The 115,343-nt window shown below is 62.6% G+C and carries 96 protein-coding genes and 1 tRNA gene (2 of these 97 cut by a window edge); 67 read left to right on the top strand and 30 right to left on the bottom strand.

Annotated elements, in window-relative coordinates; genetic code table 11:
- From htpG to AC1RQ5_RS05175, 3 genes are all read left to right on the top strand, one after another.
- Window positions 1-630, top strand: the end of a protein-coding gene (htpG, locus tag AC1RQ5_RS05165; protein WP_493197405.1) for a molecular chaperone HtpG. Its footprint begins 1,239 nt before the window's first position; only the last 630 of its 1,869 coding nucleotides appear in the window; its start codon lies beyond the left edge, outside the window; its stop codon occupies window positions 628-630.
- Between the two features lie 102 nt (window positions 631-732).
- Window positions 733-954 (top strand): hypothetical protein, encoded by a 222-nt coding sequence (locus AC1RQ5_RS05170; RefSeq protein ID WP_398483353.1) that lies wholly within the window; start codon window positions 733-735, stop codon window positions 952-954.
- Between the two features lie 131 nt (window positions 955-1,085).
- Complete coding sequence (locus tag AC1RQ5_RS05175) at window positions 1,086-2,291, top strand: ABC transporter substrate-binding protein (RefSeq protein WP_493197407.1); 1,206 nt, start codon at window positions 1,086-1,088, stop codon at window positions 2,289-2,291.
- Between the two features lie 151 nt (window positions 2,292-2,442).
- Here AC1RQ5_RS05175 and AC1RQ5_RS05180 read toward each other — a convergent pair whose 3' ends face one another.
- The 4 genes from AC1RQ5_RS05180 to AC1RQ5_RS05195 form a co-directional block, all read right to left on the bottom strand.
- Window positions 2,443-3,525, bottom strand: a complete 1,083-nt coding sequence (locus AC1RQ5_RS05180; RefSeq protein WP_493197409.1) for a lipocalin-like domain-containing protein — start codon at window positions 3,523-3,525, stop codon at window positions 2,443-2,445.
- Window positions 3,515-5,977 (bottom strand): ABC transporter permease, encoded by a 2,463-nt coding sequence (locus AC1RQ5_RS05185; protein WP_493197411.1) that lies wholly within the window; start codon window positions 5,975-5,977, stop codon window positions 3,515-3,517. The genes AC1RQ5_RS05180 and AC1RQ5_RS05185 overlap by 11 nt, the downstream gene beginning before the upstream one ends.
- Entirely contained in the window at window positions 5,974-6,627 is a 654-nt protein-coding gene (locus AC1RQ5_RS05190) for an ABC transporter ATP-binding protein (RefSeq protein ID WP_493197414.1), read from the bottom strand. The genes AC1RQ5_RS05185 and AC1RQ5_RS05190 overlap by 4 nt, the downstream gene beginning before the upstream one ends.
- Before the next feature lie 147 nt (window positions 6,628-6,774).
- Window positions 6,775-7,971, bottom strand: coding sequence for an MFS transporter (locus AC1RQ5_RS05195; protein ID WP_493197416.1), 1,197 nt, complete (start codon window positions 7,969-7,971; stop codon window positions 6,775-6,777).
- Between the two features lie 379 nt (window positions 7,972-8,350).
- On the opposite strand from AC1RQ5_RS05195, the gene AC1RQ5_RS05200 reads away from it, so the two are divergent.
- The 11 genes from AC1RQ5_RS05200 (at window position 8,351) to AC1RQ5_RS05250 (ending at window position 19,346) form a co-directional block, all read left to right on the top strand.
- Complete coding sequence (locus AC1RQ5_RS05200; protein WP_398483341.1) at window positions 8,351-9,058, top strand: Crp/Fnr family transcriptional regulator; 708 nt, start codon at window positions 8,351-8,353, stop codon at window positions 9,056-9,058.
- Between the two features lie 108 nt (window positions 9,059-9,166).
- Window positions 9,167-10,795: a cytochrome-c oxidase, cbb3-type subunit I gene (gene ccoN, locus AC1RQ5_RS05205; RefSeq protein ID WP_493203317.1), complete on the top strand. Its 1,629-nt coding sequence runs from the start codon at window positions 9,167-9,169 to the stop codon at window positions 10,793-10,795.
- Between the two features lie 10 nt (window positions 10,796-10,805).
- On the top strand, window positions 10,806-11,540 hold the full coding sequence (gene ccoO, locus AC1RQ5_RS05210) for a cytochrome-c oxidase, cbb3-type subunit II (RefSeq protein WP_493197418.1): 735 nt from the start codon (window positions 10,806-10,808) through the stop codon (window positions 11,538-11,540).
- A 9-nt stretch (window positions 11,541-11,549) separates the two neighbouring features.
- On the top strand, window positions 11,550-11,714 hold the full coding sequence (locus tag AC1RQ5_RS05215; RefSeq protein WP_398484935.1) for a cbb3-type cytochrome c oxidase subunit 3: 165 nt from the start codon (window positions 11,550-11,552) through the stop codon (window positions 11,712-11,714).
- 7 nt (window positions 11,715-11,721) lie between these two features.
- Window positions 11,722-12,597 (top strand): cytochrome-c oxidase, cbb3-type subunit III, encoded by an 876-nt coding sequence (gene ccoP, locus AC1RQ5_RS05220; RefSeq protein WP_493197420.1) that lies wholly within the window; start codon window positions 11,722-11,724, stop codon window positions 12,595-12,597.
- A gap of 272 nt (window positions 12,598-12,869) precedes the next feature.
- Window positions 12,870-14,312, top strand: a complete 1,443-nt coding sequence (gene ccoG / locus AC1RQ5_RS05225; protein WP_493197422.1) for a cytochrome c oxidase accessory protein CcoG — start codon at window positions 12,870-12,872, stop codon at window positions 14,310-14,312.
- Window positions 14,313-14,323: 11 nt separating this feature from the next.
- On the top strand, window positions 14,324-14,833 hold the full coding sequence (locus tag AC1RQ5_RS05230) for a FixH family protein (protein WP_493197424.1): 510 nt from the start codon (window positions 14,324-14,326) through the stop codon (window positions 14,831-14,833).
- Between the two features lie 9 nt (window positions 14,834-14,842).
- The gene (ccoS, locus tag AC1RQ5_RS05235; protein WP_493197426.1) at window positions 14,843-15,013 is read left to right on the top strand and encodes a cbb3-type cytochrome oxidase assembly protein CcoS; all 171 of its coding nucleotides are present in this window, start codon (window positions 14,843-14,845) and stop codon (window positions 15,011-15,013) included.
- A gap of 214 nt (window positions 15,014-15,227) precedes the next feature.
- Complete coding sequence (locus AC1RQ5_RS05240) at window positions 15,228-16,778, top strand: GMC family oxidoreductase (RefSeq protein ID WP_493197428.1); 1,551 nt, start codon at window positions 15,228-15,230, stop codon at window positions 16,776-16,778.
- 9 nt (window positions 16,779-16,787) lie between these two features.
- A complete protein-coding gene (locus tag AC1RQ5_RS05245; RefSeq protein WP_493197430.1) occupies window positions 16,788-17,954 on the top strand; it encodes a M20 family metallopeptidase in 1,167 nt (388 codons plus the stop codon).
- A gap of 240 nt (window positions 17,955-18,194) precedes the next feature.
- On the top strand, window positions 18,195-19,346 hold the full coding sequence (locus AC1RQ5_RS05250; RefSeq protein ID WP_493197432.1) for an alpha/beta hydrolase family protein: 1,152 nt from the start codon (window positions 18,195-18,197) through the stop codon (window positions 19,344-19,346).
- A gap of 9 nt (window positions 19,347-19,355) precedes the next feature.
- Here the strand turns inward: AC1RQ5_RS05250 and AC1RQ5_RS05255 are convergent, their stop codons facing one another.
- The gene (locus AC1RQ5_RS05255) at window positions 19,356-19,871 is read right to left on the bottom strand and encodes a MarR family winged helix-turn-helix transcriptional regulator (protein WP_493197434.1); all 516 of its coding nucleotides are present in this window, start codon (window positions 19,869-19,871) and stop codon (window positions 19,356-19,358) included.
- Between the two features lie 386 nt (window positions 19,872-20,257).
- Here AC1RQ5_RS05255 and AC1RQ5_RS05260 point away from each other — a divergent pair, with 386 nt between their 5' ends.
- The 9 genes from AC1RQ5_RS05260 (at window position 20,258) to AC1RQ5_RS05300 (ending at window position 32,158) form a co-directional block, all read left to right on the top strand.
- Window positions 20,258-21,766 (top strand): porin, encoded by a 1,509-nt coding sequence (locus tag AC1RQ5_RS05260; RefSeq protein WP_493197436.1) that lies wholly within the window; start codon window positions 20,258-20,260, stop codon window positions 21,764-21,766.
- A gap of 96 nt (window positions 21,767-21,862) precedes the next feature.
- The gene (locus tag AC1RQ5_RS05265; protein WP_493197438.1) at window positions 21,863-23,947 is read left to right on the top strand and encodes an O-linked N-acetylglucosamine transferase, SPINDLY family protein; all 2,085 of its coding nucleotides are present in this window, start codon (window positions 21,863-21,865) and stop codon (window positions 23,945-23,947) included.
- Between the two features lie 549 nt (window positions 23,948-24,496).
- A complete protein-coding gene (locus tag AC1RQ5_RS05270) occupies window positions 24,497-24,703 on the top strand; it encodes a hypothetical protein (RefSeq protein ID WP_211910563.1) in 207 nt (68 codons plus the stop codon).
- Between the two features lie 276 nt (window positions 24,704-24,979).
- A complete protein-coding gene (locus AC1RQ5_RS05275; RefSeq protein WP_398481594.1) occupies window positions 24,980-25,879 on the top strand; it encodes a LysR family transcriptional regulator in 900 nt (299 codons plus the stop codon).
- Between the two features lie 293 nt (window positions 25,880-26,172).
- A complete protein-coding gene (locus AC1RQ5_RS05280) occupies window positions 26,173-26,649 on the top strand; it encodes a formate dehydrogenase subunit gamma (protein WP_493197441.1) in 477 nt (158 codons plus the stop codon).
- On the top strand, window positions 26,646-28,199 hold the full coding sequence (locus AC1RQ5_RS05285) for a formate dehydrogenase beta subunit (protein WP_493197443.1): 1,554 nt from the start codon (window positions 26,646-26,648) through the stop codon (window positions 28,197-28,199). Before AC1RQ5_RS05280 ends, AC1RQ5_RS05285 begins: the two co-directional genes overlap by 4 nt.
- Window positions 28,200-28,209: 10 nt before the next feature.
- On the top strand, window positions 28,210-31,113 hold the full coding sequence (fdhF, locus tag AC1RQ5_RS05290) for a formate dehydrogenase subunit alpha (RefSeq protein ID WP_493197445.1): 2,904 nt from the start codon (window positions 28,210-28,212) through the stop codon (window positions 31,111-31,113).
- A 3-nt stretch (window positions 31,114-31,116) separates the two neighbouring features.
- Window positions 31,117-31,959: a formate dehydrogenase accessory sulfurtransferase FdhD gene (gene fdhD, locus AC1RQ5_RS05295; RefSeq protein WP_493197447.1), complete on the top strand. Its 843-nt coding sequence runs from the start codon at window positions 31,117-31,119 to the stop codon at window positions 31,957-31,959.
- Window positions 31,931-32,158, top strand: a complete 228-nt coding sequence (locus AC1RQ5_RS05300) for a formate dehydrogenase subunit delta (protein ID WP_398481604.1) — start codon at window positions 31,931-31,933, stop codon at window positions 32,156-32,158. Before fdhD ends, AC1RQ5_RS05300 begins: the two co-directional genes overlap by 29 nt.
- A 139-nt stretch (window positions 32,159-32,297) precedes the next feature.
- Here AC1RQ5_RS05300 and AC1RQ5_RS05305 read toward each other — a convergent pair whose 3' ends face one another.
- A complete protein-coding gene (locus AC1RQ5_RS05305; RefSeq protein WP_398481606.1) occupies window positions 32,298-32,564 on the bottom strand; it encodes a BolA family protein in 267 nt (88 codons plus the stop codon).
- A 135-nt stretch (window positions 32,565-32,699) separates the two neighbouring features.
- Here AC1RQ5_RS05305 and AC1RQ5_RS05310 point away from each other — a divergent pair, with 135 nt between their 5' ends.
- Window positions 32,700-33,347: a J domain-containing protein gene (locus AC1RQ5_RS05310; RefSeq protein ID WP_398481608.1), complete on the top strand. Its 648-nt coding sequence runs from the start codon at window positions 32,700-32,702 to the stop codon at window positions 33,345-33,347.
- A 392-nt stretch (window positions 33,348-33,739) separates the two neighbouring features.
- A complete protein-coding gene (locus AC1RQ5_RS05315; RefSeq protein WP_493197449.1) occupies window positions 33,740-35,239 on the top strand; it encodes a L,D-transpeptidase family protein in 1,500 nt (499 codons plus the stop codon).
- Between the two features lie 102 nt (window positions 35,240-35,341).
- Here AC1RQ5_RS05315 and AC1RQ5_RS05320 read toward each other — a convergent pair whose 3' ends face one another.
- A complete protein-coding gene (locus AC1RQ5_RS05320) occupies window positions 35,342-36,046 on the bottom strand; it encodes an MgtC/SapB family protein (protein WP_398481610.1) in 705 nt (234 codons plus the stop codon).
- Window positions 36,047-36,217: 171 nt separating this feature from the next.
- Here AC1RQ5_RS05320 and AC1RQ5_RS05325 point away from each other — a divergent pair, with 171 nt between their 5' ends.
- The gene (locus AC1RQ5_RS05325) at window positions 36,218-36,595 is read left to right on the top strand and encodes an endonuclease domain-containing protein (RefSeq protein WP_493197450.1); all 378 of its coding nucleotides are present in this window, start codon (window positions 36,218-36,220) and stop codon (window positions 36,593-36,595) included.
- 181 nt (window positions 36,596-36,776) lie between these two features.
- Here the strand turns inward: AC1RQ5_RS05325 and secA are convergent, their stop codons facing one another.
- Window positions 36,777-39,626 carry a preprotein translocase subunit SecA gene (gene secA / locus AC1RQ5_RS05330; protein WP_493197452.1) on the bottom strand — a complete coding sequence of 950 codons (2,850 nt, stop codon included), beginning with the start codon at window positions 39,624-39,626 and terminating at the stop codon, window positions 36,777-36,779.
- A gap of 332 nt (window positions 39,627-39,958) precedes the next feature.
- Between secA and AC1RQ5_RS05335 the strand changes: the two genes are divergently transcribed.
- Window positions 39,959-40,885 carry a peptidylprolyl isomerase gene (locus AC1RQ5_RS05335; protein WP_493197454.1) on the top strand — a complete coding sequence of 309 codons (927 nt, stop codon included), beginning with the start codon at window positions 39,959-39,961 and terminating at the stop codon, window positions 40,883-40,885.
- A 265-nt stretch (window positions 40,886-41,150) separates the two neighbouring features.
- On the opposite strand, the gene AC1RQ5_RS05340 is transcribed toward AC1RQ5_RS05335, so the two are convergent.
- Together AC1RQ5_RS05340 and AC1RQ5_RS05345 are read right to left on the bottom strand one after the other, a co-directional pair.
- Window positions 41,151-42,113: an acetyl-CoA carboxylase carboxyltransferase subunit alpha gene (locus tag AC1RQ5_RS05340; protein WP_398481619.1), complete on the bottom strand. Its 963-nt coding sequence runs from the start codon at window positions 42,111-42,113 to the stop codon at window positions 41,151-41,153.
- A gap of 215 nt (window positions 42,114-42,328) precedes the next feature.
- On the bottom strand, window positions 42,329-43,030 hold the full coding sequence (locus AC1RQ5_RS05345; protein ID WP_493197456.1) for a DedA family protein: 702 nt from the start codon (window positions 43,028-43,030) through the stop codon (window positions 42,329-42,331).
- Window positions 43,031-43,277: 247 nt separating this feature from the next.
- Here AC1RQ5_RS05345 and cobS point away from each other — a divergent pair, with 247 nt between their 5' ends.
- The 4 genes from cobS to AC1RQ5_RS05365 all read left to right on the top strand — a co-directional run bounded on the left by cobS (window position 43,278) and on the right by AC1RQ5_RS05365 (window position 47,975).
- Complete coding sequence (cobS, locus tag AC1RQ5_RS05350; protein ID WP_493197458.1) at window positions 43,278-44,288, top strand: cobaltochelatase subunit CobS; 1,011 nt, start codon at window positions 43,278-43,280, stop codon at window positions 44,286-44,288.
- Between the two features lie 51 nt (window positions 44,289-44,339).
- Window positions 44,340-44,846, top strand: coding sequence for a DUF29 domain-containing protein (locus AC1RQ5_RS05355; protein WP_493197460.1), 507 nt, complete (start codon window positions 44,340-44,342; stop codon window positions 44,844-44,846).
- 27 nt (window positions 44,847-44,873) lie between these two features.
- Complete coding sequence (cobT, locus tag AC1RQ5_RS05360) at window positions 44,874-46,775, top strand: cobaltochelatase subunit CobT (RefSeq protein ID WP_493197462.1); 1,902 nt, start codon at window positions 44,874-44,876, stop codon at window positions 46,773-46,775.
- 156 nt (window positions 46,776-46,931) lie between these two features.
- Window positions 46,932-47,975 (top strand): esterase-like activity of phytase family protein, encoded by a 1,044-nt coding sequence (locus tag AC1RQ5_RS05365; RefSeq protein WP_493197464.1) that lies wholly within the window; start codon window positions 46,932-46,934, stop codon window positions 47,973-47,975.
- A gap of 224 nt (window positions 47,976-48,199) precedes the next feature.
- On the opposite strand, the gene AC1RQ5_RS05370 is transcribed toward AC1RQ5_RS05365, so the two are convergent.
- The 3 genes from AC1RQ5_RS05370 to AC1RQ5_RS05380 form a co-directional block, all read right to left on the bottom strand.
- Window positions 48,200-50,863 (bottom strand): bifunctional diguanylate cyclase/phosphodiesterase, encoded by a 2,664-nt coding sequence (locus tag AC1RQ5_RS05370; protein ID WP_398483632.1) that lies wholly within the window; start codon window positions 50,861-50,863, stop codon window positions 48,200-48,202.
- A 413-nt stretch (window positions 50,864-51,276) separates the two neighbouring features.
- The gene (locus AC1RQ5_RS05375; protein WP_493197466.1) at window positions 51,277-52,764 is read right to left on the bottom strand and encodes a sensor domain-containing diguanylate cyclase; all 1,488 of its coding nucleotides are present in this window, start codon (window positions 52,762-52,764) and stop codon (window positions 51,277-51,279) included.
- 187 nt (window positions 52,765-52,951) lie between these two features.
- The gene (locus tag AC1RQ5_RS05380) at window positions 52,952-53,641 is read right to left on the bottom strand and encodes an SDR family NAD(P)-dependent oxidoreductase (RefSeq protein WP_493197468.1); all 690 of its coding nucleotides are present in this window, start codon (window positions 53,639-53,641) and stop codon (window positions 52,952-52,954) included.
- 252 nt (window positions 53,642-53,893) lie between these two features.
- On the opposite strand from AC1RQ5_RS05380, the gene AC1RQ5_RS05385 reads away from it, so the two are divergent.
- Together AC1RQ5_RS05385 and AC1RQ5_RS05390 are read left to right on the top strand one after the other, a co-directional pair.
- On the top strand, window positions 53,894-54,805 hold the full coding sequence (locus AC1RQ5_RS05385; protein WP_398483626.1) for an AraC family transcriptional regulator: 912 nt from the start codon (window positions 53,894-53,896) through the stop codon (window positions 54,803-54,805).
- A gap of 184 nt (window positions 54,806-54,989) precedes the next feature.
- Entirely contained in the window at window positions 54,990-55,622 is a 633-nt protein-coding gene (locus tag AC1RQ5_RS05390; protein WP_493197469.1) for an HAD-IA family hydrolase, read from the top strand.
- 246 nt (window positions 55,623-55,868) lie between these two features.
- Here AC1RQ5_RS05390 and AC1RQ5_RS05395 read toward each other — a convergent pair whose 3' ends face one another.
- On the bottom strand, window positions 55,869-56,195 hold the full coding sequence (locus AC1RQ5_RS05395) for a PepSY domain-containing protein (protein ID WP_493197471.1): 327 nt from the start codon (window positions 56,193-56,195) through the stop codon (window positions 55,869-55,871).
- 448 nt (window positions 56,196-56,643) lie between these two features.
- Here AC1RQ5_RS05395 and AC1RQ5_RS05400 point away from each other — a divergent pair, with 448 nt between their 5' ends.
- From AC1RQ5_RS05400 to AC1RQ5_RS05410, 3 genes are all read left to right on the top strand, one after another.
- Window positions 56,644-57,042, top strand: coding sequence for a hypothetical protein (locus AC1RQ5_RS05400; RefSeq protein ID WP_493197473.1), 399 nt, complete (start codon window positions 56,644-56,646; stop codon window positions 57,040-57,042).
- Between the two features lie 42 nt (window positions 57,043-57,084).
- Window positions 57,085-58,536, top strand: coding sequence for a KAP family P-loop NTPase fold protein (locus AC1RQ5_RS05405; RefSeq protein ID WP_493197475.1), 1,452 nt, complete (start codon window positions 57,085-57,087; stop codon window positions 58,534-58,536).
- Window positions 58,537-58,702: 166 nt separating this feature from the next.
- Window positions 58,703-59,584, top strand: a complete 882-nt coding sequence (locus AC1RQ5_RS05410; RefSeq protein WP_493197477.1) for an AlbA family DNA-binding domain-containing protein — start codon at window positions 58,703-58,705, stop codon at window positions 59,582-59,584.
- Window positions 59,585-60,068: 484 nt separating this feature from the next.
- Here the strand turns inward: AC1RQ5_RS05410 and rpmB are convergent, their stop codons facing one another.
- Window positions 60,069-60,368 (bottom strand): 50S ribosomal protein L28, encoded by a 300-nt coding sequence (rpmB, locus tag AC1RQ5_RS05415; RefSeq protein ID WP_398483611.1) that lies wholly within the window; start codon window positions 60,366-60,368, stop codon window positions 60,069-60,071.
- Between the two features lie 412 nt (window positions 60,369-60,780).
- On the opposite strand from rpmB, the gene AC1RQ5_RS05420 reads away from it, so the two are divergent.
- From AC1RQ5_RS05420 to AC1RQ5_RS05440, 5 genes are all read left to right on the top strand, one after another.
- Complete coding sequence (locus tag AC1RQ5_RS05420) at window positions 60,781-61,650, top strand: DUF3108 domain-containing protein (protein ID WP_493197478.1); 870 nt, start codon at window positions 60,781-60,783, stop codon at window positions 61,648-61,650.
- A 490-nt stretch (window positions 61,651-62,140) separates the two neighbouring features.
- Complete coding sequence (locus tag AC1RQ5_RS05425) at window positions 62,141-65,524, top strand: helicase-related protein (protein WP_493197480.1); 3,384 nt, start codon at window positions 62,141-62,143, stop codon at window positions 65,522-65,524.
- A gap of 186 nt (window positions 65,525-65,710) precedes the next feature.
- A complete protein-coding gene (locus AC1RQ5_RS05430) occupies window positions 65,711-65,980 on the top strand; it encodes an RNA-binding S4 domain-containing protein (protein WP_398481830.1) in 270 nt (89 codons plus the stop codon).
- A 154-nt stretch (window positions 65,981-66,134) separates the two neighbouring features.
- Window positions 66,135-66,473, top strand: a complete 339-nt coding sequence (gene fdxA, locus AC1RQ5_RS05435) for a ferredoxin FdxA (RefSeq protein WP_211910503.1) — start codon at window positions 66,135-66,137, stop codon at window positions 66,471-66,473.
- Between the two features lie 442 nt (window positions 66,474-66,915).
- Complete coding sequence (locus AC1RQ5_RS05440; protein ID WP_398481837.1) at window positions 66,916-67,962, top strand: CarD family transcriptional regulator; 1,047 nt, start codon at window positions 66,916-66,918, stop codon at window positions 67,960-67,962.
- A 172-nt stretch (window positions 67,963-68,134) separates the two neighbouring features.
- On the opposite strand, the gene AC1RQ5_RS05445 is transcribed toward AC1RQ5_RS05440, so the two are convergent.
- Window positions 68,135-69,610 carry a M48 family metalloprotease gene (locus AC1RQ5_RS05445; RefSeq protein WP_493197483.1) on the bottom strand — a complete coding sequence of 492 codons (1,476 nt, stop codon included), beginning with the start codon at window positions 69,608-69,610 and terminating at the stop codon, window positions 68,135-68,137.
- A 68-nt stretch (window positions 69,611-69,678) separates the two neighbouring features.
- Entirely contained in the window at window positions 69,679-70,464 is a 786-nt protein-coding gene (locus AC1RQ5_RS05450; protein WP_493197484.1) for a thermonuclease family protein, read from the bottom strand.
- Window positions 70,465-70,704: 240 nt separating this feature from the next.
- Between AC1RQ5_RS05450 and AC1RQ5_RS05455 the strand changes: the two genes are divergently transcribed.
- The 4 genes from AC1RQ5_RS05455 to AC1RQ5_RS05470 all read left to right on the top strand — a co-directional run bounded on the left by AC1RQ5_RS05455 (window position 70,705) and on the right by AC1RQ5_RS05470 (window position 75,782).
- Complete coding sequence (locus AC1RQ5_RS05455) at window positions 70,705-71,880, top strand: ABC transporter substrate-binding protein (RefSeq protein WP_398481835.1); 1,176 nt, start codon at window positions 70,705-70,707, stop codon at window positions 71,878-71,880.
- Between the two features lie 172 nt (window positions 71,881-72,052).
- Window positions 72,053-72,841, top strand: coding sequence for an enoyl-CoA hydratase (locus tag AC1RQ5_RS05460; RefSeq protein ID WP_493197486.1), 789 nt, complete (start codon window positions 72,053-72,055; stop codon window positions 72,839-72,841).
- 2 nt (window positions 72,842-72,843) lie between these two features.
- The gene (locus tag AC1RQ5_RS05465; protein WP_493197488.1) at window positions 72,844-73,605 is read left to right on the top strand and encodes a VOC family protein; all 762 of its coding nucleotides are present in this window, start codon (window positions 72,844-72,846) and stop codon (window positions 73,603-73,605) included.
- A gap of 50 nt (window positions 73,606-73,655) precedes the next feature.
- Window positions 73,656-75,782: an acetate--CoA ligase family protein gene (locus tag AC1RQ5_RS05470; RefSeq protein WP_493197490.1), complete on the top strand. Its 2,127-nt coding sequence runs from the start codon at window positions 73,656-73,658 to the stop codon at window positions 75,780-75,782.
- 211 nt (window positions 75,783-75,993) lie between these two features.
- On the opposite strand, the gene AC1RQ5_RS05475 is transcribed toward AC1RQ5_RS05470, so the two are convergent.
- The 3 genes from AC1RQ5_RS05475 to AC1RQ5_RS05485 form a co-directional block, all read right to left on the bottom strand.
- Window positions 75,994-76,800: an enoyl-CoA hydratase/isomerase family protein gene (locus AC1RQ5_RS05475; protein WP_493197492.1), complete on the bottom strand. Its 807-nt coding sequence runs from the start codon at window positions 76,798-76,800 to the stop codon at window positions 75,994-75,996.
- A 175-nt stretch (window positions 76,801-76,975) separates the two neighbouring features.
- Window positions 76,976-78,136, bottom strand: coding sequence for an acyl-CoA dehydrogenase family protein (locus AC1RQ5_RS05480; RefSeq protein ID WP_398481815.1), 1,161 nt, complete (start codon window positions 78,134-78,136; stop codon window positions 76,976-76,978).
- A 21-nt stretch (window positions 78,137-78,157) separates the two neighbouring features.
- Entirely contained in the window at window positions 78,158-79,210 is a 1,053-nt protein-coding gene (locus AC1RQ5_RS05485) for an acyl-CoA dehydrogenase family protein (RefSeq protein ID WP_493197495.1), read from the bottom strand.
- A 242-nt stretch (window positions 79,211-79,452) separates the two neighbouring features.
- Here AC1RQ5_RS05485 and AC1RQ5_RS05490 point away from each other — a divergent pair, with 242 nt between their 5' ends.
- Window positions 79,453-80,247, top strand: coding sequence for an SDR family NAD(P)-dependent oxidoreductase (locus AC1RQ5_RS05490; protein ID WP_493197497.1), 795 nt, complete (start codon window positions 79,453-79,455; stop codon window positions 80,245-80,247).
- A 46-nt stretch (window positions 80,248-80,293) separates the two neighbouring features.
- Here the strand turns inward: AC1RQ5_RS05490 and AC1RQ5_RS05495 are convergent, their stop codons facing one another.
- The gene (locus tag AC1RQ5_RS05495) at window positions 80,294-80,563 is read right to left on the bottom strand and encodes a GlsB/YeaQ/YmgE family stress response membrane protein (protein WP_493197499.1); all 270 of its coding nucleotides are present in this window, start codon (window positions 80,561-80,563) and stop codon (window positions 80,294-80,296) included.
- A gap of 25 nt (window positions 80,564-80,588) precedes the next feature.
- On the bottom strand, window positions 80,589-81,215 hold the full coding sequence (locus AC1RQ5_RS05500) for a YidB family protein (RefSeq protein WP_493197501.1): 627 nt from the start codon (window positions 81,213-81,215) through the stop codon (window positions 80,589-80,591).
- 133 nt (window positions 81,216-81,348) lie between these two features.
- On the opposite strand from AC1RQ5_RS05500, the gene AC1RQ5_RS05505 reads away from it, so the two are divergent.
- The 4 genes from AC1RQ5_RS05505 (at window position 81,349) to AC1RQ5_RS05520 (ending at window position 83,851) form a co-directional block, all read left to right on the top strand.
- On the top strand, window positions 81,349-82,353 hold the full coding sequence (locus AC1RQ5_RS05505) for a 2-dehydropantoate 2-reductase (RefSeq protein ID WP_493197502.1): 1,005 nt from the start codon (window positions 81,349-81,351) through the stop codon (window positions 82,351-82,353).
- A gap of 476 nt (window positions 82,354-82,829) precedes the next feature.
- A complete protein-coding gene (locus AC1RQ5_RS05510) occupies window positions 82,830-83,120 on the top strand; it encodes a hypothetical protein (protein WP_398481802.1) in 291 nt (96 codons plus the stop codon).
- 75 nt (window positions 83,121-83,195) lie between these two features.
- Window positions 83,196-83,405, top strand: coding sequence for a hypothetical protein (locus tag AC1RQ5_RS05515; RefSeq protein ID WP_493197504.1), 210 nt, complete (start codon window positions 83,196-83,198; stop codon window positions 83,403-83,405).
- 8 nt (window positions 83,406-83,413) lie between these two features.
- Entirely contained in the window at window positions 83,414-83,851 is a 438-nt protein-coding gene (locus AC1RQ5_RS05520) for a CAP domain-containing protein (protein WP_398481800.1), read from the top strand.
- A 30-nt stretch (window positions 83,852-83,881) separates the two neighbouring features.
- Here AC1RQ5_RS05520 and AC1RQ5_RS05525 read toward each other — a convergent pair whose 3' ends face one another.
- Window positions 83,882-84,472: a hypothetical protein gene (locus AC1RQ5_RS05525; protein WP_493197506.1), complete on the bottom strand. Its 591-nt coding sequence runs from the start codon at window positions 84,470-84,472 to the stop codon at window positions 83,882-83,884.
- A gap of 345 nt (window positions 84,473-84,817) precedes the next feature.
- Window positions 84,818-85,246, bottom strand: a complete 429-nt coding sequence (locus AC1RQ5_RS05530; RefSeq protein WP_493197508.1) for a hypothetical protein — start codon at window positions 85,244-85,246, stop codon at window positions 84,818-84,820.
- 172 nt (window positions 85,247-85,418) lie between these two features.
- On the opposite strand from AC1RQ5_RS05530, the gene AC1RQ5_RS05535 reads away from it, so the two are divergent.
- From AC1RQ5_RS05535 to AC1RQ5_RS05575, 9 genes are all read left to right on the top strand, one after another.
- Window positions 85,419-85,495: transfer RNA gene (locus AC1RQ5_RS05535), tRNA-Arg, on the top strand.
- Window positions 85,496-85,549: 54 nt separating this feature from the next.
- On the top strand, window positions 85,550-85,912 hold the full coding sequence (locus AC1RQ5_RS05540; RefSeq protein WP_493197510.1) for a VanZ family protein: 363 nt from the start codon (window positions 85,550-85,552) through the stop codon (window positions 85,910-85,912).
- Between the two features lie 357 nt (window positions 85,913-86,269).
- Window positions 86,270-87,133: a LysR family transcriptional regulator gene (locus AC1RQ5_RS05545; RefSeq protein WP_398481792.1), complete on the top strand. Its 864-nt coding sequence runs from the start codon at window positions 86,270-86,272 to the stop codon at window positions 87,131-87,133.
- A 152-nt stretch (window positions 87,134-87,285) separates the two neighbouring features.
- Window positions 87,286-87,723, top strand: coding sequence for a TadE/TadG family type IV pilus assembly protein (locus tag AC1RQ5_RS05550; protein WP_493197512.1), 438 nt, complete (start codon window positions 87,286-87,288; stop codon window positions 87,721-87,723).
- Window positions 87,724-87,725: 2 nt separating this feature from the next.
- Window positions 87,726-89,396 carry a TadG family pilus assembly protein gene (locus AC1RQ5_RS05555; RefSeq protein WP_493197513.1) on the top strand — a complete coding sequence of 557 codons (1,671 nt, stop codon included), beginning with the start codon at window positions 87,726-87,728 and terminating at the stop codon, window positions 89,394-89,396.
- A gap of 54 nt (window positions 89,397-89,450) precedes the next feature.
- Window positions 89,451-89,831, top strand: coding sequence for a ribbon-helix-helix domain-containing protein (locus AC1RQ5_RS05560; protein WP_398475201.1), 381 nt, complete (start codon window positions 89,451-89,453; stop codon window positions 89,829-89,831).
- A gap of 113 nt (window positions 89,832-89,944) precedes the next feature.
- Entirely contained in the window at window positions 89,945-91,612 is a 1,668-nt protein-coding gene (locus tag AC1RQ5_RS05565; protein WP_493197514.1) for a methyl-accepting chemotaxis protein, read from the top strand.
- A 53-nt stretch (window positions 91,613-91,665) separates the two neighbouring features.
- On the top strand, window positions 91,666-92,298 hold the full coding sequence (locus AC1RQ5_RS05570) for an NUDIX hydrolase (protein WP_493197516.1): 633 nt from the start codon (window positions 91,666-91,668) through the stop codon (window positions 92,296-92,298).
- Between the two features lie 152 nt (window positions 92,299-92,450).
- Window positions 92,451-93,674 carry a hypothetical protein gene (locus AC1RQ5_RS05575; protein WP_493197518.1) on the top strand — a complete coding sequence of 408 codons (1,224 nt, stop codon included), beginning with the start codon at window positions 92,451-92,453 and terminating at the stop codon, window positions 93,672-93,674.
- Between the two features lie 38 nt (window positions 93,675-93,712).
- Here AC1RQ5_RS05575 and AC1RQ5_RS05580 read toward each other — a convergent pair whose 3' ends face one another.
- From AC1RQ5_RS05580 to AC1RQ5_RS05600, 5 genes are all read right to left on the bottom strand, one after another.
- On the bottom strand, window positions 93,713-94,477 hold the full coding sequence (locus AC1RQ5_RS05580; RefSeq protein ID WP_398475192.1) for a DUF4167 domain-containing protein: 765 nt from the start codon (window positions 94,475-94,477) through the stop codon (window positions 93,713-93,715).
- 565 nt (window positions 94,478-95,042) lie between these two features.
- Window positions 95,043-95,936, bottom strand: coding sequence for a peptide chain release factor N(5)-glutamine methyltransferase (gene prmC / locus AC1RQ5_RS05585; protein ID WP_493197520.1), 894 nt, complete (start codon window positions 95,934-95,936; stop codon window positions 95,043-95,045).
- Window positions 95,933-97,015 carry a peptide chain release factor 1 gene (gene prfA, locus AC1RQ5_RS05590; protein WP_493197522.1) on the bottom strand — a complete coding sequence of 361 codons (1,083 nt, stop codon included), beginning with the start codon at window positions 97,013-97,015 and terminating at the stop codon, window positions 95,933-95,935. The genes prmC and prfA overlap by 4 nt, the downstream gene beginning before the upstream one ends.
- Window positions 97,016-97,070: 55 nt before the next feature.
- Window positions 97,071-99,338: a phosphoenolpyruvate--protein phosphotransferase gene (gene ptsP, locus AC1RQ5_RS05595; RefSeq protein ID WP_493197524.1), complete on the bottom strand. Its 2,268-nt coding sequence runs from the start codon at window positions 99,336-99,338 to the stop codon at window positions 97,071-97,073.
- Window positions 99,339-99,603: 265 nt separating this feature from the next.
- The gene (locus AC1RQ5_RS05600; RefSeq protein WP_493197526.1) at window positions 99,604-100,857 is read right to left on the bottom strand and encodes an aspartate kinase; all 1,254 of its coding nucleotides are present in this window, start codon (window positions 100,855-100,857) and stop codon (window positions 99,604-99,606) included.
- A gap of 155 nt (window positions 100,858-101,012) precedes the next feature.
- On the opposite strand from AC1RQ5_RS05600, the gene AC1RQ5_RS05605 reads away from it, so the two are divergent.
- Both AC1RQ5_RS05605 and ubiG read left to right on the top strand, forming a co-directional pair.
- Window positions 101,013-101,474, top strand: a complete 462-nt coding sequence (locus AC1RQ5_RS05605; protein WP_493197528.1) for a PH domain-containing protein — start codon at window positions 101,013-101,015, stop codon at window positions 101,472-101,474.
- Between the two features lie 9 nt (window positions 101,475-101,483).
- Window positions 101,484-102,242 carry a bifunctional 2-polyprenyl-6-hydroxyphenol methylase/3-demethylubiquinol 3-O-methyltransferase UbiG gene (ubiG, locus tag AC1RQ5_RS05610; protein ID WP_493197530.1) on the top strand — a complete coding sequence of 253 codons (759 nt, stop codon included), beginning with the start codon at window positions 101,484-101,486 and terminating at the stop codon, window positions 102,240-102,242.
- An 841-nt stretch (window positions 102,243-103,083) separates the two neighbouring features.
- On the opposite strand, the gene AC1RQ5_RS05615 is transcribed toward ubiG, so the two are convergent.
- Window positions 103,084-103,902 carry an MBL fold metallo-hydrolase gene (locus tag AC1RQ5_RS05615; RefSeq protein WP_493197532.1) on the bottom strand — a complete coding sequence of 273 codons (819 nt, stop codon included), beginning with the start codon at window positions 103,900-103,902 and terminating at the stop codon, window positions 103,084-103,086.
- A gap of 209 nt (window positions 103,903-104,111) precedes the next feature.
- Here AC1RQ5_RS05615 and AC1RQ5_RS05620 point away from each other — a divergent pair, with 209 nt between their 5' ends.
- The 6 genes from AC1RQ5_RS05620 to AC1RQ5_RS05645 all read left to right on the top strand — a co-directional run.
- On the top strand, window positions 104,112-105,035 hold the full coding sequence (locus AC1RQ5_RS05620) for a LytTR family transcriptional regulator DNA-binding domain-containing protein (RefSeq protein WP_493197534.1): 924 nt from the start codon (window positions 104,112-104,114) through the stop codon (window positions 105,033-105,035).
- Window positions 105,036-105,337: 302 nt separating this feature from the next.
- A complete protein-coding gene (locus AC1RQ5_RS05625; RefSeq protein WP_493197536.1) occupies window positions 105,338-111,367 on the top strand; it encodes an autotransporter-associated beta strand repeat-containing protein in 6,030 nt (2,009 codons plus the stop codon).
- A 95-nt stretch (window positions 111,368-111,462) separates the two neighbouring features.
- A complete protein-coding gene (locus AC1RQ5_RS05630) occupies window positions 111,463-112,362 on the top strand; it encodes an EamA family transporter (RefSeq protein ID WP_493197538.1) in 900 nt (299 codons plus the stop codon).
- Window positions 112,363-112,396: 34 nt separating this feature from the next.
- Entirely contained in the window at window positions 112,397-113,155 is a 759-nt protein-coding gene (locus AC1RQ5_RS05635) for a thermonuclease family protein (RefSeq protein ID WP_493197540.1), read from the top strand.
- Between the two features lie 177 nt (window positions 113,156-113,332).
- Entirely contained in the window at window positions 113,333-114,283 is a 951-nt protein-coding gene (locus AC1RQ5_RS05640) for an AAA family ATPase (RefSeq protein WP_398475167.1), read from the top strand.
- Window positions 114,284-114,424: 141 nt separating this feature from the next.
- On the top strand, window positions 114,425-115,343 hold the 5' portion of the coding sequence (locus AC1RQ5_RS05645) for a VWA domain-containing protein (RefSeq protein ID WP_493197542.1). Its footprint extends 479 nt past the window's final position; the window shows 919 of its 1,398 coding nt (coding positions 1-919); the start codon lies at window positions 114,425-114,427; its stop codon lies beyond the right edge, outside the window.

Consider the following 115,343-nt stretch of genomic DNA (forward strand, 5'->3'; position numbering starts at 1 on the left):
GCTGACCTCAAGCCGAACCAGACCGAGATCTATTATCTCGCCGGTGACAGCCTCGATCGTCTCAAGTCGAATCCGAAGCTGGAAGCGGCGAAGTCGCGCGGCATCGAAGTGCTGCTGCTGTCGGACGCGGTGGATGCGTTCTGGACCTCGGCGCCGCTGGAATTTGACGGCAAGCCGCTGAAGTCGCTGAGCCAGGGCGAGATCAATCTCGACCTGATCCCGGAGGTCGAGGCCGACAAGGACGAACCAAAGCCGGATGCGGCCGATGAAGCCTCGACCATCGCCGTGATCAAGGAGGCGCTCGGCGAGCGCGTCTCCGACGTCAAGGCCTCGACGCGCCTTACCAGCTCGGCCTCGTGTCTCGTCGCCGGTGGCCGTGGCCCGGATCGCGAGCTCGAGCGCATGCTGGCGATGCAGAACCGTGGCAGCGCCACCAAGCCGATCCTTGAAATCAATCTGCGCCATCCGCTGGTGACGAAGATCGCCGGTGCCGACAAGGCAGTGGGCGGCGAGGCGGCTGATATCGCGTTCCTGCTGCTGGAGCAGGCGCAGATCCTTGACGGTGAACTGCCGGAAGATCCGGCTGCGTTTGCGACGCGGCTTAATCGGCTGGTGCTGCGCGGGCTGTAACGCTTCTGTAGGGTGGGCAAAGGCGCAGCCGTGCCCACCATTCGCGCGTGAGAATAGATTGGTGGGCACGCTTCGCTTTGCCCACACTACAAGGACATTTCCATGAGCGCTGTCTTCGAAAAGCTGATCGCCAAATACGCCGAGCGCGGGGATTTCGAGCGCCTGAAGCAATATCAGGCCGACCGCGTCGCCTGGATCGAAAGCATCCGCAACGGCACCTATGAGAAGATGCATCTGGTCGAGGACAATGACCCGGTACCGTTGATTGCTGAAATCGAGCGCGAACTCGCCTGCATCGCGGCAGCATTGAAGAAACAGCACTGACCACGGATACCCGGCCGGCCGCTGCGTTAAATGACACTTCGGTGATTGCGCCGCATCATCCGAAAGTCACACTCGCCAGTTGCAAACATCTCCCATAGTGTGCGGCCCATAAAAAATATTGGGAGGCACTTATGAAACTTGGGCTGACGTCCGCTGCCGCGCTTTGCGGCCTTTTCCTTGCCACGTCCACGCTGACCCCCGCTGCGGCGCAGGGTGTGAAGATCGGCATCCTCAACGACCAGTCCGGCGTCTATGCCGATTACGGCGGCAAGTGGTCGCTCGAAGCCGCCAGGATGGCGGTGGAAGACTTTGGCGGCGAAGTGCTGGGCGGCAAGGTCGAACTGGTCACCGCCGATCACCAGAACAAGCCGGACCTGGCTGCTGCCATCGCGCGCCGCTGGTACGATGTCGAGAATGTCGACATGATCACCGAATTGACCACCTCCTCGGTGGCGCTGGCGGTGCAGGAACTGTCCGCCCAGGCCAAGAAGATCGACATCGTGGTGGGGGCCGCGACCTCGCGTATCACCGGCGATGCCTGCACGCCCTATGGTTTCCACTGGTCGTTCGATACCCGCGCACTCGGCGTCGGCACCGGCGGTGCGCTGACAGAGACCGGCGGCGACACCTGGTTCTTCCTCACCGCCGACTATGCCTTCGGCTATTCGCTGGAGAAGGACACCGGCGATATCGTGAAGTCGAAGGGCGGCAAGGTGGTCGGCGCCGTGCGCCATCCGCTGAATTCGTCGGATTTCTCGTCGTTCCTGCTGCAGGCACAGGCCTCGAAGGCCAAGGTCATCGGCCTCGCCAATGCTGGCCTCGACACCACCAATGCGGTGAAGCAGGCGGCTGAATTCGGCATCGTCGCCGGTGGCCAGAAGCTCGCCGGCCTGCTGTTGACGCTGGCGGAAGTCCACGGCCTCGGTCTCAATGCAGCACAGGGCCTCGTGCTGACGGAGTCCTTCTATTGGGACCGCGACGACAAATCGCGCGAATTCGCCGAGCGCTTCTTCAAGCGCACCCAGCGCATGCCGAACATGATCCAGGCCGGCACCTATTCTGCCACGCTGTCCTATCTGAAAGCCGTGAAAGCAGCCGGTACCAAGGACTCGGACGCGGTCGTCAAGAAGCTGAAGGAGCTTCCGGTGGATGACGCCTTCGCCCAGGGCGGCAAGGTGCAGGCCAATGGCCGCCTGGTGAAGGATCTCTATCTGTTCGAGGTCAAGAAGCCGGCGGATTCCAAAAAGCCGTGGGATTACTACAAGCAGCTCGCAGTGGTGCCCGCAGCCGCAGCTTTCCCGATCGCCAAGGATAGCGGCTGCCCGTTGACGAAGTAGTCTTGCTTAACCTCTCCCCGCATGCGCGGGGAGAGGTCGCCGCGTCTTCGCGGCGGGTGAGGGGCGAGGCACGCGTTGAATGACTATGCTTTCTCTTTCTTCGGACCGGAGGAGCCGACCCGAAGAGTGTGCGCCGTCGCTCTGATAGCGCTTAATACCCCGTCATCTCCAGATATCCCACGCCGCCATGCGAGCCGCTGAAGCGCACTGGCCCTTCCCAATAAGCAAAACTCGTCGTCATCCAGCTCTGCGGATTGAGCGGCGTCGTCTCGATTTGCAATCGGCGCGACGCAATCGCAATGCGCCATGCGGTGGGAATTTTGCGGCCGGCTATCTCGGTCGTTGCTATCGGTGTCATCACGATGGCATCGGGCGCCAGTTGCACCGATTGGCCATCTGCCGTGATCCAGTTGCCTGCAAAGTAGTGGCTGCCGTCCTTCTGGCGCAGCCGGAACAGCATCAGCTTCTCGTCATCGGGCAGATGCAGCGAGAACCAGTCCCAGCCGGTTTGATCTGATGCGAGCGGCTGGCTCGAATATTCGCGGTCCATCCAGGCGCGACCGGTGACGGCGATATCCTTGCCGTCGATGTTCACTACGCCCGTCGCCGTGAAGTACGGCTGGCTGTAATAATAGGACGCCTGGCCGCGCTCGGATTTGCGGCTATAGCCGGCATCGCCCTGCAGCACCAAAGGCTGCTTCGCGTCGAGGCGGAGCCGATAGCTGAAATTTCCTGACGATGCCGTGACGTCGAGTGGCGCGACAGTCATGTCTGAGAAGCCGTCGAGCCCGCGAATCTCCCAAGCATCGATCCAGGCGCGAAACGGCGTTGCGGTGACACCAGCCTGCCCGATGCCGCCGCGCGCAAATGTCTCCGCAGAGTGGTGAGTCGTTGCCGATGTCACGCCGGCATGGCCCATCCAGATCTGCGGTGTCGTCCAGCCGCTGTCCTGCGTGCTCGGCGCCATCGCTTGCCGGAACAGTGTCCACTGCGCACCAAAGGCGTTGCCCGAAGCATCGGTGAGATTGGCGGTGAGGTACCACCATTCGATGCGGAATTCCGGATGAGGCCCGTGATCGGCGGGGAAGCTCAGCATGCGGCCGGGCACGACCTGCGCAAAGCCATCGGCATCGCGCCCGAGGCCTGCAAAGCCTTGTGCCAATGCGTACGGAGCGCCGAGCCCCATCAGTGCTAGGCCGCCGGAAAAACTGCGTCGTGTCAGCCTAGCGCTCATTGGCGAACACTTTCACGAGTTCGGCCGGCTGCATCCGCAGCAGCTTGAGCATCGGCAGCAGCGAGGCCAGCAAAGCGGCCAGCATGGCGACGCCAAGCAGCGTGATCAGCTGCATTGGAAAAACATGGAATGGCAGCCGCCATCCGAACGCCTTCACATTGACGATGGCGATCAGGCACCAGGCAACCAGCAATCCCAGCGGGAGCGCGAGCAGCGATGTGATCAGGGCCACGCACATGGTCTTCAGAAGTTCGATTGCGGCCAGGCGCCGGCGTGTCAGGCCGATGGCCCACAGCGGCGCCAGTTGCGGCAGGCGCGAATTACTCAGCGTTAGCAGGCTCGTCAGCAGTGCCACGCCCGCGACGCCGAGCGTGAAGGCATTGAGCGCAGAGGTGACGGCAAAGGTGCGGTTGAAGATGCCGAGCGATTCCTTCTTCACACTGGCCTGATCGGCGAGATTGCGGCCATCGAGGCCGAAGCGGTCACGGATGGCATCGATCACGGCGGGTACGTTCTCGGGCGCGACGCGCAGGCCCATGCGGGTCTGCGGACTATCCGGGAAATGCTTCAGCAGCGCATCGACATTGACCGCGAGCTGCCCTTTCGGATTGCCGTAATCGGCATAGATGGCGACGACTTGCAGGGGCCACGGTCCGCTCGGCGTCGGCACCGTGATGCCCTGGCCGATCGCCAGCGTCATACGCCGCGAGAGTTGCTCGCTGATCAATGCGCCGTCACCGGCGCGGACGCGATCCCAGGCATCCCGTGTCGCATCAAGCAACGGCCAGTGATCCCTGAAGGTGGCGTGATCGGGCAGGCCATTGATTTCCACCGGCGCGCCGTCGAGCTGGATCTCGGCGCGGCTGCCGGGCAATACGGCCAGCACGTCGGGACGCCGCTTCACCCAGTCCTTGAGTTCGCGCGCCTGAGCATCACTGGCGGCGTTGATGTAAATGTCCGATGACAATCGTCCGTCCAGCCAGCCGACAAAGGTGCGGCTGAAGCTCTCGACCATGGTGCCGACGCCGACATTCACGGCCAGTGCGAGCAGCAGCGCTATCAGCGCGAGAGACAGGCCGGAGAGTTGCAGACGGCTGTCGGCCCAGAACCATGTGAGGATCGGCCGGCGGGTACTGCGTTCGCCAGCTGCCAGCACAAGCCCGAGCAAAACCGGAAGGGCGAGTGCGGCGCCAAGCAGCAGTGCGGCGAGGACGGTGAAGCCGGCGATGAGGGAGTCGCCAAACCACAGCACGAGTGCGGCTGCGGCGAAGACGAGCAATGCGCCGCCGCCCTGCAATCGCAGCCAGCGATGCTGGGCCTGCTGCCAGGCATAAGGCTGCGCGGTGGCCAGCAGCGGCAGGCGCGCGGCCTTGAGCAGGCTCGATGTGGCGGCCAGCAGTGCGCCGATCACGGAGATCGCGAGGCCTGCCAGCCACCATTCCGGCTTCAGCGAGAGCTGGCCGGGGATCTGCGCGCCATAGAGCCCGCGCAGGCTGGCGGCGACGTCGGGCAGCAGCGAGGCCGCAATGACATAGCCGCAGACGAGGCCGATGATGCCGGCCATCAACGCGATGCTGACGAGTTCGAGGATCAGCACCGCATTGAGCTGTCGGGCGGAGACGCCGCAGGCGCGCAGTGTGCGCAGCATCGGCAGGCGCTGTTCGAAGCCGAGGCCGATGGCGGAATTGACGATGAACAGGCCGACGAAGAAGGACAACAGCCCGAAGGCGGTGAGGTTGAGGTGAAAACTATCGGTCAGGCGTTCGAGATCGGTCTCGCTTTCGGGCTGAACGATGCGAAGCTGCTGGCCGGTGACGCTGTCCAGCGCCATGCGAGGTCCTTTCGTTTTGCCGATCAGGAGCCGCGTGATCTGATCGGGCATCGCCAGCAGCGTTTGCGCGATGCCGATATCGACCACGATCACGCCTGGCGCGAGCGCCGGCTGCAGTTTCAGCGGTGGCAGCATCCGGCCATTGCCGAGCGTCGGCGTCGCGCCTTCGCGCAAGCCGAGTTCGTTCAGCGTCTCACGCGAGATCAAGGCCTGCCCCGGCGGCGTGATGAAGGCCTGTGCACCCGAGGTGCCGATCTCCGCCGCAGCGCTGGCTTCCGCTGGCATCGTCACTGGCTCGATGCCGAGCAGGCGCACGCTGCGGCCTTCGATCTGCGTGCGCGCTTCAAGCACGGGCGATACCGGCCAGCCGGCACGGCGGAGGTCGACGAACAGCTGTTGCGGGAACGCGCCACCCTTCGGCGACACCAGCATTGGCGTGCGGGTGCCGCCGAAAGCCGCGGCGGCGCGGTCGTAGCTTGTGCGCGCTTGCTGGTTCAGTGCCTGCACGCCGCTCCACAGCGCGGTGGCGGCGATCAGGCCGATCATGAGCGTGGCGAATTGCAGCGGATGCCGGCGCCAGTGGCTGAGCAGCACCGCGAGGATCCACAGTGCGCGCCTCACGCGATCAGTCCCGCATGGAGATGGACGCGGCGATCCAGCATGGCGGCAAGGCGCTCGCTGTGTGTCACCATCAGGAGACCGCAGCCGCTGCGGGCGACGAGATCGCGCACGAGGTGCATCACCTCATCGGCCGTGTCTTCATCGAGATTGCCGGTGGGCTCATCGGCGAGGAGCAGTGCTGGCTTTGACGCCAGCGCGCGCCCGATAGCAACGCGCTGTTGCTGGCCGCCGGAGAGCTGCTCGGGATAGCGCTTCAACAGCGCGCTGAGGCCGAGGCGTTCGATCAATTCGTTCTGCCATGTCGCGTCATGTCGTCCGGCAATGCGCGACTGGAAAGCGAGGTTGTCTGCGACGGACAGCGACGGGATCAGGTTGAACTGCTGAAACACGAGGCCGAGCCGGTCGCGGCGGAGCGCGGCGCGCTCGGCATCCTTGAGCCCGGTAATTGTGATATCGCCCAGCACGATCTCGCCGTCATCGGCCTCGTCGAGGCCGGCAATCAGATGCAACAGCGTGCTCTTGCCGCTGCCGCTCTCGCCAGTGAGTGCCACGCTTTCACCGGGGGAAACCGCGAGATCGACACCGCGGAGAACGGCGACGGTGTCCTGTGCGGAGCGGTAGGATTTGGTGAGATTGCGAACGGAGAGCATGCGGCATGACTATAGCACACCCATGTCGTCCCCGCGAAGGCGGGGCCCGTAGCCTCCGAAGGCGAAATCGGACCGCATAGTCACGGCCATCGCGTTTCATCAACATCGACAGCGTGTATGGGTCCCCGCCTTCGCGGGGACGACGATTTAGCGCTTCCGTTCCGACACCACCGCCAGCAGCACCGTCGCCGCCATGAAGCAGGCGGATGCGCCGAACACCCAATGTGGCATGGCGTGGTCCATGAACCAGCCGAACATGATCGGGCTCACGATGCCGCTGAAATTGAAGCCGGTGGAAACGATGCCGAAGGCGCGTCCTGCTGCGCCGGGCGGTGCCGCCTGCCGCACGAGCATGTCGCGCGATGGCGTGATCACGCCGCCGAGAAAGCCGGCGATGGTCATGGCGGCGACGATGGCCCATGCGGGCAACGAGAAGGCCGCGATGGCGCCGATGATGGCCGCATTGACGGTGAAACATACGGCCGCGACGCGGCTGTGATGCTTGGTGCGATCGGCCAGCCAGCCGCCTGCGAGCACGCCAACGGCGCTGGCGGCGAGGAACGAGGTCAACGCGACATTGGCCGACGACAGCGTGATGCCATAGCCTTCCATCAGCGCGACGATGCCGAAACTGTTGATGCCACCCTGCGACAGCGCCAGCAGCGTGAAAAACAGCGTCAGCATCATGATCGCGGGGGTCATGACACTGACCTTGGCGACAGGACCGTTGCCGTTATCAGTCCGCACAGCACCGGCATCGGGGATGCCGACCACGATCAGCATCAGCGCGATGGCGACGCCGATGGCACCGGCGACAATCAGCGCGCTTTGGCCGCCGATCGAGGCCAGCAATGCCACCATCATCGGAGGCGCGACGGCGCCGCCGACGAAGCCGGCAAAGGTGTGAATCGAGAAGGCGCGACCCATCTTCGACTCGTCCATATGGGCGGCGAGGATGGCGTAGTCGGCAGGGTGATAGACGCTGTTGGCGAGGCCGAGCAGGCCGGCGCAGATGATCAGCGCGGGGTAGCTGAGAAACAGGCCGAGCGAGACCAGCGCGCAGCCGCCGAGCATGACACCGAGGATCAGGATGATGCGTGCGCCCACGCGATCGACCAGAAAGCCGATCGGTGCCTGGGTCAGGCCGGAGACCACGGCAAAAGTGGTGAGCGCGAAGCCGAGATCGATATAGCTGACGCCGAGCCGGTCCTTGAGGAAGGGAAACAGCATCGGCAGCACGAAGATATGGAAATGGCTCACCCAATGCGCGATCGAGATCGCGGTCAGGGTCCGGTTGGCGGATGCCTCCGGTGCGTGCGCTGTCGTGGCCGGAATATCGACCATTCTGGTTTCCACCCTTTAACGTGTTGTTCGAGGTCGGGAATTTCCCGTTACCCGTAGGGCGCGCGCGGCAAATTGTCCATCGACAGGGCAACATGCTGCCAATGCAGGCAGCGCAGGGGAGGGTGGTGTTGAACGACGGGGATCGTGCTCGGCCTGCATGGTTCGAGACGCCCGCTTCGCGGGCTCCTCACCATGAGGGTCTTCTACAGCGCCATACTCTGTCCCTCATCCTGAGGAGCGGCCTCTTGGCCGCGTCTCGAAGGATGGCCGCGGAGAGAGGTTAAGCCCCGATTGATGCACGTCAATGTGGCCTTCCGCCAACCGTCTATCCCGGTGATGCCGCGCAACATCGCGCGGAGGCAGCATAGCCGGGGGAGACATGACTCAGCAGATGGCCGCTTCGTCCTTCGTGCCCTGCACGACCACAACGGGTCCTTCGACCGGTTTCCTGTCCCGCCTCAATTTCAATGATCGCCGGCAATTGATGGCGCTGGGCGAGCGCGTGCCGCGCGGTGCCAATGAGGTCCTGTTCGCACAAGGCGCGCCTGCCGCGCGCTGCTTCAGCGTGATCGAGGGCGTCGTTTGCCTGTCGCGCGGGATCGGCGACGTCAGGCGCCAGATCGTCGGCTTCGCACTGCCCGGCGATGCGCTCGAGATTGCCGCGCAGCAGCGCCATGAAGTGTCGGCGGCGACCATCGGCCCGGCGCTGGTCTGGGAGATCGCGCGCGAGAGCTTTGCGCAATTCGTCAGCCATCGGCCCTATGTGCTGCATGCGGTGATCGCCTCGGTGGCGACCGATCTCACCGATGCCCATGAGCAGATGTTCTCGCTCGGACGCCGGCCGGCCGAAGAGAAGCTTGCGAGCTTCCTCGCCGAATGGCGCGAGCGCCTGGTGCGTATCGGCAAGGATGTCGAGCCCCTGCCGCTGCCCATGAGCCGCAGGGACATCGCCGACTATCTCGGTCTCACCGTGGAAACCGTCTGCCGCACGCTCGCAAAGCTCGAGCGCCGCGGCGTCATCGAAATCCTGCCGGGCCGCGTGCGGCTGATCGCCGAGCCCAGCGACTTGCTGAGCGCCTGCGGATGACGCTGCGGGATTTGATGTCAATCAAGCCGCCGATGACGGCGATGTGATTGTTGGAATTGTTCTTGGGAAAGACTCATCATGACCAGACCAACTGACGGCGTGAAGTGGATGACGATCGGAGAGTCCGGACTCTCCCTCGTCTGCATCGTCACCGTATTCTTCTCTATCATCGCTGCGGCGAAGGCCGAAGACGCGGCTTATGCGTTCCACGTCGCCGTGTTCGGCGCAGCTGCGCTGGTGTCCGTGTTTCTGATCGTCAATCGCTACTTCGAGCGCGGTGAACTGCCGCCGCAGGAAATCGACGGTCGCCCGAACTACAATTTTGGCCCGATCAAGTTCGCCGCTGCAGCCTCCGTGATATGGGGCATCGCCGGCTTTCTCGTCGGCCTGCTGATCGCCATGCAGCTCGCCTGGCCTGCGCTGAACTTCGATCTGCCTTGGACAAGCTTCGGCCGATTGCGGCCACTGCACACATCTGCCGTCATCTTCGCCTTCGGCGGCAATGTGCTGATCGCCACATCGTTCTTTGTGGTACAGAAGACGGGCCGCACGCGCCTCGCCGGCGACCTGTCGCCATGGTTCGTCGTGCTTGGCTACAATCTCTTCATCGTCATCGCCGGCACCGGCTATCTGCTCGGCAATACCCAGGGCAAGGAATATGCAGAGCCGGAATGGTATGCCGATCTGTGGCTGACCATTGTCTGGGTGATGTATCTGCTGGTGTTCGTTGCGACGCTGATGAAGCGCAAGGAACCGCATATCTTTGTCGCCAACTGGTTCTATCTCGCCTTCATCATCACCATCGCGGTGCTGCATCTCGGCAATAACCCGGCGCTGCCTGTCTCGATCTTCGGCTCCAAGTCCTATGTCGCCTGGGCCGGCGTGCAGGATGCCATGTTCCAGTGGTGGTACGGCCACAATGCGGTGGGCTTCTTCCTCACCGCCGGCTTCCTCGCCATCATGTACTACTTCATCCCGAAGCGCGCCGAGCGGCCGGTCTATTCATATCGCCTCTCCATCGTGCACTTCTGGGCGATCATCTTCCTCTATATCTGGGCCGGCCCGCATCACCTGCACTACACGGCGCTGCCCGACTGGACGCAGACGCTCGGCATGACCTTCTCGATCATGCTGTGGATGCCCTCCTGGGGCGGCATGATCAACGGCCTGATGACGCTGTCGGGCGCGTGGGACAAGCTGCGCACCGATCCGGTGCTGCGCATGCTGGTGGTGTCGGTGGCGTTCTACGGCATGGCGACCTTCGAAGGTCCGCTGATGTCCATCAAGGTCGTCAATTCGCTGAGCCACTACACCGACTGGACCATCGGTCATGTGCATTCCGGTGCGCTCGGCTGGGTCGGCTTCGTCTCCTTCGGCGCGCTGTACTGCCTGGTGCCGTGGCTGTGGAATCGCAAGGGGCTCTACAGCCTGAAGCTTGTCGAGTGGCACTTCTGGATCGCGACGCTTGGCATCGTTCTCTACATCTCGGCGATGTGGGTCTCGGGCATCCTGCAGGGCTTGATGTGGCGTGCCTATACCTCGCTCGGCTTCCTCGAATATTCCTTCATCGAAAGCGTCGAGGCGATGCACCCCTTCTACATCATCCGTGCCGCTGGTGGCGGCCTGTTCCTGATCGGCGCGCTGATCATGGCCTACAATTTATGGATGACCGTGCGTGTGGGCGAAGAAGAATCCGGCGCCACGCTCGGCAATGCCGCGCTGCAGCCGGCGGAGTGAGGATCACACCATGTCGTTCTGGAGCAGACACCAAATCCTCGAGAAGAACTCGATCATCCTGATCGTGGGCATCATTCTCGTCATTGCCATCGGTGGCATCGTCGAGATTGCGCCGCTGTTCTATCTCAAGAGCACCATCGAGGCGGTGGAGGGCGTTCGTCCCTACACCCCGCTCGAACTCGCGGGCCGCAACGTCTATGTGCGCGAAGGCTGTTATCTCTGCCATTCGCAGATGGTGCGCCCGCTGCGCGACGAAGTGGAGCGTTACGGCCACTACTCGCTGGCTGCGGAGAGCATGTACGACCATCCGTTCCAGTGGGGGTCGAAGCGCACCGGGCCCGATCTCGCCCGTGTCGGGGCAAAATATTCGGATGAGTGGCATGTGGCCCACCTGACCAAGCCACAGAACGTCGTGCCGCTGTCGGTGATGCCGGGCTACAAGTTCCTGTCCGACACGCCAGTCGATCCCGACAGCATCGCCGGTCATCTGCGCACCAATCGTGCAGTCGGCGTGCCCTATACGGACGACATGATCGCCAATGCCGTCGCCGATCTCAAGGCGCAGTCCGATCCCGACAATGGCGATGTCGATGCATTGACCAGGCGTTACCCGAAGGCGGTGGCGCGCAATTTCGACGGCAAGCCTGGCTTGCCGACCGAGATGGATGCGCTGGTCGCCTATCTGCAGATGCTCGGCACGCTCGTCGACTTCAAACTTTATAACGACAAGGCCAACCTGCGCTGAGGACAGATCATGCGTGCCATTCTGACCGTCGAGAATTTCGCCTCGAACCTCGTCCTCACCATGTGGACTCCGCTGTTCGTCGGCATCTTCGTCGCCATCGTTACCTACGCGCTGTGGCCGCGCAACAAGGCCACGTTCGACGCAGCGGCGCAGATGCCGCTGCGAGAGGATTGATGCCATCATGAGCAGTCATCACGAAGAACTCGACCACGCCACCGGCAAGACCACGACAGGTCATTCCTGGGACGGCATCAAGGAACTCAACACACCGTTGCCGCGCTGGTGGGTGTGGACGTTCTATCTCACCATCATCTGGGCCGTCGGCTATTGGGTCGTCTATCCCTCATGGCCGCTGGTTTCCAGCTACGCCACGGGCGTGATCGGCTATTCGTCGCGAGCGGATATCAGCGTCGAGATGGCCAATCTCGACAAGATCCGCGGCGACAAGATGGCCGCACTCAACAACGCGTCGCTGGAGCAGATCGAAAAGGATCCGGCCTTGCTTGCGCTCGCGCGTGCCAAGGGCAAGACCGTGTTCGGCGACAATTGCGCGCCGTGTCACGGCACGGGTGCCGCCGGCTCCAAGGGATTTCCGAACCTCAATGACGACGACTGGATCTGGGGTGGCTCGCTGGAGGCGATCGAGAAGACGATCAAGTTCGGCGCACGCTCGGGCAATGGCGAGGCCCATGAAGGCGCCATGCTGGCCTTCGGCCGCGACGGCATCCTGAAGAAGGATGAGATCGTCACGGTGGCGAACTATGTCCGCGCACTGGCGGGTCTGTCGACGGCAAAGGGCTATGACGCCGAATCCGGCAAGAAGCTGTTTGCCGATAACTGTGCCTCCTGTCACGGCGATGCCGGCAAGGGCAATCAGGACATGGGTGCGCCGAACCTGACCGACGGCATCTGGCTCTATGGCTCCGACGAAGCGACCATCATCCAGACCATCACCAACGGCCGCAACGGCGTGATGCCCGCCTGGGTCGATCGCTTGGATCCCGCGACCATCAAGGCACTGACGGTCTATGTGCATACCCTCGGGGGTGGACAGTAGTTGAATGCACAGGCGGGGCCTTGCGCTCCCGCCTCACCTCTCCCCGCCGGGGAGAGGTCGGATCGCCTTTGCGATCCGGGTGAGGGGGGTTCCACACACTCTGTCGCTTGCGGCTCCCCCTCACCCGCCACGGCATCGCTGCGCTATGCCGCGTCGACCTCTCCCCGGTGGGGAGAGGTAACGGCGCATTGCTGCTGACGCGTGGTTTGACGCATATCAATTCAATCCACGTACCGAGGTCTAGGGTCATTCCAAAGAAGCGAGTGACCACCATGAACAAGCCAGTTCCTCCCTCGGAGTTCGACTACGGCCCGCTCTATGCGCCGCAGAAGAAAGTCTATCCGCAGAAGGTGTCCGGCACGTTCCGGAATATCAAATGGGCGCTAATGGCGCTCTGTCTCGGCATCTATTACTTCCTGCCGTTCGTGCGCTGGGATCGCGGACCGGGTGCACCGGATCAGGCCGTGCTGGTCGATCTCGTCAATGGCCGCTTCTATTTCTTCTTCATCGAGCTGTGGCCGCAGGAAGTTTACATCTTCACGGGCTTGCTGATCCTCGCTGCGCTCACATTGTTCCTGATGAATGCCATCGGCGGCCGCATGTGGTGCGGCTATCTCTGCCCGCAAACGGTGTGGACCGATCTCTTCTTCGCCGTCGAGCGCCTGATCGAAGGCGATCGACGCGAACGCATCAAGAAGGATGCAGCCAAGGGCATCACCCTTGAGCGCGTGGTCGAATTGACGCTCAAGCACTCCATCTGGCTGCTGATCGCCTGGTGGACCGGCGGCGCCTGGGTGCTCTATTTCAACGATGCACCGACGCTGGTGAAAGAGCTCGTCACCTTCCAGGCACCGGCTCTCGCTTATATCTGGATCGCCATTCTCACCGCGACGACCTATGTGCTCGCAGGCTGGATGCGCGAGCAGGTCTGCCTCTACATGTGCCCGTGGCCGCGCATTCAGGCGGCGCTGACCGACGAATGGGCGCTCAACGTCACCTATCGCCACGATCGCGGTGAGCAGCGTGTATCGTTGAAGAAGTCCGTCGAGCTGCGTGCAGCCGGCAAGCCGGCGGGCGACTGCGTCGATTGCCACCAATGCGTGAATGTCTGTCCGGTCGGTATCGATATCCGCAACGGATTGCAGATGGACTGCATCCAGTGCGGACTGTGCATCGATGCCTGCGACGGCGTGATGAAGAAGATCGGCCGCCCGACGCGCCTGATCGCCTATGACACCGACATCAACATCGCGCGCCGCCAGGCCGGCAAGACAAACATCTACAAGCTCGTTCGCCCACGTACGATCGCCTATGTGGTGATGATCGCTTTGGTCGGCGGCGCCATGCTTTATTCGCTCGCAACCCGCTCGATGCTGGACATCAATGTCCTGCATGATCGCAATCCGATTGCCGTGCGCCTTGCCGATGGCTCGATCCGCAATGCCTATACCGTGCGCCTGCTCAACAAGCGCGACGATCGCACCGTGGCGCTCGATGTTGAAGGCCTGACCCAGGCAACCGTGCATGTGGTCGGACAGGACACTGCCGCGTCCGGCCGGCCGCAGATCGTCGTCGGCCGTGATCGTACCACCGAACTACGCGTGCTGGTGACAGCGCCGGCATCCGCCGCCGGATCGATGCCACTGACCATGCGCGTCACTGATACAGCTAGCGGCGAAACTGCTGCCGCCGTCGATAATTTTGTGATGCCGTAAAGGAGACCGTCATGAGTGACGCTGCCACCACACCTGCGCCCGGACGTCCGATTACAGGTCGCTTTGTCCTGATCTGCCTGATCATCTTTTTCGGGCTGATTATCGGTATCAATGTCGTGATGATGAAGCTGGCCATCGAGACGCTGCCTGGCACCGAGGTGGACAGTCCCTATGCAGCCAGCCTGGCTTACGGCAACGAAATCGAGGCCGCGCGCGCGCAGGCCACACGAGGCTGGGCTGTGGTTGCCCATGTCGCACGCGCGGACGATGGCAGCGCTTCGGTTCGCGTCGAAGCGCGGGATCGCGAGGGCAAGCCGCTGGGAGATGTCGTGTTCACGGGTCGACTGGAGCGTCCGGCTGATCGGCGCCTTGATCACGCGGTCGAGCTGGCTGCGATCGACGGCGCCGTTTATGGCGGGCGCGTCGCGCAGCTGGCGGCGGGGCAGTGGGATCTGGTGCTGGAAGGCGATCGCAAGGGCGAACGCATCTTCCTGTCGCGCAACCGCGTCATCCTGAAATAGCGAGGCGTCATGCAATCGCTCGTCTATCTCATCCCGCTGGCGCTGGCCCTTGGCGGTCTCGGTCTGTGGGGCTTCCTGTGGTCGTTGAAATCCGGGCAATATGACGATCTCGAAGGCGCTGGCTGGCGCGCCATTCTCGATGATGACGAGACGCCATCTCCGCCGCGTAGGATGGGTTGAGCGTCAGCGATAACCCATCACCATATGCGTCCGGCGGTGATGGGTTGTCGCTTCGCTCAACCCATCCTACGAATTCGCGTGTTTGGGTTGTGTTGCGTGTGCGCTGCGGCAGCCCGCCGCTGTGCGCATGCGTCCGGGAATAGTTCTTGCAAACGATGCGTCGTCGCATGACGCTCCGTCATGTTGCGTGACTCGTTCTGGAAGAAGCGACCTGATGTATGATGTGATCGTTGTCGGCGGCGGCTCGGCCGGCGCTGCCATTGCCGCCCGCCTTAGCGAAAATCCCGCCACGCGTGTGCTGTTGCTCGAAGCCGGGCTCGACTGGCGTGCCGATGAGGCGCCTTGGGAAGTCACGACGGCCAATCCGATCCCGATCATTCATCAGCGTGAGTTTCAGCAGAAGTGGCAGTGGCCCGATCTGCACTCGCGCCGTGTGGCGCAGCAGGACCAGCGCTTCTACTGGCGCGGCAAGGGTCTTGGCGGCTCGTCCATGATGAACGGCCAGATCGCCATCCGCGGTGTCGCCGACGCCTTCGACGAATGGGCCGACCTTGGCTGCACCGGCTGGTCGGCGAAAGAGGTCATGCCGCTGTTCTCGGTGATCGAGGACGATGAGGAGCGCGGCGACGAGCCCGGCCACGGCCGTGGTGGTCCTCTGCCGGTCTATCGCGCGCCGCCGGAAACATGGGGCCCGATCGACAAGGGCCTGCGCGATGCCGCGCTGGCCTCGGGCTACAAGTGGTGCGACGACGTCAACGGGCCCGATGGCGAGGGCGTTGCCTGTTATCCCATCAACAGCCGCAACCTGCGCCGCATCTCCACCAATGAGGCCTATCTCGAGCCCGCGCGCGGCCGCGCCAATCTCGAAATCCGTGGCCATGCGCTGGTCGATCGCGTCGTCATCACCGATGGCCGTGCCACCGGCGTCATCGTGCATATCGAAGGGCAGGGCACGCTGGAATTGTCGGCGCGTGAGATCGTGCTGTGCGGCGGCGCGATCCACAGCCCGGCGATCCTGCTGCGTTCGGGCATCGGTCCCGCGGCTGACCTGCAGGCGATGGGCATCGCCGTCGAGCGTGATCTCCCGGTCGGGCAGCATTTCTTCGATCACCCGCTGTTCCGCCCGCTGGTCAAGCTGCGCGACGGTATCGCGCCGACAGATCGCGATACCCGCCACACCAATTGCTGCGTGACCTATTCATCCGGCCTGGATGATGGCCGCCGCGACATGATCCTCATCGCCTTCAATCACCGCGGCATCGGCAATCCCGGCGCTGTCGCGGCGGGCCTCTACCGCGCTTATTCGCGCGGCACGCTGAAGCTGACCTCGCGCGATGCATCGATCGATCCGGTGGTCGAGGAGAATATGCTGGCCGACCCGCGCGACATAGCGCGCATGGTTGATGCCGTGAAGCGCCTTGCCGTGATCACGGCGCAACCGGCGCTGACGGGCATCTCCGAATGGATCGGGATTTCCGAAGGTGGCCTCACCATGCAACAGCTTGCCGCGTTGTCGACATCTGAGATCGAGGCCGTATTGCGCCGTGAAACCGGCGATATCCAGCATGCCGCCGGCACCTGCCGCATGACCGGCTTCGATCGCAATGACGGTGTCGTCAATCCCGATGGCACCGTGAAGGGCATCAAGGGCCTGCGCGTTGCCGATGCGGCCATCATGCCGGCCGATTGCCGCGCCAACACGCATTTTACGACCGTCGTGATCGGCGAAAAAATCGCGCGCATGATGCGCGCCGAGATGAAGTGAAAGTATCCAATGTCTTCCAATTCCGAAGCCCTGATCGTCGAATGGCTCGCCTCGCAGCGACAGCCGATGATCGATCTCCTGCGCGATGTCGTGAATATCGACTCCGGCTCCTATGACAAAGCCGGCGTCGATGCCGTCGGCGAGCGTTTCCAGCAGCATTTTGCCGAGCACGACATCGAGACCTGGCGCGAGCCCAATGACGTCTATGGCGATGCGGTTCATGCCGTCGTCACCAAGCCCGGCAGCAATGAGAAGCCAATCCTGCTGCTGGGCCATCGCGACACCGTGTTTCCGAAAGGCGAGGCGGCCAAGCGGCCGTTCACGATCAAGGACAACAAGGCTTATGGTCCCGGCGTGGCCGACATGAAGGCCGGCGTCGTCATCAATGTCTTCGTCGCCGCGGCGCTGAAGAAATTCGACGCCGCGCCGCATCCCATCAAGGTGCTGATCACCGGCGACGAGGAAATCGCCTCGCGTGCCTCGCGGCCGATCATCGAGCGCGAGGGCCGGGCTGCCCGCGCCGTCTATAATTCCGAGCCGGGCCGCCCATCGGGCAATATCGTGACCGGCCGCAAGGGCGGGGTGTTCATGCGCTTCGAGGTGTTCGGCAAGGCCGCGCATTCCGGCAACAACTTTGCTGTCGGCGTCAGCGCCATCGGCGAAATCGCGCACAAGATTGTGCAGATCCATGCGCTGACCAACATGGACAAGGGCGTCACGCTGAATGTGGGCCTGATCTCGGGCGGCCAGTCGGTCAACACCACGGCGCCCTATGCGTCCGGCGAAATCGACTTCCGCTATGTCGAACCCGCCGACCGCGCTGTCATCATGGAGGCTATCGAAAAGATCATTGCCACATCGACGGTCCCCGGCACGACGGCCAAACTGCATGTCGATGGCGAGTTCCTGCCGCTCGTTCAGGACGCCGCTGCAAAGGCCCTGTTCGAGACCTATCAGGCTGCGGCCATCGATTCCGGTCTCACGACCCTGGAGGGGGAATTCGCTGGCGGGTGCGCCGATTCCGGCTTCACGGCAAGCATGGGGACCGCCACCCTGTGTGGCCTCGGCCCGGTCGGCGGCAATGTGCATACCGACCTCGAATGGCTCGATATCGACAGCATCGTGCCGCGTGCACAGACGCTGGCCCGTGCCATCCTGCGATCGGACGTCTCGTAAAAAATCACGCAGTGTGGCTCAGCCGAGGGTTGCCAAACGGGTGAAATCAACCATCATGCGCGTCGCTAGGTCGCGACTTGCTGTCAAAAAACTGTCACATGCGCTTTGCCGCGTCCCAAAAGTGGTCTAACTTTCGCGTTCGCGCAGCTGCCATAGAAGCAGCACGCACTCCTTCATGCGGCCAGTCGGCCGGCAGGAGTCGGCACCCAGCCGATACCCACAGATAATGATGCAGAGGAAATGACATACACGGTGTCCGAAGAAGTGCTTCCCTCCTTCGATTCCCGCGGCTGGATGCACTGGCCCGCGAACGAGGACTATTCGCTTCAATTCCTGCGTCTGCTCGGTGCTGCGCAGGATGGCGGGAGCACTGTTTCGGAATGCCTTCTGGCGGCGAGCGAGATTGATCCCGCCTGCGAGGAGAGCTGGTATGCGCAGTGGAGAAAAGCCGCGGATCTGAACAAGTCGCGCGGCGACATCGCGCAGGCGCGGGGGCATGTCCCGACAGCACTCAGCAATTGGCTGCGGGCGGCCAATTATTATCGAACGGCTCAGGCCTTCATGGGCATCGACGATCCCCGCCAGGGCGCTGCGATCGCGCAGATGATGGGCTGTTCGCAGCTTTATCTGCAGAATTCGACCCCGGCGGGCGAGCTGGTCGAGATCCCCTGGGGCAATGACGACGCCTTGCAGGGCTATTTCCTGCCACCGCCCGGCCGGGCCGGCCGCAAGGTGCCGGTGGTGATCTGCGTCGGCGGGGCAGAGCAATACAAGGAAGAGCACCTGTGCCGGATGCCGCGCTACGCCCATGAGCGCGGCATGGCCCTGCTGTTGATCGATCTACCGGGCCACGGCCATCGCCGTGGTTTTCATGAGGGATTCGGCCGCTACGATATCGAGACTGCGATCAGCGGCTGGGTGGATTTTCTGCAGACCCGGCGCGAGGTGAATACGCGCAAGATCATCATCCTGGGCGACGGTCTCGGCGCGTCCCTGGCGACCCGCGGCGCCAGTTTCGATCCGCGTTTTGCCGCGGCCGTATGCGACGCCGGAATCTGGGATCTGCACGAGCGGGCATTTCTGGCCTCGCGGATCTACGGTGGGGAACCGAGCTCCGATGAGTTTGGCGATGACGTGGTGCGCCTCTGCAGCAGCAGCATCGCAACCCGGATCGAGTGTCCGATGCTGGTCGCACTCGGCGAGCGGGACTGGCTGGAAGCCGGCCATGTCCGGAAGTGCTGCGAGGCCCTTGCGGCCGGCGGACACAATGTCGAGCTGAAGGTGTTTTCCGCGGCCGAAACCGCCGCGTCGCATGCCCAGCGCGACAATCCGACCATCGCCAACGAGTTCATCTTCGACTGGATTGCCGACCGGTTGGCTACAATACGCTAGCTGTTGAGCTTAGCTCTCCACTGACAGCATCACGGCAGCCTTTTGCAGCCGGCTCTTCAGTTTGTTGAGCTGGGACGTGATGTCCTGCAGCGCCTCGTTGTCGAAATCCGCCAGCACGAAATCGCTCAGCGTATCGCGCCGCGAGGCCAGCATCGCGATCTTCTTGCTGGCCTTGTCCGACAGTGACATCAGCACCACGCGGGCGTCCTGGCGCGACGGCACCCGGCGCATGAAGCCGTTCTTCTCCAGCAGCTTGGACTGGGTGGTGACGAAGGACGGGTCCACATGGAGCATGGCCGAGACGTCCTTTACGGGCACGCCATTGCCCGTATCGAGATCCCCGACCGCCATCAGGATCATCCATTGTGGGCCGCTGATGCCCAGTTCCTTGGCCCAGAAATGGCGAATCTCTTCGAGGTGAACGTTGATCGACGCAATGTCCCACAGAAATTGCCGGACAACCTCCTGATTCTTGCCGTTCGCGCTGTCGTCTGTGGGGGTGTTCATCGTCAGGGAAGAGGCCATCGGTCCGTGTGTATCTGCTTATGTCAGCATTCCCATACTCGGGAATTTTGTAAAATGCATAACTGGATCAAATAATTGTGCGGCGCAATTGCGGGATAAGGCGTGTGGCGCAGAAACCACAGTGCATCGCGGAAAAGTTACCTGAGTACATAAAGTATTTTGCTTCTAAGAATTGCGCAGGCATTCTCTGTGGCGGCGATGGGGCAAACCCGTGATCGTCCCGTTGAAGTGGTTCGCTTGAGTGTCTCGCGTGATGCGGGTTTCCGAAAGCGCGAAGCACTCCGGCGGTTGGTTTGGGGAGTGGGGGAACCAACCATCGGGCTTAGCCTTCGGGCCAAGTCTGGCGGATCCGGAACCTTCCCAATGTGCAACTTGGAGGTTTTAACATGACGAATCTGAAGAGCCTGATCCTCGGCTCGGCGGCCGGTCTGATCGCCATCGGCGGCGCCCAGGCAGCTGACCTTCCGGTCAAGGCCAAGGCTGTTGAATACGTGAAGGTCTGCTCGCTCTACGGCGCAGGCTTCTACTACATCCCGGGCACCGATACTTGCATCAAGATCGGCGGCGCGATCCGTTTGGACGTTGCCTTCAATGGCGGCACCTACGACGTTCCGTTCTGGCAGGGTGGTGCTGGTGGTTCGGGCGCTTACACGCAGAACTACTACTCGACCCGTGAGCGTATCAACCTGACCACGGATACCCGTACCGCAACCGAATACGGTGTGGTCCGTACCTACGCGAACATCCAGTTCGACTTCCTGCAGGATCGTGAATCGATCGCCGGTGGTTACACCGAAGTCGATTACGCGTTCATCCAGTTCGCCGGCTTCACCTTCGGTAAGGCCGTTTCGCAGTTCGACCCGCAGTGGGCGCTTGCCAAGCCGTACATCTCGTCGGGCTTCAACGCTGGTTCGAACAACGCGACCGGTATCCCGCAGATCGCCTACACCGCTTCGTTCGGTAACGGCCTGTCGGGTACGATCTCGCTCGAAAACGCGTCGCCCTATCGCAACGCTGGTCTCTACAACAGCTCGACGCAGCTCCTTGCTCCGTTCGGTGCTGCGACCGTGGGTTACGGTACGTCATCGAACACCTTCACGGGCAATGCCTACGGCGGCAACCACATTCCTGACGTCGTCGGCAATCTCCGCCTCGACCAGGCATGGGGCACCCTGCACTTCGCCGCAGCGATGCACACCATCACCCCGACCTTCTACTCTGCTGGCGTCACCACTGCGGGTAACGGGTCTCTCGGTCACGCCGATGACTCGTACGGCTTCGCTGTGACGGGCGCCGTCGAGTTCAAGAACCTGCCCACCGGCGCAGGCGATACCTTGAAGCTCGAAGCCAGCTACGCCAAGGGCGCTGCCAAGTACATCTTCGGCGGCACCACCGATACCGCTGGTGGCGGTCGTTATGCCAAGGCTGACGCCACCTCCATGGGCTTCGGCTATGTGCTGGACGGCGTCTACACCAACGGTGGCCAGATCATCCAGAGCGAAGCCTGGCAGGTCAGTGCATTCTACGAGCACTACTGGAACCCCGCCTGGCGTACCTCGGTGTTCGGTAACTACAGCCACATCTCGTATGGTGACGGCAATGCGCTGCTGTTCGCTGCCCTCTCCACGGCTGCCAACACCAGCAATGGTGGCACGCTCGGTGCTGGCACGACTGGCAACTTCGACCTCGGCCTGGCCCAGATCGGTACCCGTACCGCCTGGACCCCGGTTCGTAACCTGACCCTGTCGGCTCAGTTCACCTACAGCCGTCTGGAACAGAACCTCAATGGTACCTGGACCGGTGCTGTGACCGGTCGTGCGACCCCAGTTGGCGGCTACACGCTGTCGAACCAGAACGCCTACAACGGTTCGGTGCAGATCCTGCGCTCGTTCTAATACCGACCGCCTCACGGCGATCGATATCTGAAACAGAAGTCCCCGGCGGGAAACCGCCGGGGATTTTTGTTTGGACGCGGTGCTGGGTCGGCAGGCATGCGGCTGATCAGCCCGCTTGCCATCCTCGACGGCATCCCAGGCGGCGGCTATACCGAGCCATCTGTCGTTTTCGTGGTTCGATCCGAAGTCCCGCACGCAATGGCGCCGCCCACCGATCTTTTCCAGAGCGCCTTCGCGGCATTCCAGCAGGGCCGACTGAGCGAGGCCGAGCGGGATTTGCGCAAAATCCTGCGCAAGGCACCCGATCATCTCGGCGCCCTGAATGTCCTGGCCATCGTCTATGTGACGCTGCAGCGCCATGCGGAGGCCGAGCCGCATCTGAAGGCTGCCATCCGGCTGCAGCCGCGATCGGATGTCACGCTGTATAATTATGGCCTGGTGCTGAAGGCCCTGAAGCGGCCGGACGAGGCATTGCAGCGCTTCACCGAAGCGCTGGCGCTCAATCCCGCCAATGCCGAGACGCTGAACAACCGCGGCACGGTGCTCAACGATATCCGCGATTACACCGCAGCCCTCGCCGATCTCGATCGCGCCCTTGCGCTCGATCCGCGCCATGCCGGAGCTCATTTCAACCGCAGCAAATCGCTGGCCGAGCTGGCGCGCTATGACGAAGCGCTTGCCGCCTGCGATACCGCGCTCGCCTTGCAGCCTGACATGGCCGAGGCCTGGTTCGGCCGCGGCTTCATCTTTGCCAAGCTCCGTCGCTCTGCCGAGGCGGCATCCGCTTATTTGCGCGCACGCGCGCTCAATCCCGATCTGCCGCTGCTCAAGGGTAATCTCCTGCATCAGAAGATGCTGATCTGCGATTGGGATGGCATCGACACCCTGATCGCGCAGATCGAGGCCGATCTGGCCGCCGGCAAGCTCGCGGCGGAGCCGTTCGGCTGGCAGGGCATCGCGGCATCGGAGGCGAGCCTGCAGCGTTGCGCCGAACTCGCGACTGCTGCGCAATTCGGCAAAGCGCCGGCATCAAAAACGACGCCGCAAATCGCCTCGAACGGCAAGATCCGCATCGGCTATCTCTCCGGCGAATTCCGCGAACAGGCGACGTCATTTCTGCTTGTCGGTGTTCTTGAACAACACGACAAAGACGCATTCGAGATTGTTGCCTTCGATAACGGGGGCGATGATGGCGGTCCGACCCGGCGGCGTATCAATGAAGCGGTGGACCGTATCATCGATATCTCGGCGATGGGTGACGTCGATGCGACGGCTGCGATCCGTGCGCAAGGCATCGATATTCTTGTCAATCTCAACGGCTATTTCGGCGCTCAGCGCAATGGCGTGTTTGCGCGTCGCGCGGCACCGATCCAGGTCAACTATCTCGGTTTTCCCGGCACGCTCGGCGCCGGATTCATGGACTACATCATCGCCGATCCGCATGTGCTGCCGGCTGAACATCGCCGCTTCTATAGCGAGAAGGTCGCCTGGCTGCCGCACTGCTATCAGGCCAATGACGACCGTCGCGACATCGCAGCTGTGAGCCCGACGCGCCAAGACTGCGGCCTGCCATCCGATGGCTTCGTGTTCTGCTGTTTCAACAATGCCTACAAGATCACGCCTCAGGTGTTCGCGCGCTGGATGCGGATCCTCGTCGCCATCGACGGAAGTGTTCTCTGGCTGCTTGATGACAGCAAAGCTGCGGTTGCCAATCTTCGCCGTGAAGCTGAAGCGCGCGGTGTCGATTCCGGTCGGCTGATTTTCGCGAAACGCGTGCCGCCCGCCGAACATCTGGCGCGACACCGCTGCGCGGATCTGTTCCTGGATACGTTGCCCTACAATGCACATACGACAGCGAGCGATGCCTTATGGGCCGAGTTGCCGCTGCTCACTTGCGAAGGAACGACATTTGCGGGCCGGGTCGCTGCCAGCCTGCTGCGGGCGCTCGATCTGCCGGAATTGATCGCGGCGGATGGTGACGCGTTCGAGCGCCGCGCCATCGAACTCGCCCGGCAGCCCGCGCAATTGTCTGCGCTTCGCGACAAACTGGCGCGTGCGCGTCTGGCTGCCCCACTCTTTGATACGCGCCGAACGGCGCGGGACATTGAGGCAGCATTCCGCTTGATGCAGGCCCGCCGATTGGCAGGCCTCGCCCCGCAGCATCTGGCGGTAACGTCATAACCCGCAACAATAAAAAACTGATTGATTGAGTAGATCAGGTATTGCGCTCAACGATCTCGCTCATGTAATCTTTTTCCTGCGCAGCCGCGAATTTTCACGGCCCTGTCTTTTCGAAGACACGCAACTTTATGTAGACCTCCGAAGCCATCGGCGATGCCCCGCCGGTGGCTTTTCGGTTTTTGGCTTGCAATCTCGGCCTGGAACTCCGGCCTTTGATGAGTCAGCGTACGCCAGTCGGTGGATCGCATTTTTTGTCGTGTACGGTAGCAAGGTAGGCTGTTTTGAGGCTGGCCTTAACGGCTTGTTAATGCCTTATTTGGTTGTCCGCCAAGCGGTTCCGATTCGGCCAACCCTCTCAAAACGCAATGGAATCGCTGCTCGCACGGGTGGCAATGTCCGCTTCATTCAGTCGCATTCCTCTCACGATTATGGCGACGTGGTTACTCGCGCATAGCAGTTCTGCCGCGCTATCTGGCAGAAATTGCTCATGAATTCTTGATTTTTGGAATTGTTGTGGCTAAAAAGCGCACATCGTGGAGAGTATGAATTATGGCGCATAACTACGCAATCAATGACGACGTCCACCACCAGCTGCAAGGTCCGCAGGGCCGCACCGGTGCCCGTGAGCGCGCGATTTACACAATCACCGGTCGCCTGCCGATCGAAGCCGATGGCCGCGCCCGCTATCGCATCCGCAGCAAAGCCGACAATGTCGAGCGCGTCGTGACCGAAGAGCAGATCAGCCCGCTCGGTTGATGGTTTAGCCGGCCGCCATCGGCGGTTCCGATGGCGCGGCCGGCATCGACTTCCTTCCTTTTTCCTTCCGTTCATCGATATCCCTTGCAGGCTCGGCCGTTCGGTCGGGCCGCAATGCGTATTGGGCGGCCGCTGCGTCATCGCGCCGCCTGCTGTGGGTTGCGGCCGGCGCAAGCTGCGCTTTATGTTGATGCACGGGGGCGGACATCATCCAAGCCACACACGCCATTGCGTGCCGAACCTCGCAATCAATGTGGCGGCCGGAGCGAGACGCCGTTGATCGATAAGCTCGAATTATTGCTGTCCCTCGCCAAGGAGCGCCATTTCGGCCGCGCCGCGGAGGCCTGCGGCGTCACCCAGCCCACCATGTCCACCAGCCTCAAGCAGCTCGAGGACATGCTCGGCGTGATGCTGGTGCAGCGTGGCTCGCGTTTCCAGGGCTTTACGCCCGAAGGCGAGCGCGCGCTCGACTGGGCGCGCCGCATCGTCGGCGATACCCGCGCCATGAAGCAGGAGATCAACGGCCTCAAGGACAGCCTGTCCGGCGAGATCCGCATTGCCGCGATTCCGACCGTGCTCGGCATGGTGGCGTCACTGACCACGCCGTTCCGCGCCAAGCATCCCGACGTCCGGTTTCGCATCGTGTCCTGCACATCGGCTGCCGTGCTCGGCCTGCTCGAAAATCTCGAGGTCGATGCCGGCCTGACCTATATCGAGAACGAGCCACTCGGAAAGGTGCGCTCGATCCCGCTCTACAAGGAGAGCTATCGGCTCCTGACCTCGCCGGACGGCATGTTCGGCGACCGCAAGAGCGTGACCTGGGCCGAAGTCGGCCAGGTGCCGCTGTGCCTGCTGACGCCCGACATGCAGAACCGCCGCATCATCGACCGGGCGCTGAAATCGGTCGGCGCCGAGGCGCGGCCGACGCTGACCTCGAACTCAATTATCGTGCTGTATACGCATGTGAAAACCGGCCGCTGGGCCAGCGTGATGCCGGCCAAACTGGCGGAAACGCTGGGGCTCACCTCCAGCGGTTCCGTGCGCATGATCCCGATCGTCGATCCCGTCGTGAATTATGGCGTCGGCCTGGTCGTCCCCCAGCGCGACCCGATGACCCCGCTGGTGGCGGCTTTGGTGCAGGTCGCCCGCGAAGTGGCGCCGTCGCTGGAGAGCTGAGCTCCCGTAGCTAAAACTCCGGCCCTCATGGTGAGGAGCGCGCCGCTTGGCGCGCGTCTCGAACCATGAGCTGGCCTGGCTCGGAGCTCCGCGGCCATCCTTCGAGACGCCGCTGCGCGGCTCCTCAAGATGAGGGCAAATCGGGGCATCTACGGGCCCCTGCGTCAAAATGGTCAGCCCGCCCAATCGCTTGATGCCTTTTCCGTATCGCAGCATGAGACAGCTTTATTGATCTTTGGATCGATTCCAATTTTGATTGCGTTAGCAGTCACAAAGACGATCGAGTACCCGGGATGAACGCTGTTTACGAACCATGGAGCGCCGCGCGCTGCACCGAGATCATCGCAAGCCATTCCCATGTGGAAGGCGGGGTGATCGTGATCCTGCATGCGATCCAGGACGCCTTCGGCTATGTCCCGGAACCCGCCGTGCCGATGATCGCCGAGGCGCGCAACCTGTCCCGCGCCGAGATCCATGGCGTGTTCACCTTCTATCATGACTTCCGCCACGAGCCGGCCGGCAAGCATGTGCTGAAAATCTGCCGTGCCGAGGCCTGCCAGGCTGCCGGTGGCGATGCGCTGGCCGCGCGCGCGGAGCAGAAGCTGGGCGTCAAGCTCGGCAACACCACCGCCGATGATCGCGTCACGCTGGAGCCGATCTACTGCCTTGGCCTCTGCGCCACTGCGCCGTCGGCGATGCTCGATGGCAAACTGGTCGGCCGCCTCGATGAGAAGCGCATGGATGCGCTGGTTGCGGAGGCACAGCGATGACCTTGAAAATTTACATCCCCCGCGATGCCGCAGCCGTCTGTGTCGGTGCGGACGAACTCGTCACTGCGTTCGAAGCGCAGGCCGCGACACGCAAGCTCGACATCGAGATCGTCCGCAATGGTTCGCGTGGCCTGCTCTGGCTCGAGCCGATGGTGGAAGTCGTCACGCCGAAAGGCCGCGTCGCATTCGGTCCGGTGGAAGACAAGGATGTCGCTTCTGTCCTCGATGCGATGATCGCCGATGGCCCGCATGATCTGCGCCTCGGCATTGCTGACGAGATCTCGTGGCTGAAGAAACAGACCCGTCTTACGTTCGTCCGCTGCGGCGTCGTCGATCCGCGCTCGGCCGAGGATTACGAGGCCCATGGCGGCTACAAGGGCCTGACCCGCGCACTCACGCTGGATGGCGCCGGTATCATCGCCGATGTCACCACCTCCGGCCTGCGCGGCCGTGGCGGTGCGGGCTTCCCCACCGGCATCAAGTGGAAGACCGTGGCCGACGCCCAGGCCGATCGCAAATTCATCGTCTGCAATGCGGACGAGGGCGACAGCGGCACCTTTGCCGACCGCATGATCATGGAAGGTGATCCCTTCGTGGTGATCGAAGGCATGACCATCGCCGGCATCGCGGTGGGCGCCACCAAGGGCTACATTTATATCCGCTCGGAATATCCGCATGCCGTCGAGGCCATGAATGCGGGCATCGTTGCAGCCAAGCGCGCAGGCTGGCTGGGCGACAGGATCAAGGGCTCGGCGCACAGTTTCGATCTCGAAGTCCGCGTCGGTGCCGGCGCCTATGTCTGCGGCGAGGAAACCTCGCTGCTGGAATCGCTGGAAGGCCGCCGCGGCCTTGTCCGCGCCAAGCCGCCGCTGCCGGCGCATAAGGGCCTGTTCGGCAAGCCCACGGTCATCAACAACGTGCTGTCCTTTGCGGCCATCCCGTTCATTCTCGACAACGGCGCCAAGGCTTATGCGGATTACGGCATGGGCCGCTCGCGCGGCACCATGCCGATCCAGCTCGCCGGCAATGTGAAATTCGGCGGCCTGTTCGAGGTCGCCTTCGGCATCACGCTGGGCGAACTCGTCGATGACATCGGCGGCGGCACGTTCACGGGCAAGCCGGTGCGCGCGGTGCAGGTCGGCGGCCCGCTCGGCGCCTATTTCCCGCGCGACTTGTTCGATACGCCGTTCGACTATGAGGCCTTCGCCAAGCGCGATGGCCTGATTGGTCATGGCGGCATCGTGATCTTCGATGACAGCGTCGATATGTCGAAGCAGGCCCGCTTCGCCATGGAATTCTGTGCCATCGAATCCTGCGGTAAGTGCACGCCTTGCCGCATCGGCTCCACCCGCGGTGTCGAGACCATCGACAAGATCCGTCGTGGTGAACGCGTGGCCGAGAACATCGCGGTGCTGCAGGATCTCTCTAACACCATGAAATTCGGCTCGCTCTGCGCACTGGGCGGCTTCACGCCGTATCCAGTGATGAGCGCGCTCAAGCATTTCCCCAATGATTTCGGCCCGGCGCCGCAAATCCAGGCCGCAGAGTAAGGAGCAGACCATGTCGCTCGTTCATGAAACCGATTACGGCACCCCGTTGTCCAAGTCCGAGAAGATGGTGACGCTCACCATCGATGGTCAGAGCATCAGCGTGCCCGAGGGCACGTCGATCATGCGCGCTGCCATGGAGATGGGCACGAAGATCCCGAAACTGTGCGCCACCGACATGGTGGATGCGTTCGGCTCCTGCCGCATGTGTCTGGTCGAGATCGAAGGTCGCGCCGGCACACCGGCGTCCTGCACCACGCCGGCCATGGAAGGCCTCGTGGTCCATACCCAGAACGCGCGCCTCGCGGCGCTGCGCAAGGGCGTGATGGAGCTCTATATCTCCGATCATCCGCTCGACTGTCTGACCTGCGCCGCCAATGGCGATTGCGAATTGCAGGATGTCGCAGGCGAAGTCGGCCTGCGCGACGTCCGCTATGGCTATGATGGTGAGAACCACGTCTTCGCCAAGACAGGCCCGAAGCACACGCATCATTCGCCGGAGTCCTGCGAGAACGATCGCTGGATGGCGAAGGACGAGTCGAATCCGTATTTCACCTACGACCCGTCCAAGTGCATCGTCTGCTCGCGCTGCGTCCGCGCCTGCGAGGAAGTGCAGGGCACCTTCGCGCTGACCATCTCCGGCCGCGGCTTCGACAGCCGCGTCTCGCCGGGCATGAGCGAATCCTTCCTCGGCTCGGAATGCGTCTCCTGCGGCGCCTGCGTGCAGGCCTGCCCGACCGCGACGCTGACCGAGAAGGCCGTCATCGAGATCGGCCAACCCGAACATTCAAAGGTCACCACCTGCGCATATTGCGGCGTCGGCTGCACCTTCAAGGCGGAAATGCGCGGCGAGGAGCTGGTGCGCATGGTGCCGTATAAGGACGGCAAGGCCAATCGCGGCCATTCCTGCGTCAAGGGCCGCTTCGCCTGGGGCTATGCGAACCACAAGGAGCGCATCCTCAATCCGATGATCCGCGACAAGATCTCGGATCCGTGGCGCGAAGTGTCATGGGACGAAGCGTTCAATTTCGCTGCGTCGAAGTTCAAGGGTATCCAGGCCAAGTATGGCAAGGATTCCGTCGGCGGCATCACCTCGTCACGCTGTACCAATGAAGAAGTCTATGTGGTGCAGAAGCTGATCCGCGCCGGCTTCGGCAACAACAATGTCGATACCTGCGCCCGCGTCTGCCATTCGCCGACCGGCTATGGCCTGTCCTCCACCTTCGGCACCTCGGCCGGCACCCAGGATTTCGACTCGGTGGAAGACACCGATGTGGTGATGATCATCGGCGCCAATCCGACCGACGGCCATCCGGTGTTCGGCTCGCGCCTGAAGAAGCGCCTGCGCCAGGGCGCCAAGCTGATCGTCGTCGATCCGCGCCGCACCGACATCGTGCGCTCGGCGCATATCGAGGCACAGCATCATCTGCCGCTGCTGCCCGGCACCAATGTCGCCGTGCTCACCGCCATCGCCCATGTCATCGTCACCGAAGGTCTGGTCAATGAGAGCTTCGTGCGCGAGCGTTGCGACTGGAGCGAGTTCGAGGACTGGGCGACCTTCGTGGCCGAGCCTGAGCGCAGCCCGGAAGCCACCGCCATCATGACCGGCGTCGACCCGAAGGAGCTGCGTGCGGCTGCGCGTCTCTATGCCACCGGCGGCAACGGCGCGATCTATTACGGCCTCGGCGTCACCGAACACAGCCAGGGCTCCACCACGGTGATCGCCATCGCCAATCTCGCAATGGCCACCGGCAATATCGGCCGCTCCGGCGTCGGCGTGAATCCGCTGCGCGGCCAGAACAATGTGCAGGGCTCCTGTGACATGGGCTCGTTCCCGCATGAGCTGCCGGGCTATCGCCATCTCTCCGGCGATGCCGTGCGTGAGCAGTTCGAGGCCATGTGGAACGTGAAGCTCAATCCCGAGCCGGGCCTGCGCATCCCCAACATGTTCGACGCCGCCACCGAAGGTACCTTCATGGGCCTTTACGTCCAGGGCGAGGACATCCTGCAGTCCGATCCGAACACCTCGCATGTGGTGGCCGCGTTGTCCTCAATGGAATGTGTCATCGTGCATGACCTCTTCCTCAACGAGACCGCCAACTACGCGCATGTGTTCTTCCCGGGCTCCACCTTCCTGGAGAAGAACGGCACCTTCACCAATGCCGAACGCCGCATCCAGCGCGTCCGCAAGGTGATGTCGCCGAAGAACGGTCTAGAAGACTGGGAAGTGACCTTGGGATTCGCCAAGGCGCTCGGCTACGAGATGACGTACAACGATCCCTCGGAGATCATGGACGAGATCGCGGCGCTGACCCCGACCTTTGCCGGCGTCTCCTACGAGAAGCTGGAAAAGGAAGGCTCCGTGCAGTGGCCGTGCAACGAGAAGCAGCCTCTGGGCACGCCGATCATGCATATGGACGGCTTCGTGCGCGGCAAGGGCAAGTTCATGCGCACCGAATATATCGCCACCGACGAGCGCACCGGGCCCCGTTTCCCGCTGCTGCTCACCACCGGCCGCATTCTCAGCCAGTACAATGTCGGCGCGCAGACCCGCCGCACCGAGAACGTCGTCTGGCATGAGGAAGACCGGCTCGAGCTGCATCCGCATGATGCCGAACAGCGCGGTATCCGCGAGGGCGACTGGGTGCGGCTGCAGAGCCGTGCCGGCGAGACGACCCTGCGTGCGCTTCTCACCGAGCGGGTGGCGCCGGGCGTGGTCTACACGACCTTCCATCACCCGACCACGCAGGCCAATGTCATCACCACCGAGTTCTCGGACTGGGCCACCAACTGTCCGGAATACAAGGTGACGGCGGTGCAGATCTCGCCGTCCAACGGTCCGTCGGAATGGCAGAAGGAATATGAGGAGCAGGCCCGCCAGTCGCGCCGGATCGCGCCGCTGGAAGCCGCCGAGTAATCCATGGTCGAGCCGGTCCGCAAAGCGTCCCGAAAAGTCTGGCGCCGTCACGGCGTCAGCGAGGGGCTGCGCGCGGTGCCGGAAGAGACCGCGCTGGCGATCACCTATAATGGCGGCACCTATGCCGTCATGATGGGGACGCCGCAGGATTATCGCGATTTCGCCTATGGCTTCAGCCTGAGCGAAGTCGTCGTTGCCTCGATCGATGAGATCGAGAGTTTCGAGGCCGTCGAATTCGACGATGGCGTCGAGCTGCGGATGTGGCTTGCGTCGGACAAGGCCGAGAGCATCAGCGCGCGACGCCGGCAGATTGCCGGGCCGACCGGCTGTGGCCTGTGCGGCATCGATTCGATCACTGAGGCGGTGAAGCCGGCTGCGGTGGTTGCACCCGGTGGTTCATTCTCATTCGATCAGATCATGACGGCGATGGACGCACTGGCGCCGTTGCAGAAGATCAATGTCGAGACACGTGCGGTGCATGCGGCGGCGTTCTGGACACCTGCAAGCGGTATCGTCGCCTTGCGCGAGGACGTTGGCCGCCACAACGCGCTCGACAAGCTGGCCGGCGCGCTGGCGCAGGGGAAGGTCGATGCGGTCAAAGGCATGGTGCTGCTGACCAGCCGCGTTTCGGTCGAGATGGTGCAGAAGACCGCCGCCATCGGCGCGCCGCTCATGGTGTCGGTTTCGGCCCCCACGGCGCTGGCCATCCGCATGGCGGAAGCTGCCGGCATCACCCTGGCCGCCATTGCGCGGTCGGACGGTTTTGAGGTTTTCACACATCCGGGTCGCGTGATCGCGGATGCATCAGGGCAAGAGCATGGACACGCACACATCGACGTCGCCTGACCGGCTGATCTACATGGCCAACCAGATCGGCGATTTCTTCCGGAGCCAGGGCCACGACCATGCGGTGGCGGGCATTGCCGAGCACATCAAGAAATTCTGGGATCCGCGCATGCGGAAGAAGATTTTCGAGCACATCGACAATGGCGGGGCAGGGCTGAAGCCGAACGTGCTGGAAGCGATTTCGTCGCTGAAGAAATAGGTCTCTCCGGTGTCGTCCCCGCGCAGGCGGGGACCCATACACGCTGGAGATCTGGCTGACGCGCGATATCCGCTTCGATGCGGCTAGAGCTTCGCTGACCGGGGGTGTGGGTCCCCGCCTGCGCGGGGACGACCCGGAGTTATTCCCCCGGCGCGATCGCCTTCACCGCCAGCGCATGCACCGTTCCTGCGAGTTCCGCGGCCAGCAGCGTATTCACCATCCGGTGGCGGTCGAGCCGGCTCTTCCCTTCGAAGGCCTCCGACACAATATTGACCCTGAAATGGGTTTCACCCTCCGGACGGTGGCCCATGTGACCGGCATGCAGATGCGATTCATCGGTCACGGTCAGGCTGAGGGGCGCGAAAGCATCCGTCAGCTTCTTTGTGATGTTATCTTTCATGGTCATGATGACCGGCTTAGCGGCTCCGGCCGCAGGCGTCCATCGTGATGTCGGGCCGGAAAGTGCGGCGCAGGGGCGCCTGTGAGGGTAATGCGAATGTCAAGACTTGAAGCTTTTTGCGTTGCGTTGTCATAGTCAGCCATGCCCATCGACTCATCCAAATTCTTCGACAGTATCCGCATCAAGCCGAACAAGCTGAGCGCGAAGCAGCAGGCCGCTGCCCGCGAAGCCTCGGTCATGTGCGAGTGGCCCGAATGCAAGAACAAGGGCCCGCACCGCGCGCCCAAGGGCCGCGCCCAGGACAAGGAATACTGGCATTTCTGCCTGAACCACGTCCGTGAATACAATCAGGGCTACAACTTCTTCCAGGGCATGGCCCCGGACGCCGTGGCCAGTTACCAGAAGGACGCGCTGACCGGCCATCGCCCGACCTGGAAAATGGGCGCCAATGGCACCAAGGGCAAAGGCAAGTCCGGCGAGGCTGATCTGGACGGCGCCGTCGATCCATTCTCCATGTTCGACGAGATGAACGGCCTCGGCCGTGGCCGCCGCCGCGCCGCGCCGGAAGCGCCGAAGCCCGAAGCCCGAAAGGTCATGAATGCCGAGCGCAAGGCGCTGCAGGTCATGGGCCTGACCGGCGAGGCGACGCTGGACGACGTCAAGGCCAAGTACAAGGCGCTGGTCAAGCAGCACCACCCCGACGCCAATGGCGGCGACCGTTCAACGGAAGACCGCCTGATCGAAGTCATCAAGGCTTACAACTACTTGAAGACCGTGATCCGGGCTTAGGCTCGACCCTGGGCGACTCCATCCGCCCACTCCCGCCCTCATCCTGAGGAGCCGCGCAGCGGCGTCTCGAAGGATGGCCGCAAGCTCCGGAGCGTTGCACCCATGGTTCGAGACGGCGCTACGCGCCTCCTCACCATGAGGGCGGAGCAGGTGGCCAAAGGCGCAGTCTCACCTCCGGTTAACCATCCCCGCCGTCCCCCGGCGCCCCGCCGCAATTCCGCCCGGCACCCGATCTTCAATCTCTATTGACCATCGCCGAACGGGAACCCGTCGCTCACAGCCGGTTGTGTTGCGGGCAGGGGCCCTTAAGGCTAATATTTGGGAAGGAATTAGGACTAATTTGTCCGCATTTCCTTGGGGTGTCGGCGGCCCGCCGGCTGTGGAGTTTCGTCTTGATCAATCGCTCGCTTGTTCGCGCGCTGCTCACCTCGGCCATCCTGTCGGCCGGTGCGCTGTTGGCTGGCTGCAATGGCGAGCAGATGTCGCTGGCCAGCAATGCCAAGGCCAACAAGCCGATCCCGGAAAAGATGCTGGCCGAAATGGCCGCCAAGGACATGGATCCGCAGTCGCCTTTGCTGATCCGCATCTTCAAGCAGGAAGCCGAGCTCGAAGTCTGGAAGCAGACGCGCTCCGGCCAGTTCGCGCTTTTGAAGACCTATCCGATCTGCCGCTGGTCGGGTGATCTCGGCCCGAAGATCAAGGAAGGCGATCGCCAGGCGCCGGAAGGCTTCTATTCGATCACGCCGGGCCAGATGAATCCGCAGTCGTCGTTCTATCTGTCCTTCAACATGGGCTATCCGAACGCCTTCGATAAATCGCTCGGTCGCACCGGCTCGCAGCTGATGGTGCATGGCGATTGCTCGTCGCGCGGCTGCTACGCCATGACCGACGAGCAGATTTCGGAAGTCTATTCGTTCGGCCGCGAGAGCTTCTTCGGCGGCCAGCGCGCCTTCCAGGTGCAGGCCTATCCGTTCCGCATGACCCCGGTGAACATGGCGCGGCATCGCGGCAATCCGAACATGCCGTTCTGGAAGATGATCAAGCAGGGCTACGACCACTTCGAAGTGACGAAGCAGGAGCCGAAGGTCGAGTTCTGCGAACAGCGCTACGTGTTCGATCCGGTGGTGCCGAATGCCTCGCCGACGCGCCCGGCGATGTTCAATGCGTCGATGAAGTGCCCGGTTTATGAAGTGCCGGCCGAGATCGCCGATGCCGTCCGCGCCAAGGAAGCGTCGGACGATGCCAAGACTGCCGAGCTGATCAATAAGGGCACGCCGATGGCGCAGCGCCGTCCGGATATCGACGGCGGCATGAACCGCATTTTTGCATCGAAGATTCCGGAAGGCTCCACCGGCCTGTCCGAGCCCGATCTGCCGGGCTCGCAGAGCGTCGCTTATGCGCGCGCGCCGGGCACCATCCCGCCGCACGTCAATCCGCCAAAGGCCACCGCGATGGCAACGGCCTCGCCGTCATTCGGTGCGTCGATGTTCTCGAATTCGGATGATACAGCGCCACTGTCTGCTGCGCCTGCTGCCGAAGCCACCACGCGCGTTGCATCGGCTTCGTCGCAAGGCGGCTTCTTCAGCAATCTGGCGAAGAAGGTCGGCATGGGTGGCGACGACACCACGGCGACTGCGACGCCCGCCGCGCCGGCGCCTGCTGCTGCGCCCACCGCCGCCACCAAGGCAAAGGCGCCGGCCACGGCGGCCAAGTCTGCACCGGCACCGGCCGCGAAGCCTGCTGCTGCTCCGGCGACGGCCGTCGCCGCGGCACGTCCGCCGCTGAAGCCGACGGTTGTCGCGGAGCCTGCCGCGCCGGCAAGCTCGTTGTCGGGCGCCGCACCGGTCGTCTCGGGCAATTCCTTCGACAGCCGCTTCTCGATCGCACGCTGATTCGTAGGGCGGATGAGGCGAAGCCGTCATCCGCCGGCGGAGTTCATGTGGCGAAGACCGCGGCGGATGACGCTGCGCTCATCCGCCCTACGACCGAGCCCGTCACGTCATATCCGCCGGCCGATCCTTCACGCGCTTCACCACGGTCACCGTGCGCACGCCGTCGAGCTCCTGCAGCTTGTCCGGATAGGTCGCGATATCCTGCGACGACACCTTGCTGAGCAGGATCGCGAGCTGGTCGATGCCCTCGGGATCGCGGCTCTCCACCAGAAACCGTTTCACCTGGCCGGGCCGCAGCGTCAGCGTTTCGCGCAACAGCTCCGGCGTCAGCGCGTTGTTCTCGACTTCCACCTTCAGCATGCAGGTCTGGTTGCGCGAACGATACGCCTCCTCCAGCGGCTTCATGCCGACGAGGATGAGCAGGATGATCACGGTCGACGCACCCGCTGCGAGATAGAGCCCGCCGCCGACCGCGAGTCCGATCGCGGCGACCGTCCATACACTCGCCGCCGTCGTCAGCCCCTTGACGATCTCGCCGCGCACGAGGATCGCGCCCGCGCCGAGAAAGCCGATCCCCGACACCACCTGCGCTGCGATACGCGACGGATCGAGCACGACATGCTCCTGGGTGAGGATGTGGCTGAAGCCATATTGCGAGACCAGCATGATCAGGCAGGAGCCGACGCAGACCAGCATGTGGGTGCGAATGCCGGCCGCCCACAGCAGCCGTTCGCGCTCGAAACCGATCAGGCTGCCGAGGGCGGCAGCCGAGAGGAGGCGGATCATCAGTTCGGTGTCGGATAGCATCAACGGGCTCCTCGCGAGTGCGCGAGGATGGCAATGATGAGGTGAGCAGGCAAGTTCCCGTCGGTTGTGATATTAGACTTGGCAATGCCCCCAGTGCTCCCTTCCCCCTTGCGGGGAAGGGCCGGGGATGGGGGTGCCGCAAGCTCCATCGAAGTGTTTTGAGGTCGCTCTATGAACGATCGCCAACACGCCTTCGCTTATCAAATGCGCCGCGAGCCAACCGACGCCGAGCGCAGGCTCTGGCCGCGCTTGAAGCACGACATCACGCTTGTTGGCTCACACTTCCGGCGCCAGGCACTCATCGGCCCGTTCATCGTCGATTTTGCGAGTCGCAAGGCAAGGCTGGTGATTGAGCTCGATGGCGGTCAGCATGACTGGCAGCGAGGGGCCGATGCGCGCCGCACAGCCTATATCGAAGCCCGCGGCTATCGCGTGCTCCGGTTCTGGAATCATGAGGTCTTTGAGAATATTGAGGGCGTGCTTCAGGTCATCCAGAGCGTGGTGACCCCCATCCCCGGCCCTTCCCCGCAAGGGGGAAGGGAGCACTAAGCGCGGCGCTTTTGGCTTGAAAGCCGGTTAGTTCAAAATTGAAACGCCCGTCGTTGGTAGGGGCTCCTCTTCACCCTTCCCCCTTGCGGGGAAGGGCCGGGACTTGCCCCGGCGAAGCTCGCAGAGCGAAGCCGGGTGGGGGTGCCGCAGGCTCTCACCTATCAGCCAACCCCGCCCAACCTCACGCATACCGCCCGTGGCAGTGCTTGAACTTCTTGCCGCTCCCGCACGGGCAATCCTCGTTGCGCCCCACCTTGCCCCACGTGTCCGGATTGTTCGGATCGCGTTGCGCCGCCGGCACCACGGCAGCACCGGGGCCGGTCAGTGCGGCATTGGCATAGGCCATTTCGTCTTCGCCGGTATTCGGATCGAGCTTGTGCGCTTCCATCGGCGGCAGTTCGGGCTGCTGCTCCGGCGGCACGATCTCGACGCGCATCAGCTGCGCCGTCACGGCCTCACGCATGTTCGAGATCAGCGCCTCGAACAGGTTGAACGCTTCCGCCTTGTATTCCTGCAGCGGATCGCGCTGGCCGTAGCCGCGCAGGCCGATGACCTGGCGCAGATGGTCCAGCATCACCAGATGCTCGCGCCACAGATGATCCAGCGTCTGCAGCAGGATCGTCTTCTCGACGTAACGCATCACGTCGGGGCCCCACTGGGCGACCTTGGCCGCCATGTGTTCGTCGGCCTTCTGCTCGATGCGGCTGAGGATTTCCTCGTCCGCAATGCCTTCTTCCTTCGCCCATTCGTCCACGGGCAGGTCGAGGTCGAGCACGCGCTTCAGCTCTTCCTTCAGGCCGGCCACGTCCCACTGCTCGGCATACTGGTTTTCCGGCACGTGCTTGGTGACCAGCTCCTCGACGAAAGCGTGACGCATATCGGCCACGGTGTCGGCGACGCTGTCATTCTGCATCAGGTCGATGCGCTGCTCGAAAATGACCTTGCGCTGGTCATTCTGCACGTCGTCATATTTCAGCAGGTTCTTGCGGATGTCGAAGTTGCGCGCCTCGACCTTCTGCTGCGCCTTTTCCAGAGCCTTGTTGATCCACGGATGGATGATCGCCTCGCCTTCCTGCAGGCCGAGGCGGGTCAGCATGGTGTCGAGCCGATCCGATCCGAAGATGCGCATCAGGTCGTCTTCCAGCGACAGATAGAATTTCGAACGGCCGGGGTCGCCCTGACGACCGGAGCGGCCGCGCAGCTGGTTGTCGATACGGCGCGACTCATGGCGTTCGGAGCCGATGATGTAGAGGCCACCCGGCTTCTCGACGGTCTTGGCGGGCTTGCTGCCCTTGGCCGGTTCGATCTCGACGATGTCCTTGGCGTTCAGCACGGCCGCACGGAAGGTTTCGATTTCGGCCTTGATCTCGGCGATCTTGGCGGCCTTCGCGGCTTCGTCCTCGATGCCGGCGGTCGCGATCTGCGCGCGCATTTCCCAGGAACCGCCGAGTTTGATGTCGGTGCCGCGGCCGGCCATGTTGGTGGCGATGGTGATGGCGCCGGGGACGCCGGCTTCAGCCACGATATAGGCTTCCTGCTCGTGGAAGCGGGCATTCAGCACGGCGAACAGCTTGGCCGGCTTGCCGGCGCGCGCTGCCGCATAGAGCTTGTCCATGCCCTTCGGATCGGCGAAGTCGATCATCTTGTAGCCGTTCTTGAGCAGGAACTCGGCCAGCACTTCCGACTTCTCGATCGAGGCGGTACCCACCAGCACCGGCTGCATGCGCGCATTGGCGCGCTGGATTTCGGCCAGGATCGCGGCGTTCTTCTCGCCGTGGGTGCGGTAGACTTCGTCGTCCTCGTCGAGACGGTTGATGCCGATATTGGTCGGCACCTCGACGACTTCGAGCTTGTAGATGTCGAACAGTTCGTCCGCTTCGGTCAGCGCCGTACCGGTCATGCCGGCCAGCTTGCCATACATGCGGAAATAGTTCTGGAAGGTGATCGAGGCCAGCGTCTGGTTTTCTGGCTGAACCGTGACGTGTTCCTTGGCTTCCAGCGCCTGGTGCAGGCCTTCCGAATAACGGCGGCCCTGCATCATGCGGCCGGTGAATTCGTCGATGATGATCACTTCGTCGTCGCGGACGATGTAATCCTTGTCGCGATTGAACAGCGAATGCGCGCGCAGCGCCTGGTTGACGTGATGCACGACGGAGACGTTCTCGACGTCGTAGAGGTTGTCGCCCTTGAGCTGGCCGGCGTCGCGCAGCAGGGTTTCGATCTTCTCCATGCCGGCTTCGGTCAGCGCCACCGTGCGCTGCTTCTCGTCGACCTCGAAATCGACCTTGCGCTCAAGCGAGGGCAGGAAGGTGTCGATGGTATTGTAGAATTCCGAACGGTCGTCGAGCGGGCCGGAGATGATCAGCGGCGTGCGCGCTTCGTCGATCAGGATCGAGTCGACTTCGTCGACGATCGCGAAGTTGTGCCCGCGCTGGACCATGTCCTCCAGCCGGTACTTCATATTGTCGCGCAGATAGTCGAAGCCGTATTCGTTATTGGTGCCGTAGGTGATGTCGCAGGCATAGGCGGCCTGGCGCTCGGCATCGTCGAGGCCGTGCACGATCACGCCGGTGGTGAGGCCGAGGAAGCCGTAGATCTGGCCCATCCAGCCACTATCGCGCTTGGCGAGATAGTCGTTGACGGTGACCACATGCACGCCCTTGCCGGCGAGCGCGTTGAGATAGACGGCGAGGGTGGCGACGAGGGTTTTACCTTCGCCGGTCTTCATCTCGGCGATGTCGCCTTCATGCAGCACCATGCCGCCGATCAGCTGCACGTCGAAATGGCGCTGGCCGAGGGTGCGCTTGGCGGCTTCGCGGACGGTGGCGAAAGCGGGCACGAGAATGTCGTCGAGGCTTTTGCCGGCTTCCAGCTGCGCCTTGAAGTCGGCGGTGCGGGCCTTCAGCGCGTCATCGGACAGCGCGGCGATTTCCGGCTCCAGCGCATTGATGGCAGCGACGCGCGTCTGATACGTCTTGATGCGGCGGTCGTTGGCGGAGCCGAAAAGCTTGCGGGCGAGCGCGCCGATCATCACGAAATCCTGTCTTCTCGATGCGGCCTGCGAAGGCCGTGGAATTGGTTCAGCGGATCGCCAGTTGAAACGGCGCTCCGCCTGTCGGCGTAAAGGCCGACGGTGATCAGTGGAGGTCGGGCGATCAGGGGTTCAACGGCCACGGCGCAGCCGAAATCGCACCTTCGCCACCGGCCCGGTCGGGGAGAGATATGGGGCGTGTGGGGGGATGTCAACGGCGGCAACCTGTCAAGGATTTCATGATTTTGACAGAGTTTTCGCGTTGCCAAGTTGAGTTGTTTGGGAGAGTGTCCCGCCGTCCCAACAGGCACCTTCAGATTGAGGAATTTCCGATGACCTTCGTACCGCCCGCTAAGAAGCTGGGCCAGCGCCCCGGCCTGACCCTGGCCTCGCTCACCGGCGCTGTTGCGGTGGCGTTCCTGTCCAGTTTCCCGGTTTACGCGCAGGACGCGAACCCGGTTCTGGCCAAGGTCAACGGCCAGGAAATCCGCCAGAGCGACGTGGCCATCGCCGAAGAAGAGCTCGGGCCGAGCCTCGCCCAGATGGATCCGGCGTCCCGCAAGGACAACGTCCTGTCGTTCCTGATCGACATGAAGATCGTCGCCAAGGCCGCCGAGGACAAGAAGGTCGCCGATCGCGAGGAGTTCAAGTCGAAGCTGGCTTTCGCCCGCAACCGCCTGCTGATGGACAGCCTGCTCGGTTCGGAAGGCAAGGAATCGCTGACCGACGCCAATATGAAGAAAGTCTATGAGGACGCCGCCAAGCAGATCTCCGGCGAGCAGGAAGTCCACGCCCGCCACATCCTGGTGGAGAGCGAGGACGAGGCCAAGAAGATCGCCGAGGAACTGAAGAAGGGCGCCAATTTCGCCGAGCTGGCGAAGAAGTCGTCGAAGGATCCGGGTGCTGCCGATGGCGGCGATCTCGGTTTCTTCACCAAGGACCAGATGGTTCCGGAATTCTCCAAGGTCGCGTTCGAACTGGAGCCGGGCAAGATCTCGGACCCGGTGAAGTCGCAGTTCGGCTGGCACATCATCAAGGTCGAGGAAAAGCGCAACCGCCAGGCGCCGAGCTTCGATCAGGTGAAGCCGCAGATCGAGCAGTATGTGGTCCGCAAGGCCCAGGCCGATTACGTCACCAAGCTGCGTGAGGCCGCGAAGGTGGAGCGTCTGGATCAGGCGGCAGCGACGCCGGCTGCCCCGGCCGCCAAGGATGCGCCGAAGCCGGCCGATACCAAGATGGCGCCTCCGGCGAAGAAGTAAGAGTGGCGTGACTGCTGCTGAAACGCGAAAGCCCGCCGAAAGGCGGGCTTTTTGCTGGTTGCGTGAATGAAAAAGGCCGTCGGAAGCAGCCTGCTGCCATCCTTCGAGACGCGCGCAAGAGCGCGCTCCTCAGGATGAGGGAAGAGTATGGCGCTTTAGAAGACCCTCATGGTGAGGAGCCCGCGAAGCGGGCGTCTCGAACCATGCAGGCCCAGCACTATCCTCTTCCGCGCTGATAGCCTTGCCCTTGCAGGAGGTTGGGATCTCAGCCGATCTTCCGGCCGATATCCAGAAACTTCTGCCGGCGCTGTTGGCGCACAGCCGCAGCATCCATGCCGCTCAGATCCTTTAGTGCCTGGGCGATCGCATCGCCCGTCGTGGCAATCATCGCCGCGGGATCGCGATGCGCGCCACCTGCGGGCTCCTTGAGCACCTGATCGATCACACCAAACCGCAGCAGGTCCTGCGCGGTGATCTTCATATTGGTCGCAGCTTCCTGGGCTTTCGATGAATCGCGCCACAGGATCGAGGATGCCGCTTCCGGCGAGATCACGCTGTAGATCGCGTGTTCGAGCATCAGCACCTTGTTGGCGGTGGCAATCGCAATCGCGCCACCCGAACCGCCTTCACCGATGATGACGGCGACATTCGGCACGCCAAGACCAAGGCAGGCATCGGTGGAGCGCGCGATGGCTTCCGCCTGGCCGCGCTCTTCCGCCCCGATGCCGGGATAGGCGCCGGCGGTGTCCACCAGCGACAGCACGGGCAGGCCGAAGCGGTCAGCCATTTCCATCAGGCGCACCGCCTTGCGGTAGCCTTCCGGGCGCGCCATGCCGAAATTGTGCTTGAGGCGGGTCTCGGTGGTGGAGCCCTTTTCCTGGCCGAGCACGCACACGCTCTCGCCGCGAAAACGGCCGAAGCCGGCGACCAGTGCCTCGTCCTCGCCGAACTTGCGGTCGCCGGCGAGCGGGGTGAATTCGGTGATCAGCGAGTCGATGTAATTGAAGCAATGCGGGCGCTGCGGATGGCGCGCGACCTGGGTCTTCTGCCACGGCGTCAGATTCGCATAGAGCTCATGAAGGGCCGCGACCGCCTTGTCCTCGATGCGGACGATCTCCTCGCCGATATCGCTGCCGCCGGCGGCGAGCACGCGCAATTCGTCGATCTTGGAATCAAGCTCGGCGACCGGCTTTTCAAAGTCGAGATAGCTGCGCATGGGATCGGTCATTCATCGAATATGGGGAGGAGACACGGCGGGCGAAACTGCCGTGGCAGGCTTTTCGGGTGAAACCATGGCCGGAGTCAAGCGAACAGGGTTTCTTTTCGTTGATAAATCAAAGGGTTGATTTTTCGTAAGCGGGCGGCAGCGACGCTCTGACACCTCTCCCCGCCGGGGAGAGGTCGTCCGGCGTAGCGCAGGGAAGCCGGGCGGGTGAGGGGGCTTCACTCCGGCCGAGCGTGTAGCGCCCCCTCACCCGTCTCGCTGCGCGTGCCGACCTCTCCCCGGCGGTGAGAGGTGACCGAGCGCCGTCGCCACCACCAGCCAGCGATGCCGACTGCCACCGCCAGCACCACAACCACCAACACGCTGTAATGCTTGGCCTTGTGCTCGAGCCCGGCGAGGCCGCCAAAATGTTCGAGCAGCGAGACGGCAAAGGCCGCCGGCAGGACATGCGCGGGCGCCCAGATCAGCGCCGCCGGAATGTTAACCGGGAAGAACTTGGCTGGCGCCATCGCCAGCGCGCCGGCGGTGACGGGCACGAAAGCGCGGATCGGCGGCACAAAGCGGCCGAGGAACACCGCCCATACGCCAAAACGGTCGAAGAAGGTTTCGCTCTGCGCAACGACGCCGGGATAGTTCTTCAGCGGCCAGGCCTGCAGCAGCGCGCGTTGCCGCACATGCCCCGTCCAATAAGCGCCGCCGTCGCCGAGAATGGCGCCGAGCATCGCCGCCGCCAGCACGGCGAACAGGTTGAGATCGCCGGCCGGGATCAGCGCCGACAGTGCCAGAATCAGCGTCGTACCGGGAATGAAGGTGCCGAGCACTGGAACGGCTTCGAGCAATGCCGCCAGAAACACGGTGAGATAGCCGAGCCAGGCATGGGCAGCGACGAATTGTGTGATGGCTTCGATAGTATGGTGCACGACTGTCCGATCTGCCTGCGCGGCTGCAGGATACCTCAACGAATTCCGGCCTTTCGAGCATCGCCCGATTCGCAGGGCAGGGCTCCAAAAACCGTCATGACAACCTATCTATATGATTACATTTTGGAACTTTGACGTTCCCTTGGGCTTTGTCCGGCCGCGGCTCTCTGCTACGTTCCCGCAAAGCACCCCATCCGTAGCCAAACTGAAAGACTGGTTTCGGCATTCCCGGGACCACGGAGGATCGATGACCGCCGCCATGACGAAAGCGCAAGAACAGTCCGCAGAAGCGTTGACCGGCATTCCCGACATCAAGGTGTCGGTGCGCAAGGTTTTCGGTATCGATTCCGATCTCGAAGTGCCTGCCTTCTCCAAGACCGATCCGCATGTGCCGGACAGCGATCCGGATTACCGCTTCGACCGCGCCACCACGCTGGCCATTCTCGCCGGCTTCGCCCGCAACCGCCGCGTGATGGTCACCGGCTTCCACGGCACCGGCAAGTCGACCCATATCGAGCAGGTCGCCGCCCGCCTCAACTGGCCCTGCGTGCGCGTCAATCTCGACAGCCACATCAGCCGCATCGACCTCGTCGGCAAGGACTCCATCGTGGTCCGCGACGGCAAGCAGGTCACCGAATTCCGTGACGGCATCCTGCCGTGGGCGCTGCAGCACAATGTCGCGCTGGTGTTCGACGAATACGATGCCGGCCGCCCGGACGTGATGTTCGTGATCCAGCGCGTGCTGGAAGTCGCCGGCCGCCTGACGCTGCTCGACCAGAACAAGGTCATCAAGCCGCATCCGGCCTTCCGCCTGTTCGCCACCGCCAACACGGTCGGCCTCGGTGACACGTCAGGTCTCTATCACGGCACCCAGCAGATCAATCAGGGCCAGATGGACCGCTGGTCGATCGTCACCACGCTCAACTATCTCGCCCATGACGAGGAAGTCGAGATCGTGCTGGCCAAGGCCAAGCACTATCAGACCACCGAGGGCAAGGACATCGTCAACAAGATGGTGCGCCTCGCCGACCTCACGCGTAACGCCTTCGCCAATGGCGATCTCTCCACGGTGATGAGCCCGCGCACGGTGATCACCTGGGCGGAAAATTCCGACATCTTCGGCGATATCGGCTTCGCCTTCCGCGTGACGTTCCTCAACAAGTGCGACGAACTCGAGCGCCCGCTGGTCGCCGAATTCTATCAGCGCTGCTTCAACGCGGAGCTCCCGGAGAGCTCGGTGAATGTGGCGCTGACATAAGTGCTTCCGGGTGGGGCACCGCTCCACCCGTCGATCCCATAGCGAGGCGCGATGAGCACGACGACCAAGTCGAAACTCCGCTCGACGTCGAACCAAGGTTCGGCCGCTTCCATTCGCTATGGTGACGACATTTTCGGTTGGGTGCAGCAGCAGGTCGAATTGCTGCGCGCCGGCCGGCTCACCGAAATCGACGCGGGCAACATCGCTGAGGAGTTGTCGGACGTGGGGGGCGAGCAATACGACAAGTTGGAAAGTTCTATCCGTGTGATCCTGCATCATCTTTTGAAATGGGATCATCAACCCGAGCGACGCTCGCGAAGCTGGGTGCTTTCTATTGCTGAACATCGTCGCCGTGTGCTTCGCGTGCTTAAGAAGAATCCGAGCCTCAAATCCAGCCTCGATGAGGCGGTCGATGAGGCTTATGACGACGCCAAAGGTGATGCCTTGCGTGAAACGGCCCTTCTCGGTGACGCGTTTCCGCGGGTGTGCCCCTATGACTGGTCTATGATCATGACAAGTGTTGTCGAGGTTGACGGCACACGATCGCCCCAAGAATAATCTGCCGCTGGAGCGCTGGCTTTCTCGATGACCACGACCCCTTCCAAACAATTTCGCACCGGTGCCAAGGAAGCGCCGACCGAGCCGTTCAAGCGTTCGGTCGCCTCCGCCCTTCGCGCGCTGGCCAAGACACCCGAGCTGGAAGTCACTTACGCCGCCGAGAAGCCCGGCCTTGCGCCCGGCAAGGCGCGGCTGCCGGAACCGGCGCGCAAGCTGAGCAAGCGTGACGCCGCCATCGTGCGCGGTCATGCCGACTCCATCGCGCTGAAACTCGCCTGTCACGATCCGAAAGTTCACCGCAAGCTGATGCCCGGCAATCCGCAGGCGCGCTCGGTGTTCGAGGCGGTCGAACAGGCGCGGGTCGAGGCGATCGGGTCGCGCCGCATGGCCGGCGTCGCCAAGAATCTCGGCGCCATGCTGGAAGACCATTTCCACCGCGGCAAGTTCGACGAGATCACCGACCGCGCCGATGCGCCGCTGGCCGATGCGCTGGCCATGCTGGTGCGCGAGCGCCTCACCGGCCTCGCGCCGCCCGCGGCGGCGCAGAAGGTGGTCGATCTCTGGCGCCCCATTCTCGAACAGAAGATCGGCCAGCGGCTCGACCAGCTCTCGGACATCACCGAGAACCAGGCCAAGTTCGGCGACGCCATTCACAGCCTGCTGTCTGATCTCGAACTTGGCGATGACCGCGATGCTCAGCCCGATGACGAGGAGAGCGAGGACGACGAGCGCCAGGGCGAGAACAACCAGGACGGCGCCGAAGGCTCGCCGGAAAGCGACGCCGCGCAGGAAATGAGCGCGGACCAGGCGCAGCAGTCATCGGAGGAGATGACCGACAGCGCCATGGAAAGCGCACAGGCGTCGGCCTCGGACACCTTCGACGAAGACGGCGAGATGGGCGACGAGGACACGCCCGGCGAAGCCACGCGTCCGAATTCGCGCGGCGCCAATGAGCGTCTCGGTCCCGAATATCACGCCTTCGCGCCGAAATTCGACGAGGTCATCGCCGCTGAAGACCTCTGCGATCACGACGAACTGGAGCGTCTGCGCGCCTATCTCGACAAGCAGCTCGCGCATCTGCAGGGCGTCGTCGCGCGCCTCGCCAATCGCCTGCAGCGCAAATTGATGGCGCAGCAGAACCGCGCCTGGGACTTCGACCTCGAGGAAGGCATCCTCGATCCCGCGCGTCTGTCGCGCGTGGTCACCGATCCGTTCTCGCCGCTGTCCTTCATGCATGAGAAGGAAGCGACGTTCCGCGATACGGTCGTCACGCTGCTGCTCGACAATTCCGGCTCGATGCGCGGCCGTCCGGTCACCGTCGCCGCCACCTGCGCCGATATTCTCGCGCGCACGCTGGAGCGCTGCGGCGTCAAGGTCGAGATTTTGGGCTTCACCACGCGCGCCTGGAAGGGCGGGCAGTCGCGCGAGGCGTGGCTCGCCGCCGGCAAGCCGGCCAATCCCGGTCGCCTCAACGATCTCCGCCACATCATCTACAAGTCGGCCGATGCGCCCTGGCGTCGTGCGCGCAAGAATCTCGGCCTGATGATGCGCGAGGGGCTCCTCAAGGAGAACATCGACGGCGAGGCGCTTGATTGGGCGCATAAGCGCCTGCTGGGTCGTCCCGAGCAGCGCAAGATCCTGATGATGATCTCCGACGGCGCACCGGTGGATGACTCCACATTGTCGGTGAACCCCGGCAATTATCTGGAGCGCCATCTCCGCCATATCATCGAGGAGATCGAGACCCGCTCCCCGGTGGAGCTGATCGCCATCGGCATCGGCCACGACGTCACGCGCTACTATCGTCGCGCCGTGACCATCGTGGATGCCGAGGAACTCGGCGGCGCCATCACCGAGAAGCTGGCAGAGCTGTTCAGCGAGACGAATGGTCCCGCGCCAAGCCATGGCCGGCGGCGTAAGGTGCATTGACGCCATGCACCTCTCTGCCCTCAGCATGCTCCGCCCTCATCCTGAGGAGCCGCGACGCGGCGTCGCGAAGGATGTGCCCCACATTCATGGTTCGAGACGCGCGCCCTTGGCGCGCTCCTCACCATGAGGGTGGTGTTGGCTGTGGGTTGAACGAGCATGCTCACCCGCCGCTCCATCCTTGCCTCGCTCGCCGCCACCGCGGCGTGGCCGGCACTGGCCCGCGCCCAATCCGTCCCCGTGCCCGCGCCGGCGTCTGCCCGGGCCGCCGAGACCATCACCATCGATGCCCGGCCCGTCCCGGCCTTCGATACCCGCGATCCCCAGCAGACACGCTTCGGCGCGCTGCAATATCGCAGCGGCCTCATTCTCACCTCGACGTTCCGCGATTTCGGTGGTGTCTCCGCGTTGCGGCTCGATGACAAAGGCGAGCGCTTTGTCGCGCTGAGCGACAAGGGCATGTGGTTCACCGGGCGGATCGCCTATGGCGGCGCCATCATGACAGGCGTCGTCGATGCCGAAGCCGCACCCATTCTCGGCAGCGACGGCAAGCCGCTCGAAGCCCGCGGCTGGTACGACTCTGAATCCCTCGCGCTGGAAGACGGCATCGCCTATGTCGGCTTCGAGCGCGTGCATCAGATCGTCAAATTCGATTTCGGCCGCGATGGCGTGCTCGCGCGCGGCGACGTGATTCCGCAGCCGGCCGGCATGCGCAAACTCCCAGACAACAAGAGCCTTGAATCGCTAGTCCTCGTCTCCAAGGAGAAGTTCAGGTCCTCTCCGCTGGCCGGCATGCTGCTGGCGATTTCCGAACGCGGCCTTGATGCCGCCGGCAACATTCAATGCTGGATCATCGGCGGCAAGGCGCCGGCCACCTTCGGCATTCGCCGCACGCTGAAATACGACATCAGCGATGCCGCGCAGTTGCCGTCCGGGGATCTCTTGCTGCTGGAGCGCAAATTCTCGCTGTTCGGCGACACCGGCATCCGCATCCGCCGCATTCCGCTGGCACAGGTGATGCCGAATGCGGTGGTCGATGGCCCGACGATGTTCGAGGCCGATCTCGGCCATGAGATCGATAATTTCGAAGGTATCGATACCCATGTCACCGAGAGCGGCGAGACGGTGATCACGCTGATCTCGGATAATAATTTTTCGATGCTGCAGCGGACATTGCTGATGCAGTTCACGCTGGTGGAGTGAGGCTCGGCGTCGATTGGCAACGGCTGCGTTTGCAGCGCCCCTATCCCCGGCCCTTCCCCGCAAGGGGGAAGGGGGCACTGCGGGCGGTGCTTTTGGCTTAAATGTTCATAACCAAACTCGAGTTCGAGCAGAGCAATGGAGCTCAGACCTCTTCTCCCTTCCCCCTTGCGGGGAAGGGCCGGGGATGGGGGTCCCCAAGCTCCCAAGCAAACTGGAAGAGCGCGCTACGCCGCAGCTCCGGCCCGCGCCGTTCCACGCCCCAGCAATTCCCGCACGTCCTTCGCCGGCTTCGGCTTGCTGAACAGATAGCCCTGCATTTCCGTGCAGCCCAAAGCGCGCAGCAATTCCTTTTGCGGCAGGGTCTCGACGCCTTCTGCGGTGGTCGTCATCTGCCGTGACGCCGCGATATTCACCACCGCCTGCACGATCGACGACGATCCATGGGCATCGGCGATATCGGTGACAAAGCTGCGGTCGATCTTGATCTTGTCGAACGGGAAACGCTGCAGATAGCTCAGGCTGGAATAGCCGGTGCCGAAATCGTCCAGCGCGATGCGGACGCCGATCTCGCGCAGGTCCTGCATGATCCCGAGTGCCGTCTCGTCGTCGCGGATCAGCACGGCTTCGGTGATTTCCAGCTCCAGCCGCCGTGCCGGCAGGCCCGAGGCGGCGAGGGCCGACGCCACCTTCAGCGGCAGCGATGCGCCGCGGAACTGCGCCGGCGAGACATTGATGGCGATGCGAATATCATCCGGCCAGTTCGTCGCTTCCTGGCATGCGGTCGCAAGCACCCATTCGCCGAGCTGGCTGATGACGCCGATCTCCTCGGCCACCGGAATGAAATCGGCCGGCGAGATCATGCCGCGCTCCGGATGATGCCAGCGCAGCAGCGCCTCGCAGCCGACCACGCTGTCGTCGCGCAGGTTCAGCAGCGGCTGGTAATAGACCTCGAAGCCGCCCGCTTCGAAGCCGCCATCGGCGATGGCCTCGCGCAGGTCGAGCTCCAGCATGCGCCGCGCCTTGGCCTTGGCATTCATCTGCGGTTCGAAGAAGCGGAAGGTGCGGCGACCTTCGGCCTTGGCGCCATACATTGCGAGATCGGCATTCTTCAGCAGTTCGTCGAGATCGGTGCCGTCGCGGGGCGCCATGGCGATGCCGATGGACGCATCGGTGAGCAGGCGGTGGCCGAGGCATTCATGGGGTTCGCGGATCGCGGTATAGATGCGCCCGACTAGGTCGGTGATGTCGGAATGGGCGCTGACATTGGTCTGCACGATGGCGAATTCGTCGCCGCCGAGCCGGGCCACCACATCGGAGCCGCGCACGCAAAGCCGCAGCCGGCGCGCGATTTCCTTCAGCAACTCGTCGCCCACGGGATGGCCGAGCGAATCATTGATGCTCTTGAATTCGTCGATGTCGATATAGAGCACCGCGCATTGCGCGCCGCGGCTGACGCGTTTCAGCTCGCGTTCGAGTTCGTTGCGGAACAGCGTGCGGTTCGGCAGGTCCGTCAGCGCGTCGTAATGGGCGAGATGCGCGATGCGCTCTTCGGCTTCGCGCCGTTCGGTGATGTCTTCATGGGTCGCCACCCAGCCGCCATCGGCCACCGGCTGCGACAGGATCTGGATCGAGCGACCGTCGGAGGTCTGCATGAATTGCGTATGCGAGCGACCGACATCGCGCATGATCGCATCGACATAGGCGTCGATATCGCCGACAAAGGAGCCTGTCTCCTTGCGATGGGCGATCACCTCGCGGAACGACAGGCCGGGTACGATCACATCGCTCGACAGGTGATACATATCGAGATAGCGCTGATTGCAGACCACGATGCGTGCATCGGCATCGAACAGCAGCAGGCCCTGCGTCATGTTGTTGATGGCGGTCGCCAGCCGGTTCTTCTCCAGCGTCAATTCACGCTGTGCGTTCTCGCTTTGCCGGCGGATATGCCGGATGATGAGGAAGAGAAAGCCCGTCAGCAGCAGGGTCGAGCCTGTCGCGAGGAAGATCAGGAACTTGGTCTGGCTACGCCAGTCTGCCAGCACGCCCTCGACGGATGACGTGGCGATCAGCGCGATGGGAAATTCCTTCAGCAGCCGCATGGCGCCAATGCGGTCGGTGTTGTCGATCGGGCTCACGGTGCGGATGGTCACCGGATCGCTGCTGTAGCGCAGATGTTCCAGCAGCGGGCTGCCGGAGAATCTGCGCCCGATCGCATGATCGGCTTTCGGATAGCGCGCCAGCAATGTGCCGTCGCGATGGAACATGGACACGGTGGCGTTGTCGCCGAGCGAGACCGAGGCGAAGAATTTCTCCATATGTACGGGTTCGATGCCGCGGGTGATCACCCCGAAGAATTCGCCGCGCGGGCCGTTGATGCGGCGCGCGAACACGGTCTTCCACTTTCCGGTGAGCTTGCTCAACACCGGCCGCACGATTTCTTCGTCGCGGAAGCTCTGCGCCTTGATGATCTCGAAATAATCACGGTCGGCCATGCTGGCATCTGGCGGTGGCCAGGAGCCCGACCAGTTGATCAAGTGTCCCTTGGCGTCGATCACCGTCAGCTCGCCGGCGAATTCGTCGTCGAGTTTCGACTTCAGCATCAGATGCGCTTCGAAGCCCGAGAGCGCGTTGGCGAAGCTCTCCGGCGTCATGATGCCGTCAGTCATCAGTTGCGCGCGCATGCCCTTCTGGATGCGCTGCAGCTCCTGGAACTGCTGGTCGAAATGGTTCTGCAGCAGCAGCACGGTATTTTCGAGTTCGCGCTTGCTGTTATCGAGGGCACGTTGGCGGAAACTGTTCACGGTCATCGTGGTGCCGATGACGATGGCGATGACCAGCAGCGCGCCAGCCACGATCAGCGAACGCACCACGCCGCGTCGCGGCATCGCGCCACGAACGCCCGGCACGAACGGTGTGTTACGCGCGTCCTCCACTTGTCCCCCAGGCTGCAAACCCATGCCCTCACCCTTATGAGGATATGGATACCCTCCCAGAAGTAGCAGCGAGGTTAGGAAGTCAGGTGAATGAGGAGTTAATTACAACCGTAAAGAAGTGGCGGTTGGCAGCCTCTGCGTCTTTCCAGGCCGACAGGGCTATTGCTCGTGGCGGAGCGCCGATGACGATCGTGCTCGGCCTCCATGGTTCGAGACGCCCGCTTCGCGGGTTCCTCACCATGAGGGTCTTCTGCGGAGCCACACTCTTCCCTCATCCTGAGGAGCGGCCTTCATGGGCCGCGTCTCGAAGGATGGCCGTAAAATACCTCTCGCACTTGATAGGCAACAGCCCTGACACAGCGGAACTAGGCCGCGAGGCTGCTGCGTGCGCTGCCGGGATAGGTCTGGTTGCGGCCCAGTGACTTGGCGGCGTAGAGCGCCGTGTCGGCCTTGTTGATGAGTTCCATCATCGAATTCTGCGCGGATGGCACCAGGCATGCCGCGCCGACGCTGATGGTGGTGGGCGTCATGCCCTCGCGCTCGATGCTGCCGATTTCGCGGCGGATGCGCTCGCCGAGCTCGATCGCATCATGCAGCGACAGGCCGGGCAGGATCAGCGCAAATTCCTCGCCACCATAGCGCGCGGCGCAATCGCTGGCGCGCTTGCCGTGGCGGGCGATGCTCCAGGCGATGCCGCACAGGACGAGGTCGCCGGCCTGGTGGCCGTAGCGATCATTGAAGGCCTTGAAGTGATCGGCATCGATCATCAGCAGCGAGATCGGTTGCTGCGCGCGGTTGGCGCGCTGCCATTCCTTCTCGATCACGATGTCGAAGCGGCGGCGATTGGCCAGGCCGGTGAGACCGTCGGTCATGGCGAGGCGCGCCATTTCGTCTTCCATGGCGGCGCGCTTCTTCATCTCGCGCGCCAGCACCAGCATCAGCATGCTGGCGATCAAAGCGAGTGCGCCCATGGCGCCGCCGATCTGCATCGCCTCCTTGCGCCACTGGCCGAAGATGACATCGGTGGAACGGCCGACCATCACGAACAGCGGATGCGAACTGTCGCGCCAGACATAGAGGCGCGAGACGCCATCACTGGCGGCTTCGCCGAGATGGCTGCCGGAGAAAAATGCCAGCGCGCGCTGCACCGCCGGCAACCGGCTGAGATCGCGGCCGATCAGAGTCCTGTCGAAGGGCGAGCGTGCGATCAGCACGCCGTCCTGCCGCAGCACCGAGATCATGTCGCTCCGCTCCAGCTGCAGGCGCGCGACGATCTCGTCGAAATAGCTGTAATGGATGAAGCCGGTGACGACGCCGAGAAACTGGCCGTCACGCGCGGCGATGCGGCGGCTCAGCACGATGCCATAGGCGCCGTTATGCTGCATCGGCCGCGAGATATAGAGGCCGAACAGCGGGTCGCGCTGATGGGTGGTGAAGAACTCCGCATCGGCGAAGTTCTGCGGCTGCGGGTCGAGCGTGGTGGAATCCAGCGTGACATTGCCGCCGGCATCCAGCACCTGGATATTGCCGAAATGGCGCGCGGTGGCGGCATAGTCGAACAGCACCATCTGCCGCACATTGCGTGACACCTCGACCAGCTCGGGCGAGGTCATGTTGTTGGCGACGTTGCGCATCGACATGTCATAGAGTTCGAGATTGCGCGCGATCTCGGCATCGATGGAGGAGGCGAGGTTGCCGAGGGTCTGCTGCGCCAGCTTCTCGTCGCCGCGCCGCATGGTGAGCAGCACGCTGCCGCAGATCAGCGAAAAGCCGACCACGATCGTCACCGCCGCGGCCACCAGCCAGCGCGGAGAAAGTCGCCATGTCGGTTTGATGTCTGTGTTCGCAATCATCGTCGGGCAAAGGGATGCTATTACAATCGCCCCTCCTTTAGCACCCGACTGTGTATTTATTTGACACCAGCGCGACAGCGCACAGCCAGTTGGCGGCAATTTACCGGCGGCAGTTAACGCTCGGTGAAAACGCGGTACGCGATTGTGGGCAGGCGGAACTCTGCAGCCGCCTGCCGCACAAATCCGCTCACCCGGCGGCCATCAGCGGTGCGTGCCTGGTCTCGCTGGCGAGATCCGCCGCCAGCCGGGCCACCGCATCCGGCGTCGCGCGCCGGGGCAGCGCCACGAATTGCCGGCTGCGCGCAGCGCCGTCCAGCACGTCGATCTCCGCCGGCTCCTGCGGCCCCAATGCGCCCGGCGCAATGGCATGCACCCGGATATTGCGGCCACCGAACGCGCGGGCGAGGCCGACGGTCAGCGTATCCACCGCCATGTCCGGTGGAGCCTCGGGGGCGAGGTCGCAGCGGGCGAGGGTGGTGAGATTGATGATGGCGCCGCCATCCGGGCCGAACAGCCGCACCGCCTCCTGGCTCATCAGCATGGCGCCGAACAGATGGGTCTCGTCGCTCTGGCGGGTGTCGTTGACCAGGATGTCGAGCCCGCCGAAGGTCGCGACGGTGTCGGCGAACAGCCGCCGCACGTCCGGCCAGTGGGCGACGTCGCCCTGCACGGCCATGGCGCAGCCGCCGCGCCAGATGATGTCGGCCACCAGCCGTGATGCGCCGTCGTGATCGTCCTTGTGGCTGACCACCACGCAGGCGCCCTCGGCGGCGAGCCGGCGGGCGATCGCGGCACCGATGCCGCTCCCTGCATGCGTGACGAGCGCAACCTGTCCTGCCAATCGTGTCATGGCATGATCCCTGTCTTTGATATCCACGCGGCTATCGCGTGAAGAATGTCGGTGAGAGAGAAGAGGCGGCGTCACCGCGATCCGGGGGCCCTCGGGCAACCCGGCGATCACCGGTCTGGCGCATCTCCCTTATCGCAAATCGCCGCGGTGCAGCGTTAGGCCGATCCTGCGGATGTCATGCACGATCCTGCAAATGTGATCGCCCCGCCATTCCCCTGCCGCACCGCCGTTGCTAGATCCAACCCGGCCCAAAAGGCCAGCACCATGAGGGGTTTGTCCATGCTCGACCGGATTGCCGAATTCCGCGACATCATTGCCCGGAACGCCACGGAGGATATGGCGACCCCGATCCGCGGCCTGTTCCTGAAGCGCCAGACCGCCCCCACCGAGCTGACCCACTCCGCCCAGTCGCCCTGTTTCGGCCTGGTGATGCAGGGCCGCAAGCGGCTCACCCTCGGCAACGAGGCCCATGAATATGGCGTCGGCGACTATCTTCTGGTCTCCCACGACCTGCCGGTGTCGTCCTGCGTCGTCGATGCCTCCGAGGCGGAGCCGCATCTCGGCCTCGGCCTGATCATCGATCCGCGCCAGCTGCATGACGTGCTGGCGCGTTTCGGCAACGGCTTTACCCAGCCCGCCGCCTCCGTGCCCGAGCGCGGCCTTGCCGTGGCGCGGGCCTCCGACGACCTGCTCGACGCAGCACTCCGCCTGGCGCGCCTGCTCGATCGTCCGCAGGACATCCCGGTGATGGCGCCGCTGCTGGAGCAGGAGGTGCTGTATCGCCTGCTGGTCGGCCCCTATGGCGCCCGGCTGCGCCAGATCGCGCTGGCCGAGAGCCCGAGCAACAAGGTCGCCCGCGCCATCGCCTGGCTGCGTGAAAACTACACGCGCCCGCTCCGCATCGAGGATCTCGCCGACAATGTCGGCATGAGCGAGAGTTCGCTGCATCATAATTTCAAGACCGTCACCGCGATGACGCCGATGCAGTATCAGAAGCAGCTCCGCCTGGTGGAGGCGCGCCGTCTGATGCTGGTGGAGCGCCTCGATGTCGGCAGCGCCGGATACGCGGTCGGCTATCAGAGCCCGTCGCAATTCTCCCGCGAATATGCGCGCCTCTATGGTGCGTCGCCGCTGCGCGATCTCGGCCCCCGCAGCGGCATGGCCGTGCTGGAGCAGCGCGCGGCGGAGTAGCGTCGTTCCTAACCTCGCCCCGCTTGCGGGGAGAGGTCGTCCGGCGTAGCGAAGCGGAGCCGGGCGGGTGAGGGGGCTCTCCGCCGGCTCGGAGCAAGCGGAGAGCCCCCTCACCCCGCCTCTCCCCGCATGCGGGGAGAGGAGCCCACGACCGGCACAGCAAAAATAACCACCAGGAAACCCCATGATCTCTGCAGTGATCTTCGATTTCGGCGGCGTCATCACCTCATCGCCGTTCGAGGCCTTTGCGCATTACGAACAGAGCCACGGCCTGCCCGCGGACATCATCCGCCGCACCAATGCGCAGAACCATCATGAGAATGCCTGGGCGAAATTCGAGCGCGCCGAGATCGATCTCGATGCCTTCGACACGCTGTTCGCCACCGAATCCAGAGCCCTCGGCGCCGAAGTCCGCGGCCGCGAGGTGGTGAAGCTGCTGAAGGGCGAGATCCGCCCGGAGATGGTGGACGCGCTCCGCCGCATCAAGGCGCAGTTCAAGACCGGCTGCATCACCAACAACCTGCCGGCCAACGCGATGGGCTCGACGGATGGCCGTGCGCTCTATGTGGCGGAGGTGATGGTGCTGTTCGATCACGTCATCGAAAGCGCCAAGATCGGATTGCGAAAACCCGATCCGCGCATCTACACGATGATGACGGACAAGCTCGGTGTCGATCCGAAGACTTGCGTTTATCTCGACGACCTCGGCGTCAACCTCAAGCCCGCCCGCGAGCTGGGCATGACGACGATCAAGGTGACGGGAGCAGCACAAGCACTGACCGAGCTGGAAGCCGCGACGGGATTGAAGTTGCGCTAGCGCGGACAGCAGTGTCCCCTCCCTCAAGCGGCGCAGCCGCGCAGCGGGGAGGGTCAGGGTGGGGTGCTTCCCCAAACTCTGACGTCACGTGGGGAGAGACCCCACCCCCGCCTATCGGCGGACCCTCCCCGCTGCGCTTCGCTTGGGGGAGGGAGTCCATCAGCTTCGGCGTTTGAACCACTCCCAAGCAAAAAGAAAACGGCGCGCCTTCCAGCGCGCCGCTCTCGCCTCACTCTCCCACCCGCATCAGATAATCGAGCGATCCACGTTGCGCACTTCACCGGTGCGCGCGTCGATATCGACCTCGATCCATTTGCCATAGCGGTCGCGGCCCTTGATCTCCCATTCGTCGCCGTCGAAATGGGTGTCCTTCACCTCGACCACGCCAATGCCATAGGCGACCTGCACCGCCTGTTCGACCGTCAGCGGCCCGGCCGGCATCACCGGCACGGCGACGCCGACGCGTGGCGCGCGATCGCGCACATAGACATCGGCCGCCATGGCCGGCACCGCGGCGCTGAGCGCGCCGGCAGCCAGCATCGGAAGCAGGGCTTTTCGCAGGGTCTGTTGCATCGGATTGCTCCTTCTTGAATGCATAGTCATTCGTCTGTCCGACGAAGTGCGCTGCACAAGGCAAGCGCTCCGGGAATACGAACGCGGACCGTGGCTGGGTGTTCCGCGGGAAATTAGGGCGATTTCGGGGAGTTTGTAACGAAAAAGCGCCGAACAGCTCGCCCCTCCCTGCCGTCGGCTTTTCTCAGCCCCAGACTATATGCAAGGACTGCAATAGCGCTTGTGTGTGACGCAGCCCCACATAGCGTTTTTTGCTTCATGTAGGGTAGCAATACAGTGATAGAGAAGCAGTTGAGCGGTTTCGCTTGTGAAAATGTTGCGCTCCCGCTCTCTTTCTTGATCTCGAATTGCTTTGTGAGCGTATCCAGCGGAAGCCAGTATTCCTTGCCGGTTTGAGCAAGCGCGGCACAAGCCGGGAAGCAATGTTCGCAAATGGGGGGAACGTTAGATGGACTTCGCAGGAGCGCTGGCTTCGGCCGCTACAGCGCTGAACATAGTCAAGCAGCTAAACGAGCTCGACAAGAGCCTAAGCGAGAGCGAATTAAAGGCGAAGATTGCGTCACTGTACGTCAATTTGGCTGACCTCAAGATGGCACTGTCTGACGCCCAGCAGGAGATTCATTCAAAGGATCGCGAGATCGCAGAGCTCAAGAAGCGGTCGATCCAACAGAAGTCAATGATCGAGACTGCAGGCTTTCAATATGAAGAGGTTGACGGGAAGCCTCAGGGGCTTCCGTTCTGCCCTGCTTGTCTTGTCGATGGTGTGCAGATCCGCCCAGCGCAGACATTGCACGCGTTCACGTGTCCACGTTGTCGAGCCGTCTACTCGCGCCTGCGCTCCTTTTGACCGCAGCCGAAATTGTGCGCACTCCAATCTTTTTGAGGACTCATGACCATCGCGCCTTGGACGGGTGATCTGCTCGACCGCGAGAAAGACGCTAATTTTCTTCAGTACTTTCTGGCAAAAAAAACCGAAGAACTGCGCTCAGCCGACAAACAAAAATCATACGTGCTGAATCTAGACGCTGGCTGGGGGGTGGGAAAAACCTATTTCCTCACCAATTTTCGCGATCAGTTGCGAGCGGCTGACTACCTAGTAGCTTACGTTGACGCGTGGGCTGACGACCACGCAGAGGATCCCCTAATCGCCGTGATGTCTGCTATTTACAAGGGCATTGACGGCGACAAGAAACTCAAACCGGCTATCCGTAAATCGGCCAAAACCTTGATGGAAATCACGGGAAAAGTCGTAAGCTCCAGCGCAAAGGGAGCTGCGAGGCAATTTGGCCATCGCATACTCGGTGAAGATGCAGTCGAGCAATTGACAGAGCTAGTCGGTGCAGAGCTGGCGAAGGGTGCAACTGCAGCAACGGAAAAAAGTTTAGAGTTTGCGATAGATGCAAGCGGCAAGGCCATGGTGGAGCGCTTCAAGCAAAGCCAAAAATCAATCGCAGATTTCAAAAATAAATTGAAGTCGGTGTTATCTGAGTTGGAAGGCGGAAGAAAATTGCCTCTGTTCGTTTTGGTTGACGAACTTGATCGCTGCCGACCGACGTGCGCTGTCCTATTGCTCGAACGCATCAAGCACCTGTTTGACTTGCCCGGCATTGTCTTTGTTATGGCCACTAATACTGAGCAATTGCAGCACTCGGTCGGCGCCCTTTACGGCGCAGCCTTTGACAGCCAGCGCTATCTCTACCGGTTCTTCGATCAGACATATCGTTTCGAAGAGCCGCAACGCATGGCCCTAGTGACGAGCTTGCTAGATCCAGCTTCGATTGAAAAGCTTTCGGCAGTCCCTTACACAGGGGCTACTGAGTTTATCGCGGAGGCATTCGACGCATGCGCGATGCCGCCGCGTGATATTGAGCAATGTATTGAGATACTGAATAACTGCATCACGGCATGGAACCAAAAGCAGCCGTTAAACCTGCTAGTTCTTCTTCCGTTAGTGATTGCACAGCACAAACGTTTACATATTGATTTCTCGCGATCGCTTCAGGAAACGCTTGACCGCTCTTTAGGTCAAAGAAACCTCTCGTCATTGGTTGTTGATCTCGCTTACCAGCGGCGCCGTCCCGACGAGGTGCCTCGCGCTGGGCTATGGGATCTTTTTTATCGTTTCGCCGAACACGGAGCCCGCGGCTACGAAGAATTGATTTACGCTGACATGAACAGCCTAAACGCCGCAGCCCGTTTCGTGATCACCACGTTGCGCAATGAGGCAAAGTCGAGGGCAGAAAACGGCAACGTCAACCCAAGCCCTAGCCTAGTTCTCTCCTACCCTGCTCTAGTTCGCACGGTGGGACGACTCGTCCCGCGAACCTTCCTCGCGGGATGAGATGACCGCTGATCAAGAGCGCGGTGCTGCGCTAAGGCAGCACCCGGCGGTGGCACCGCGTCACCCGCTCTCGCAGCTCGTCCCGATAGGTGATGAAGTTAAAGTTCTTGTCTCGGTCCGAAACGGCTCATGGAAAACTCACACTAGATGAACGAGTGATAGCGCAATGACTGAAGAAGAACTTTTTAGGTTCGTTAGCACGCGGCAGCAGGAAGACGTTGCGATCGAATATAAGGAAAGCAATTCTCTGAATTTCAAAGATCGCACATCGATACGCAACACCGGAACGACCGTAGGTCAAAAGCACCACACGGAGTTTTCAAAAGATGTTGCTGCAATGGCTAATGCGGAGGGCGGCACGATATATGTAGGTGTTGAAGCGGACGCCGATGGTTTTCCAACCGGGATTGACGGGGGGGTCGACACCAGCGCAGGAATAAACGCGGACGGTCTTGAGCAGCTTTTGCTAGCAAACATCCATCCTAAGATAGAAACTATTTCGATTGTACCTATTCCCCTTTTCTCGAAAGGCGCTAATCGATTTGCATTCAAGATCGTGGTAGGCAAAGCGCAAGCGCACGCGCCCCATCAATCGAATGATTTTCGTTATCATCGCAGGCACCAGCGTACTACGCTCGCAATGCTGGATAACGAGGTTCGCGATGCAATGAAGAGGTCGATCGACTCTGCTCGCCAGTATGGTGCCGCTTGGAATCTGCAAGTTGAGCTATCTAGACTAAGGTCGGCGGTATTTCTTCGATCGAAACAGCCCGATACGGTCGTAGATCGTAAAAGTCTCCTGATTTCTGTTTCCAATGACCTTAGATCTGCTGGTGACGCCATGATTTTGTTGCCCAAACCATTCCGGACTAAGGCGGCTGAGGTGATTCAAGCGGTCGATCAATACAATTCCGCAGTAGAAACTATCGACCCGATGCTGGGCGGAAACATAGGCAATAGTCACTTGAAAAAAACGTTAGCGACCATTCTGGACACAGTGGAACCCTTGAGATCTGCTGTCTCCGATTTCGTGGATCGCCATAGCTAGTCCCGCGCCAGTGAATCCGTTACCGCCTAAGAATGATCACTGTCTGGATGCAGAGCCGATATCACCGAATTGACAGCGGGGTTTGTGCCGATTTCTTCCGTGTTCAACCCTGCAGAAACAACGACTGAGCCGGTGACGAATGCGCCGAATACCAACGGCAGAGGAGCGCCTTGCGCTGTCACTTTTTCTGCACTGCCGAACAGACAGCACCCGTTACGCTCCTGCTGCGCGCTGCCTCCCGACAGTGGGGGCGTGGGCAACAGCACCTGCGCGACACCGCGGAGCGTGATCGCTGTACGTGTTGGCTCTGCAAGTTGAAGTAGTTTTCGCTGCGATGAGCGGATTTAGAACTCGATCTGGAGTCAAAACCCAATAACAAAAACGGCCGGATCTCGCGATCCGGCCGTTTTGTTATTCCTCTACGAAGCCGCGCCATCACAGCGCGCCGTCCTTCAGCCCAGGCAGCTCACGCCGCCCTCAGGCCTCAGGCAGCCTTGGCTTCCGTGGTCTTCTTCTTTTCGATGGCGCGCTTGAGCAGCACAGCCTTGGCGGAGAGCTCGCTCTCCTTGGCCGCGATCAGGTAAGCGTCGAAACCACCGCGGTGGTCCACCGACTTCACGGCATTGGCCGACACGCGCAGGCGAATGCCGCGGCCGAGCACGTCCGAGATGAAGGTCACATTGACCAGGTTCGGCAGAAACCGGCGCTTGGTCTTGATGTTCGAATGGCTCACCTTGTGGCCGACCTGCGGGCCCTTCAGTGTCAGTTCACAACGCCGGGACATGGCGAAAATCCTCTGTCATCCCCGCCTGCGACCATCAGGCCGGGCAGGGGTTCAAAAATCACGTCCATTTCAGGAGCCGCGGACGTATAGGGTTTGGAGCTGCAAACGTCAAGACGAGTCACACCAATGACATGGACCAAAAGACTTGGCACGCACGCCACGGATTGGGATGACACCCGCCGGAACCGGCCCGCTTTGCAAGGGGCCGCGCTGGCAACGCCCCGCTATAGCCGGTCTCGGCGGCGGATACCACAGCGAAGTGGTTGGAAACGCGCCTGGTTCCCATCATATAAAGGACGTATTCCAGCCGGACACGCATAGACATGCTTCGCCCATGCGCAGTGGCGCACCGAGCCGTATTCATATGCCGCGCCACCGGCCCCGGATGACGAGACGTGAGGTAAGACAGAACGTGCGTTGCCCCGGCCCCCGCAAAACCGCTTTTCGATCAGGCTTCGCGCTGTGGCTTTTGGCCGGGCTGTGCGCCATAGGCGCGCTCGCCGATAGCCGGCCGGCCGCGGCGCAGGGCAAGGTCGAGGCCAAATATGAAGCCAGCCTCGCGGGGATTCCCGTCGGCCGCGGCACCTGGGCCATCGACATCACCGAGGACCAATACAGCGCGGCGGCGACCGGCGGCACTGCGGGGCTGCTGAAGGCGTTTTCCGGCGGGTCGGGCTTCGGCCAGGCGCAGGGGCGCGTGGTCGCGGGCCAGCTCGGCCCCACCAATTATGCCGCCACCACCACCTCGGCGAAGAAGTCCGAGGCGATCAAGATGCAGATCGCGCTCGGCTATGTGAAAGAGTTTTCCATCGAGCCGGAGCTGTCGGACGATCCCGAGCGCATCCCGGTCACCGATGCGCATCGCCGCAATGTGATCGATCCGATGACGGGCTCGCTGCTGTCCGTGCCCGGCACCGGCAATCTGCTGGCGCCGGATTCGTGCCGCACCGGCACGTCGATCTTCGACGGCCGCATGCGCTATGACATCAAGCTCGATTACAAGCGGATGGAGCAGGTGAAGGCCGAGAAGGGCTATCACGGCCCGGCGATCGTCTGCGCCGTCTATTTCACGCCGATTGCCGGCTATGTGCCGGACCGCGCCGCCATCAAATATCTCGCCGCCCAGCGCAACATGGAAGCCTGGCTGGTGCCGATCGCCGGCACCCGGATTCTGGTGCCCTATCGCGTGACGATCCCGACCCCGCTCGGCCAGGCCATGCTGGAGGCGACGGAGTTCGTGACCACCGCCGCGCCGGCCAAGGCGGCGGCGAAGACGAATTGAGGAATGGTCGTAGGATGGGTTGAGCGGCGGCCGCAGGCCGACGCGACAACCCATCGGCGGAGCCAGCCGCGAGGTTTGAATGATGGGTTTTCGCTCCGCTCAACCCATCCTACGGCGCTGCCTCCGTGTTGCCACAAGACATGCGCGCAAACCCGCGCGGCAGACGCCCGGGTCTTGCGGCAAACCAGCGGCGGCAGAGGCAAACCAGCGGCCGTCTTGCGGCATCACGGCGGCACCGCGCCTGTTGACTCTTTTGCCGATCGGAGTCCGTCGGACTTAGCTTTGTCCACAAGGATTCACAGGCCTTGTTGCCCCGTCACAAACTTGATCTAGTGAGGACATTCGACACGCGCCGCGACATCTTGGGGCTGGGGCGCGGGTGAAGGTGTCGAGTCACCGATTCGGGCCGGTTTCGTTCCGGAGTCGTTCCGATCGCTGCTTTTTCAGCCCCTTGCCTTGACAGAAGGCCACGCGGAAATACTTGAAAATCATGGCCTTTTCCTCCCCGCCCGGCAATGGCCGCGCGCCCGGCGCCGGCGTCACCGCCGTCCTCGGCCCCACCAATACCGGCAAGACCCATCTCGCCATCGAGCGGATGCTCGCGCATTCCTCTGGAATCATTGGCCTTCCGCTCCGCCTCCTGGCCCGCGAGGTCTATAACAAGATCCTCGCCCGCGTTGGCCCGGAGGCGGTAGCCCTCGTCACCGGCGAAGAGAAGATAAAGCCGTCAAAACCACGCTATTGGGTATCCACCGTGGAGGCGATGCCACGAGATCTTGATGTCTCGTTCCTGGCCGTGGACGAAATCCAGATCGCCGCCGACCTCGAACGCGGCCATGTCTTCACCGACCGCATCCTGAATCGCCGCGGCCGCGACGAGACCCTGCTGCTCGGCGCCGCCACCATGCGGCCGATCGTCGAGAAATTGCTCCCTGGAATCAACGTGGTAACCCGCCCGCGGCTGTCCACGCTGGAATTCGCCGGCGACCGCAAGATCACCCGCCAGCCCCGCCGCACCGCCATTGTCGCGTTTTCCGCCGACGAAGTTTATGCCATCGCCGAACTGATCAAGCGCCAGCACGGCGGCGCCGCAGTCGTCCTCGGAAGTCTTTCTCCGCGCACGCGAAATGCGCAGGTGGAGATGTTTCAGACCGGCGATGTGGACTATCTCGTCGCCACCGATGCGGTCGGCATGGGCCTCAATCTCGATGTCGATCACGTCGCGTTTGCCTCCGACCGCAAATATGATGGCTACCAGTTCCGCCGCCTCACGCCCTCGGAGTTTTCCCAAATCGCCGGCCGCGCCGGCCGCGCGACGCGCAATGGCACCTTCGGCACCACCGGCCGCTGCGAGCCGTTCGAGCCCGAGCTCGTCAACCAGCTGCAGAACCACATCTTCGAACCCGTGAAAGTGCTGCAGTGGCGCAATTCCAGGCTGGATTTCACGTCGATTGCAGCCTTGCAGGTCTCGCTCGCCGAAACACCGCGCCATGAATCACTGACACGTGCGCCAATTGCGGAAGACCTCCGCGTGCTCGATCACGCCGCCCGCGATCCCGACGTGCGCGAGATGGCGCAGGGCAAGGACGCGGTCGAGAAATTGTGGGACGCCTGCCAGATTCCTGATTACCGCCGTGTCGCGCCCGCCGCGCATGCGGAGCTGGTGGTGACGATCTTCAACTTTCTGATGAAGCGCGGCCGCATCCCGGATGCCTGGTTCGGCGCCCAGATCGCGCAGGCGGATCGGACCGACGGCGATATCGACACGTTATCGGGCCGGATTGCGCAGATTCGTACCTGGACCTTTGTGGCAAATCGTCCTGATTGGCTCGCAGATGCCGAACATTGGCAGGGAATCTCCCGTGAATTGGAAAATAAACTGTCAGATGCCCTTCATGAGAGGCTTACAGAGCGTTTCGTTGATCGTCGTACCAGTGTATTGATGCGCCGCTTGCGGGAAAACACGATGCTGAATACTGAAATTGGTAAGACGGGCGAAGTTGTTGTCGAGGGCCACACGATTGGCCGGCTCGATGGTTTTACATTCTTGCCCGATGCGGCCGAAGCCGGCTCCGATGCGAAGGCCTTGCAGGCCGCGGCATCGAAGGCGCTGGCCGGCGAGATCGACGCGCGCGCGGAGAAACTCTCCAATGCGCCGGACGATCAGCTCGTGCTCACATCCGACGGCACGCTGCGCTGGACCGGCGATGCGGTGGCCAAGCTGGTCGCAGCCGATGACGTGCTGCATCCGCGCCTCCGCATCATCGCCGACGAGCGCCTCACGGGCGCGCCGCGCGATGCCGTGCAGGCCCGTCTCGATCTGTATTTGAAGACGCATATCGAAAAGCTGCTCGCGCCGCTGTTCGAGCTCGCAAAGGCCGAGGACGTCACCGGAATTGCCCGCGGCATCGCCTTCCAGCTCAACGAAGCGCTGGGTGTGCTGGAGCGGCAGAAGATCGCGACCGAGATGAAGGATCTCGATCAGCCGTCGCGTGCCGTGCTACGCAAATATGGCGTGCGCTTCGGCGCCTATCACATCTATTTCCCGAATCTGCTGAAGCCGGCCGCGCGTTCGCTGGCGGCGCTGCTGTGGGCGCTCAAGCAGGACAATGTCGATATGTCCGCGCTGTCCAGCGCGCAGCATCTCGCAGGCTCCGGCCGCACCTCGTTCCCGGTCGATAAGGAGCTCGGCCGCGATGCCTATCGCGTGCTCGGCTATCGCCATGCCGGCGAGCGCGCCGTGCGCGTCGATATTCTCGAACGTCTGGCCGATCTGATCCGTCCTGCTCTGTCGTGGCGCGAGAATTCGCCGGGCGACAAGCCGGCGGGCGCCTATGACGGCCGCAGCTTCACCGTGACCCAGGCGATGACCTCGCTGACCGGTTCGGCCGGTGAAGACTTTGCCTCGATCCTGCGTGCGCTCGGTTATCGCATGGAGAAGAAGCCGGCATTGCCGCCAGCACCGCCGAAGCCGCTGGCTGCGACGACGCCGATCGAAGCTGCGACGGCTGATGCAGCCGTCGAAGCGCCGACGGCTGCGCCCGTGGCCGATGCTGCGCAGGGTGATGTTGCTCCGGAAGCGGCGGCAACTGAAGCCGTTGCTGCTGAGCCCGTTGCTCAGACTGAAGTCACCGAAACTCCGGTGACTGAGGACGCACCCGCACCGTCGTCAGCCTCGCTGCTGCCGGATGTGTCGCCGGTGGCAAGCGAGCCTGTCGTTGAAGCGCCCGCGGAAGCGGCGACTGAAGAAGCTGCGCAGGTTGAAGCCGCGACGTCGGAGTCGGCCCCCACCGAGACTGCGACGGTTGATGCAGAAGCGCCCGCGACGGAAGCCGCTGCACCTGCCGAGCCCGAAATGGTCGAAGTCTGGCGTCCCGGTGGCCGTTCGGATGAACGCCGTCCGCCGCGCCATGACCGTAATCGCAATCAGCACCGCCGCGACAACAATGCCGGCCAGGCTGCGGCTCCGGCCGGGCAGGCCGAAGGCGCAGTCGCCGACGGCAACCGCGGCAATCGTCCCGATCGCAACAATGGCGGCCGTCGCGACCGCGATGGCGATCGTGGTGGTAACAAGGATTTCCGCCGTCCGCGCACCGATGCGCCGGCCGGTGGCGCCCCGAATCGCGAAGCCCGCGGCGATCGCAACGACAAGGGCGGCAGTCGTCCGCCGCGCGACCAGCGTTTCGGCGGCGGCAAGGGCAAGTTCGGCGACAAGGGCCGCGAAGGTGGTCGTGACCGCGATCGCAGCGGTGGCGGCGCCACGCGTCCGTTCGCAACGAGTGCCGCACCGCGCGAGCGAGGCGGTGCCATCGATCCGAATTCGCCATTCGCGAAGCTCGCAGCGCTCAAGGAGCAGCTGGGCAGCAAGGAATAAGATTTCGTCCGAGTTCCGTCGCCATCCTTCGAGACGCACGCCTGCGGCGTGCTCCTCAGGATGAGGGGGAGAGTGGAAGCGGGTGGCAGTGTCCATCTCAGACCCTCATGGTGAGGAGGCGCGAAGCGCCGTCTCGAACCATGAGATTGGACGCTCCCGCAGGATTTGCCGCAGCTAAGGTGCCCGTTGGAACGACAACGCCTCGACAAATGGCTGTGGCATGTGCGGGTGGTCAAAGCCCGCACCAGCGCTGCTGCGCTGGTCGAGGGCGGCAAGGTGCGGGTCAATGGCGAGCGTCAGAAGTCGCCCGGCCATGGCATCAAGATCGGCGACGTGATTACCGTCACGCTCGATCAGGCTGTCCGGGTCATGAAGGTCGAGGCATTTTCCGAGCGACGGGGGGATGCAACCGCGGCTCGCGTGCTCTATACGGATTTGCAACATCCGCCGGAGTAATTATCTCAGGTGGAACAGCCCGACCAAAGCCGGTTCGTGGCAAAATCCTTCTCTATGATGGAAACGCACTGATCCAATCCGGCCGCATGTCTTGCGGCGTGGGGGTGGGTGCGCTACGCAACCGTCAAAATATCGATCGTTTCCGGAGCTTTGGATGACTTACGTCGTCACCGACAATTGCATCAAGTGCAAGTACACCGACTGCGTTGAGGTGTGCCCCGTGGATTGCTTCTACGAGGGCGAGAACATGCTGGTCATCCATCCGGATGAATGCATCGACTGCGGCGTGTGCGAGCCTGAGTGCCCGGCCGACGCGATCAAGCCGGACACCGAAGGCAATATCGAGAAGTGGCTGCAGATCAATCTCGAGCATGCCAAGAAGTGGCCGAACATCACCCAGAAGATCGATCAGCTGCCTGAGGCCGAAGAATTCGACGGCCAGGAAGGCAAGTACGAGAAGTTCTTCTCGGCTGCGCCGGGGAAGGGTGACTAAGGGCTATCCTTAGGCTTTGAGCCACCTGGATACCTCTGACGACCTGAAATTTACCCTGACCTTGATTATGACCAGTTCGCGGCCGCCAGGCGGTCACGAGGGGGCATAAATCATTGATTTTTGCGGGAAATGTGCTATTATAGGCACATTCAAGAAGCTGGACCGCGTGGTGCCGCTCGTTTTGGCCCTGCCGGGTTCCCGTTTAACAAAAATCAAACAGGGGCGTGGCAGTTTCCGCGCACAGGCCGTGTCACAGAAAACGCGTAAAAAGAGTATTTCTAAGCCTTCGAAGAAGACGGCTGCCGCGAGTCCAATTGCGGGCAAACGCAGCGTGAGCAAAGGCCCAGCACGGCCCCCTGTCAAGGACACACGGACGACGACCCGCACCGCGGCCAAGGTTTCGCCAGTCAAGGCTCCGACCACCAAGGCCGCTCCGGCTAAGGTGTCTGCTGCCAAAGCTCCAGTTAAGGCTCCCGCCAAGGCCCCCGCGGCCAAGGCTCCGGCAGCCAAGACCACTGGTGCGAAGACGGCGCCAGCCAAGACCTCTGGTGTGAAGGCTTCACCGCCTAAGGCCCCTGTTGCCAAGGTCGGCGCGCCCGAGTCCGCCCAGAACAAAAGAAGTGAAATGCCGAACAAGACTGCCAAGCCTGCCGCCGAGAAGGCTGCTCCCAAGACTGCCGCCAAGTCCTCGACCGTGAAGTCCGCTGCGACCAAGGCTGCTGCTGCGAAGCCGGTGGCCGAGAAGCCGCGCACTGAGAAGTCGTTTGCGCCGAACACTACGGCGTCGGCGATGAAGGCTGCTGCTGCAAAGGAGCAGGCCAAGGCTGCTGCGGCTGAGAAGCCCGTCGCTCCGAAGCCGGCGGCGCCGGCTGCGCGTGCCGAGGAGCCGAAGAAGGTTGCGACCCAGCGTCAGGGCTTCAAGACCAATGAATATGTGGTCTATCCCGCTCATGGCGTCGGCCAGATCCTCGCCATCGAGGAGCAGGAAATTGCGGGCGCCAAGCTCGAACTGTTCGTCATCAACTTCCTCAAGGACAAGATGACGCTGCGCGTTCCCACCGCGAAGGTCATCAATGTCGGCATGCGCAAGCTGTCGGAGCCGGCGCTGGTCAAGAAGGCGCTGGAAACACTGAAGGGCCGTGCCCGCATCAAGCGCACCATGTGGTCGCGCCGCGCGCAGGAATATGAAGCGAAGATCAATTCGGGCGACATCGTCGCGATTGCCGAAGTGGTCCGCGATCTGTTCCGTTCGGACTCGCAGCCCGAGCAGTCCTATAGCGAACGCCAGCTCTATGAAGCGGCGCTCGATCGTTTGTCGCGCGAAATCGCTGTCGTTCAGCATGTCACCGAGACCGAGGCGATCAAGGAGATCGAAGGCCAGCTCGCCAAGAGCCCGCGCCGCGGCGCCAAGGCTGAAGATGGTGCCGAAGCCGGTGCGGATGAAGCCGATGATGGTGACGAGGATGTCGCCGAGGACGAAGCTGCATAAGCAGCGGCGCTCCGAACAAGTTCAAAAGCCCGGCCGAAAGGTCGGGCTTTTTTGTTGTGTGACACGCTCCGCTTGTCGTCGCCCGGCTCGACCGGGCGATCCAGTGAACACCGTAGCTATCGAGTCCACTGGATCACCCGCCTGCGCGGGTGATGACATGAGACGTTGATGTTCAATCCACTACGATCTTCACGCGATCGCGCGGCTTGACCTGCGCATTCGCCTCAAGCCCGTTCATCACGCGAAACCGCTCCATGGGGCGATCGACGCCGCTCATGCGGTGCGACAGCGATTCCACGGTGTCGCCAGGCTGGACGTTGATGACCTTCAGGCGCAGCGGGCGCGCGGCCTGGATTTCCGCCAGCGTCAGGCGGCGGAATGAGTTGACGGTCTCGCGCGCGTTGCGCTCGCTTTCATTGGTCTTCTGCTTGGCGGCGAAGATGAAGCGGTAGACGTCGCTGCCGAAGCGCAGCGCGTAGACACGGAATTGCCACTGGTCGCCGCGGGCCAGTGCCGTTGCGGCTGGGAAGCCGTTGATGGTCACGTCTTCCGTGGTAGCCTTGTCGACATTCTCCATCCAGCCGGAATTGAGGTAGTCGCTCAGCGTCTGCTCGGACGGCACGCGCACCACATCGAAGCGCATCGCCTGATTGCCGCCCTCGCGCACGCCGATCACGGCCTGCGCGGTGTTGTCGAGCGAGAATGCGTCAGGCGCCTGGAAGGTGAAGCCGAGTTTCGGATGCAGGAAGCGACGGCCACGGACAAAGCCTTCACTTGGATCTTCGCCATAGACGATGCCGTCGATGGCGGCGAGATAGGTCTCGCGGTCGCGTTCGCCGCTGCCGCCCGCGGGCGAGGCATATTGGCGGGCATTGGCCTGCGCATTCTGCACCCGCTCGGGTGTGGCGGGATGCGAGGACAGAAAATCCTGTGCGCGGGAATCGAGCGGTGTGCGGCTGGCCTTCAGCGCAGCGTTGCGCTCCATCGCGGATAGGAAACGCGAGGCGCCGAACGGATCGAAATGCGCGCGGGCGGAGATGCCGACGCCGATCCCGTCGGCCTCGAATTCCTGGGCGCGCGAAAAGCTCGCCATTGTGAGTTTGGATTTGGCCAGTGCCAAGGCGGTGAGATCGGGATCGTTGGTGCCCATGTCGGAGACGACGCGGGTGACGACAGCGGCCTGCTTTGCCTGCTCCTCGCGGATCGAGGCGTGCTTGGCGAGCACATGCGCCATTTCATGCGACAGCACCGAAGCAAGCTCGGACGTGTCGCTGGCAAGCGCCACGAGGCCACGGGTGACATAGAGCTGGCCGGTGGGCAACGCGAAGGCGTTGACGGCGCCGGAATTGAGAATCGTGACCTTGTAGGCGAGGTCGGGCCGCTCGGAGACGGCGACCAGACGCTCGACGGTCTTGGAGATCAGGCCCTCCAGCCGCGGATCGTCATAGGAGCCGCCATAGGAGGCGAGAATGCGCTCGTGCTCTTTCTCGGCGGCCGGCGTCTGGACGATTGCCGGCTTGGGTGGCTTGGCGGGCGTCGGCGGCCTCACGGCGGCGGAGGCCACTTCGAAACGGCTGGTGTCGCCGCAAGCCGATAGCGAGAGGGCTGCGCATAGCACAACCGGCGCAGCCCAAAGGCGGCGGCTCAAGCTGGTTTGCCGTCCCACACCCGTCACGTTGTTGCGTCCTGCCTCGGTAGTCTATCTTTGGCGGTCCCTTAGTCCCCGACCGCCTCGATCTGCCCCACATGGCGCGCCTCGATCCGCGGCCCACCGCGGCTCTCGACCCATCCACGCACACGAATCCGTCGTCCTTCAAGGGATTTGAGCACGATTCCCGCCCCTGCGAAGGCAGGCATCATGCGCCTTGAAATAGACACGGCAAAGTCCCGTGTCCAGCGACGGCCGAAATTGAGATAAGTCGTGGTGCCGGCCTCCCGGACGGACAAAACGCGCCCTTCGACCACGACGAAACGCCCCAACTGCGCCAGAATATCGCCGGGAATTACGGCGTTTTTGATGACGCCACCGCGCGACCATATTCCCGTTTTGGCACGCCGGGCAGTGGCCTCGGCCGCGGCCAGTTCCGCAGCGCAGGCACGGTCCGAAATGGTGCCGGAGGCAAGCGCCAGGCCGGCGCTCAGGATGCGGGCCTGCAATGCTGGCCCGTCGATCTCGGTGAAGATGAAAACGGGCTGTCGGCCGTAGCGATCGGGCGTGTCGCTCTCGCCATGGAGTGCGACATCGCCTTCGAGGATCAGGGATTTCAGTTCGGTATCGGACGGGCCGGATGTTGCGGGCTCGATGCCTGCGAGGCGAACTTCGGCGCCATCGCTCATGCGCAAGGTGCGGATATCGATTGCGTCTGCGATGCGTCCGATGCCCTGCGGCTCGAACGAACAGGCCGATGCGCAGGCGAGACTCGTCGATGCCACGAGGCTGATCACGGGCGTCACACGCAGCGCGGCCCGCCGTCCTGCATGCGCGAAGATCGTGACACGCATTGGCCGTCCTGTTTGTTGATACGCAACCCTATGTCGGCGCCGTTGCGCAAGTCCATTCCGCTTTGCGGAAACTGCGTTTCTTTCGAGCAATTCTTGCGATGCGAAGCGCGTTGCAGCCGCTTGCCGCTGTTGTTCCCTTGCGGCATGATCGCGCCAACAACGAATGCCGCGCAACAATGCGCGACGAGGGAGGACTACGTGAAGACCAAGACACTGCTTTCCGGCCTGCTTGCATCGACCATGCTTTTTGCTGCGACATCGGGGACGATGGCGCAGACCAAGCCGCTCAAGCTCGGCGCGATCCTCGATATGTCCGGCCTCTATGCCGATATCACCGGCCCCGGCAGCGAACTCGCTGCAAAGATGGCAGCCGAGGATTTCGGCGGGGAAGTGCTCGGCCGCAAGATCGAGATCGTGGCAGCGGACCATCTCAACAAGGCCGATCTCTCGGCGAATATCGCGCGCGACATGCTCGACAATCAGGGTGTCGAGGCCATCGTCGACGTCGCGGCGTCGGCCACCGCGCTGGCTGCAAGCGAGATCGCGCGGGCACGCAACAAGATCATCATCTTCAACGGTCCGGGCTCGATCCGCCTCAGCAACGAAGCCTGTGGCCCCTATACCGTGCATTACGTGTTCGATACTTACGCGCAGGCCAATGTGACCGGTCTCGCCACCGTCAAGAACGGCCTCGACAGCTGGTACTTCCTGTCGGCCGACTATGCGTTCGGTCAGGATCTGGAAAAGGATACGACCGCCGTGGTCACCAAGGCGGGCGGCAAGGTGGTAGGCAGCGTCAAGCATCCGCTGAACACGGCGGACTTCTCGTCCTTCCTGCTGCAGGCGCAATCGTCCAAGGCCAAGGTCGTCGGCCTTGCCAATGCCGGCGGCGACACCATCACGGCGATCAAGCAGGCGGCTGAATTCGGGCTGACCAAGAGCGGCGGCCAGAAGCTGTCGCCGCTGCTGGCCTTCATCTCGGACATCGACAGTGTCGGTCTTGACACCGCGCAAGGCCTGATCCTGGCTGAAGGTTTCTATTGGGATCTCAATGACGAAACCCGCGCCTTCACCAAGCGCTTCCAGGCCCGCAACAAGGGCCGCGTGCCGACCTCGGCCCAGGCCGGCGTCTATTCGTCGGTGTCGCACTATCTCAAGGCGGTGAAAGCGGCCGGGACGACCGATTCCGCGGCCGTCATGAAGCTGATGAAGGAGACGCCTATCAACGACATGTTCGCCAAGAACGGCAAGATCCGCGAGGACGGCCGCATGATTCACGACTTCTATCTGTTCGAGGTGAAGAAGCCGTCGGAATCGAAGGGGCGTTGGGATTACTATAAGCTCTCGGCCACCGTTCCGGCTGACCAGGCGTTCCAGCCGCTCGAAGCATCGCGCTGCCCGCTGGTGAAGAAGTAAAGCTCCGTCCCTCATCCTGAGGAGCCGCGACCTGTCCGCCGAAGCTCAAAGAGCGAAGGCGGAAGCGGCGCCTCGAAGGATGAGAGCTTGGGGCCATGGTTCGAGACGGCGCCCAAGGGCGCCTCCTCACATGAGGGCGGTGAAGAAGAACAAGAATGGAAAGGCATCAACTATGAGCGACATCGTCCTGCAGGATCTCGACAACGGTCTTCTCACCATCACCATGAACCGTCCGGACCGGCGCAACGCGCTGAATGTGGAGATGACCGAAGGACTGGTCGCGGCCGCGCGTCGCGCCCAGGAAGATCATGACGTGCGCGCCGTGCTCATCAAGGGCGCCGGCGGCACGTTCTGTGTCGGTGGCGACGTCAAGTCGATGGCCGCCGGCCGCGCGCCGCTGCCGTTCGAGGCCAAGCGGGTAAACCTGCGCAAGGGCATGGAAGTGTCGCGCCTCCTGCACACGATGGCAAAGCCGGTGGTAGCGCAGCTCGATGGTGCTGCCGCAGGCGCAGGTCTTTCGATTGCGCTCTCCTGCGATCTTCGCGTTGCCTCGTCATCCGTGAAGATCACCACGGCTTTCGCCAAGGTCGGCTTCTCCGGCGATTACGGCGGCACATATTTCCTCACCAAGATGCTCGGCAGCGCCAAGGCGCGTGAGCTTTATCTGATGTCGCCGGTGCTCACGGCACAGGAAGCACTCGGGCTCGGCATGGTCACCAAGGTGGTCGATGATGCCGAAGTGGAAACCGCTGCCCGCGAACTCGCGATGTCACTCGCGCGCGGGCCGAGCATCACCTACGGCTACATCAAGACCAACATCAACAATGCCGAGACCATGACGCTGGAAGCCTGTTTCGACGGCGAGGCGATCCACCATACCCGCTGCAGCGACACCGAGGATCACAAGGAGGCTTCCAAAGCCTTCGTCGAAAAGCGCAAGCCGGTTTTCAAGGGGCAATAATCATGAGCCAGATGCGGTTGCGGCAAGTCTGTCTGGTCGCTCCGCATCTGGAGCCTGTGGTCGGCGACATCACGGCCATTCTCGGCCTCGATGTCTGCTACCGTGATCCGCACGTCGAGAAGTACGGACTCGAAAACGCGCTGATGCCCGTCGATGCCACGCTGCTCGAAGTGGTGGCGCCAACACAGCCCGGCACGGCCGCTGGCCGCTTCCTGGAAAAATCCGGCGGACGTGGCGGCTACATGGTGATCCTGTCCTGCGAGGATCCCGATGAACGCGGCCGCTTTGCTGCCAGCATTGGTGTCCGGACGGCCAATGTGATCGATCATCCACCCTATCATGGCGTGCAGTTGCATCCGCGTGATTGCCGCGCAGCCTTCATCGAATTCAATCACACCGCAGGCAGCGACGACGATTTCGATATCTATCCGCCGGCCGGTCCAAACTGGCAGGAGTCGATCCGCCATGACATCACGCGTGCCTTGCTCGAAGTCGAATTGCAAAGCCCGGATCACTACGATCTGGCGCAGCACTGGAGCAATCTGATCGGCATCCCACTGACTTCGGCGAAGAACAACGATCCGCAGATTGCGCTGCCGAACGGTTGTCTGCGTTTTACCAAGGGCAAGGCCGAGGCCATGACCGGGCTCAAATTTCGTGTCAACGATGTCGCGCAGGTGCTGGGCAAAGCGCGGGCGCGTGGATGTCCATCGGCGGATGATGCATTTCTGCTGGGTGGGGTCACGTTTCGCGTCGTTGCCTGATCGCGTTCGGCGCGGCACCATCTCGGCGACAACAATCACCGGGAAGCGCCATGACCGTGTCGGTTCGACATCCGTTGGATTCGTTCTTCAATCCGGCAAGCATCGCCATTATCGGCGCCTCGCGTGATGCTCACAAAATTCCGGGCTTGCTGCTGGCATTCCTGCGCAAGAACCATTTTTCCGGCGCCATCTATCCGGTCAATCCGAACTATCCCGATATCGATGGCCTGACGTGCTACTCATCGCTCGGCGCGATCGGCCAGCCGATCGATCTTGCGATCGTGATCATTCCCGCACGTGTCGTGCTGGGTGTGTTGGAGGATTGCGCAAGGCTCGGCGTCAAGCACACGATCATCATCTCATCCGGTTTCGCCGAAGAAGGTGGCGATTCGATCGCCATGCAGGACCAGATCGCCGCGTTGGCAAGGCGCACAGGGATGCGCATTTCCGGTCCTAATGCCGAAGGCTATTACAATCAGATTGCAGGAATAGCGGCGACTTTCAGCCCGACGGTGGATGTGAAGCCGGACCAGACGCTCTTGGTCGCCACCAAAAAGCGGATCGGCATCGTTGCGCAATCCGGCGGCATTGGCTTTGCGATCTATAACCGCGCCAAGGCGCTCGGCATTGCGCTGAGTACGGTGATCTCGACCGGCAACGAGTCCGATCTCGGAGCAGGCGAGTTCCTCGACTATATGGTGCAGGATCCCACAACCGATGTAATCCTGCTGTTCATCGAGGGCATTCGCGACGTCGATAAATTCCTTTCTGCTGCAAGGAAGGCGGCGGAGATCGGAAAGCCCGTCATCGTCACAAAGGTCGGCCGTTCCGGTGCGGGTGAACGCGCTGCGGCATCGCATACAGCGAGCATGGCGGGCTGGACGGCCGCCTATGATGCGGTGTTCGCGCGCTACGGCTTCATTGTCTCCAATGACCTCGATGAAGCCGTCAGCATTGCTGCGGTACTGACCACGTCGCCACTGCCGAAAGGTGAACGGGTGGCGGTTGTCACCGTCTCCGGTGGTGCGGGCATCTGGGGAGCTGACGCGGTGTCTGCGCAGGGGCTGCAGGTGCCGGAATTGTCGGAGGGCGTTCAGGCCACCATTCGTGGCCTGATCCCGTCCTACGGCTCGCCGCGCAATCCCATCGATATCACCGCGCAGGCGGTGCATAGCGGCGGGTTGCAGAAAACGATCGAATTGCTGGACAAGTCGGACGAGGTCGATGCCATCCTGGTGGTGATCTCGCTCTCCAGCGAGACGCGGATGCCGTTCAAGACGCCGGAGCTGAAGCCGGTGATCGCGGCGCAGCGCAAGCCGATCGTGTTCTGGTCCTACACGCTGCCATCGAATTTTGCGCGTAGCGGGCTCGCCGAGTCCGGCGTCGTGGTGCTGTCAGGACTTACTCATGTGAGTGTGGCGATGCGGAGGCTCGTCGATCACGCGCGCTTCGAGCTGGCCCAGCCAGTCGTCGAAGCCGCGCATGTGCCGGCCGATCTGGCGAAGCATCTGACGGCGCCAACATTGTCGGAACATGACAGCAAGACGCTGCTGCAGATGGCCGGCGTTGCCTTGCCGAATGAAATTCTTGTTGCCGACAAAACGGCACTCGTCGCTGCAGTTTCCAAGGTCGGCTTCCCGCTGGTGATGAAAATCCAGTCGCGTGATATCCCGCACAAGAGTGAGGTCAGCGGCGTCAAGATCAACATCGCGACGAATGAAGAAGCGGCGGCGGCCTATGATGCGTTGATCGCGAGTGCGCAGATGCATCGGCCGCAGGCGGTGCTGCAGGGCGTGCTGGTCTCGCCAATGGCAAAGACGGGCGTCGAGATCATCGTGGGGACGCTGCTGGACAGGACATTCGGGCCCATGGTGATGGTGGGGCTTGGCGGTGTGACGACGGAGTTGTTTAAGGACGTCGTCTACCGCCCGGCACCTGTGAGTGCGCAGGAGGCAGGCGAGATGCTGAATGCGTTAAAGGGCGCGCCACTGCTGAATGGATTTCGCGGAGCGCCGCAGGCTGACGTGTCGGCTGCTGCCGCGCTGATTGCACAGATCTCGCAATTGGCCGCGCATCTGCAAAGCGAGGTGGCCGAGATCGAGCTCAATCCGGTGCTGGTGCATCCGGTCGGCGAAGGCGTGACGATCGTCGATGCGCTGGTGGTACGGAAGGCATAACCGAGTTTCCGCCCATTCTGCCCTCATCCTGAGGAGCGGCCCTAGGCCGCGTCTCGAAGGATGGCAGCGAGCGCCAGAGCCAAGCCAGCTCATGGTTCGAGACGCGCGCAAGAGCGCGCTCCTCACCATGAGAGACTGAGATAAATAAAAATGGCCGGAGTTTCCTCCGGCCATTTCAGTGTGAGGTTTGCAGAACAAACCTGGCGGGGACTTAGCGCCCCTTGAAATTCGGCACGCGGCGCTCGGATGTCGCCGCAACGCCTTCCTTGAAATCCTCGGTCTTGCGCAAGCGGGTCTGTTCGGCGAGCTCGTGCTCGGTCGCCTTGGCGACGCGGTCGGCAAGACCATTGCGCATGGTGGTGCGGGTCGAGAGCAGGCCAAGCGGGGAATTCTCGGCGATCTCCTCGGCCAGCTTGATCGCGGCATCGCGGACCTGGTCCTGCGGCACCAGCACATTGGCGAGGCCCATCTTCAGCGCCTCTTCGCCGCCGACACGGCGCGAGGTGTAGAACATCAGCTCGGCGTTGTTCTTGCCGATCAGTTCGGTGAGCGAGACGGTGAGGCCGAAGCCTGGGTGGAAGCCGAGACGGGTGAAATTCGCGGCGAAGCGGGTTTCCGGGCAGGCAACGCGGAAGTCCGCTGACACCGCAAGGCCGAGGCCACCGCCGATGGCCGCGCCCTGCACGGCGGCGACGATCGGCTTCTTGGCGCGGAAGATGCGCACGGCTTCCATATAGAGATGGCCGATGGAGCCGAGATTGTCGGCGGGGTCGCCGCTCTTGGCGGCCGCTTCGGTTTCCTTGCGGTTCGGATCGCTGAAATCCGCGCCGGCGCAGAACGCCTTGCCCTGCGCGCACAGCACGGTGGCGCGGAGCTCCGGATTGGCGTCGATCTCATCGAGCGCGTTGGCGATCTGCTGGATCAGCAGGATGTCGAAGAAGTTCAGCGGCGGCTTGCGGATCTCGATGATCGCGATGTGGCCGCGGGTCTCGACGGCGATGTCTTTGTAGGTGGTCATGAGTAGGCTCCAATCAAAGCAATAAGAATCGAAGGCGCTCCGTAGTCCCCTCTCCCCTCCGGGGAGAGGGTTAGGGTGAGGGGGCGCCGCAAATGACGTCGGAGTGTGGGGCTCCCCCTCTCCCGCCGCTAAGGAGCGGCGACCTCTCCCCGGAGGGGAGAGGTGAAGAAAAGGGTCACCGCAGGCCCAAGCCGCGCGCGATGATGCCGCGCAGCACTTCCGTCGTGCCGCCCTGGATGGTGAGTTTGGGTGCCGTCTTGATGGCGAAGTCGAGCATCTCGTCGAGGGTGGCGTGGTTCGACGCAGTGTCATCGACGAAAGCGGCGAGGTCGCGGACGCGATGCGGCAGCTGCTGCTCCCACACGGTGCCGATATCCTTGACGATGGAGGCTTCCACCACCGGCTCCTTGCCGGCCTGCAGCATGCCCGCGACCGACACCGACATGCGGCGCATGGTGTGCAGCTGTGCCACCAAGCGACCAATGCCTTCGGCACTGCGCGTGTCCGGTTCGGGGCCAACGGCACGAACCAGTTCCGTCAGCGTGTAATAGGTCTCAAGGAAACGCTCGGGGCCGGAGCGCTCGTAAGCGAGTTCGGAGGTCGCCTGTTTCCAGGCGCCGTCGATCTCGCCGAGCATGTGGTCGTCGGGAATGAAGGCGTCGGTGAAGACGACTTCGTTGAATTCCTGCTGGCCGGTAATCTGGTCGATCGGGTTCACCTTGATGCCCGGGGTCTTCATGTTGACCAGGAACTGGGTGAGGCCGTGGCGACGGTTTTCCTTGGTGGGCGGCGAGGTGCGGAAGATCGCGATCATGTAATCGGCGATATGCGCCGAGGTCGTCCAGATCTTGCTGCCATTGATCAGGAATCCGCCATCGGTCTTGGTCGCCTTGGTCTTGGCAGCGAACAGGTCGGAGCCGGAATTCGGCTCGCTCATGCCGATGGAGAAGCAGATCTCGCCGCGGCAGATGCGCGGCAGGATATCCATCTTGATGTGTTCGGGCGCGTATTTCAGCAGCACCGGGCCGCTTTGGCGATCGGCGACGAAGAAGCGGCGCACCGGGGCGTTGGCCACGCGCATTTCCTCGGTGACCACATAGCGTTCGAGGAACGAGCGTTCATGGCCGCCATATTGCTTGGGCCAGGTCATGCCGAGCCAGCCCTTCTCGCCGACGCGGCGGGAGAATTCGCGGTTGTCGGCGTCTTCCTGCACCGGGCGATGAGGATCGAAGGTGCCGGCGGCGATTTCATCGGCGAGGAAGGCGCGGACTTCCTTGCGGAGCTGCTCGCATTCGGGCGGCAGGCGGATCGGGTCGAAACGAAGGGCTGCAGTCATGTGGGTTCTCGTTTCTCTGTCTTAGCGCGACGCGACCAGCGGCCACAGCTCATCGGCACCACGCCTGGCCACCAGTTTGCCGAGCTCGACGGCCCAGTAGCTCTCGCTGCCGAAATCGTCACGCCAGGCGAGTGCGCGCAGCGTGTAGCGATGCAGGATGTGCTCGCGGGTGAAGCCGATGGCGCCGTGAACCTGATGCGCGATGGCAGCGCCTTTCTCGGCGGCTTCCGAGCATCGGATCTTTGCGGCAGCGGCTTCGAGGAACAGCGCGTCGTCGATCGGTGCGCCGTGCGAGAAGGCATCGGCGGCGGAGCTGGCGGCGGCGAGGGCCGCGGAGGTCTCACCGGCCAGCTTTGCGAGATTGTGCTGCACCGCCTGGAATTTCGAGATTTTCTTCTCGAAGGCGACGCGCTCGCCGGAATATTGCACGCTGATGCCGAGCATCGATTCCAGCGCGCCGGCGATCTGCAGGCTGCGGGCGAGGGCGCCCATCAGCAACAAGGCTTTCTCATCGATGCCCGCCGGTGCCTTCGCGGTCGCGACGGGCTTCACCTTGTCGAAATGCACGGTGTCGGAATGATCGCCGGCGAGGCTGAGGCCCGCATCGATCTTGGTGGCGCCGGCATCGATCAGGGCAATGGAGTCACCGGCGATAACCGCGATGTGTTTCGCCTCTGCGGCGAACGGGATGCCGCGGGCGCGGCCCGAGATGGTGCCGTCGGCATTGAGCGTGAGGCGATCGCGCGTGTTGGCCGGCGCCACCGTCATCATGCCGTCGGGCGACTTGATCTTACCTTGTGCGAGCAGCCAGCCGGCCAGCATGGTTTCGGTGAGCGGAACGCTGACACCGGCGCGGCCGGCAACGCTGAGCACGCTGAAACCTTCGGCCATGCTGGTGCCGGAGCCGTCACATTCTTCCGGGACCCATGACAGTGGCAGGCCGGAGTCAGTCAGCGCCTGCCACAGTGGAGCCTTCCAGGCGCCTTGCTTGTCGTGATTGATGGTTTGTGCGTCCGCGAGATCGGCGAAGATGCGTTCGGCGGTTTCGGCGACGATATTGTCTGTCTCGGTCAAGGCGTTCCCCGTTCGATAGCGCATCTCATTCGGCAGGGATGCCGGGCATGGGGTGCTGCCACTGTTGTTGCGGGCATGATGATGAAAAGCCGGCACGATGCAAGCGGCGCACCTGCATTGTGGTCTGCAGTGGCGGCATGATGCGCGCTTATTCCGCGCAGCGAGTTGCGGGGGTTGTATACCAGCGTGAAGCGGCTGTGTTAGATCACTCCACCTGAACAACAGAAACAGAGGGAATGCGGATGTCGAAGGATGGTTTGTGTGCGGTGATCACAGGATCGGCGTCGGGGCTCGGCGCTGCAACAGCGGCCATCCTCGCCAAGGACGGGGCGCGGCTCGTGATCAATTATTCGTCCAGCGCGAAAGAGGCGGAAGCCACGGCCGAACAGTGCCGCAAGCTTGGCGCGGCCGAGGTTGTGGTCGTGCAGGGCGATGTCTCGAAGGACGAAGACTGCAAGAAGATCGTCGCGGCGGCCGCGCATTGGGGGCGCATCGATGCACTGGTGAACAATGCCGGCGTCACCAAGCATGTGGCGCATGACGATCTCGACGGGCTATCGGCCGAAGATTTCCAGTGGATCTATGGCATCAACACCATCGGGCCATATCAGATGGTGCGTGCGGCGCGGTCGCTGCTTGAAGCCAGCGCGAAGGCTTCGGGCCGTGCTGCAGCGGTGGTGAATGTGTCGTCGATGGCCGGCCTGTCGGGCGCGGGTTCATCGGTCGCCTATGCTGCCAGCAAGGGCGCGCTGAATTCGATCACGCTGTCGCTGGCGCGCGCGCTGGCGCCGCTGATCCGCGTCAACACGGTTTGTCCCGGCTATATCGATACGCCCTGGTTCACCAAGGGCCGTGGTGCGGAAGCTGCAGCAAAAGTGCGAGATGCGGTGATTGCGCGCGTCCCGTTGCAGGCGGCCTCGACCGCCGAGGATATCGCGCAATTGATCTGTTTCCTCGCCACGCCGCCATCCGGTCACATGACCGGCGAACTTGTTCGCATGGATGCCGGCATGCATCTGCAGTCGATCAGGGCATAAGAAAAAAGCCCCGGTCAGGCTGACCGGGGCTTTTCCATTCTGACGTTTATCGCCGACCGGGATCGGGGATCGTGCCGCGGGCGACCAGCCTGTTCCAGATGAACAGCACCACCAGCGCGCCGATGGTGGCGGTGATGAAGCCGGCGCCCTGGTTCGGGCCGTAATGGCCGATCTGCTGACCGATAAACGTCGCCAGGAAGGCGCCGGCAATGCCGAGCACCGTGGTCAGGATGAAGCCCGACGGGTTGTTCGGGCCCGGCGAGATGATGCGGGCGAGAATACCCGCGACGAAGCCGACGAGAATGATCCAGAGCATCGCAATTCCCCCTTGTTGAAATCAGTTAGACCCAGCGCGACGAGGCTTCGTCCTCAGTCGGCAGGCGCCCCTCCGGCGTGAAGTCATCGACGGCGCCGGGCAGCTCGTTGCTGAGTTCGGACAGCAGCTGCTCGCGCGAGAGGCCGGTACGCGACGTCAGCTGCGCGATATCGTCGGCACCCAGTGCTGCGCCGAGATCGCCGGGCGAGATCTGCTTGTTCGGTCCCGGTTGAACCCAGGAGTCCGCCGCATCGCCATGGCCGTTCTCCTGCAGGCGCTTGACGAGATCGCCGAGGCCGCCGCTGAGCACGCTGCCCGCCGCCGCGCCGCCAATGATACCGCCGAGCGGGCCGCGAAGGAGATCGCCGATGCCACCGCTGCTGCCAGTATTGCTATTGCCGCCGAGAAGTCCGCCAAGCAATCCACCAAGACCGCCGCCTTCGGCATTGGCCTGGGTCGGTGCGGGAGCCTGCTGCGGCTGCCCCTGTGGCGCCGGCTGCGCTTGGCCGCCGGTGACATGTTTGTAGCCCTTGTAGGCAAGCAGCGCGAGGATCGCCATGGTGAGCGGAGACATGCCGCCGCTCTTGTCGTTGGGATCGCTGGGGCCGCGCGGGCCATTGGCCATGCCATTCAGAATGTCGAGCAAACCCATCACCATCTCCTGTTCAGCCAGCCCTTGAAAAAGATAGCTGCGCGATATGACGCGGACAAGTCGCGTCGGTTCCACAGGTAGGCAGTGCTGCATCATTTTGCTAGGAACGAAGATCATCACAGTGGGAAGTGACGTGAACGCACAACGCCCCATTTGTATCGCCGGCGCCGGCAGCATCGGCTGCTTTGTCGGCGGTATGCTGGCCACAGCCGGTGGCAATGTCTCGCTGCTGGCGCGCAAGCGGGTGATCGAAGGTATCGCGCGCAGCGGATTGCAGCTAACGAGCTTTGAAGGTGGGCGCTGGCAGTTGCATGCCGAGCAAGTCGCGCCGTCCGACGATCCGGCCATCATGAAGGACGCCGGCATCATCATCGTCGCGGTCAAGAGCGGCGATACCGGCGCAATGGCGGCGTTGATCGCTCAGCATGCCGCCGCAGATGCAGTTATCGTCAGTCTGCAGAATGGCGTCGGCAATGTTGCCGTTCTCAAGCAGGCCTTGCCCGGCCATCGCGTATTGGGCGGCATGGTGCCTTTCAATGTGGTGACGCGCGATGACGGGACCGTGCACCGCGCCACGTCCGGCGCATTGGTGGTCGAGCGCGATGACGACGACACGGCAGCTCGGCTGGCAGTCGCGCATTTGCCGGTGCGGTCGACCGACAACATTGCCGGCGTACTTTGGGGCAAGCTGCTGCTCAACCTCAACAACGCGTTGAATGCGCTATCCGATTTGCCGCTTCGCACGCAGTTGCAGCAGCGTGCGTGGCGACTTCTGTTCGCGGATCAGATGGCCGAGGGACTCGCGGTATTACGTGCTGCAGGCATTTCACCGATTGCGATGACCGCGATGCCGCCATGGCTGACGCCACATGTCCTGCGGTTGCCGGATAGTCTCTTTGGCGTGGTTTTGCGGCGTGTCATGAAGATCGATGCCGATGCACGCTCATCCATGTGGGAAGATCTGCAGCGTGGCCGCTTGACCGAAGTCGATTACCTACAGGGTGTGGTTGTGCAGTCGGCGAATCAATATGGTGTTGAGGCGCCGCTGAGCCGTCGCGTGATCGACCTCGTGAAGGGCGCGGAGGATGCGAAGCGTGGATCGCCGGCACTCACGGTTCAAAAAATTCGTGGTCTGTAGTTGCTCGCTATTACCGCCGATTAAGTCTTTTCCGCGGTGCTACACATTTGGAAATCGCGTCGTGACCGAGCGATTGTTGACCAAGTGGCGCGCGAACGATTTCGAAATGCACGCATCATCACTTTGTGGCGGTAATATTGTGCATCATTCGACGTGCGTGACGCTATCGACATGTTTAGTGCAGCTATATTTTTCGATCAGCCTGTTTCCTCGAGCGCTGCTGATGCGCCACCTGATCATGCGTTCGGGTAGTAAATGCGTATCATTCAGTGAGTTAGAGCTCGCGAACATTGCGTGCAAAACTGCTCATCGCATGTGGCATCAAAGGCTATGTCATTCTCAACTTCTTTAGTATAGATAGTCGCGTGATTTGACGGTGGTTCGATTTCTTGCAACGAATCTGACGTTCAGTCCCCTTCATATTTATCGGCAGAACGTGTGCCGGTTGAAATTCTCAACTACAGATCGGAGATCCAATGGCCAAGAAAGCAGTAAAGAAACTCGTGCGCCGCGAATACACCAAGGAAGACGAGAAAGTCCTCCGCGCGCATTCCAAGGCCCAGACCCCGCTCGAGAAGATCGCCAAGGAAATGAAGCGCACCGGTGGTTCGCTGCGTCAGAAGGCCATCAAGCTTGGCATTCCGCTCGGACATCGTCGCCGCAAGGCCAAGAAGGTCGCAGCCACCAAGGTCGCCAAGACCACGAAGGTCGCGAAGACCGTGAAGAAGGCCAAGACCGCTGCCAAGGCGAAGAAGGCCAAGAAGTAAGTTTCGGCTTTGAAAATTCTGGCCTGAGGCGCTTTGCGCTTCAGGCCTTTTTTGAAATGTCCTGGAGGACGACCGATGCGACCTCCCTTTTCTCTATCGATCGTCGCTCTGTTCGTATGCGGCATCGTTGCGCCCGCCTGGGCCGTGCCGCCCACGGTGACGCCGTCGCCCGGTTATGATGCGCGTCTTGCCGAGCAGCGTCGTGCCGCTCAGTCGGCCCAGCCTGCGATCATCGAAAAGCCATTGCGACGACGACCGGCTGGTCGTCATCGTCACAAGCGCTGAGTGCATCGATGAGATCTGCTGGTTGGATCATGCTGTTGTCTGCCTGCCTTCTGAGCATCGTCATTCCGGTGCCTGCGCATGCGGCAGACTACGCAGGTCAGATCAGTGCATTTCGGCGTGCCCACAAGCTGTCAGCCGTTACATCCGACAGCAAGCTTGCAGCGGTCGCACTCGTGCAGGCGCAGGCCATGTCAGTCAGTGGCAAGGTCAGCCATGAGGTCGGCGGGGCGTTTACAACGCGCGTGTCCAAGTTGCGCAAGTCGAAAGCGGCCGAGAACATCGCGGCCGGCTTCCTCACCTTCACGGAAACGTTGAAGCAGTGGGAGGACAGCCCCGGTCATCGCGCCAATCTGTTGATGCCGGGCGCACGCAAGGTGGGCGTGGCGTCGGTGGCCAATCCGAAATCGCCATATCGGATGTTCTGGGCCATGGTGATCTCGGACTAAGTTCGTCCGTACGCGCCTGAGTAGGCTGGATCAGGTCCGCTTGGTCTTGCCTGGCGCGGGAGCGCCGAACAGGGCATCCTTGATGTCCTTCAGGCCCGATGACAGTTTCGCCCAGCCGCAAGCAAGCGGCTCTGCTGCGCAATCCGGGCCTTTGGCGGCGCGCTGTTTCGGACGCGGGCGGGGCAGTGCGACTGGTGCACTTGCAACTGCGCCTTGTGTCGTGGCTTCGTCGCGGAAATCGGTTTCGGCGACGACTTGCTGCTGCGCCTCGCTCTGCTTCTTGGCAAAGGCGGCCAGGATGATGTTGCGGCGCTGATTGTTGAGATAGATCGCATATTGCTCGTCGATCATCTTCTGCTCGGCGGCGGTGGGATTCGGCCCGGCGATGTCGAAGCTGCGATTCTGCATGAAGTCGTGATAGACATAGCCGCCGCCGCGCTTGCGCCGGGCGGCGAATGTGCTCTCGCAATTCGACAATGCGGATGCCTTGGCTTCACCGCTGAGCGACGACTTCTCGACGCGGTCAGCACAGTCTTCATAATCGGCAGGAGCCGCCGTCCACCACTGCGCATGGGCGCGACCAGGCAGCAGCACAAAAGATGCCGCAAGCAACATGATCATCGATGTCGTCGATATCAGCCCTGATGGCGTCGATCGGATCACGTCCACCCCCGTGCTCACCGGAGGTATTTGTCACCATTGGTCGCCATTTTTCAACCGCACGAAACGCATTTCTCCCCTCTTTTAGACACAAAGCAGACGAGGGGAACTCGCGCTCACTAAACGGATTCTCGAAATCGTTGGTGAAGTGCGAAGATCGGTTGTCGTGAGATATCGATTGTGTAGTCCGAGACAATATCAAGCGATTTGGTGTGTGGTCTCGCGTGGCCGGGCGTCGAGCGCCGGGCTACTCACATAGAAAAGCGGCCATTTGGCCGCCCCTTCTGTTGTCATTGTCGTCAGGCCTTACTGACAAATATGACGCTGTCCGTTCTCGCCTCGCACCCAGGTGCCGGGCTGACAGACGAAATTGTTACGGCGCGCATATGAGTCGCGTGAATCGTAGCGATCGGTCGGGCCGTCATAATAGGCATAACTGTTGTCCCAGCCGCGGAACGGTGCCGTTGCGATAGCACCTGCCGTGCTGACGGCTGCGCCAGCAATGCCGACAGCACCGCCCACGGCGCCGGCTGCGACGTCACCTGGCCAGAAGCCGCTATCCGATGTCCGCATGCCGGTCCGGTAACCGTTATCGCGATAGGTGCTGTCGCTCATCTGCGCGTTGTAGTCCGCCTGCGCCTTTGCGCGATGCTTGGCCTGATCCTTGGCGAGCACGGGAGTTGCCATCAGGCCGGTTGCGACAACCGCTGCAGTGAGAAATTTAATTGTCTTCATGTGGATTCTCCATCTTTGTCGTCTTGCCTTAAGCCAACGACCGATGACCGGGCCTGTTCCGGGAACGCTGCCACCCTCTTTCAAAGGAATGTGAGGCGAACGCATCGCGAGAGGTAGCGAGCCGGAGCGGGCTCTGATATGGAACTGGCCAGTGGTGTTCAGCCACGCGAGCGGTCCCGTAGCTCAGCCGGATAGAGCGACGGTTTCCTAAACCGTAGGCCGGAAGTTCGAGTCTTCCCGGGATCGCCAATTTGTTCCAGCCAATTAACCCTGCATCGCAAGAAACGCCGCTGTGGCGCCGGTTTGCGATATGACCTCGCAATGTTTCGGAAAATCATCATCATTCTGGCCTGGTCGGCACTTCTGGCGGTTGCTTTTGCAACGCTGTCGCCGATTGGTTTGCGGCCCCATGTCGGCAATGTCAGTGGCGAACGGTTCTGGGCATTTGCCTTGGTCGGCCTGCTGTTTGGTATCGCCTATCCCCGCCATCTATGGCTGGTGACCCTGATGGTTGGCGGCGCCGCTGTGGGCCTCGAAGTGCTGCAGCATCTGACGCCGGACCGTCACGGTCAGGTTCCGGATGCGCTGATCAAGCTGGCGGGTGCCTTGAGCGGCACGGGACTGGCTTATGTGCTCATCGGGACGATGCGCAAGATCTCCACCTGAAGACGCTGTCGGCGTCTCCCACGAGCCAGGCATTCCGAATCAAGTTGCTCGAAGCGATGAGCCATGTCGGAGCGCAGAAGCGCCTGCCTGGCGGCTTCTCGCCTCGGTAAAATGAAACCTGCCTTGACTCGTTGCTCAGTCCAAATTGGGTATCGCGAATAGAAAATGAACGAAAATGCTTGGCAGTTGATGCAGATCGATACACTTTGAAAGTGTGCAGGGCCCGCCACGCACAACTGCAGCGACCGCAGCGATGTCGCCGGACCGTTCGTATCGATCGAAGATTGGTTGAACGGCTCGAACGGTTCGCTTCGTCGATGACGTCACGGCTGCCGCCGATCGCGAAGGACCATGCCAATGCATCGCAGATATCAGAGTTCCAGCATTCCCACCGAGATCATGCGATCGGTGGTCGGCATTTCCGAAACCGGCAGTATCACCAAGGCGGCCAAAATCCTCGGTCTTAGCCAACCCGCCATCAGTTCGCAGATCAAGCGTATCGAACACGCGGTGGGCGGCAGCATCTTCCAGAAATCCGCCAATGGCTCGGCAGCGACCGAACTCGGCAAGCTCGTGCTGATCCAGGCGAAGAAGATCCTTGAAGCAAACGATCAGTTGCTGATGCTGCGCGGCGGCGCGCCCGATGATACGCCGATCCGGCTCGGCCTGAGCAACATCTATTCCCGCCGCATGATGGAAGTGCTGAGCAAGGCGGAGATGACGAATGTTTCCATCTATGCCGACAGTTCAGCCGAAATCGTCAAAGGCCTGATCGACGGCTTCGTCGATATCGGTATCTATCTCAGCCAGAGCGATACGCCACCGGATCCGACTCTGGAAATCGTGGATCAACGCGAAGACGAAGTGGTCTGGGTCCGTGCGAAGGATTTTACGCTCAGCCCGGGTGCGCCGATCCCACTGCTGACCTGGCCGGGTCAGATTATGCATGATCTGATGGTGCAGGCGCTCGAGCGCAAAGGCATGATCTATCGTATCGCATTCTCCAGCCCGGATTTTCACGCCCGCATCGAAGCGGCGAAAGCGGGAATAGGCCTCACAGTGTTGCCGAAGCGGCTGGTTCCGTCATCGCTGATGATCGCCAATGAGTATTATCTTCCGACACCAGCGGTGCCGCAGATGCTGCTCTGCGCGCGTAACGATAGCGGAATGAAGAGCAATCAGCTGCTCGACGTGTTGCGATCGCGCTTCATGAACATCTGAGGGAACTTGCTTTGCGGGACCGTGAAAGTGATGAGGCCATCACTTTCAATGCAGACATCGTACGCTATCCCTGCATCTGAGATGATCGCCAGCCCCTTGTGGTAATAGAAGTTGTATAGGTAGTCTTCACCCGCCATTGCGAAGCTCGCAGCATGTCGAGATTCGCAACCAGCTACCGAAAGACATTTGCATCGTGCCGGCGCGGCTCCAGCGCCGTCGAATTCGCGATGCTGCTTCCTGTCTTCCTGACGATCGTTTTCGGCATCGTTGTCTTCGGCTCGTATCTCGCCGTTATTCACGGCGTGCAGCAGCTCGCTGCCGAAGCGGCACGTTCATCGGTGGCGGGCATGACCGAGGCCGAGCGCAGCTCGCTGGCCTCGACCTATGTCACCAACAATGCCGCGACCTATCCACTGATCAACCCGACGAAGTTGACGACTGCGGCGGCAACGTCGCCGTCGAATGCCAGTGTGTTCGTCGTCACCGTGAATTACGACGCGGCGGGGATGTTCATCTACACGCTGCCCTTCGTGCCGAAGCCGGCCACGCTGGTGACCCGTTCGGCCTCCATTCCGTATGGAGGATTCTGACGATGGCATCGTTGATGAATCTGCTTCGCCGCTTTGCCGCCGATCAGCGTGGCAATATCGCCTTCATGTCCGTTGGCGGCATGACGCTGGCCATTTGCTGCGCGGCGCTCGGCGTCGATGTCGGCACCATTGCAGCCGATCGCCGCAAGACGCAGAGCGCAGCTGACATCGCCGCGATCGTCGCCGCGAGCAACCTGACCAATGCGACCAATGCCGCCAGATCGGCGGTGACCAACAATAACTATCCGGCAACGGCGCTGACCAGCGTCGAGCTCGGTACTTACACGGCCGACTCCTCAATTCCTGTCCAAAGCCGCTTCGTTACGCCCGCCGTCGGCACGGCCAATGCCGCGCGCGTCACGGTGCAGACCTCGACGCCGCTTTACTTCAGCAAGTTCTTCACCGGCAGCAACGCCTTCACGATCAAGACCCAGGCGATCGCAGCCAACACGCAGATCGGGTCCTTTGCCATCGGCTCGCGTCTGGCATCACTCAACGGCGGCCTGCTCAACAGTGTGCTCGGCTCGCTGCTCGGCACCACGCTGTCGCTATCGGTGATGGATTATCAGGCGTTGCTGAATGCGCGCATCGACGCATTCGATTTCCTGTCCGCGCTGTCGACACGTATCGGCCTCACGGCCGCCACTTACGACAATGTCCTCAATGCCAATGTCAAAGTCGGCGACATTCTGGCCGCCGCGCTCAGCACGCAACAGGCCACGAATGGCGGCAGCACGGCGACGACCGCGCTCTCGACGATCTCGCAAGCTGCCACATCCTCCACCGCCAAGCTCACGCCGCTATCGCTGATCGATGCGGGGCCCTATGCCGATCTCAAGGTCGGCACCAAGCCGAAGACGGGCGTTAGCCTTTCACTGTTTGATCTGCTGCAGGCCACCGCTGGCATCGCCAATGGCACCAATCAGGTGAATACCGGCGTCAATATCAACCTGCCGGGCATCGCCAGCGTGCAGCTGATCGTGCAGATCGGCGAGCGGCCGCAAGGATCGAGCTGGGTCGCTGTCGGTAACAAGGGTGTTAGCGTCCATACGGCGCAGACCCGCGTGCTGTTGCAGGTCAAGCTGATCGGCACGGGCGCTGCCTCGGTCGTCAATCTCCCGGTCTATGTGGAAGTCGGTTCAGGGACGGCGACACTCGACAAATTGAGCTGCGGCTATCCGAACATCAATACATCCACCGTGACACTGGGCGTGACGCCGGGTGTGATCGACGCCTGGATTGCCAACGTCTCTGCCGCCGACGTGAAGAATGTCACCACCAAGCCAAATCCTGGCCCGGCCACACTGGTCGATCTCGGCCTGATCACCGTCGCCGGAAAGGCGCATGTCGGGATTGGCAATACCACGCCGGTCAGTGTCGATTTCAGTTACGCCGACATCACTGCGCAGACCAAGAAGACGGTGACGAACACGAACTTCACCCAGTCGCTGATCGGCAGCCTGCTCGGCGATCTCAATCTGACCGTGACCGTCATTGGTCTTGGCATTCCGATCCCCGGTCTCGGTGCGCTGGTCGGCGGCATCCTGAGCGCCGCCACGGGATCACTCGATCAATTGCTGGTGGGCGTGCTTTCCAGCCTCGGTGTCGGCATCGGACAAGCCGATGTCTGGGTGACCGGCATCCGCTGTGATGGTGCGGTGCTGGTGAACTGATGTGTATGCGTAAACGAAATCTGACCTCTCATTTCTGAAAGAAGGGAATTACCCATGCCTTACGAGACCTCGATGAACCGCCCGAACGTCAACCGCAAGCGCTCCGTGGTGGTGTCGAAAAAGCGCACCAGCGTCAGCCTGGAAGACAGCTTCTGGGCCAGCCTGCAGGCGATTGTGAAGATGGAGAACACGACGATCGAACACTATATCGAGAAGATCGAACGCCGCCGCGACACGCCGAACCTGTCGTCGAACCTGCGTATTGCCGTGCTGGAATATTATCAGCAGCTCGCAGCCCGCAGCATGGTTGCCGGCATGCCGGAAGGCTCGTCGCCGAGCGTCGTGCCGAAGCAGGGCGAGCGTCAGGGCCAGCTGGCCGAAAAGGTTGCCGCCTATTGGAGCCGCATCGGCAACGACAAGCAGCTGGCCGATTAGGCCAGCCGCTACCACCCGACTTTATGTGATTTTGAGATAGCGACGCGCGATGGGGCGCGCCGTCGGATCGATGTCTTTTTCAGGCAATGGCTTTTTTAGCCACGGAGCAACCAATGTTCACTCGACGCAGCAAATTGGAATTGCAGAATGCGTTGGCACAGGCGGCTGCCATCAGCCGCTCGCAGGCGGTGATCGAGTTCAATCTCGATGGAACGATCATCACCGCCAACGAGAACTTCCTATCCGCGCTGGGCTACTCGCTCGACGAGATCAAGGGCAAGCATCACAGCCTGTTCGTCGATCAGTCGACACGCGAGAGTGCCGCTTATCGCGAGTTCTGGGGTAACCTTAATAAGGGCCAGTTTCAGGCTGCTCAGTATAAGCGCGTTGCCAAAGGCGGCCGGGAGATCTGGATCGAAGCCAGCTATAATCCGATCCTCGACGGCAATGGCAAGCCGTACAAGGTGATCAAGTTCGCGACTGACATCACGGCGAGCAAGATCGCGAGCCTGGATGCCCAGGGCAAGATCGTGGCGATTGATCGTGCCCAGGCGGTGATCGAGTTCAATCTGGATGGCACAATCATCACGGCCAACGAGAATTTCCTGGCCACCGTCGGCTATGCGCTGTCGGAGGTTCAGGGCCGGCATCACAGCATGTTCGTCGAGCCACAGGAGCGTGACGGCAATGCCTATCGCGATTTCTGGGCGCGGCTTGCGCGCGGCGAATATCAGGCCTCGGAATACAAGCGCGTCGGCAAGGGTGGCAAGGAAATCTGGATCCTGGCCACGTATAATCCGATCCTCAACGAATTGGGCAAGCCATTCAAGGTGGTGAAATTCGCGACCGACGTCACCCAGCAGAAGCTGAAGGCGGCGGATAGCGACGGGCAGATGGAAGCGATCCGCAAGTCGCAGGCCGTCATCGAATTCCGCATGGATGGCACGATCATCACGGCCAACCAGAATTTCCTGGATACGCTCGGCTATTCGATCGACGAAATCCGCGATCGCCATCACAGCATGTTCGTCGATCCCATGGAGCGTGCATCGGCGACCTATGGCGAATTCTGGGCCAGCCTCAATCGCGGCATCTATCAGGCGGCGGAATACAAGCGGCTCGGCAAGGGCGGGCGCGAGGTCTGGATCCAGGCCTCTTATAATCCGATCTTCGATCTCAACGCCAAGCCGTTCAAGGTGGTGAAATATGCCACCGATATCACCGCGCAGGCGATGGCGCGGATGAAGGCCGAGCGGGCGCGGTCGCTGATCGAATCGGTTGCTGCCGGCAGCGAGGAGATGAATGCCTCGATCCGTGAAATCTCCGAGACCATGGTGAAGTCGCGGCAGACGGCGGAAGCAGCAGTGCACCAGGTCGAGACGGCCGACATCCAGGCGCAACGACTGACGTCGGCGGCGCATGCCATGGGCGGCATTGTCGGATTGATCGGCGACATTACGGGCCAGATCAATCTGCTGGCGCTCAATGCGACCATCGAGTCGGCACGTGCCGGCGAAGCTGGCCGTGGCTTTGCGGTGGTGGCGTCGGAGGTGAAGAATCTTGCCAATCAGGCCAAGCAGGCCACCGACAAGATTTCCAGCGAAATTGAATCGCTCAATGGCATTTCCGGCGATGTCGTCAGCGCGCTGGTGACGATCAAGCAGGCGATCGAACACGTCAACGAATTCGTCACCTCGACCGCCGCCGCGGTGGAGGAACAGAGCACGGTAACGTCGGACATGTCCGACAATATGCAGCGGGCGGCTGCAGAACTGGCATAGCAAACCGCTCCACGGCCATCTTTGCATCATCCGCGGCCATGCTAGAGTCGCGGATGATGGCTCCCTTCACTCCCGCCACGCGGACGATAATCGAGGCCCGCGTCGCTTCATTCACCCGCCTCGAAGACACAGTGACGTCCGCACAGCCGCTCAAGCGTGCGGCCGTGGCGCTGGTGCTTGCCCAGGCGGAGGACGCCGCGGCCACCGGGCTTCTGCTGACCCTGCGCGCCTCCAGCCTTCGCGCTCACAGCAATCAATGGGCGTTGCCGGGCGGACGCTGCGATCCCGGAGAAACGCCGGTCGAGACGGCCCTGCGCGAACTCGACGAGGAAATCGGCCTGCGGCTCGGCGCTTACGACGTGATCGGCATGCTCGACGATTATCCGACCCGATCCGGTTACCTGATCACACCCGTGGTGATGTGGGCCGAGGATAGTCGGCAACTGGTGCCCAATCCGGACGAGGTCGCCTCGGTGCACCGGATCGCGCTCACGGAGCTACTGCGACCGCAGGCGTTCGATTTCATCAGCATTCCCGAGAGCGAGCGCCGTGTGATCCGTTACAGCCATTTTGGCCATATGATCCACGCACCGACCGCAGCATTGGTCTATCAGTTCAGTGAACTGCTGGCCGGCCGCGTCACCCGCGTTGCGGAACTGGAACAGCCGGTTTTCGCGTGGAAGTGAGACAACAGGCCGCGAAAGTGGGCTTGGCTGGCAAGACAAAATTCACCAAACTGCTCCAACGTCGTTCGACCGGAACACCGAGGCCCTGCGTGCGTTGCGCTGCGCCTCGACCATTTTTCCAGCGTGCATTGCGCGCGAACGCGACAGGTCTCATGCCCCATTCGATTCGCTCCGTCGCCATTGCCTTGCCATTTGCCGTGCTGCTCGGAGCGCCGGCGATCGCATTCGATCCTGCGGCGCTCCCGCCGTCGGTCGCCAATGCGATGGCGCAGGGCGCATCGCCGCAGGCGGTCGCGGAATATCGCCGAAAGCTGGCCGAATATCAGGAAGCGCGTGCCGCTTTCGATCAGGACGCTGGTGCCTATTGGGCTGCGATTGCCGAGAAGCGGAAGATCCGTTTCGCCAAGCGCCGCGAAGGCCAGGCCGTCAGCCTCAACGATTATGTGCTGGAGCAGGCGCCGCTCTATGAAGGCCCGAAGCGTCCGGTGAATCCAGAGCCCGAAGACGATGGCGGTCCGCGCGTGCGTAAGGATCTGCCGGTCGTTGCGGACTTTCTTGGCGCCGCGCGGTCAGAATTCCAGTTCGCGCCGCAGCGTCCGGGCAGCGAGATGGAATTCAAGCGCGCCTACGCCCGCGCGGCCCTGCAGGCAGGCCTCACGCGCGACATCGCGGTGCGGGTCTATTCGTTCGAGACCGGCGGCAATGGCGGACACGACATGCAGTCGGGCCTCAATCCGTCGAAGCCCGGCTCGCGGGCGATCTCGACGGCGATCGGCTATAACCAGCTCCTGACGGCGAATACGATCACGATCATTGCCGAGAAGGGGCCACAGCTCCTGAAGGTTCTGAACGACCGCGCCGCAATGCTCCAGGGCCCGCAACGCAAGGCGATGGATCACAAGATCGCAGTGCTCAAGCGTATGCACGCGGCCGTCAAGAACAGCCCGCAGAGCTGGAGTGCCTTCGAGAAGCTCGGCACCACGCCGCAGGGCTGGGCCATGCATGCGCTGGTGCTGGACATGGATGTCGGCCCGCAATTGCAGGTGCACAAGCTGCTGACATCGGTGAATTTCGCGCGTGCCCGCGGTGTGGATCGTCAGCTCAGCGCAGCCGAACTCGAAATGATGAATCTCACCGGCGATGGCAATGGTTTCGACATGGTGACCATGCCGCAGGCGATGCGCGAGCAGGTGCCGACCGCGAACTTCTTCCAGCGCGGCGGCTATGAGCGCAATCCGGTGGCGATCCGCCATAACACGGTGGCCAAGCTGCTGGCGATCACCAACAGCCGCATGGATGCGAACAGCAATCTGCCCGGCGCAAAAGAATTGGCCGCGGCCTTTGGATCGGCCACGGCCAGCAATGATCTCAGATAACGTCGCTGCGTAAAGCGACGCTATTGCAGCGGGCGATCTTATGAATTGCCCGGATTGAAGTCTTCGCCGACAGCGGCAGGTGCTGCACCGGCCTCGGCACGCGGACCATGCGGGCGGCGACGACGACGCGGCGGGAAGCGCGGTTCGCCGGTTGCGCCATTCGCCTCGACCGGCGCGCCAGCCACAGGCTGCGGAGCGCCGCCGGTGATGAAGGAGGGCAGGCCGATATTGTCGGCTGGCTGCACCACAGGCTGCGGCTGTGGCTGATATTGCGGCTGCGGCTGACGGGCCTCGCGCGGATAGGGCTGTTCACCACGCGGCTGCTCGTTGCGCTCGTGGCGCGGCTGGAAGTTTTCGCGCGGCTGATGTTGCTCGCGCTGCTGCGGCACGAAGCCGGGCTCGGCGCCGAAGTTCGAGAAGTTCTCGCTCTCGTCCTCGCCGTCTTCCATCTGCGCATCGCTATTGCCGCCATTATCGGCGCGCGGCTGCTGCTGCGGCTGGTTCTGGCGGAATTGCTCCTGCGCCGCGGCGATCAGGCGGAAATAGTGCTCGGCGTGCTGATAGTAGTTCTCGGCGGCGACCGGATCGCTCGACGAGCGCGAATCGCGGGCGAGCTGAAGATATTTCTCGGCGATGTGAGAGGCGGTGCCGCGGATCTTGATATCGGGGCCGTTGGATTCGTAGACCCGGGTCATCGGGTTCTGGCCGCGCCGATTGTTATTATTGTTGTTGTGATTGTTATTATTGCTGCGGTTGTTGTTATTACGCATCCGCTTGTTGTTGTTATTCTGACCGTTTCTCATGTGTCGCTTTCGTTACTGAGATTTGTCACAGAGCTACTAACTGAGTGCTGTCTACTGAGTGGCTACGCCCTAAAACTCTTGGCGCTGAAGTTCCTGGCGCTGAAATTCATGACGCTGGATTTTTGTGCTGCGGCAGCATTCCGCAGGATTCGGACAGGCCTATGCGAGGCACGCGTCCGGTTACTCGTGCAGATCATCGCTGCATCGATTTTGCCCAAAGTCGCGTTCAGCAAAGACGCGTTCCCCAATCGCCGATTGATCCCGTCAATCCGGCCAAGTCAGACTCCTGCCAAACCCGGGGGCGTGTCCCGGCGCGGCGCTTGTCCGTGAAATTCGAAGCTCAACAATCAGGCTTTCGTTCGCTCTGCGGTCGTGAGCTGCGCAGCACTTTCAGCCTTCGCGCTCAATCTAACCTGCCTGTGGAACCTGTATCCGGCCGGGCTCTCTTCCGAGATTACTGGCCACCCACATACCTCTGGGGCGAACCAACCCTGTTCCGATGCTGCTGGGAAGGTAGTCGCTCCCAACGGATATTCCAAGCGGTTTTTTTCGATTTAAGAAGGCTTTATCGCGGCTTTTTTCGCCCCATAACCGCCCGTTTGACGCCTCCCAGGTCGGTTTTGGCGGGTCCGACAGATACCAGCCCGGCAGCCGCGATCAGGTCGGCGACCGTATCGCTTTGATCATACCCGACCTCGACCACCAGGAAGCCGCCGGGCGCGAGCAGCCGCGCAGCTTCGGGAGCAATGATGCGATAGGCGTCGTAGCCATCGCTTCCGCCATCGAGCGCACGCAGGGGATCATGGTCTCGGACTTCGATGTCGAGCGCCGCGATATCAGACGACGGAATATAGGGCGGGTTCGAAACGATGAGGTCGAAGCCGCCCAACAGGGCCGACGCATAGTCGCAGGCTACGAAATGCGCGCGCTGAGCCAAGCCGTTGCGTTCTGCATTGCCGCGCGCAGCTCGCAATGCAGCGAGATTGATATCGGTCGCAATGCCAGTCGCGTTGGGGAATTCGGAAAGAAGCGCCAGCATGATCGCGCCAGAGCCGGTGCCGAGATCGGCGATCCGCACGGCGCGTGATCGAAGCCCGCTCGTGTCCAGACAGTCGAGCGCGGCTTCGACGATGGTTTCCGTGTCGGGGCGCGGCACCAATGTGTCGGCCGAGAGGGTGAATTGTAGTCCCCAGAACTCCTTGCTTCCGGTGATGCGCGCGACCGGCTCGCCATAGAGGCGACGGGCAGCAAATTGCGCGAGTTGCGCAGCTTCTTGCGGGGAGAGCGTGCGTTTTGCGGCGGAGATCAGGCCGGTGAGATCGAGACCCAGCGCGGCGCCGGCCAGCAGCCGGGCATCGAGTTCAGGCGAGTCGATATTGCTGGCGCGGAGCAGGTTTGTGAGCGAGCGTCGAGCGGCTTCGACGCTTTGGCCAGTGAAGTCGATGTCGCCGGCGCTCACGCGTCGCCCTGGGCCGCGAGCTGCGCGGCTTGGTGCTCGGTGGTCAGCGCATCGGTCAATTCATGCAGTGCTTCACCGGCGATGACCTGCGGCAGCTTGTAGAGCGTCAGGTTGATGCGGTGATCGGTGACGCGGCCCTGCGGGAAATTATAGGTGCGGATACGCTCGGAGCGGTCGCCCGAGCCGACCTTTTCCTTGCGCTCGGCCGAGCGCGCGGCGTCGAGGCGCTGCTGCTCGGCATCATAGATGCGCGAGCGCAGGATATTCATGGCCGAGGCGCGGTTCTTATGCTGCGAGCGGCTGTCCTGCATCATGACAACGATGCCGGTGGGGATATGCGTGATGCGGATCGCCGATTCGGTCTTGTTGACATGCTGACCGCCAGCGCCCTGCGCGCGCATGGTGTCGATACGCAGATCATCCTGCTTGATGTCGATATCGACTTCCTCGACCTCGGGCAGAACTGCGACAGTCGCAGCTGAGGTGTGAATGCGGCCTTGCGTTTCCGTATCGGGGACGCGCTGTACGCGATGGACGCCGGATTCGAATTTCAGCTTGGCGAAGGCGCCGCGGCCCTTCACTTCGGCAATGATTTCCTTGTAGCCGCCCGCCGTGCCTTCCGAGGCAGACACGACCTCGACCTTCCAGCCCTGCAGCGACGCAAAGCGCTCATACATGCGGAACAGGTCGCCGGCGAACAGCGAGGCTTCGTCGCCGCCGGTGCCGGCACGGATTTCCAGCATGACGTTGCGGTCGTCCATGGCATCCTTGGGCAGCAGCGCCACGCGGATTTCCTGGGCGAGGGTCTCGATGCGCTCTTCCAGTGCCGGGCGTTCCATCTCCGCCATCTCGCGCATCTCGGCATCGGTGGAGGCATCACCGATCATCGCGTTGATGTCTTTCAGCTCGCTGACGGCGGCGCGATAGGTCTTGACGGCATCGATCAGCGGATTGAGCTCGGCCAGCTCACGCGTCGTCTTCACATAGTCTTCGGCCGCGAGCTGGCCGAGCACGGCTGCTTCGAGCGAGGCATGATGGGCGAGAAGAACGTCGAGTTTGGTTTCGGGAAGATTAGACATGCTGGATTCTCGGATAGCGCAGAAGGGAAAGGTGACGTCGTCGGGCTGAGCCTCGCTACAACGACAGGCCTTCTGCGTCGGCAAATTCGGTCAGCTTCTGCCGGATCGAAATGCTGCCCGACGGCGCGTCGAGCCACTTGGTTATCTCGGTTTGAATCTTCTTCGCATCCAGATCGAGGATCAGCGCCTTGACCGGACCATGCGCCGTCGCCGACAGCGACAGCGTGCGATAGCCAAGCCCCACCAGTGCGAGCGCGCCGATCGGCTGCGAGGCCATCTCGCCGCACAACGAGACATGGCGCTTGGCGGCGTCGCCCTTCTGCACGATCTCGCGCAGCACGCGCAGGATCGGCGCCGACAGCGTGTCGAAGCGATCCGAGACCTTCGAGTTGCCGCGATCGACGGCGAACAGGAACTGGAACAGATCGTTCGAGCCGACCGAGACGAAATCGACCTTCTTGAGCAGCTCATCCAGCTGATAGACCAGCGCGGGCACCTCGATCATGGTGCCGACATCGATGCGTTCCGGCAGCGCATGACCGTGCTGGCGCAGATAGGTCAGCTCGCGCTCGATGATCGCCTTGGCCTGATCGAATTCGGCGACTTCCGAAATCATCGGGAACATGATGCGCAGCGCGCGGCCACCACCGGCGCGCAGCAGCGCGCGAATTTGTCCGCGCAACAGGCCCGGACGATCGAGACCGAGACGGATCGCGCGCCAGCCGAGCGCGGGGTTTTCCTCGACCACGGTCTCCATGTAAGGCAGCGCCTTGTCGCCGCCGATATCGAGCGTGCGGAAGGTCACCGGCTTCGAGCCGGCGGCATCGAGCACCGCGCGGTAGAGCTGCAGCTGATCGCTGGAGCGCGGCAGGCTTTCGCCCACCATGAACTGCAATTCGGTGCGGAACAGGCCGATACCTGCCGAACCGGTATCGTCGATATGCGGGAGATCGATGATCAGGCCGGCATTGATGTGCAGGTCAACCTTGACGCCGTCCTTGGTCACGCAGGGCTTGTCGCGCAGTGCCGAATACTGTGCCTGTCGTCGGGCGCGAAAGCGCACGCGCTCGGCATAGGCGGATTCGATTTCCTGCGACGGGCGGATATAGATCGAGCCGGATGTGCCATCGACGATGATCGCATCGCCGGGATCAGCAATGCCCGGCGCGTTGGCGACTTCGCCAAGGGCTGGAATGCCGAGCGCGCGCGCCACGATGGAGACGTGCGAATTCGCGGTGCCTTCTTCCAGCACCAGGCCGCGCAATTTCTTGCGGTCGTAATCGAGCAGTGCCGCAGGACCCATAGCGCGGGCGATGAGGATCGCATTGTCCGGCATCTGCTCGCGCGAGGGCGCGTGATCCTGCCCGACGAGCTGGCGCATCAGGCGATGGCCGAGATCCTCGAGATCATGCAGGCGGTCGCGCAGATAGGGATCGGTCGAGCGCAGCATGCGCGCACGGGTGTCTGACTGCACGCGCTCGACGGCTGCTTCCGCGGTGAGACCAGTGGCAACGGCTTCATGCAACTTGTGCGACCAGCCGTGGTCATTGGCGAACATGCGATAGGCTTCGAGCACATCTCGATGCTCGCCGCTCTCAGCCACGTCGCCGCGCTCCAGCATACGGTCGAGATCGGCGCGCAATTTCGTCAGCGCCGTATCGAGCCGCTTGATTTCCTTCGGCAGGTCTTCGGCGATGTAATTGGTGATGACGACGCGCGGTTCGTGCAGCACGACATGGCCCAGTGCGATGCCGTCGGAGAGAATGGCGCCGGTCTTGTGGATCGAATGCCGTGCGGCAGGCTCTGCGCCGGGCTGTGCCAATGCCGAGAGTTCGCCCGAGGCGATCATCTCCGCCAGCACCATCGCCGTGGTCTGCAGTGCCTCGACTTCTTCCTCGACATAAGTGCGCTTGGCGCGGTTCTGCACCACCAGCACGCCGAGCGTGTTGCCGGCGCGCAGGATCGGCACACCGAGGAACGAGTGATAGATTTCTTCGCCGGTTTCCGGGCGGAAGGCGAAGGCTGGATGGCTCTGCGCGTCGTTGAGATTGAGCGGGGTTGCTTCCGACGACACCAGGCCGACCAGGCCTTCATGCGCGTTCAGCACGGTGCGATGCACGGCTTCGCGGTTGAGGCCTTCGGTGGCGTAGAGTTCGAGGGTGTTATCGACGCGCAGCACGTAAGTGGAGCAGACTTCGGCCACCATATTGGCGGCGATCAGCACCACGATCTTGTCGAGACGCTCCTGAGCGCTGACCTGCTCCGCCATGACTTCACGGAGCCGTCTCAGCAAGACTCGGGGGCCGCCCGACGCGCTCCGCATGTGCCGACACCCTCCCCGCGAGGCCAGTGCGCGGACAATCGTGCGCTGGCGCCAAACCTCAGAAATCAATAGCATTTGCGCGGCTGCGCAAACAGGCGCGACCGTGGAAACCGAATCAGATTGTCCGAAACGGCGCCCTCAACCGATACGGTTGCCCCTAATAAGGGCGTATACCGGTTTGAGGCTTGTTTTGCCAAGCAAAACGCCTGCCAGACGAGAAACATCCCGTTCACATTAAAAAGCGGGATGTTTCAGGAAAAATTTTCTACGCTTTATCGAGACCGTACAGCGTGTGCAGCGTGCGCACCGCCAGTTCCGTGTAAGCGGCATCGATCAAGACCGAGAACTTAATTTCCGACGTGGTGATCGCACGGATATTGATCTGCTTCTCGGAGAGCGCGGCAAAAGCCTGGGCCGCAACGCCGGCATGGCTGCGCATGCCCGAGCCGATCACCGACACCTTGGCGACATCGGTGGCGCTGTCGATGCGGGCGAAGCCGATCTTGCCCTTGGCGGCCGTGATGGTTTCCTTGGCGCGGGCATAATCGGTGGCCGGCACGGTGAAGGTGAGGTCCGTGGTCTTGCCGTCTTCCGAGACGTTCTGGACGATCATGTCCACATTGATGTTCGCATCGGCCAGCGGCACGAAGATCGAGGCGGCGACGCCCGGCTTGTCTTCGATCTGGCGGACGGAAATCTGGGCCTCGTCCTTGGAAAAGGCGATTCCGGTGACGACGTGGCTTTCCATGATTTCCTCCTCGCTGCAGATCAGCGTGCCCGGCGGCGTGCCGTGCGGGTCGATATCTTCGGGTTTGTCAAAGCTGGAGCGGACGAAGATCGGCATATTGTGGGTCATGCCGAGCTCGACGGAGCGGACCTGCAGCACCTTGGCGCCCTGCGAGGCCAGTTCCAGCATTTCTTCGAATGCCACCTTGTTCATGCGCTGCGCCTTCGGCACGACGCGGGGGTCGGTGGTGTAGACGCCATCGACGTCCGTATAGATGTCGCAGCGATCCGCCTTGATGGCGGCAGCAATCGCCACGGCCGAGGTGTCGGAACCGCCGCGGCCGAGCGTGGTGACGCGGCCGGTGGCTTCGTGGATACCCTGGAAGCCGGCGATCACGGCCACTTCCTTGCGCTCCTTGAAGCGGGTGATGAGTTTCTCGCCGTCGATCTCGTCGATCCGGGCCGAGGCATGGGCGTCGGAGGTCTTGATCGGGATCTGCCAGCCCTGCCAGGAGCGCGCCTCGATGCCGATGGTCTGCAGCGCGATCGCCAGCAGGCCCGCGGTCACCAATTCGCCGGAGGCGACGATGGCGTCATATTCCCGCGCGTCATACATCGGCGAGACTTCGGTGCACCAGGCGACCAGCTCATTGGTCTTGCCCGACATCGCCGACACCACGACCGCAACCTCGTGACCGGCATCGACTTCGCGTTTGACGTGCTGCGCGACGTTGCGGATGCGATCGATATTGGCGACGGACGTACCGCCGAACTTCATTACGAGACGGCCCATGACGAGTGGTGCATTCCCTGGCGACAGTGGGTAAAGATACCGCGCGCGCGACGCGAGCGGGCGAAAAGGCGCGTATACATAGCGGCGCGTGTGGGGGCAAGCAACCCGCCCCGAACCCGCTTAGAAAGCCCCAAGATAGGCAGTTCGGACGGCATATGGGACGCTATATCGACGATATCCTGCAGCCGGGCGAAAAGGTGCTGTATTCCAGCAACCTGCACTGGATCGTGTACTGGAAGGGCATTCTGGGCTGGATCGTTGCCGCGGCGCTGTTCGTGGGCTCCGGGGTGAATCCGGCGCTGACGCTGGCGGGGCTTGTCGCTTCAGGCGTGATCGCCGTGGTGGCGTTTTACTTTACGGTCGTCGCCTGGTTCCGCCGCTGGACCACTGAGACCGATGTGACCACTTTGCGGGTGGTTCACAAGGAAGGATTCATCACCCGCCGCACCTTTGAGATCAGTATCGACAAGGTTGCCAGCGTCAGCGTGGATCAAAGCATCCCCGGACGCATTCTGAACTATGGCAATGTCATCATCGAGAATATGGGCGACGACGAGCAGAAGATCGAACTGATCGCCTCGCCGCTCGCATTCCGCAGCCACATCACAGCGCGATAGACTTTTATCATGACCACAGACACCCCTTTCGCCGATGCCTCCGCCGCTTCCGTCGACGCGGCGGAGATCGAAAAGTTTTCAAAACTCTCCGAGCAGTGGTGGGATCCGCGCGGCAAAATGGCGCCGCTGCACAAGATCAATCCGCTGCGGCTGTCCTTCATCCGCGACGCCGCCTGCCGGAAATTCGACCGCAATGCGCGCAGCCTGAATTGCCTCGATGGCTTGCGCCTGCTCGATATCGGCTGTGGTGCGGGTTTGCTGTGTGAGCCGTTTACCCGGCTCGGCGCTCAGGTGACGGGCATCGATCCATCGGCAACCAATATCGCCGCGGCCAATCTGCATGCGGAAAAGAGCAAGCTGGCGATCGATTATCGCTGCACCACCGTGGAAGAACTCGATCCGAACGAGCGTTTCGACATCGTGCTGGCGATGGAAGTCGTCGAGCATGTGGTGGATGTCGGCGCCTTCCTCGATCGCTGTGCGTCGATGATGAAGCCCGGCGGCTTGATGGTCGTCTCGACGCTGAACCGCAATTTCAAGAGCTTTGCGCTCGGCATCGTCGCTGCCGAATATGTCCTGCGCTGGCTGCCGCGCGGCACGCATCAGTGGGAGAAGTTCGTGACGCCGGACGAACTGGCGAAGCATCTCGAGCGCAACAAGTTGGGGATCACCGAGCAGGCCGGTGTGAGCTACAATCCGATTGCCGATCGCTGGTCGATCTCAGGCGATATGGGTGTGAATTACATGGTGGTGGCGGAAGAGGTGTGACGCGCTTCTTCTCCCTCCCCCAAGCCGCGACGCGGCGCAGCGGGGAGGGTGGTGAGAAGCGAGCGTTCAGCGAGCTTCGAGACGGGTGGGGTGCGTCCACAAGCTCCGACGTCACGTGGGGCGCCCCACCCCGGCCCTCCCCGCTGCGCCGCTGCGCGGCTTGGGGGAGGGAGCACTCCTGCCGGCGCGGGACGTCCTGATCAACCTGTCAAACAGCCCCGTCGTTCCTGAAATCATGAGTCCGCAGTCTCGCGGCGCCTGTGGCGTCCGAGGTGTGAGCATTCTCCCCTCGAGACATGAGGGGAGGTGGCACGCCGCAAGGCGCACTGGGTGGGACTTGACGCTGCTCCTGCCTGCTGGATCGCCAGCAAACCCGAGCCGCGCAACGCCTTACGGCGCGCCACCGCGACGTCTTGCTAGTCGAAGGACCGTTCTTCCGGGTACTGGGCACTCCCATTGGGAGTCATCCGGCAGGTTTCCCTGCCTTCACCCGCACCACGTCCAGCCGCGCTAGCGGCAGACCCCCGTAGTGGGGTCGGACGGTGACCCTCGACCACCCGAGTGCGTGAGGCCGCGTGAGCCTCCCGCCCGCAGGCGCCGCATCCACGTTCCGCCCAAAAGACGCCTCATGAGAGCGCCCCTCGCGAACGGGACGGGAGGGATAATGGCGATGTCAGGAATATTGTCAAGAACAGAATAAGAACAAATCCACTCCAACTGTCATCGCCCGCGAAAGCGGGCGATCCAGTAGACACGCCCCGGTCGGCTTTATCCGAGACACCAGTGTGTACTGGATTGCCCGGTCAAGCCGGGCAACGACAGTCTGGAGCATCCGCCCTGACTACACCCCATCCAGGATGATCACCGTCGGCGCTCTCGGCAGTGCGTTCAGCGACATGGTCAGCGTCCTTGCGCTGCGCTGGTCGATGGTAAAACTCTGGCCGATCTTCTGCATGAAATCGCTGAGCGGCGTCATGAAGCGGTGCATCGGCAGCACGACGGAGGCGCGCAGGCGCTTGGTGATGTCGGAGACGCCGTCGAGCGACATCGTATAGCTGCCGTCGATCGGCACCATCACGATGTCGAGCCGGCCGATAGCGGCGAAATGGCTTTCATCGAGCTTGTGATGGAGGTGGCCGAGATGGCCGATGCACAGGCCGGCGACCTCGAAGATGAAGATCGAATTGCCGTCCTTCATCATCTCGCCGCCGGAGTCGTCGCCCACATAACGGCGGATGTCGGTGGTGACATTGCGGATCAGCACGTCGCCGATGCGCTCGTGGATCTGTGCGGGCTGTGCGCCTTCGCCCCAGCCATGCAGCACGGTCTTGATGCGCGGGTCGGGATGCAGCGTGTAATGCGTGCTGTGCGCACGGTTCATCGTCACGACGGTGGGGACGCGGTCGAGCTTGTAGACACCGTTGTAATCTGTGGCGATGGTCTCGCCGCCGGGCGTGTCGATGTAATAAGTGGAGTGCCCGGCATAGGTGATGGTGACTTCATCCGCCTTGGCGGCCGTACGCCGCAGGCTGACGGGAATGGCGAGTGGTGGCCGTGTGGCCATTGCCAGACACTCGCTGCCGCGCGGCGCGGTCTGTGCGAGCGCGGGCGTGGCAAGCCAGCCGAGCGTGGCGAGGACGACAGGCAGTAATCGCAGCATGATCCGGCAGTCTCCGAATGCACCTGGCATGACTGTATCGTCAAATGCGCCCGCCGCAATGCGACTTGTGCGGTCGATCCGCAGGCATCTGCCCAAGATGAAAGCGCTCATGGATATGCGGGAATGGCTACACCTTCACCCGGATTGGTCCGTTGCTGATACCGCCGGGCTCGGATAATTTTTGCCGAGCCTCGCTGTGAGCATTGCAATTGTCGTTCGATCCAACGCCGCCCTGGGAATTCGTCAGCCGCGATGACGGCGCGTTGGCGTCGTCACGGCGCTGGGTGTTCGAGGCGGCGCGCGCTCTGCTCACCCAGCCGCTCGATGCGGCCATCGCGACGATCCTGCAGGCGATCGGTACCAGCGCCGGTGCCGATCGCGCCTGGATGTTCGAATACGACGCCGATCATCTGCGCTTTCGCAACACCCATGAATGGAGTCGCGGCAGCGCGGGCTCGTTCGTGCAGGATCTGCAGAATGTGCCTCTCACCATGATCGGCTGGCTGCACCAGCATCTGGTGGCGGGACAGGCTGTCATGATCAACGATATCGAGGCGCTGCCGCGCAGCGCCGGGCCACTGCGCGCCGAGTTCATGCGCCAGAACAACAAGAGCGTGCTCAGCGTGCCCATGTTTCATGATGGCCGGCTGATGGCCTGTATCGGCTTCGATGCGGTGGAGGCTCCACGGCGATGGCGCGCGGAGATCGCCGAGCTGTTCGACTGCGCGGAGCTGATTGCGGCTGCGCGCTATACGACGCCGCGACTTGATGTGGTCAGCGATGAACTGCCATCGGCACCGGGGGCGCTGATCTATCTTCGCCGTGCGAATGGCGTGCGGGGCACGCCGCTGGCGGAGATCGTCGGTTTGCGATCGTCGAAGGACTATACCGAAGTGTGGCTTACCGACGGGACGATGGCGCTCGATTTGCGCACGCTGACCCAATGGCTCGGCCTGCTGCCGGCAAGCGGCTTCGTGCGCATCCATCGCACGGCGGTGGTCAATCATCAGTTCGTGCGCGATGTCGAGCGGCGCGACAGTGGCGCGTGGCAATTGCGTGTGCATGAGGTCGGCGATCTCTGGCCGGTGTCGCGTGCCGGACGCGCCGAATTGCGCGCGCGTCTGGGCATCTGACGTCGTGCAGCTACACTTCGATCAGCGCTCAATGTATAGTTAAGAAATCATTACGATCGCTCGCGGGTGACGGATTTCAGGCGCGAGGTGTTGTTGCGATTCAATAGCTGCAAAACGCGCAGGACATTCGTCGAACCCGCGCGTCGTTTCGTCGATCCATCATTGCGAACACCCGTGTGATCGCGTGCCTGTTGGGGCGGGATGCGCATCGTTGCGCGGGCCGGGGCTCCGGGAATGAAGATTGGCGAATCACATGTCGCTTGCGTCGTGGCTGACCGGGCCATGAGTGGGATCGCGCGATCATGACGCGCCGGCTGCGCGCATCTGCATCCGATCTTGCGATCCTGCGCATGTTGGCCGGATCGGCCTTCATGCTTGCGCCGCTGCTGATGCCGCAAGCCCTCCATGCGCAGCAGCAAGTATCCGGCCAGGGCGGCGCCGGTGGCGCGCATGGAATCAGCAAGCCCATCGCAGGCGGCGTGGCGGCCTATGGCACTCTGACGAATGGCGGCGGAGGTGGTGGCGGTGGCGGCGCGGAAGCCGGCAGCAATCAATCCTCTGCCGCGGGCGGCACGGGTGGCAAAGGCGGCAGCGGCGCCCACAAGAAGGGCGGCGGCGATGGCGGCACCAGCGATGCGCCTTTCCAGACTCATCAATGCGGTTCGGCCAAGCGTCACGCGGTCGCTCATCGGGATGGCAATGATGGCTGCAACGGAGCGCATGGCGTTGCCGAATTCGATCCGCCCGGCCACGACGGCGGCAGCGGCGGCGGCGGCGGTGGCGGCGCGACGGGTCTGATCATCACGACGCCGGGGACGGTGAACAATCTGTCCGTGTCAGGTGCGGCCGGTGGCAAGGGCGGCCATGGCGGCACGGGCGGCTGGAGCACGCTGGCGCCGATCTTCCCGCCGATTCCGTTCACGTCGGATGGTGCAGCCGGCGGTGGCGGCGGCGGCGGTGGCGGCGGCGGATATGGCGTGGTGACGAATGCCGCGGGCATCCATGTCTGGACCCAGGGCAGCGTCGTCGGTGGCAATGGCGGCAACGGCGGCAATGGTGGTGACGGCGGCCAGGGATCGCGCGCCTATTCGACGCAGACCTGCGACGAGCATGGGGTGTGCTCCGGCATCAATTATTATCCCGGCGCAGGCGGCAATGGCGGCGGCGGTGGACAGGGCGGCGCCGGTGGCGCGGGTGCGTGGCTGGGCTTCAATGTATCGACCCAGATCGGGTCGGGGATGCGCATCGCCGGTGGCACTGGCGGCAATGGCGGGGCCGGCGGCGCGGGCGGTCAGCCGGGCGATGATTACGGCTATTCGCTGCCGCCCAATGATCCCGGACGTTCCGGTGCGGATGGCCGTGGCGGTGTCGGCGGCGATGGTTTGCAGCTCGGTGGATCGCAACGGATCACCATCGACCATGGCGCCGTGATCCAGGGCGGCAATGGCGGCGTGGGCGCCAATGATGCTGCGGCCGGCGCCGGCGGCGCGGGCATCAATGCCGGGAATCTGTCCGGCGGCGTCACCATCGTCAATGCGGGCAGCATTGCCGGCGGGACGAGCGGCGACGGCGCGGCGACCGCTGCGGCAATCCTGTTCGCCAGCGGCGGCAACCGGCTCGAATTGCAAGCGGGATCGCAGATCAGCGGCAATGTCATCGCCGCCGGCAATCGCGGGCGGCCGGATACACTCGCCCTCGGCGGTTCGACGAACGGGACATTCGACCTGTCGGCCGTGGGTGCGCAGTATCAGGGGTTCGGCATCTTCGAAAAGAACGGGCCGGGTGACTGGACCGTGTCGGGAACGCCGACGGCGTTTACCGGAGACCTGCAGGCCAATGGCGGCGGGCTGGTTTTCAGCGGCGCGACGAAACTCACCACGGCCAATGGCTATGTCGGCTATAGCGACGGCAGCAATGCCTTTGTGACCGTGCTGGGCGGAGGCGCTTCGTGGCTCAACACCAATCTGTTCATCGGCTATCGCGGCAATGGCACGCTGCTGGTCGCAGGCGGCCACGTGACGGCGGCGACGGCCTCGATCGGCAATGACTCAACACGCGTCGCGACCGGCCGCGTGGAGATCGATGGCGCCGGCGCCGTGCTTGATGCGCGGGTCCTGAAAATCGGCGCGCAATCCTTCGGCACGCTCTCGGTGAGCAATGGCGGCGTGGCCAAAGCGGGCACGGTCTATGTCGGCGATCTCGGCATCGGCGGTGCACTCACCATCGGCGCGGATGCGGGCACGGCTGCACGGGCGGCCGGCAGTGTCAGTGGCACCATCGTGCTGGCACATCAGGGCGCACTGAATTTCAACCACACCGGCAGCGACTATCTCTTCAACAATGTGATCAGCGGCAATGGCGCGATCAATGTGCTCGGCGGCACCACGGTGATGTCCGGCCGCAGCGCCGGCTTCACCGGGGACACGACGATCCGCAATGCGAGTTTGCAGGTCACGGGGCTGATCGGTGGCACCACCACGGTGGGCGACAATGGCAGGCTCGGCGGCAACGGAACGGTGCGCCATGTCACCGTCGCGCAGGGCGGCACGCTGGCGCCGAATGGCAGCGGTGAGCTGACGGTGAACGGCAATCTTACGCTGTCGCCCGGCGGCGCCTTTGACTTTCATCTCGGCCATTCATCGATCGGCGCCTCCACCACATCGGCGACGGTGAGGGTCAATGGCGATCTCGCCCTGGCCGGAGCGACGTTGAATGTCGATGCGTCGGGCGAGCCGGCCATCGGTTACTACCGGATGATGACCTATACGGGGGCCGGTCCTGCGCCCGGAGATATGATGGTGCTTGGACGGACGCCGCCGGACTCGGGGCCGTTCGACGTGATCTATGCCGTCGATACCCAGATCGCCCAGGCGGTCGATCTCGTGGTCATTCCGGATGGCGTGAATGTGCTGCAGACCTGGGTCCATGGCGCCGGGCCCTGGACCAGCACGAGCAACAGCTGGTTCAACACGATCGGCGGCATCGTGCCTGCGCCGTGGGGGAGCAAATATGGCGTGTTCCGCGGCATCGGCGACACGGTGAGCATCGAGGGCAGCCAGTCCTTCGCCGGACTGCAGTTTGCCGGCGGCACATACAGCCTCGTGGCGGGGGCCGGCGGCGTGTTGCGGCCGACCGCCTTCGATGGCAGCGACGGGATCGGCGAACTCCGCGTGCTGGCCAATGAGAGCGCCACGATCTCGGCGCCAATCGTGGGAGCGGGTGGCATCAACAAGACGGGCGGTGGCACGCTCGTACTCGCGGGCACCAGCACCTATACCGGCGGCACGACCATCAGCGGCGGCACGCTGCAGATTTCGTCGGACGTAAATCTCGGCAGCAGCGGTGGTCTGACCTTCGACAACGGCATCCTGCATACGACCGGCAATATCAGCTGGACGCGCAATGTGTCGCTGCTCGGGATCGGTGAAATCGACACCGATGCGGGGACGTCGCTGATCTTCACCAATACGGTGTCGGGCGCAGGCAGCCTGATCAAAACCGGTGCCGGTGCGTTGGTGCTGACCCAGGTCAACAGCTGGACCGGCGGCACGGTGCTCGAAGCCGGCACGCTGCAGCTTGGCAATTTCGGTGCGCTCCCCAATGGCAGCGACGTCGTCGTCTATGGCGGCAAGCTCGATCTCAATGGCTATGATACGACGACGCGATCCCTGATCGGCTTCGGCGGCGAGATCGCGCTCAGCAGTGCAAAGCTGACGCTCGATCAGGCCGGCGATACGGTGATCGCAAGCACCATCAGCGGGATCGGTGGCAGTGTCGTGAAAACCGGCAGCGGCACGCTGCTGCTGTCGGGCACGAATACATATACGGGCGGCACGACGGTTGCCGGCGGCACGGTTGCCATCTCTGCGGATGCCAATCTCGGGACCGGGACTCTCACGCTCTCCGGCGGCCGACTGTTCACGCTGGGCGATATCGCATCGTCGCGCGCGATCCAGCTGGCCGGCAGTGGCACGATCGACACGCTGTTCGGCACCACATTCTCGACCACGGGCAATGTTCTCGGACCCGGCACCCTGACCAAGGACGGCGCGGGCACGCTGGTGCTGGCCGGGGCGTCGGTTCCCGGCGGCGGCACGGTGATCAATGCCGGCACGCTGCAGGTCGGCAATGGCGGCGTGACGGGCACGCTGTCGGGCAATGTGGTCAACAATAGTGTGCTGGCGTTCAACCGCGCGGACACCTGGAGCTACACCGATATCATGTCAGGCTCCGGTGCGCTGGTTCACCTGGGCGGCGGCATCACCGTGCTCACCAACACCAACACCTATAGCGGCGGCACGCTGATCGCGAACGGCACATTGCAGCTGAGCAATGGCGGCTCGATTCTCGGCGATGTCGTCAATAACGGAACACTGCAGGTGCAGCGCTCCGACGTCTACACATTCGGCGGCACAATCAGCGGCACCGGCCAGTTCCGCAATGTCGGTCCCGGCACCACGATCCTGACCGGCGATAATCATTATAGCGGAGGCACCATGATCACCCAGGGCGCCCTGCAGATCGGCGATGGCGGGCTGACCGGCTCCATCATCGGCGATGTCATCAATAACGGCGCGCTGATCGCCAGGCGTGACGGCCTGCTCACATTGGCCGGGGCGATCTCGGGCGTCGGTTCATTCACGCAGTCGGGCGTCGGCATCACGCGGCTGGATGGCCTCAACACCTATACGGGCGCGACGGACGTCACCGCCGGCACGCTCAGTGTCAACGGCTCGATCGCATCGTCGTCGCTCGTGAGTGTGGAGCGCGGTGCGACGCTGGGCGGCAACGGCGTCGTCAGCACGACGCAGGTCGCTGATGGCGGCATGCTGTCGCCCGGCAATTCAGTCGGGCTGCTCACCGTGCAGGGCAATCTCACTTTTGCATCGGCTGCGAGCTACATGGTGGAAGTGTCCGGCGCGTCGGCGGATCGCACCAATATCACCGGCGTCGCGACGCTCGGCAATGCGACGGTGCGTGTCAGTTTCGATCCCGCCGCCTTTGTGCGCGAGCGCTATACGATCCTGAATGCGGCAGGCGGTGTGTCCGGCACGTTCCGCGGCGGTGTCTATAGCGACGAGCCGCCGTCCTTCGTCTCGACGCTAAGCTATGACGCCAACAACGTCTATCTCAATGTCGATTTGAAGCTGACAGGACTCAACATCAACCAGAACAACATCGCCGCGTCGCTGAACACGTATTTCGGCACCCATGGCGGCATTCCCTATGCGTTGGGTGCCATGGCGCCGGAAGACCTCACCCAGTCGTCGGGTGAACTCTCGACCGGTGTGCAGCAGAATACGGTGCAGGCGATGACCCAGTTCATGGGCGTGCTGACCGATCCATTCGCTGCCAATCGCGGGCTTGCGACATCCGGCAATGCATCCAGCGCCTTTGCATCTGCAGATCGCCCGGCCGCATCATGGCGTGACGCCTATGGTGCGATCACCAAGGCGGCGCCCGCAGCGCCTGTCTTCGAGTCGCGCTGGAATGTCTGGGCGGCCGGGTTCGGCGGCGGGCAATCGACCGATGGCAACAGCGTGGTCGGCTCGCACAATAGCAGCAGCCGGATCGGCGGCGTCGCCGTCGGTGCCGATAGCTGGCTGTCGCCGCAGACCCTCGCCGGATTCGCGATGGCGGGCGGCGGCACCAGTTTCGGCCTCTCCGACAATCTCGGTACCGGCCATTCCGACCTGTTCCAGATCGGCGGCTTCGTCAGGCATCACGAGGGACCGGCCTATATCTCGGCTGCGCTCGCTTATGGCTGGCAGAATGTCACCACCGAACGACTTGTGACGATCATCGATGCGGACCGGCTGCGCGCCAATTTCACCGCGCATGCTCTTTCGGCGCGCGTGGAGCTCGGCCATCGCAGCATGCTGTCGTGGCTGGGTGGCGTTGGTGTCACGCCTTATGCGGCAGGACAGGCGACCAATATCGATCTGCCCGCTTATGCGGAGACGCTGGTCTCCGGCAGCAATAATTTCACGCTGGCCTATGCCGCGCGCAATGTCACCGCCACCCGCAGCGAGCTTGGCTTGCGCGTGGATCAATCCTTCGCCCTCGACCAGGCGCTGCTGACACTGCGCGGGCGCGCCGCCTGGGCGCATGATTTCAACCGCGACCGCGTCGCGCAGGCGTCGTTCCAGTCGCTGCCTGGCGCGAGCTTTGTCGTAAACGGTGCGGCGATGGCGCCTGATGCCGCGCTGACCAGTGCAAGTGCAGAGGTCATGCTTGGCAGCGGTCTATCTTTCGCCGTGACCTATGAGGGCGAGTTCTCCAGCCTCACCCGCAGCCATGCCGGCAAGGGCGTCGTCCGCTTCGTCTGGTAAGCGGCGGCGCATCGCAGGCATGGGCGCAGGCGGCTTGACCCTGCGGCGCGGCGCAGTCAGGTTCCGCGCCATCGCCCGCGGACCCTTTCGGACTCATGTTCACCATCGCCTCGCTTTGGATACCCTTCACCATCATTGCCTCGCTGGGGCAGGTGGCGCGCAATGCCATGCAGCGCTCGCTGACCGGGCCGCTTGGCACCTGGGGCGCGACCAATATCCGCTTCCTGTTCGGCTTCCCGTTCTCGCTGGTCTTTTTCGCGGTGATCATCACGGCCACCGGCGATAAGGTCGGCTGGCCCACGATGGAATTCTGGCCATGGCTGCTGCTCGGCGCGCTCAGCCAGATCTTTGCCACCGGCCTGATGCTGGCGGCCATGAACGAGCGCTCCTTCGTGGTCACCACGGCCTATCTCAAGACCGAAGCGATCCAGACCGCGATCTTCGGCTTCGTGTTTCTCGGCGATCATCTCACGGTGCTGCGGGTGGTCGCGATCCTGATCGCGACTGCCGGCGTTGTCGTGACGGCGTTGCGTCCCCGCGCCACCCGCGATCTCGGTAATCTGCGCCCGATCATGCTGGGACTCGTTGCCGCTGCGGGCTTCGCTTTGTCGGCCGTCGGTTTTCGCGGCGCCATCATCACGGTGCCAGATGTGAGCTTCGTCACCGCGGCGTCCTATGCGCTGGCCTGGTCGCTGTTCGTGCAGACGGCGATCCTGACCGCCTATCTGCTGCTGCGCGAGCCGGTGATCCTGCGCAATATTCTCGGCCTGTGGCGGCCGTCGATGCTGGCGGGCTTTGCAGGTGCCGCGGCGTCGCAGTTCTGGTTCCTGGCTTTCGCGCTCACCGCGGCCGCCAATGTGCGCACGCTGGCGCTGGTCGAGGTGCTTTTCGCGCAGGCGGTCGCTTATTATTCGTTCAAGCAGACGCCCTCGGCGCGCGAACTTGCCGGCGTGGTCCTGATCGTCATGGGCGTGGCGCTGCTGGTGGCGGCCTGATAGGACTGGTCTTGTTCCTCATGAGACGAGATCGATGCGCATCCTGCCTCTGCTGTTCCTGCTGTTGACCACTCCCGCAATTGCTGCCGAGGCCATCGTCAAGGATGGCGACACCATCCAGATCGGCAATGTGGCCTACAAGCTCGCGGGCGTGGATGCGCCGGAGATGGATCAGCCCTGTGTGGATGAGCACGCCGACAACTGGACCTGCGGCGCCGATGCGCGCGACCGGCTGGCCAAGCTGATCAACAAGCGCGAGGTGCGCTGCGAGGATTTTGGCGAGGACAAGATCTACCAGAACCGCCGCGCCGGCATCTGCACGGTCGCGGGTGAAACGCTCAGCCTCAATCAGGCGATGATCCAGTCGGGTTATGGCATCAGCGTCGAAGCGCCGGCCAAGGCGGGCGCCAAAGCGAGTTTCCAGGCGGATGAAGCCGCAGCCCGCGACAAGCGGCAGGGGCTGTGGCGCGGCTGTTTCGTTACGCCCGCTGATTTCCGCGCCAAGACGGCGGATGCCAAACTGCAAGGCGCCTCCTGTCCGCCGGCCAATGAGAAGGCGCTGCGTGCAGCCCTGTTCCCGGCCGATCTGCCGATGCCGTCCGGCTGCAATATCCGCGCAAAGCAGGTGCGCCGTGCCAAGCTCACGGGCAATGTCGGCGTCTATCTGATCCCGCAATGTCAGAACTATGCCACCCAGCCGAAACCGGATCGCTGGTTCTGCAGCGAGGACGATGCCCGCGCGGCCGGTTACCGCAAGGCGCTCAATTGCCAGGCCTCTAGCAGCCGGAAATGAGCAGGTAGGATGGGTTGAGCGCAGCGATACCCATCACGGCCGGGCGCTTGCGGTGATGGGTATCGCTCCGCTCAACCCATCCTACAAGCTGGACCTCGCCGCCTGAACGACGTAGCAACGGAAGGCTGGATCGCCGCTCGAGGCTTATTCCAGCATGCGAAATCCGGAGTGAAGCGCTTGGCCGTGACCACCAGTTCGTCCGCATCGATCGAAGCCGTTGAACGCGATCTCGCCTCGGCCGGCTATATCGCCAGCCGGCAGATCTCCACCGCGGTCTATCTCGCCGAGAAGATCGAGAAGCCGATCCTGGTGGAAGGGCCGGCCGGCGTCGGCAAGACCGAATTGGCAAAAGCCATCGCTGCCTCGCGCGGCCTCGAGATGATCCGCATGCAATGCTATGAGGGCCTCGACGAGGCCAAGGCGCTGTATGAGTGGAAATACGCCAAGCAGCTGCTCTACACGCAGATATTGAAGGACAAGCTCGGCGAAGTGCTGGGCGATGCCGATACGCTCGCCAAGGCGCTCGACCAGCTGCATGCGTTCGGCGATGTGTTCTTCTCGAAAGAGTTCGTCGAGCCGCGACCGCTGTTGCGCGCGCTGGAGCAGCCGAAGGGCTGCGTGCTGCTGATCGACGAGATCGACAAGTCCGATGCCGAATTCGAATCGCTGCTGCTGGAAATCCTGTCCGACTTCCAGGTCACGATTCCCGAGCTCGGCACCATTGCCGCCATCGTGCCGCCGACGGTGATCCTCACCTCCAATGGCGAGCGCGATCTCGGCGATGCCTTGAAACGCCGCTGCCTGCATCTGCATATCGGCTTCCCCGAGCCGAAGCTGGAAGAGCGAATCGTCGAAACCCGTGTGCCCGACGCGTCTGCGACGCTGCGCAAGCAGCTGGTCGGTTTCGTCAGCCAGCTGCGCACGCTGGACCTGAAGAAGCTGCCATCGGTGAGCGAGACCATCGACTGGGCCAAGGTGCTGGTGCTGCTCGGCGCCTCCGAACTCGGTTCCGAGATGGTGAAGGACACGCTTAATGTCCTGCTGAAATATGAGGGCGATATCGAAGCGGCGCTGCCGAATGTCTCCACCTTTGTCGCCCAGTCGGGGCGACAGGGCGTGTTCGGGTAAGATGATGCGATCATCTCCGTCATTGCGAGCCCTGGCGAATTGGCCAAGCCAATTCGCTGGGCGAAGCAATCCACAAAGCCAGGAGCTGGATTGCTTCGTCGCTACGCTCCTCGCAATGACGGCTGAGAGGGATCGGGTCTGATGCGCGAAGTGCTGCATCGCTTCTTTCGGGCGGCGCGGGGCGCCGGGGTGAGGATCTCGCCTGCCGAAAGCATCGATGCGATGCGGGCTGCTGCCGAAGTCGGGCCCGCCGATCGTGCGATCCTGCGCGATGTGCTGCTGCTGACCATGGCGAAATCCGGGGAGGAGAAGGCGGCGCTCGCGGCCTGCTTCGACGCATTCTTCACGCATCCCGATTTCGAGGCGCCTGACGCGGCGAATGACGACGATGGCGATGCCGGCGATGGCAGTGGCGACGAGGGCGACGGCGCTGCGGACAGCCCGGCAGCGCCTGCGTCAGGCGAGCCGCTCGCGCAGACCACCGTCGAGCTCGGCGCACTCGCGCAGATGCTGCTGGCGCAGGACCGCGCGGCGATCACGGCCGCTTTGTCGGATGCGGCCAACGCCTCCGGCCTCAGCAATATCCGTGTCTTCACCCAGCGCGGCCTGTTTGCGAGCCGCGTGCTGGAGCAGATCGGCATCACCCGATTGCGCGACGATATCGACGCGCTCAATGCCAGCAACCCCGCCGACGCCGAACGGCTGACGGCAGGCCTCGGCAGTTTGCGCGAGACCGTCAGCGAGATGGTGGCGCAGGCGCTGCTGCTGTACGGCCGCGAGGAGACCGAAGCGCTGCGCAACGAGATCCTGCGCAGTGCGCCGATGGCCCGGCTGGAGCAGCGCCAGATCGCGCAGATGCGCGTGCTGATCCGGCAGATCGCGCGCCGCCTGCGCGAGCGTTTCAGCAAACCACGCAAACGCCAGCGTCGCGGCCATCTCGATGTCCGCCGCACCATCCGCCGCAATGCCGCCTGGGGCGGCGTGCCGTTTCTGACCGCCTGGAAGCGCCGTCATCGCGACAAGCCGAAGATCGTGGCCATCTGCGACGTCTCCGGCTCGG

The organism is Tardiphaga sp. GW821-FHT12E02 (genome assembly GCF_058807155.1).

Coding starts and splice junctions, on each gene's coding strand:
- AC1RQ5_RS05305 (WP_398481606.1), bottom strand. CDS start 32,564: ATGACCATGAAAGATAACATCACAAAGAAGCTGACGGATGCTTTCGCG.
- AC1RQ5_RS05555 (WP_493197513.1), top strand. CDS start 87,726: ATGGCATCGTTGATGAATCTGCTTCGCCGCTTTGCCGCCGATCAGCGT.
- AC1RQ5_RS05560 (WP_398475201.1), top strand. CDS start 89,451: ATGCCTTACGAGACCTCGATGAACCGCCCGAACGTCAACCGCAAGCGC.
- AC1RQ5_RS05395 (WP_493197471.1), bottom strand. CDS start 56,195: ATGCAACAGACCCTGCGAAAAGCCCTGCTTCCGATGCTGGCTGCCGGC.
- AC1RQ5_RS05320 (WP_398481610.1), bottom strand. CDS start 36,046: ATGCTATCCGACACCGAACTGATGATCCGCCTCCTCTCGGCTGCCGCC.
- AC1RQ5_RS05565 (WP_493197514.1), top strand. CDS start 89,945: ATGTTCACTCGACGCAGCAAATTGGAATTGCAGAATGCGTTGGCACAG.
- AC1RQ5_RS05575 (WP_493197518.1), top strand. CDS start 92,451: ATGCCCCATTCGATTCGCTCCGTCGCCATTGCCTTGCCATTTGCCGTG.
- AC1RQ5_RS05250 (WP_493197432.1), top strand. CDS start 18,195: ATGACATACACGGTGTCCGAAGAAGTGCTTCCCTCCTTCGATTCCCGC.
- AC1RQ5_RS05630 (WP_493197538.1), top strand. CDS start 111,463: ATGTTCACCATCGCCTCGCTTTGGATACCCTTCACCATCATTGCCTCG.
- AC1RQ5_RS05255 (WP_493197434.1), bottom strand. CDS start 19,871: ATGGCCTCTTCCCTGACGATGAACACCCCCACAGACGACAGCGCGAAC.
- fdxA (WP_211910503.1), top strand. CDS start 66,135: ATGACTTACGTCGTCACCGACAATTGCATCAAGTGCAAGTACACCGAC.
- AC1RQ5_RS05405 (WP_493197475.1), top strand. CDS start 57,085: ATGACCATCGCGCCTTGGACGGGTGATCTGCTCGACCGCGAGAAAGAC.
- AC1RQ5_RS05325 (WP_493197450.1), top strand. CDS start 36,218: ATGAACGATCGCCAACACGCCTTCGCTTATCAAATGCGCCGCGAGCCA.
- AC1RQ5_RS05265 (WP_493197438.1), top strand. CDS start 21,863: ATGCGGCTGATCAGCCCGCTTGCCATCCTCGACGGCATCCCAGGCGGC.
- AC1RQ5_RS05240 (WP_493197428.1), top strand. CDS start 15,228: ATGTATGATGTGATCGTTGTCGGCGGCGGCTCGGCCGGCGCTGCCATT.
- AC1RQ5_RS05515 (WP_493197504.1), top strand. CDS start 83,196: ATGCGACCTCCCTTTTCTCTATCGATCGTCGCTCTGTTCGTATGCGGC.
- AC1RQ5_RS05270 (WP_211910563.1), top strand. CDS start 24,497: ATGGCGCATAACTACGCAATCAATGACGACGTCCACCACCAGCTGCAA.
- ptsP (WP_493197524.1), bottom strand. CDS start 99,338: ATGCGGAGCGCGTCGGGCGGCCCCCGAGTCTTGCTGAGACGGCTCCGT.
- AC1RQ5_RS05195 (WP_493197416.1), bottom strand. CDS start 7,971: ATGGTCGATATTCCGGCCACGACAGCGCACGCACCGGAGGCATCCGCC.
- AC1RQ5_RS05520 (WP_398481800.1), top strand. CDS start 83,414: ATGAGATCTGCTGGTTGGATCATGCTGTTGTCTGCCTGCCTTCTGAGC.
- secA (WP_493197452.1), bottom strand. CDS start 39,626: ATGATCGGCGCGCTCGCCCGCAAGCTTTTCGGCTCCGCCAACGACCGC.
- AC1RQ5_RS05570 (WP_493197516.1), top strand. CDS start 91,666: ATGATGGCTCCCTTCACTCCCGCCACGCGGACGATAATCGAGGCCCGC.
- AC1RQ5_RS05215 (WP_398484935.1), top strand. CDS start 11,550: ATGCGTGCCATTCTGACCGTCGAGAATTTCGCCTCGAACCTCGTCCTC.
- AC1RQ5_RS05510 (WP_398481802.1), top strand. CDS start 82,830: ATGGCCAAGAAAGCAGTAAAGAAACTCGTGCGCCGCGAATACACCAAG.
- AC1RQ5_RS05390 (WP_493197469.1), top strand. CDS start 54,990: ATGATCTCTGCAGTGATCTTCGATTTCGGCGGCGTCATCACCTCATCG.
- rpmB (WP_398483611.1), bottom strand. CDS start 60,368: ATGTCCCGGCGTTGTGAACTGACACTGAAGGGCCCGCAGGTCGGCCAC.
- AC1RQ5_RS05385 (WP_398483626.1), top strand. CDS start 53,894: ATGCTCGACCGGATTGCCGAATTCCGCGACATCATTGCCCGGAACGCC.
- AC1RQ5_RS05280 (WP_493197441.1), top strand. CDS start 26,173: ATGAACGCTGTTTACGAACCATGGAGCGCCGCGCGCTGCACCGAGATC.
- AC1RQ5_RS05410 (WP_493197477.1), top strand. CDS start 58,703: ATGACTGAAGAAGAACTTTTTAGGTTCGTTAGCACGCGGCAGCAGGAA.
- AC1RQ5_RS05450 (WP_493197484.1), bottom strand. CDS start 70,464: ATGCGTGTCACGATCTTCGCGCATGCAGGACGGCGGGCCGCGCTGCGT.
- AC1RQ5_RS05175 (WP_493197407.1), top strand. CDS start 1,086: ATGAAACTTGGGCTGACGTCCGCTGCCGCGCTTTGCGGCCTTTTCCTT.
- AC1RQ5_RS05285 (WP_493197443.1), top strand. CDS start 26,646: ATGACCTTGAAAATTTACATCCCCCGCGATGCCGCAGCCGTCTGTGTC.
- AC1RQ5_RS05480 (WP_398481815.1), bottom strand. CDS start 78,136: ATGACTGCAGCCCTTCGTTTCGACCCGATCCGCCTGCCGCCCGAATGC.
- cobT (WP_493197462.1), top strand. CDS start 44,874: ATGACCACGACCCCTTCCAAACAATTTCGCACCGGTGCCAAGGAAGCG.
- AC1RQ5_RS05550 (WP_493197512.1), top strand. CDS start 87,286: ATGTCGAGATTCGCAACCAGCTACCGAAAGACATTTGCATCGTGCCGG.
- prfA (WP_493197522.1), bottom strand. CDS start 97,015: ATGTCTAATCTTCCCGAAACCAAACTCGACGTTCTTCTCGCCCATCAT.
- AC1RQ5_RS05490 (WP_493197497.1), top strand. CDS start 79,453: ATGTCGAAGGATGGTTTGTGTGCGGTGATCACAGGATCGGCGTCGGGG.
- AC1RQ5_RS05525 (WP_493197506.1), bottom strand. CDS start 84,472: ATGATCATGTTGCTTGCGGCATCTTTTGTGCTGCTGCCTGGTCGCGCC.
- AC1RQ5_RS05200 (WP_398483341.1), top strand. CDS start 8,351: ATGACTCAGCAGATGGCCGCTTCGTCCTTCGTGCCCTGCACGACCACA.
- AC1RQ5_RS05340 (WP_398481619.1), bottom strand. CDS start 42,113: ATGACCGATCCCATGCGCAGCTATCTCGACTTTGAAAAGCCGGTCGCC.
- AC1RQ5_RS05615 (WP_493197532.1), bottom strand. CDS start 103,902: ATGCTGCGATTACTGCCTGTCGTCCTCGCCACGCTCGGCTGGCTTGCC.
- AC1RQ5_RS05365 (WP_493197464.1), top strand. CDS start 46,932: ATGCTCACCCGCCGCTCCATCCTTGCCTCGCTCGCCGCCACCGCGGCG.
- ccoS (WP_493197426.1), top strand. CDS start 14,843: ATGCAATCGCTCGTCTATCTCATCCCGCTGGCGCTGGCCCTTGGCGGT.
- AC1RQ5_RS05245 (WP_493197430.1), top strand. CDS start 16,788: ATGTCTTCCAATTCCGAAGCCCTGATCGTCGAATGGCTCGCCTCGCAG.
- AC1RQ5_RS05495 (WP_493197499.1), bottom strand. CDS start 80,563: ATGCTCTGGATCATTCTCGTCGGCTTCGTCGCGGGTATTCTCGCCCGC.
- AC1RQ5_RS05625 (WP_493197536.1), top strand. CDS start 105,338: ATGACGCGCCGGCTGCGCGCATCTGCATCCGATCTTGCGATCCTGCGC.
- AC1RQ5_RS05400 (WP_493197473.1), top strand. CDS start 56,644: ATGGACTTCGCAGGAGCGCTGGCTTCGGCCGCTACAGCGCTGAACATA.
- AC1RQ5_RS05455 (WP_398481835.1), top strand. CDS start 70,705: ATGCTTTTTGCTGCGACATCGGGGACGATGGCGCAGACCAAGCCGCTC.
- AC1RQ5_RS05190 (WP_493197414.1), bottom strand. CDS start 6,627: ATGCTCTCCGTTCGCAATCTCACCAAATCCTACCGCTCCGCACAGGAC.
- AC1RQ5_RS05375 (WP_493197466.1), bottom strand. CDS start 52,764: ATGATTGCGAACACAGACATCAAACCGACATGGCGACTTTCTCCGCGC.
- AC1RQ5_RS05460 (WP_493197486.1), top strand. CDS start 72,053: ATGAGCGACATCGTCCTGCAGGATCTCGACAACGGTCTTCTCACCATC.
- ccoO (WP_493197418.1), top strand. CDS start 10,806: ATGTCGTTCTGGAGCAGACACCAAATCCTCGAGAAGAACTCGATCATC.
- ccoG (WP_493197422.1), top strand. CDS start 12,870: ATGAACAAGCCAGTTCCTCCCTCGGAGTTCGACTACGGCCCGCTCTAT.
- AC1RQ5_RS05425 (WP_493197480.1), top strand. CDS start 62,141: ATGGCCTTTTCCTCCCCGCCCGGCAATGGCCGCGCGCCCGGCGCCGGC.
- fdhF (WP_493197445.1), top strand. CDS start 28,210: ATGTCGCTCGTTCATGAAACCGATTACGGCACCCCGTTGTCCAAGTCC.
- AC1RQ5_RS05230 (WP_493197424.1), top strand. CDS start 14,324: ATGAGTGACGCTGCCACCACACCTGCGCCCGGACGTCCGATTACAGGT.
- cobS (WP_493197458.1), top strand. CDS start 43,278: ATGACCGCCGCCATGACGAAAGCGCAAGAACAGTCCGCAGAAGCGTTG.
- AC1RQ5_RS05465 (WP_493197488.1), top strand. CDS start 72,844: ATGAGCCAGATGCGGTTGCGGCAAGTCTGTCTGGTCGCTCCGCATCTG.
- AC1RQ5_RS05470 (WP_493197490.1), top strand. CDS start 73,656: ATGACCGTGTCGGTTCGACATCCGTTGGATTCGTTCTTCAATCCGGCA.
- AC1RQ5_RS05180 (WP_493197409.1), bottom strand. CDS start 3,525: ATGAGCGCTAGGCTGACACGACGCAGTTTTTCCGGCGGCCTAGCACTG.
- AC1RQ5_RS05500 (WP_493197501.1), bottom strand. CDS start 81,215: ATGGGTTTGCTCGACATTCTGAATGGCATGGCCAATGGCCCGCGCGGC.
- ccoN (WP_493203317.1), top strand. CDS start 9,167: ATGACGATCGGAGAGTCCGGACTCTCCCTCGTCTGCATCGTCACCGTA.
- AC1RQ5_RS05370 (WP_398483632.1), bottom strand. CDS start 50,863: ATGCCGCGACGCGGCGTGGTGCGTTCGCTGATCGTGGCTGGCGCGCTG.
- AC1RQ5_RS05310 (WP_398481608.1), top strand. CDS start 32,700: ATGCCCATCGACTCATCCAAATTCTTCGACAGTATCCGCATCAAGCCG.
- AC1RQ5_RS05475 (WP_493197492.1), bottom strand. CDS start 76,800: ATGACCACCTACAAAGACATCGCCGTCGAGACCCGCGGCCACATCGCG.
- AC1RQ5_RS05545 (WP_398481792.1), top strand. CDS start 86,270: ATGCATCGCAGATATCAGAGTTCCAGCATTCCCACCGAGATCATGCGA.
- AC1RQ5_RS05335 (WP_493197454.1), top strand. CDS start 39,959: ATGACCTTCGTACCGCCCGCTAAGAAGCTGGGCCAGCGCCCCGGCCTG.
- AC1RQ5_RS05260 (WP_493197436.1), top strand. CDS start 20,258: ATGACGAATCTGAAGAGCCTGATCCTCGGCTCGGCGGCCGGTCTGATC.
- AC1RQ5_RS05530 (WP_493197508.1), bottom strand. CDS start 85,246: ATGAAGACAATTAAATTTCTCACTGCAGCGGTTGTCGCAACCGGCCTG.
- AC1RQ5_RS05605 (WP_493197528.1), top strand. CDS start 101,013: ATGGGACGCTATATCGACGATATCCTGCAGCCGGGCGAAAAGGTGCTG.
- ubiG (WP_493197530.1), top strand. CDS start 101,484: ATGACCACAGACACCCCTTTCGCCGATGCCTCCGCCGCTTCCGTCGAC.
- ccoP (WP_493197420.1), top strand. CDS start 11,722: ATGAGCAGTCATCACGAAGAACTCGACCACGCCACCGGCAAGACCACG.
- AC1RQ5_RS05355 (WP_493197460.1), top strand. CDS start 44,340: ATGAGCACGACGACCAAGTCGAAACTCCGCTCGACGTCGAACCAAGGT.
- AC1RQ5_RS05600 (WP_493197526.1), bottom strand. CDS start 100,857: ATGGGCCGTCTCGTAATGAAGTTCGGCGGTACGTCCGTCGCCAATATC.
- AC1RQ5_RS05635 (WP_493197540.1), top strand. CDS start 112,397: ATGCGCATCCTGCCTCTGCTGTTCCTGCTGTTGACCACTCCCGCAATT.
- AC1RQ5_RS05300 (WP_398481604.1), top strand. CDS start 31,931: ATGGACACGCACACATCGACGTCGCCTGACCGGCTGATCTACATGGCC.
- AC1RQ5_RS05580 (WP_398475192.1), bottom strand. CDS start 94,477: ATGAGAAACGGTCAGAATAACAACAACAAGCGGATGCGTAATAACAAC.
- AC1RQ5_RS05170 (WP_398483353.1), top strand. CDS start 733: ATGAGCGCTGTCTTCGAAAAGCTGATCGCCAAATACGCCGAGCGCGGG.
- fdhD (WP_493197447.1), top strand. CDS start 31,117: ATGGTCGAGCCGGTCCGCAAAGCGTCCCGAAAAGTCTGGCGCCGTCAC.